The sequence below is a fragment of the Roseimicrobium gellanilyticum genome, assembly GCF_003315205.1.
Lineage (GTDB): Bacteria > Verrucomicrobiota > Verrucomicrobiia > Verrucomicrobiales > Verrucomicrobiaceae > Roseimicrobium > Roseimicrobium gellanilyticum.
Genome location: NZ_QNRR01000010.1, coordinates 1 through 115,343, shown reverse-complemented (window position 1 = coordinate 115,343; position 115,343 = coordinate 1). Strand labels below are relative to the sequence as shown.

At 60.2% G+C, this 115,343-nt stretch carries 94 protein-coding genes and 1 tRNA gene (1 of these 95 running past the window's edge); 41 read left to right on the top strand and 54 right to left on the bottom strand.

Going from position 1 to position 115,343, the window contains the following annotated elements:
- The 3 genes from DES53_RS23840 to DES53_RS23830 all read right to left on the bottom strand — a co-directional run.
- Positions 1-523 carry the 5' end (the start) of an aminotransferase class V-fold PLP-dependent enzyme gene (locus DES53_RS23840; protein WP_113960836.1) on the bottom strand. The gene continues 641 nt to the left of window position 1, outside the view, so only the first 523 of its 1,164 coding nucleotides appear in the window; the start codon lies at positions 521-523; its stop codon lies off the left edge, out of view.
- A gap of 109 nt (positions 524-632) precedes the next feature.
- Positions 633-3,794 (bottom strand): efflux RND transporter permease subunit, encoded by a 3,162-nt coding sequence (locus DES53_RS23835; protein ID WP_113960835.1) that lies wholly within the window; start codon positions 3,792-3,794, stop codon positions 633-635.
- Between the two features lie 4 nt (positions 3,795-3,798).
- On the bottom strand, positions 3,799-4,977 hold the full coding sequence (locus tag DES53_RS23830; RefSeq protein WP_211325662.1) for an efflux RND transporter periplasmic adaptor subunit: 1,179 nt from the start codon (positions 4,975-4,977) through the stop codon (positions 3,799-3,801).
- Positions 4,978-5,425: 448 nt separating this feature from the next.
- Between DES53_RS23830 and DES53_RS23825 the strand changes: the two genes are divergently transcribed.
- The 4 genes from DES53_RS23825 to DES53_RS23810 all read left to right on the top strand — a co-directional run bounded on the left by DES53_RS23825 (position 5,426) and on the right by DES53_RS23810 (position 14,789).
- On the top strand, positions 5,426-12,181 hold the full coding sequence (locus DES53_RS23825; protein WP_211325661.1) for an autotransporter-associated beta strand repeat-containing protein: 6,756 nt from the start codon (positions 5,426-5,428) through the stop codon (positions 12,179-12,181).
- Between the two features lie 119 nt (positions 12,182-12,300).
- Positions 12,301-12,786: a nucleoside deaminase gene (locus tag DES53_RS23820; RefSeq protein WP_113960833.1), complete on the top strand. Its 486-nt coding sequence runs from the start codon at positions 12,301-12,303 to the stop codon at positions 12,784-12,786.
- Positions 12,787-13,017: 231 nt separating this feature from the next.
- Complete coding sequence (locus tag DES53_RS23815; protein ID WP_113960832.1) at positions 13,018-13,917, top strand: sigma-70 family RNA polymerase sigma factor; 900 nt, start codon at positions 13,018-13,020, stop codon at positions 13,915-13,917.
- Between the two features lie 356 nt (positions 13,918-14,273).
- Positions 14,274-14,789 (top strand): chloramphenicol phosphotransferase CPT family protein, encoded by a 516-nt coding sequence (locus DES53_RS23810; protein ID WP_170157348.1) that lies wholly within the window; start codon positions 14,274-14,276, stop codon positions 14,787-14,789.
- Between the two features lie 186 nt (positions 14,790-14,975).
- Here DES53_RS23810 and DES53_RS23805 read toward each other — a convergent pair whose 3' ends face one another.
- Entirely contained in the window at positions 14,976-15,941 is a 966-nt protein-coding gene (locus tag DES53_RS23805; RefSeq protein ID WP_113960830.1) for a LysR family transcriptional regulator, read from the bottom strand.
- Between the two features lie 114 nt (positions 15,942-16,055).
- On the opposite strand from DES53_RS23805, the gene DES53_RS23800 reads away from it, so the two are divergent.
- Both DES53_RS23800 and DES53_RS23795 read left to right on the top strand, forming a co-directional pair.
- Positions 16,056-17,420, top strand: coding sequence for a cytochrome B6 (locus tag DES53_RS23800; protein WP_113960829.1), 1,365 nt, complete (start codon positions 16,056-16,058; stop codon positions 17,418-17,420).
- 160 nt (positions 17,421-17,580) lie between these two features.
- A complete protein-coding gene (locus tag DES53_RS23795; RefSeq protein ID WP_113960828.1) occupies positions 17,581-17,922 on the top strand; it encodes a catalase-related domain-containing protein in 342 nt (113 codons plus the stop codon).
- 521 nt (positions 17,923-18,443) lie between these two features.
- On the opposite strand, the gene DES53_RS23790 is transcribed toward DES53_RS23795, so the two are convergent.
- The 3 genes from DES53_RS23790 to DES53_RS23780 all read right to left on the bottom strand — a co-directional run bounded on the left by DES53_RS23790 (position 18,444) and on the right by DES53_RS23780 (position 21,931).
- A complete protein-coding gene (locus DES53_RS23790) occupies positions 18,444-19,763 on the bottom strand; it encodes a glucuronyl esterase domain-containing protein (protein ID WP_113960827.1) in 1,320 nt (439 codons plus the stop codon).
- Positions 19,764-20,035: 272 nt separating this feature from the next.
- Positions 20,036-20,974, bottom strand: a complete 939-nt coding sequence (locus tag DES53_RS23785) for a DUF6268 family outer membrane beta-barrel protein (RefSeq protein WP_113960826.1) — start codon at positions 20,972-20,974, stop codon at positions 20,036-20,038.
- Between the two features lie 63 nt (positions 20,975-21,037).
- Positions 21,038-21,931, bottom strand: coding sequence for a site-specific tyrosine recombinase (locus DES53_RS23780; protein WP_113960942.1), 894 nt, complete (start codon positions 21,929-21,931; stop codon positions 21,038-21,040).
- Positions 21,932-22,055: 124 nt separating this feature from the next.
- On the opposite strand from DES53_RS23780, the gene DES53_RS23775 reads away from it, so the two are divergent.
- The 5 genes from DES53_RS23775 (at position 22,056) to DES53_RS23755 (ending at position 31,350) form a co-directional block, all read left to right on the top strand.
- On the top strand, positions 22,056-22,811 hold the full coding sequence (locus DES53_RS23775) for an ABC transporter ATP-binding protein (protein ID WP_342782373.1): 756 nt from the start codon (positions 22,056-22,058) through the stop codon (positions 22,809-22,811).
- A 170-nt stretch (positions 22,812-22,981) separates the two neighbouring features.
- Positions 22,982-25,351, top strand: coding sequence for an ABC transporter permease (locus DES53_RS23770; RefSeq protein ID WP_113960824.1), 2,370 nt, complete (start codon positions 22,982-22,984; stop codon positions 25,349-25,351).
- A gap of 73 nt (positions 25,352-25,424) precedes the next feature.
- Positions 25,425-26,720 (top strand): efflux RND transporter periplasmic adaptor subunit, encoded by a 1,296-nt coding sequence (locus tag DES53_RS23765; RefSeq protein ID WP_113960823.1) that lies wholly within the window; start codon positions 25,425-25,427, stop codon positions 26,718-26,720.
- A 450-nt stretch (positions 26,721-27,170) separates the two neighbouring features.
- Positions 27,171-28,781, top strand: a complete 1,611-nt coding sequence (gene serA, locus DES53_RS23760; protein ID WP_113960822.1) for a phosphoglycerate dehydrogenase — start codon at positions 27,171-27,173, stop codon at positions 28,779-28,781.
- 448 nt (positions 28,782-29,229) lie between these two features.
- A complete protein-coding gene (locus tag DES53_RS23755; protein WP_113960821.1) occupies positions 29,230-31,350 on the top strand; it encodes a M3 family metallopeptidase in 2,121 nt (706 codons plus the stop codon).
- A gap of 76 nt (positions 31,351-31,426) precedes the next feature.
- Here the strand turns inward: DES53_RS23755 and DES53_RS23750 are convergent, their stop codons facing one another.
- The 10 genes from DES53_RS23750 to DES53_RS23705 form a co-directional block, all read right to left on the bottom strand.
- A complete protein-coding gene (locus DES53_RS23750) occupies positions 31,427-31,816 on the bottom strand; it encodes a hypothetical protein (RefSeq protein WP_113960820.1) in 390 nt (129 codons plus the stop codon).
- 114 nt (positions 31,817-31,930) lie between these two features.
- Positions 31,931-32,158: a hypothetical protein gene (locus tag DES53_RS23745; protein WP_170157346.1), complete on the bottom strand. Its 228-nt coding sequence runs from the start codon at positions 32,156-32,158 to the stop codon at positions 31,931-31,933.
- Positions 32,159-32,425: 267 nt separating this feature from the next.
- Positions 32,426-32,821: a hypothetical protein gene (locus DES53_RS23740; RefSeq protein ID WP_113960818.1), complete on the bottom strand. Its 396-nt coding sequence runs from the start codon at positions 32,819-32,821 to the stop codon at positions 32,426-32,428.
- An 82-nt stretch (positions 32,822-32,903) separates the two neighbouring features.
- Positions 32,904-33,305: a helix-turn-helix domain-containing protein gene (locus tag DES53_RS23735; protein WP_113960817.1), complete on the bottom strand. Its 402-nt coding sequence runs from the start codon at positions 33,303-33,305 to the stop codon at positions 32,904-32,906.
- A 160-nt stretch (positions 33,306-33,465) separates the two neighbouring features.
- Complete coding sequence (locus DES53_RS23730; protein ID WP_147263575.1) at positions 33,466-35,544, bottom strand: hypothetical protein; 2,079 nt, start codon at positions 35,542-35,544, stop codon at positions 33,466-33,468.
- 147 nt (positions 35,545-35,691) lie between these two features.
- The gene (locus DES53_RS23725; protein ID WP_113960815.1) at positions 35,692-36,363 is read right to left on the bottom strand and encodes an acyltransferase; all 672 of its coding nucleotides are present in this window, start codon (positions 36,361-36,363) and stop codon (positions 35,692-35,694) included.
- Positions 36,364-36,639: 276 nt separating this feature from the next.
- Positions 36,640-37,206, bottom strand: a complete 567-nt coding sequence (gene frr, locus DES53_RS23720) for a ribosome recycling factor (RefSeq protein ID WP_113960814.1) — start codon at positions 37,204-37,206, stop codon at positions 36,640-36,642.
- A 133-nt stretch (positions 37,207-37,339) separates the two neighbouring features.
- A complete protein-coding gene (gene pyrH, locus DES53_RS23715; protein WP_113960941.1) occupies positions 37,340-38,068 on the bottom strand; it encodes a UMP kinase in 729 nt (242 codons plus the stop codon).
- Between the two features lie 56 nt (positions 38,069-38,124).
- The gene (locus tag DES53_RS23710) at positions 38,125-38,823 is read right to left on the bottom strand and encodes a YwaF family protein (RefSeq protein WP_113960813.1); all 699 of its coding nucleotides are present in this window, start codon (positions 38,821-38,823) and stop codon (positions 38,125-38,127) included.
- Positions 38,824-38,846: 23 nt separating this feature from the next.
- Positions 38,847-39,578 (bottom strand): hypothetical protein, encoded by a 732-nt coding sequence (locus DES53_RS23705; RefSeq protein WP_211325660.1) that lies wholly within the window; start codon positions 39,576-39,578, stop codon positions 38,847-38,849.
- 212 nt (positions 39,579-39,790) lie between these two features.
- On the opposite strand from DES53_RS23705, the gene DES53_RS33590 reads away from it, so the two are divergent.
- Both DES53_RS33590 and DES53_RS23695 read left to right on the top strand, forming a co-directional pair.
- Positions 39,791-40,984: a sulfotransferase domain-containing protein gene (locus tag DES53_RS33590; protein WP_211325659.1), complete on the top strand. Its 1,194-nt coding sequence runs from the start codon at positions 39,791-39,793 to the stop codon at positions 40,982-40,984.
- A 41-nt stretch (positions 40,985-41,025) separates the two neighbouring features.
- Complete coding sequence (locus DES53_RS23695) at positions 41,026-43,554, top strand: TylF/MycF/NovP-related O-methyltransferase (RefSeq protein WP_113960812.1); 2,529 nt, start codon at positions 41,026-41,028, stop codon at positions 43,552-43,554.
- A gap of 30 nt (positions 43,555-43,584) precedes the next feature.
- Here DES53_RS23695 and DES53_RS23690 read toward each other — a convergent pair whose 3' ends face one another.
- Positions 43,585-46,524 (bottom strand): glycosyltransferase family 2 protein, encoded by a 2,940-nt coding sequence (locus tag DES53_RS23690; RefSeq protein ID WP_113960811.1) that lies wholly within the window; start codon positions 46,522-46,524, stop codon positions 43,585-43,587.
- A gap of 337 nt (positions 46,525-46,861) precedes the next feature.
- Here DES53_RS23690 and DES53_RS23685 point away from each other — a divergent pair, with 337 nt between their 5' ends.
- Complete coding sequence (locus tag DES53_RS23685; protein WP_113960810.1) at positions 46,862-47,848, top strand: right-handed parallel beta-helix repeat-containing protein; 987 nt, start codon at positions 46,862-46,864, stop codon at positions 47,846-47,848.
- A gap of 106 nt (positions 47,849-47,954) precedes the next feature.
- Here the strand turns inward: DES53_RS23685 and DES53_RS23680 are convergent, their stop codons facing one another.
- Genes DES53_RS23680 through DES53_RS23670 form a run of 3 tightly spaced genes read right to left on the bottom strand, consistent with a single transcriptional unit; the run spans position 47,955 to position 50,085 of the window.
- Positions 47,955-48,434, bottom strand: a complete 480-nt coding sequence (locus tag DES53_RS23680) for a MauE/DoxX family redox-associated membrane protein (protein WP_113960809.1) — start codon at positions 48,432-48,434, stop codon at positions 47,955-47,957.
- Positions 48,431-49,054, bottom strand: a complete 624-nt coding sequence (locus DES53_RS23675) for a rhodanese-like domain-containing protein (RefSeq protein ID WP_170157345.1) — start codon at positions 49,052-49,054, stop codon at positions 48,431-48,433. The genes DES53_RS23680 and DES53_RS23675 overlap by 4 nt, the downstream gene beginning before the upstream one ends.
- A 26-nt stretch (positions 49,055-49,080) precedes the next feature.
- On the bottom strand, positions 49,081-50,085 hold the full coding sequence (locus tag DES53_RS23670; RefSeq protein ID WP_170157344.1) for a DsbA family protein: 1,005 nt from the start codon (positions 50,083-50,085) through the stop codon (positions 49,081-49,083).
- A 289-nt stretch (positions 50,086-50,374) separates the two neighbouring features.
- On the opposite strand from DES53_RS23670, the gene DES53_RS23665 reads away from it, so the two are divergent.
- From DES53_RS23665 to DES53_RS23655, 3 genes are all read left to right on the top strand, one after another.
- Complete coding sequence (locus DES53_RS23665) at positions 50,375-51,196, top strand: hypothetical protein (RefSeq protein WP_170157343.1); 822 nt, start codon at positions 50,375-50,377, stop codon at positions 51,194-51,196.
- A gap of 108 nt (positions 51,197-51,304) precedes the next feature.
- A tRNA-Arg gene (locus tag DES53_RS23660) sits at positions 51,305-51,377 on the top strand.
- Between the two features lie 83 nt (positions 51,378-51,460).
- A complete protein-coding gene (locus tag DES53_RS23655) occupies positions 51,461-51,829 on the top strand; it encodes a hypothetical protein (protein WP_113960805.1) in 369 nt (122 codons plus the stop codon).
- A gap of 35 nt (positions 51,830-51,864) precedes the next feature.
- Here the strand turns inward: DES53_RS23655 and DES53_RS23650 are convergent, their stop codons facing one another.
- The 3 genes from DES53_RS23650 to DES53_RS23640 all read right to left on the bottom strand — a co-directional run bounded on the left by DES53_RS23650 (position 51,865) and on the right by DES53_RS23640 (position 55,500).
- Complete coding sequence (locus tag DES53_RS23650; RefSeq protein WP_113960804.1) at positions 51,865-52,125, bottom strand: hypothetical protein; 261 nt, start codon at positions 52,123-52,125, stop codon at positions 51,865-51,867.
- A gap of 90 nt (positions 52,126-52,215) precedes the next feature.
- Positions 52,216-53,349, bottom strand: a complete 1,134-nt coding sequence (locus tag DES53_RS23645; RefSeq protein WP_113960803.1) for an aminotransferase class V-fold PLP-dependent enzyme — start codon at positions 53,347-53,349, stop codon at positions 52,216-52,218.
- A gap of 30 nt (positions 53,350-53,379) precedes the next feature.
- Positions 53,380-55,500 carry an alpha/beta hydrolase gene (locus DES53_RS23640; RefSeq protein WP_113960802.1) on the bottom strand — a complete coding sequence of 707 codons (2,121 nt, stop codon included), beginning with the start codon at positions 55,498-55,500 and terminating at the stop codon, positions 53,380-53,382.
- Positions 55,501-55,669: 169 nt separating this feature from the next.
- Here DES53_RS23640 and DES53_RS23635 point away from each other — a divergent pair, with 169 nt between their 5' ends.
- The 4 genes from DES53_RS23635 (at position 55,670) to DES53_RS23615 (ending at position 62,312) form a co-directional block, all read left to right on the top strand.
- Complete coding sequence (locus DES53_RS23635) at positions 55,670-56,398, top strand: FadR/GntR family transcriptional regulator (protein ID WP_113960801.1); 729 nt, start codon at positions 55,670-55,672, stop codon at positions 56,396-56,398.
- Entirely contained in the window at positions 56,395-57,837 is a 1,443-nt protein-coding gene (locus tag DES53_RS23630) for a DUF1501 domain-containing protein (RefSeq protein WP_113960800.1), read from the top strand. Before DES53_RS23635 ends, DES53_RS23630 begins: the two co-directional genes overlap by 4 nt.
- 20 nt (positions 57,838-57,857) lie before the next feature.
- The gene (locus DES53_RS33780) at positions 57,858-60,842 is read left to right on the top strand and encodes a DUF1553 domain-containing protein (protein WP_245958245.1); all 2,985 of its coding nucleotides are present in this window, start codon (positions 57,858-57,860) and stop codon (positions 60,840-60,842) included.
- A gap of 81 nt (positions 60,843-60,923) precedes the next feature.
- The gene (locus DES53_RS23615; RefSeq protein ID WP_113960799.1) at positions 60,924-62,312 is read left to right on the top strand and encodes a hypothetical protein; all 1,389 of its coding nucleotides are present in this window, start codon (positions 60,924-60,926) and stop codon (positions 62,310-62,312) included.
- Between the two features lie 12 nt (positions 62,313-62,324).
- On the opposite strand, the gene DES53_RS23610 is transcribed toward DES53_RS23615, so the two are convergent.
- The 5 genes from DES53_RS23610 to DES53_RS23590 all read right to left on the bottom strand — a co-directional run bounded on the left by DES53_RS23610 (position 62,325) and on the right by DES53_RS23590 (position 65,135).
- Positions 62,325-62,564 (bottom strand): FmdB family zinc ribbon protein, encoded by a 240-nt coding sequence (locus DES53_RS23610; protein WP_113960798.1) that lies wholly within the window; start codon positions 62,562-62,564, stop codon positions 62,325-62,327.
- 33 nt (positions 62,565-62,597) lie between these two features.
- On the bottom strand, positions 62,598-63,383 hold the full coding sequence (locus DES53_RS23605; RefSeq protein ID WP_113960797.1) for a hypothetical protein: 786 nt from the start codon (positions 63,381-63,383) through the stop codon (positions 62,598-62,600).
- A 32-nt stretch (positions 63,384-63,415) separates the two neighbouring features.
- Positions 63,416-63,820 (bottom strand): biopolymer transporter ExbD, encoded by a 405-nt coding sequence (locus DES53_RS23600; protein ID WP_113960796.1) that lies wholly within the window; start codon positions 63,818-63,820, stop codon positions 63,416-63,418.
- Positions 63,821-63,959: 139 nt separating this feature from the next.
- The gene (locus DES53_RS23595) at positions 63,960-64,391 is read right to left on the bottom strand and encodes a hypothetical protein (RefSeq protein ID WP_113960795.1); all 432 of its coding nucleotides are present in this window, start codon (positions 64,389-64,391) and stop codon (positions 63,960-63,962) included.
- A gap of 51 nt (positions 64,392-64,442) precedes the next feature.
- Positions 64,443-65,135 carry a MotA/TolQ/ExbB proton channel family protein gene (locus DES53_RS23590; protein ID WP_113960794.1) on the bottom strand — a complete coding sequence of 231 codons (693 nt, stop codon included), beginning with the start codon at positions 65,133-65,135 and terminating at the stop codon, positions 64,443-64,445.
- A 442-nt stretch (positions 65,136-65,577) separates the two neighbouring features.
- Here DES53_RS23590 and DES53_RS23585 point away from each other — a divergent pair, with 442 nt between their 5' ends.
- The 5 genes from DES53_RS23585 (at position 65,578) to DES53_RS23565 (ending at position 69,690) form a co-directional block, all read left to right on the top strand.
- A complete protein-coding gene (locus tag DES53_RS23585) occupies positions 65,578-66,153 on the top strand; it encodes an anthranilate synthase component II (protein WP_113960793.1) in 576 nt (191 codons plus the stop codon).
- A 42-nt stretch (positions 66,154-66,195) separates the two neighbouring features.
- Entirely contained in the window at positions 66,196-67,632 is a 1,437-nt protein-coding gene (locus DES53_RS23580; RefSeq protein ID WP_147263573.1) for an ATP-binding protein, read from the top strand.
- A 156-nt stretch (positions 67,633-67,788) separates the two neighbouring features.
- Entirely contained in the window at positions 67,789-68,829 is a 1,041-nt protein-coding gene (gene ribD, locus DES53_RS23575) for a bifunctional diaminohydroxyphosphoribosylaminopyrimidine deaminase/5-amino-6-(5-phosphoribosylamino)uracil reductase RibD (RefSeq protein ID WP_113960791.1), read from the top strand.
- 35 nt (positions 68,830-68,864) lie between these two features.
- Positions 68,865-69,089: a hypothetical protein gene (locus tag DES53_RS23570; RefSeq protein ID WP_113960790.1), complete on the top strand. Its 225-nt coding sequence runs from the start codon at positions 68,865-68,867 to the stop codon at positions 69,087-69,089.
- Between the two features lie 64 nt (positions 69,090-69,153).
- Positions 69,154-69,690, top strand: coding sequence for a D-glycero-alpha-D-manno-heptose-1,7-bisphosphate 7-phosphatase (locus DES53_RS23565; protein WP_170157342.1), 537 nt, complete (start codon positions 69,154-69,156; stop codon positions 69,688-69,690).
- A gap of 68 nt (positions 69,691-69,758) precedes the next feature.
- Here DES53_RS23565 and DES53_RS33165 read toward each other — a convergent pair whose 3' ends face one another.
- The 4 genes from DES53_RS33165 to DES53_RS23550 all read right to left on the bottom strand — a co-directional run bounded on the left by DES53_RS33165 (position 69,759) and on the right by DES53_RS23550 (position 73,200).
- Positions 69,759-69,932 carry a hypothetical protein gene (locus DES53_RS33165; protein WP_170157341.1) on the bottom strand — a complete coding sequence of 58 codons (174 nt, stop codon included), beginning with the start codon at positions 69,930-69,932 and terminating at the stop codon, positions 69,759-69,761.
- Complete coding sequence (locus DES53_RS23560; RefSeq protein WP_281270200.1) at positions 69,929-70,393, bottom strand: DUF2752 domain-containing protein; 465 nt, start codon at positions 70,391-70,393, stop codon at positions 69,929-69,931. The genes DES53_RS33165 and DES53_RS23560 overlap by 4 nt, the downstream gene beginning before the upstream one ends.
- Positions 70,394-70,591: 198 nt before the next feature.
- Entirely contained in the window at positions 70,592-71,239 is a 648-nt protein-coding gene (locus tag DES53_RS23555) for a c-type cytochrome (protein ID WP_170157339.1), read from the bottom strand.
- A gap of 266 nt (positions 71,240-71,505) precedes the next feature.
- Positions 71,506-73,200 (bottom strand): sialate O-acetylesterase, encoded by a 1,695-nt coding sequence (locus DES53_RS23550; RefSeq protein ID WP_113960786.1) that lies wholly within the window; start codon positions 73,198-73,200, stop codon positions 71,506-71,508.
- 252 nt (positions 73,201-73,452) lie between these two features.
- Here DES53_RS23550 and DES53_RS23545 point away from each other — a divergent pair, with 252 nt between their 5' ends.
- Complete coding sequence (locus DES53_RS23545) at positions 73,453-74,943, top strand: S1C family serine protease (protein WP_113960785.1); 1,491 nt, start codon at positions 73,453-73,455, stop codon at positions 74,941-74,943.
- A 48-nt stretch (positions 74,944-74,991) separates the two neighbouring features.
- On the opposite strand, the gene DES53_RS32570 is transcribed toward DES53_RS23545, so the two are convergent.
- From DES53_RS32570 to DES53_RS23530, 4 genes are all read right to left on the bottom strand, one after another.
- Entirely contained in the window at positions 74,992-75,429 is a 438-nt protein-coding gene (locus DES53_RS32570; RefSeq protein WP_147263572.1) for a hypothetical protein, read from the bottom strand.
- A gap of 50 nt (positions 75,430-75,479) precedes the next feature.
- On the bottom strand, positions 75,480-75,977 hold the full coding sequence (locus DES53_RS23540; RefSeq protein ID WP_147263571.1) for a hypothetical protein: 498 nt from the start codon (positions 75,975-75,977) through the stop codon (positions 75,480-75,482).
- Positions 75,978-76,168: 191 nt separating this feature from the next.
- A complete protein-coding gene (gene rpsA / locus DES53_RS23535; protein WP_113960783.1) occupies positions 76,169-77,842 on the bottom strand; it encodes a 30S ribosomal protein S1 in 1,674 nt (557 codons plus the stop codon).
- Positions 77,843-78,043: 201 nt separating this feature from the next.
- Complete coding sequence (locus DES53_RS23530; protein WP_113960782.1) at positions 78,044-78,364, bottom strand: DUF4339 domain-containing protein; 321 nt, start codon at positions 78,362-78,364, stop codon at positions 78,044-78,046.
- A 176-nt stretch (positions 78,365-78,540) separates the two neighbouring features.
- Here DES53_RS23530 and DES53_RS23525 point away from each other — a divergent pair, with 176 nt between their 5' ends.
- Positions 78,541-79,824, top strand: coding sequence for an MFS transporter (locus tag DES53_RS23525; protein WP_113960781.1), 1,284 nt, complete (start codon positions 78,541-78,543; stop codon positions 79,822-79,824).
- A 164-nt stretch (positions 79,825-79,988) separates the two neighbouring features.
- Here the strand turns inward: DES53_RS23525 and DES53_RS23520 are convergent, their stop codons facing one another.
- Together DES53_RS23520 and DES53_RS23515 are read right to left on the bottom strand one after the other, a co-directional pair.
- On the bottom strand, positions 79,989-80,372 hold the full coding sequence (locus DES53_RS23520; protein WP_113960780.1) for a RidA family protein: 384 nt from the start codon (positions 80,370-80,372) through the stop codon (positions 79,989-79,991).
- 149 nt (positions 80,373-80,521) lie between these two features.
- Positions 80,522-82,027 carry a M81 family metallopeptidase gene (locus DES53_RS23515; RefSeq protein ID WP_113960779.1) on the bottom strand — a complete coding sequence of 502 codons (1,506 nt, stop codon included), beginning with the start codon at positions 82,025-82,027 and terminating at the stop codon, positions 80,522-80,524.
- Between the two features lie 49 nt (positions 82,028-82,076).
- Here DES53_RS23515 and DES53_RS23510 point away from each other — a divergent pair, with 49 nt between their 5' ends.
- The gene (locus tag DES53_RS23510) at positions 82,077-83,000 is read left to right on the top strand and encodes a tetratricopeptide repeat protein (RefSeq protein WP_113960778.1); all 924 of its coding nucleotides are present in this window, start codon (positions 82,077-82,079) and stop codon (positions 82,998-83,000) included.
- Between the two features lie 23 nt (positions 83,001-83,023).
- On the opposite strand, the gene DES53_RS23505 is transcribed toward DES53_RS23510, so the two are convergent.
- The gene (locus tag DES53_RS23505) at positions 83,024-83,671 is read right to left on the bottom strand and encodes an RraA family protein (protein ID WP_170157338.1); all 648 of its coding nucleotides are present in this window, start codon (positions 83,669-83,671) and stop codon (positions 83,024-83,026) included.
- Positions 83,672-83,784: 113 nt separating this feature from the next.
- Here DES53_RS23505 and DES53_RS23500 point away from each other — a divergent pair, with 113 nt between their 5' ends.
- The 5 genes from DES53_RS23500 to DES53_RS23475 all read left to right on the top strand — a co-directional run bounded on the left by DES53_RS23500 (position 83,785) and on the right by DES53_RS23475 (position 88,881).
- Complete coding sequence (locus DES53_RS23500; RefSeq protein WP_113960776.1) at positions 83,785-84,894, top strand: D-TA family PLP-dependent enzyme; 1,110 nt, start codon at positions 83,785-83,787, stop codon at positions 84,892-84,894.
- Positions 84,895-84,962: 68 nt separating this feature from the next.
- Positions 84,963-86,069, top strand: coding sequence for a dipeptidase (locus DES53_RS23495; RefSeq protein WP_113960775.1), 1,107 nt, complete (start codon positions 84,963-84,965; stop codon positions 86,067-86,069).
- Between the two features lie 259 nt (positions 86,070-86,328).
- Positions 86,329-87,126 carry an SDR family oxidoreductase gene (locus DES53_RS23485; protein WP_113960773.1) on the top strand — a complete coding sequence of 266 codons (798 nt, stop codon included), beginning with the start codon at positions 86,329-86,331 and terminating at the stop codon, positions 87,124-87,126.
- Positions 87,127-87,164: 38 nt separating this feature from the next.
- A complete protein-coding gene (locus tag DES53_RS23480; RefSeq protein ID WP_113960772.1) occupies positions 87,165-88,142 on the top strand; it encodes an amidohydrolase family protein in 978 nt (325 codons plus the stop codon).
- Positions 88,123-88,881, top strand: a complete 759-nt coding sequence (locus DES53_RS23475) for an SDR family NAD(P)-dependent oxidoreductase (RefSeq protein WP_113960771.1) — start codon at positions 88,123-88,125, stop codon at positions 88,879-88,881. The genes DES53_RS23480 and DES53_RS23475 overlap by 20 nt, the downstream gene beginning before the upstream one ends.
- On the opposite strand, the gene DES53_RS23470 is transcribed toward DES53_RS23475, so the two are convergent.
- On the bottom strand, positions 88,832-90,307 hold the full coding sequence (locus DES53_RS23470) for a sodium:solute symporter family transporter (RefSeq protein WP_170157337.1): 1,476 nt from the start codon (positions 90,305-90,307) through the stop codon (positions 88,832-88,834). The two genes, DES53_RS23475 and DES53_RS23470, sit on opposite strands and share 50 nt — an antisense overlap.
- Positions 90,308-90,410: 103 nt before the next feature.
- Between DES53_RS23470 and DES53_RS23465 the strand changes: the two genes are divergently transcribed.
- The 4 genes from DES53_RS23465 to DES53_RS23450 are packed head-to-tail and all read left to right on the top strand — an operon-like array spanning position 90,411 to position 93,277.
- Complete coding sequence (locus tag DES53_RS23465; RefSeq protein WP_113960938.1) at positions 90,411-91,226, top strand: HpcH/HpaI aldolase family protein; 816 nt, start codon at positions 90,411-90,413, stop codon at positions 91,224-91,226.
- Between the two features lie 29 nt (positions 91,227-91,255).
- The gene (locus tag DES53_RS23460; RefSeq protein WP_113960769.1) at positions 91,256-91,762 is read left to right on the top strand and encodes a hypothetical protein; all 507 of its coding nucleotides are present in this window, start codon (positions 91,256-91,258) and stop codon (positions 91,760-91,762) included.
- Positions 91,759-92,316, top strand: coding sequence for a hypothetical protein (locus DES53_RS23455; protein WP_113960768.1), 558 nt, complete (start codon positions 91,759-91,761; stop codon positions 92,314-92,316). Before DES53_RS23460 ends, DES53_RS23455 begins: the two co-directional genes overlap by 4 nt.
- A gap of 4 nt (positions 92,317-92,320) precedes the next feature.
- Entirely contained in the window at positions 92,321-93,277 is a 957-nt protein-coding gene (locus DES53_RS23450) for a Kelch repeat-containing protein (protein ID WP_170157336.1), read from the top strand.
- 7 nt (positions 93,278-93,284) lie between these two features.
- On the opposite strand, the gene DES53_RS23445 is transcribed toward DES53_RS23450, so the two are convergent.
- From DES53_RS23445 to DES53_RS23420, 6 genes are all read right to left on the bottom strand, one after another.
- A complete protein-coding gene (locus DES53_RS23445) occupies positions 93,285-94,067 on the bottom strand; it encodes an SDR family oxidoreductase (RefSeq protein WP_113960766.1) in 783 nt (260 codons plus the stop codon).
- Positions 94,064-94,873 carry an HpcH/HpaI aldolase family protein gene (locus tag DES53_RS23440; protein WP_113960937.1) on the bottom strand — a complete coding sequence of 270 codons (810 nt, stop codon included), beginning with the start codon at positions 94,871-94,873 and terminating at the stop codon, positions 94,064-94,066. Before DES53_RS23440 ends, DES53_RS23445 begins: the two co-directional genes overlap by 4 nt.
- A 31-nt stretch (positions 94,874-94,904) precedes the next feature.
- Positions 94,905-95,855, bottom strand: a complete 951-nt coding sequence (locus tag DES53_RS23435) for a Gfo/Idh/MocA family protein (protein WP_211325658.1) — start codon at positions 95,853-95,855, stop codon at positions 94,905-94,907.
- Between the two features lie 15 nt (positions 95,856-95,870).
- Positions 95,871-96,881 carry a Gfo/Idh/MocA family protein gene (locus DES53_RS23430; protein WP_113960765.1) on the bottom strand — a complete coding sequence of 337 codons (1,011 nt, stop codon included), beginning with the start codon at positions 96,879-96,881 and terminating at the stop codon, positions 95,871-95,873.
- A gap of 103 nt (positions 96,882-96,984) precedes the next feature.
- Entirely contained in the window at positions 96,985-98,592 is a 1,608-nt protein-coding gene (locus DES53_RS23425; RefSeq protein ID WP_113960764.1) for a sialate O-acetylesterase, read from the bottom strand.
- Positions 98,593-98,597: 5 nt separating this feature from the next.
- Positions 98,598-101,171 carry a DUF7133 domain-containing protein gene (locus tag DES53_RS23420; protein ID WP_113960763.1) on the bottom strand — a complete coding sequence of 858 codons (2,574 nt, stop codon included), beginning with the start codon at positions 101,169-101,171 and terminating at the stop codon, positions 98,598-98,600.
- A 102-nt stretch (positions 101,172-101,273) separates the two neighbouring features.
- On the opposite strand from DES53_RS23420, the gene DES53_RS23415 reads away from it, so the two are divergent.
- From DES53_RS23415 to DES53_RS23405, 3 genes are all read left to right on the top strand, one after another.
- Entirely contained in the window at positions 101,274-102,014 is a 741-nt protein-coding gene (locus DES53_RS23415; RefSeq protein WP_245958243.1) for a helix-turn-helix transcriptional regulator, read from the top strand.
- Positions 102,015-102,113: 99 nt separating this feature from the next.
- Positions 102,114-104,624 (top strand): DUF1592 domain-containing protein, encoded by a 2,511-nt coding sequence (locus tag DES53_RS23410; RefSeq protein ID WP_113960762.1) that lies wholly within the window; start codon positions 102,114-102,116, stop codon positions 104,622-104,624.
- A gap of 35 nt (positions 104,625-104,659) precedes the next feature.
- Positions 104,660-105,925 (top strand): DUF1552 domain-containing protein, encoded by a 1,266-nt coding sequence (locus DES53_RS23405; protein WP_113960761.1) that lies wholly within the window; start codon positions 104,660-104,662, stop codon positions 105,923-105,925.
- 206 nt (positions 105,926-106,131) lie between these two features.
- On the opposite strand, the gene DES53_RS23400 is transcribed toward DES53_RS23405, so the two are convergent.
- The 7 genes from DES53_RS23400 to DES53_RS23370 all read right to left on the bottom strand — a co-directional run bounded on the left by DES53_RS23400 (position 106,132) and on the right by DES53_RS23370 (position 115,097).
- On the bottom strand, positions 106,132-107,379 hold the full coding sequence (locus DES53_RS23400) for a polysaccharide pyruvyl transferase family protein (RefSeq protein ID WP_113960760.1): 1,248 nt from the start codon (positions 107,377-107,379) through the stop codon (positions 106,132-106,134).
- Positions 107,380-107,448: 69 nt separating this feature from the next.
- The gene (locus DES53_RS23395) at positions 107,449-109,119 is read right to left on the bottom strand and encodes an FAD-dependent oxidoreductase (RefSeq protein ID WP_170157335.1); all 1,671 of its coding nucleotides are present in this window, start codon (positions 109,117-109,119) and stop codon (positions 107,449-107,451) included.
- A gap of 196 nt (positions 109,120-109,315) precedes the next feature.
- The gene (locus tag DES53_RS23390; protein ID WP_113960934.1) at positions 109,316-109,891 is read right to left on the bottom strand and encodes a DUF417 family protein; all 576 of its coding nucleotides are present in this window, start codon (positions 109,889-109,891) and stop codon (positions 109,316-109,318) included.
- 50 nt (positions 109,892-109,941) lie between these two features.
- Positions 109,942-110,700: a helix-turn-helix transcriptional regulator gene (locus tag DES53_RS23385; protein WP_170157334.1), complete on the bottom strand. Its 759-nt coding sequence runs from the start codon at positions 110,698-110,700 to the stop codon at positions 109,942-109,944.
- A 251-nt stretch (positions 110,701-110,951) separates the two neighbouring features.
- Positions 110,952-112,676, bottom strand: coding sequence for an NADPH-dependent assimilatory sulfite reductase hemoprotein subunit (locus tag DES53_RS23380; protein ID WP_113960757.1), 1,725 nt, complete (start codon positions 112,674-112,676; stop codon positions 110,952-110,954).
- A 96-nt stretch (positions 112,677-112,772) separates the two neighbouring features.
- Entirely contained in the window at positions 112,773-114,557 is a 1,785-nt protein-coding gene (locus DES53_RS23375; protein WP_113960756.1) for a diflavin oxidoreductase, read from the bottom strand.
- Between the two features lie 315 nt (positions 114,558-114,872).
- The gene (locus DES53_RS23370; RefSeq protein WP_147263570.1) at positions 114,873-115,097 is read right to left on the bottom strand and encodes a hypothetical protein; all 225 of its coding nucleotides are present in this window, start codon (positions 115,095-115,097) and stop codon (positions 114,873-114,875) included.
- Between the last annotated feature and the right edge of the window lie 246 nt (positions 115,098-115,343).

The window sequence follows — 115,343 nt, the reverse complement described above, 5'->3', positions numbered from 1 at the left end:
TGGCATCCACATCGATCCGATAGCCCGTGAAGAAGTGGCAAGAGGCCAGTGCCACCATGCGAGTCTTCGGTGTCAGCGCGCGCTCCACAACTTCTGGGGTGATGTGCCCGGGCACGTCCGGTTCAAGAAACTTCAACACCACTCCACGGCGCTGCAGATCCATCCAGGGATAGACATTGGCGGGGTAGTCATCGTGGTAACACACGATCTCATCGCCCGCCTGCCATGGAAGTCCGTTGGCCACCAGACTGAGACCAAGCGAAGTCGGCCCCAGCAGGGCTATCTCGCTGGCCTGCGCACCGATAAGTTTGGCGGCCACGACACGCGTTTCGTTCAGGTGCCTCCAGATTTCCAAGTTCTCCTGCCCACGGGTCGCGCAGATCTCCAGGTAATCCTGCATCGCCTTCACGGAGCGCTGGGGCAGGATGCACACACCACCGTGTGCCATGAAGATGGTGTCCCGCGAGACAGGGAATTCTGCCTGTCTCACGGATTCGTTGGAGAGAATGTCGTCGATGGTCATGCCGAAAACGGTTGGGGAAGGTGCCGTACACCTAGGTACGAACAGTGCATGCACGCACGGCTCACAAAATGCAACGGCACAACGTCTCGACCGCCCGGCTTGCGTCACTTCATGGGTGACTGGCTGGAGCTTGAGTCTCCACGGGAGCTTCGCTCGCGGGTCCGTCCTTCTTCCCGCTGAATCTCCCTACCAGATGGAAGGTCACCGGGATCAGGAAGATGGCCAGGAAACTCGCGGCGAGCATGCCGCCGATCACCACAAAGCCCATGACCTGACGTGACAACCCACCGGCACCACTGGCCATGGCCAAGGGCACGCATCCCAGAATGAAGGCGAAGCTGGTCATGAGGATGGGGCGCAGACGGAGCCTGGCTCCCTCCAGAGCGGCCTCGGTGAGGGAGAGCCCCTGCTCGTGCTTCATCTTGGCGAACTCCACGATGAGAATGGCATTCTTCGCGGCGAGGCCAATGAGCATCACGAGGCCGATTTGGGCATAGATGTTGTTCTCATACCGCCCCACCATGAGTGCTGCAAAAGCACCAAAAACCGCGACAGGCGTACTGAGCAGCACGCTGAAGGGAAGACTCCAGCTCTCATACTGCGCCGCGAGGATCAGGAACACAAAGAGGAAGGACAACGCAAAGATGGCCACGGGCGAGACACCCTCGCTGGCCTTCTTTTCCTGGAAGCTCATGCCCAGGTAGGAGTAGCCCATCTCATTCGGCATCGTCGTGGCAAACACCTCCTCCATGGCCTGCATGGCCTGGCCGGAACTGTAGCCGGGAGCGGCCGTGGCATTGATCTGCGCGCTGCGATAGAGATTGTATCGCATGGTGAACTCCGGTCCGCTGATGAACTCTGCATTGGTAACGGCGCCAAGTGGCACCATGGCCCCATCCTTGTTCTTCACGAAGAATTGCTTCACCTGCTCCGCATTGGCCCGGTAGTCACCCTCCGCTTGCACAAAGACCTGCCACTGGCGGCCGAAGCGGTTGAAGTAATTCACGAAGTAACCTCCCATGAAGGTCTGCAGGGTCTGATACACCGTGGAGAGCTCAATGCCCTGCTTCAGCACTTTTTCCTTGTCCACGTTCATGAACACCTGGGGCACGCCGGGGGAGAAGGTCGTACTCACCGAAGTGAGCTCCTTTCGCTCTCGCGCCGCACCCACAAACTTGCGCACCTGCTCATCCAGAAAGGCAATATCTTTGCCCGAGCGATCCTGCAAAATGAAGGTCACGCCACCGCTGGTGCCGATGCCTGGGATGGCCGGCGGTGAGAAGGCGAAGGCACGCGCTGCGGGAATCCGGGAGAGACTGCCATTCACATGCTTCATGATGGCGCCGTACTTCTCCGAAGGCTCCTTGCGCTCGGACCACTCCTTGAGCGTGACGAAGAACACGCCGCTGTAGGTGACATTCACCCCGCTGAGGAAGTTGTAGCCATTGATTGCGGTCACGTACTTCACCCCCGGAGTGTCCATGAGGATTTTCTCCGCGACCTTCATGGCTTCATCCGTGCGCTGGAGGGAAGCAGCATCCGGCAGCACCACCTGAGCGAAGAAGTAGCCCTGGTCTTCCTCCGGAAGGAAGCTTCCCGGAACCCTCTTCCCAAACAAACCCGCAGCGCCCGCAATCACCGCGAGGAGCACGATCGCGATGATCACCCTTCGCAGCAGATAGCGACACACTGCGACATAGCCGTTGGTGGCTGCGCCAAATCCGCGGTTGAAGAGGTCGAAGAACTTCTGCAGCGGACCCGTGCTCTTCTTCTTTGGCTTGAGGAGCAGTGCAGAGAGTGCGGGAGAGAGAGTCAGTGCGTTGAACGCGGAGATGATCACGGATACCGCAATGGTCACCGCGAACTGCTGGTACAATCGCCCTGTGATGCCGGGAATGAAGGCCGTGGGTATGAACACCGCTGCAAGAATGAGGGCAATCGCAATGACCGGCCCCGTCACCTCCTCCATCGCCTTGAGAGTGGCCTCCTTGGGAGAGAGTCCCTGCTCGATATGATGCTCCACGGCCTCGACCACCACGATGGCATCATCCACGACCAGGCCGATGGCCAGCACGAGGCCGAAGAGCGAGAGGGTATTCACCGTGAACCCGAAGAGCGGGAAGAAGGCGAACGTGGCAATCAAGGATACGGGCACCGCCAACAGGGGAATGAGCGTGGCGCGCCATCCCTGCAGGAAGATGAATACCACGATGATGACCAGCACCAGGGCCTCGAACAGCGTGTGCTGGATTTCCACCATGCCCTCCGTCACCGCGAGCGTGGTATCGAGCGAGACGGTGTATTCCAAATCGTTGGGGAACTTCTCGGACAACTCCTGCATCCGTTTCTTCGCCCCCTCGGCAGCCGCGATGGCGTTTGACCCCGGCAACTGGTAGAGCGCGATGGAAGCCGCGGGCTGGCCATTGAGACGGCTGCTCACGCTGTAGGTCTGCGCTCCGAGCTCAATGCGCGCCACATCCTTCACGCGCAACATGGAGCCATCTGGATTGGCACGGACCACGATGTCACCAAACTCCTCCGGGCTCTGCAATCGTCCCTGGGCGCGCACAGCATAGGTATACTCCTGGCCCAATGGCGCAGGCTCAGCGCCAATCTTGCCCGCTGGGTTCACCGAGTTCTGCGCCTTGATGGCGGAGAGGATTTCCGGAATAGTGATTCCCAGCTTGGCCAGCGTATCCGGCTTCACCCAGATGCGCATGGCATACTGACCCGCGCCGAAGACCGTCACACTTGCAATGCCTGGCACACGCGTGAACTCGTCATTCAGATTGATGTAAGCATAGTTCGCGAGGAAGGTGCCGTCATAGGTTCCCTTCGGCGAATAGAGGGAGAACATGATGAGCGGCGAAGAGGTGGACTTCTGCACCGTCACGCCTGCCGCCGTGACATCCGCGGGAAGTTGCGAGTTCGCCTGGTTGCTCCGCATCTGCGCGAGGATCTGGTCGGTGTTCGCATCCGTGGCCACGTCGAAGTTCACCGTCAGCTTCATGCTGCCGTCATTCGAGTTCGTGGAGTACATGTAGTTCATGTTATCCACGCCGCTCATCTGCTGCTCGATGGGCGTGGCCACCGATTGCTCGATGGTCATGGCATCCGCGCCCGTGTAGGTGGCCTTTACCTGGATCTCCGGCGGTACAATGTCCGGAAACTGCGCCACCGGCAGGCTGAAATACGATGCCAGCCCGACAATGGTCAGGATGATCGAGATGACCATCGCGACGATGGGACGATTGACGAAGAATCTGGCCATCGGGTTACTTGGCGGCGGGTTGGGATGTCGGAGTGGGTGTCGCTGCAGATGCGTCCGCATGCGAGGCGGGCGGCGTCCACGGCTTGGCCGTCACCGGCGCGCCTGCCCTCACTTTCTGAAACCCCTCGACAATCACCGTCTCGCCCTCCTTCAGCCCCTCAGTGATGACCCAATTACTGCCAGTTCGAGGACCAGCCTTCACAGGCCGAATTTCCGCCTTTCCATTCGCACCCACCACGCCAATCTGGTAGGTGCCCTGCACTTCGTTCACTGCGCGCTGGGGGATCACCACGGCCTTCTCCAGCACCTTCGTCTTGATGCGCGCTCGTGCGAAGAGGCCAGGTCGCAAGATGTTGCCGGGGTTGGCTGCCAAGGCCGTGATGACGATGGTTCCGGTGGCACCCTTCACATTGAGATCCACCGCGAGCAGCCGGCCCTTGTGGGGAAAGGGCTTCCCATCGGCGAGGATCAGTTCAATGAATTCCTCCCTTTCATTCAGTGGCTTCGCCAGAGCCTTCTGCAGGTAATCCGCGGCGATGAGGTATTCCGTCTCACTGATCGGGAAGACCAGTTTGATCGGGTCGAGCGTGGACACGGATGTCAGCACCACATTGCTGCCAGTGCCCACGAGGTCGCCCACCTGTGCCTGGGAGATGCCCGCGATGCCATCGACTGGAGCTTCAATTTTGCAGAACTGGACATTCAGCTTCGCCTGCTCCTCGGCGGCTTCCAGCGCCTTGATTTTCGCCAACTGGCTTTCGTTCGCCTGGCGTGAGTTGAAGAGGTCGCGCTCGGAAACCGCCTTGTCCTTGAAGAGCTTGGTATCCCGCTCCACCTCCGCCGCCGCGGCCACCTGCATCGCCTTCACTTGGGCGAGTTGGTTTCGCGCCTCCGCAAGCGCGGCTTCGAACGGCCTCGGGTCAATCTCAAAGAGCACCTCCCCTTTTTTCACCACGGCTCCTTCCTGGTAGTTTCGTTTCACGAGGTAGCCGGTGACGCGCGCGCGAATCTCGGCATTCTCCGAGCCATCGAGCGTGCCAACCCACTCGCGGAAGACGGGCACATCCTGCGTGGAGGCGGTCAACACAAGCACCTCCGGAGGCGCGGTGGGTGGCGGGGCTTCGTTACGATCACATGCCGCGAGCAGCATCGTCAAGCCCACGGACAATGAAAGGCGCGACATCGACTTCATAAGATTGCGAGGTCAAGATTTCTGAAGCGAAAAGCTCCGCAAGGATCGATCCGCTTGGGAATTTCGGCGAGAGGCAATGGATTCAAAAGTACCCATCATCCAGCAGGCCGACATGCGTCACGCTTCCCGGGGACGAGTAATTTCTCTTTAATACCGTGTACCATGCTCCTGAAAATGCCGCCATCAGGAAGTGCGAATGAGGCACCGTTTCTGCAAACCGTCTCCACAGAGTGGTTTCCGGTACCTCTGAGTGGCTTCGGGCAAAAAGATCCCATTTCATGTCACTCACCCTCATGGACCGACAATGAGAGGGAGACACGCCTTCCCATTCCTTGACGAAGTCTTTACAAATGTTCACCGGTGTCCTCCGTGATGCTCGGAGATGATGCCAATCTGGCATCGAACGGAACCCCCTGCCCATCGGTCAACTCATCCCGCCATGAAACCGCGTCTCCTCCGCCTGCTAGCCCTTTCCAGCGCCCTTGGTTTTGCCATTCCCGTCACTGCCGAGAATGAGAATGAAATTGGATTCATCGAGCGCTTCGCCCTCGCGGCGGACCGGGAGAAGGTCCTCGCCGAGCTCGTGCCCGGCACTGAGGACTTTTACTTCTACCACGCGCTGCACTACCAGAACTCCCGCAACGCAGCGAAGTTCTCTGACATCATGGCGCAGTGGAAGAAGCGCTTCCCGGATGACACGCATCTGCGGGAGATGATTGAGAACCGCGAGGCGCTGCTCAGCTACGACGCGAATCCACAGGCCACCATCGCCTACATCAAGCGGAAGCTCGACATCCGCCACGACCACCAGCAGGAAGTGCGCGACCGCAAACCGGATCTGCCCACCGCGCTGGATGCACAATTCATTGCACGGAAAGTCTTCCTGGCAGACGCCCTGATCAATGACAACGGACTGCAGGGCCTGTCCCAGGTCGAACTCGAAACGCTGATTCGCGACAACACCACGCTTTCCCCTGCCCAGGCGCGCGCGCTGCTGGCCAAGCTCCAGCGGCCGGATGTGGCGAATCTGGTGGAGTTCATCGCCCGTGAACTGCGTTCCCAGAACTCCAGCGGTTTCGGAGCTTTCAACATCCACCGCCAGCTTCTTCCGGAGCAACTCACGCAGCTCGCCCAACAGGTGCCCAAGCTCTCCTCAAACGATGCCTACGTGCGCGCCATGCTGCGGAAGCTCGCACCGTCCGCGGATGTGGACCTCACCTATGACGATGCCGAACGCGAAGCGTGGCTCGACCGTGCGTGGGCCTATGTGAAGACACTGCCTTCAGCTTTCAACAGCCTGAAGGCACAGGTCATCTACCAACGACTGGACCACGACCGGAAGAAGGGCGTGTATGATCGTGAGCGCTTCATTGAATATCTCAAGCTGCCGCGCCAGCAGCATTATGTGCGGGAGGAGATGCTGGAGCGCGCTGCGGAAGCACAGGTGCCCATGGCAAATCTCCATGCAAACTATGCCGATGCGCTGCTGGGCCGCCCGCCCATCGTGGAAGATGAGCCCCTGGTGCGGGAATACTTCCTGGAGCTCTTCGTGCGCAACGCCGCGACAAGCAACGAAGTGGAAGCCGCCCTCTCACCCTACACGGAATATGTGCGCGCCGCATGGCTGAAGCCCGTCTTCGCGGAAGCCATGGTGCTCGCCGGGCAGGGCAGTCCGGAGCGCTGGGCCTCTCTGCTTTCACCGCAGGCCTTCCAGGCGCTGAAGGATCGTGTCGACATCCTCTTCCCCAGTACGAACACCGTCTTCTTCCGCCCCGGAGATGAAGTAAAGTTCGATGTGACGCTGAAGAACACCCCCCAGCTCATCGTGAAGATCTATGAGCTGAATACACTGAACTTCTTCCAGACGCAGGGTCGCCAGCTCAATACGGACCTGAATCTCGATGGTCTGGTGGCGAACAAGGAACAGACGCACACGTACGAGAACGGCCCCTTCAAGCGCTCGCGGCAAACCTTCACCTTCGACGAACTGCGCGGGAAGCGCGGCGCGTGGGTGATTGAGTTCATCGGCGGTGGTCGCAGCAGCCGTGCTCTCGTGCGCGTAGGCCAGTGGCAGGTGCTGGAGCAGCCCGGCCCCACAGGCACGCTGCTTCTGGTGCTGGATGAAAATGGCAATCCTGTAAAGGATGCCGTGGCCTGGGTGGATGGCCGCAAACTCACGCGGGATGAAAAGCTGGAGCGCATCATCGTGCCCTTCACGAACCAGCCGCAGCGGAAGAGTCTGATCGTAAGTGATGCTGCGGGCACCTTCGCCACCTTCACCCAATTCACACATCAGGCGGAGAACTACCACCTCGACGCACAGTTCCACATTGAGAGGGAACAATTGCTGGCCCGTCGTGAAGCCACCCTGGCGGTTCGTGTAGCCCTGATGCTGGGAAATACCCACCTCGCACCAGAACTGCTGAAGAAGCCCAAGCTTCTCATCACCTCCACCACGCAGGACGGCATCTCCACCACGCGAGAGGTGAAGGATCTCAAGCTCAGCGCCGGCAGCGTGCTGCTGCACAACATCAGCGTGCCGGAGCGTCTTGCGAAGCTGAACGTCACCCTCGCGGGTGAAATAGAAATCCTGAGCAATGGCGGCGAGAAGCGCCCCTACTCCGCCAGTCACTCGTGGGATCTCAACGGCATGGACACCACGGATGCCACCAACGACGGGCATCTTTCAAAGTTCGGCGATGGCTATGAGTACGAGCTCCTTGGAAAGAACGGCGAGGTGACCGCAGATCAGCAGATTGTCTTCACCTTCCGTCGCAAAGGTTTCAATCGACCCATCACCATCCCGCTGCGCACGGATGAAAAGGGCCGTGTAGCACTCGGCACACTGGAGGGCATCTCGTCCGTGGGCGCGAAGTCTCCCAATGGCCGCCAGAGCTCCTGGTCACTGGATGATGCGGAGCGCACGTGGTCTTCCGTGGTGAACGCGAAGTCGGGAGAGGTCGTGCGCATTCCTGCGCCTGTTGGATTCGTGGATGGCGGAGCTTCGCTGCTGGCCACCCGTGCCGGCACCTTCGTCTCGAATGAATCCGAAAAAATGACGCTGCGCGATGGCTTCCTCGTCATCGAAGGACTCACTCCCGGCGACTACTCGCTGCGTCTGCGCACGGAGAACCGGGACATCGCCATCAAGGTCACCGATGGCAAGCCGATGGGAGGCTGGCTCCTCGGCAAGAACCGTCTGCTGGAACTGCGCGGCACCGCCCCCCTGCAGATCACGTCACTGCAGACGGACAACGAGTTCGTCACCGTGAAGCTGGCCAATCACTCGCCCTTCACGCGTGTGCACATCGGCGCGACACGGTTCGAGTCGGGTCGCAGCATCTTCCATGAGCTTGGCAGATTTGCCCGCTTCGGAGCGTCCGAGGGCCGCCCCGCCAAGCTTCCCAATCTGTATGCGGCTGGTCGTGAAATTGGTGATGAATATCGCTACATCCTGGAGCGCCGCTATGCGAAGCTCTTCCCGGGGAACATGCTCACACGTCCCGGCCTTCTGCTGAATCCCTGGGCCATCCAGGACACAAGCCTGGAAGACCTCGCCCAGCGTGGTGGTGAAGCGGCTGGTCAGACGCGCGGTGGCGCGGCTGGAGCCATGAGCGCGGCGAAAGCTGAATCGCCCCCCGCTCCTCCACCTCCCGCAGGCGGCACCGATTCCACCAACATCGACTTCCTCGCGAATACAGCGCCGGTGATCTACAACCTCCTGCCGGACAAGGACGGCGTGGTGCGCATCGCACGCAAGGAGCTGGGCGATCGCCAGCAGATTCAGGTATACGCCGAAGATCTCGAGAACGCCGTGTGGCAGAAGCTCTCGCTTCCTGAGGCTGGCACCAAGTTCGCCGACCAACGTCTGGTACGGAATCTCGATCCTGCGAAACCCTTCACGCAGCGTCGTGAGGTTACGGTACTGCAAAATGGAAAGGCACTCACCCTTGGTGACATCCTCACCAGTGAGATGGAGACGTATGACACGCTCGGTGGTGTGTATTCACTGTTCACCACATTGAGCAGTGACGAAAAGCTGGGCGAGTTTGCGTGGATTCTAGACTGGCCGAAGATGAAGGATGAGGAGAAGCGCGCGAAGTACAGCGAGTTCGCCTGCCATGAACTGAGCTTCTTCCTCGCAAAGAAGGACCAGGCATTCTTTAACACGGTCATCAAACCGTACCTCGCAAGCAAGAAGGACAAGACCTTCATGGATGACTTCCTGCTAGGACTGGACCTCAAGAAGTACCTGGAACCCTGGTCCTATGGACGCCTCAATACGGTGGAGCGCAGCCTACTGGCCCAGCGCATCGACGGTGAAGGCCTCAACACTGCACGCCATCTCAAGGAGCTATGGGAGATGATTCCGCCAAATCCGGATGAACAGGATCGCCTTTTTGAAACGGCGCTGCGTGGGCGCGTGCTGGAAGACACAGAGGGCCGGGGGCTGGTAGCGCTGGGATTGAGCGACGAGAAGCGCAAGGTGGAGGCTGAGGCAGCGAAGAACGTGCCCAAGCCCATGGCCATGTCGGCTCCTGCCACTGCCACGCCTGCCCCTGCACCCATGGCTCCAGCGGACAGCTTTGCCGTCGCTGAGAGCCCACCGGTGGGTGGAACTCGTGGCCGGCTGGGGGCAATCGCCGGACGGGAAATGCAACGTTCCCTGACGACCGGAGACATGGCCGTGCTCGCGGAGGCGACCGACAAGGACATGGAAGCTCTGCCCGAGCTACAGGTCGAGCGTTCCGAGGCGAAGAAAAGGGAGCACGCAATGGGAGGTGTGGTGCTGGGCGCCGGCGCTATCGTGAAGGCCGGCAATGGCTACATGACCCTGGATGGCACCAACACCTACACCGGTGGCACGACCATCACTGCAGGCACGCTCGCCTACTTCGGCAACGATGAGGCAGCGAAGATTCGCCTGCAGTTCCGCGCCATGTACCGTGCGCTCGGACCCACGAAGGAATGGGCGGAGAACAACTACTACAAGCTGCGTATCGAAGAGCAGATTGCCGACCTCGTGCCGGTGAATGCCTTCTGGCGTGACTATGCCGCCTGGGTGGCTTCCGGTTCCAAGGGTCCCTTCGTTTCCACCGAAGTGGCAGAGTCCCACCGGAACTTTACCGAGATGATGCTCGCACTCGCGGTGCTGGATCTTCCTTTCGATGCGCCCAAGCACCTGACGAAGTCGGAGAACGGCCAGTTCACCCTGACCGCCGCCGGTCCCGTCATTGTGTATCACAAGGAGATCAAGCCCGCGACCGAGAGCCGCAAGGCCGTGCCTGCCGTGGCACCGGGGCCGGAAGGTATCGCTCCCGGCACCGCATTCACGCCGGATCTGCTCGTGTCCCAAGTGTTCTTCCGTCATGGTGACCGCTATCGCCAAGTGGGCAATGAGCAGTTCGAGAAGTATGTGACCGCCGAGTTCCTCACGGGCGCGGTGTATGGTGCGAACGTGGTGGTGACGAATCCCACCAGCTCTCCCGCGAAAGCGGAGGTGCTGCTGCAGATTCCCCAGGGCTCACTGCCGGTGGCAGGCAGCAAGGCCACGAACTCCCGCCGCGTGCAGCTTGCCCCGTACACCACGCAAACCTTCGAGTACTACTTCTACTTCCCGGCAACTCCTGCCGCAGGCACGAAGTTCGCCCACTTCCCGGTGAGCGTGGCCGTCAGTGGTAATGTGGCCGGCACGGCGAAGGCCTTTGAATTCCCCGTGGTGGCAAAGCTCACCCAGGTGGACAAGGCTTCATGGGACTATGTCTCCCAGGAAGCGAGCGATGCGGACACACTGGCCTTCATCGCGCAGAACAACATTGAGACCCTGCCTCTGGAGCGCATTGCCTGGCGCTGCAAGAAGCCGGACTTCTACCGCCAGCTCGTGAAGGTAATGGCCCAGCGCCATGTGTGGAATGACACCATTGGCACCTATTCCCTGCTACATAATGATACACCCTCCCTGCGGGAGTGGCTGAAGCACCGCGATGACTTCACGGACCATTGCGGCGCCTATCTTGCCACGAAGCTGGTGCTGCTGGATCCCATCGAGCGGCACGACTATGAGCATCTGGAATACAGCCCTCTGATCAATCAGCGCGCGCACCGCGTGGGAAATGAGTGGCGCATCGCCAACCCCATGGTGCTGGATCAATACGATACCCTCCTGGGCGTGCTCTCACAGAAGCCGCAGCTCGATGCCATCGACTCCATGAGCGTGGTGTATTACCTCTTCCTGCAGGATCGGGTGGAGGAGGCGCTCGCCCGGTTCAAGACCATCGATGCCAATGCTCTGCCCACAAAGCTGCAGCATGATTACTTCCGCTGCTACGCCGCCTTCTACGAGGGGAACCTCGGCGAGGCACGCACGCTGGCCACGAAGTATGCCGACCACTCGGTCAACCGTTGGAAGAATCTCTTCGCCGAGGTCACCTCCCAGCTTGATGAAATCGAGGGCCGCGACGCGAAGCCGGGCGACAAGGACAAGCCGGACCGCGAGAAGCAGCAGGGAGAGCTGGCCGCCACGGAGCCGGGCTTCGATTTCAAGGTGGAGAACCGCACCATCTCCCTGAACTGGCAGAACCTGGGTGAAGTGGTGGTGAACTACTACCTCATGGACCCCGAATTCAGCTTCAGCAGCAGCCCGTTTGTGAGCCAGGACGCGAGCCGGTTCAGCATCATCAAGCCGAACCTCACCGCCACCCAGGCCCTGCCTGCCGGCGCCACCACCGTGGACGTGCCGCTGCCCGCACAGTTCGCCAAGGCGAACGTGCTGGTGGAAATCGTGGGCGCCGGCCAGCGCAAGGCCAAGCCCTACCATGCCAACACCCTGAAGCTCGCCGTCACGGAAAACTACGGCCGTCTGGAGACCCGCGATTCCAGCACGGACAAGCCCGTGTCCAAGGCGTATGTCAAAGTGTACGCCCGTCTCAATGACGGCACCGTACGCTTCTTCAAGGATGGCTACACGGACCTGCGCGGACGCTTCGACTACGCGAGCCTGAACAGCAGCGCCGAAAACGTCCCCGTGCCGCCTCCGGTGCCCCTGCCACGCTCCGGTTCCCATTCTCCGAGCAACGGACTGGACCACCAGATGTTGAAACCCTCTGAGCTGGGTCAGGTGCAAAAGCTGGCCCTGCTCATCCTGAGCGACACCCACGGCGCGACCACTCGCGAAGTCGACCCTCCCCAGCAGTGAAATAAATCGAATCTTTAAATCAGCAAAAAATCGCGTTCGGTTGTCACAAGTCGCGTCATTTCCACATCCACTGTGCGCCCGCCCCCGTCTCAGACAGGGGCGGCTTCTCCCACCCACGCATGAACCCGTCCGCCGACCCTGACATCCAGTTCCTGCGCGAGGCCATTCGCCTCTCCCGGGAGCACATGATGAAGGGGGATGGCGGGCCGTTCGGCTCAGTGGTGGTGCTGGATGGGAAGGTGGTGGGTGAGGGCTGGAACCGGGTCCTCTCCACCTATGACCCGACCGCCCACGCGGAAATCGTGGCCATCCGGGACGCGGGTCAGCGACTGAGCAGGTACACTCTCGAAGGCTGTGTCCTGTACGCGAGCTGCGAGCCCTGCCCCATGTGCCTGGCGGCGGCCTACTGGGCGCGGGTGGACCGGCTGGTTTTTGCTGCCTCCCGGCAGGATGCCGCCGCGAGCGGGTTCGATGACGAATACCTCTATCTGGAAATCCCAAAAAAGCACACCGAGCGGGCTCTTCCGGCCCGGCAATTGCTACAAGAAGAAGCTCGGAAAGCGTTCACTCAGTGGCTGGCGAAACCTGACCGCGTTTGTTACTGAACCAAATATTTCGAAATCTTTACAATTATGAAGTTTAAGATTGACCGATTACGGTGTTTTTGGTTGAACGAGAAGCGTATCCAAGGCGCCATGCGGTGCGTCATCTCCCAATGACCGGTGACCGGTCTTAAAACGTCCAGAGTCTGGCCAACAATTTGCTTAAAAAAGTGGAAGAAAAGGTCCAGACTTAAGTTAGATTGACCACCCCCCAATTTTCCCCTCCCTCATTATATGGCCAACATGGAACTAGACGGCGGCATTAAGATCTACCTTCGGGAGATCGGAAAGACCGATTTGCTCACTCCCCAGCAGGAGGTTGAGCTGGCCGATCGTATCAAGAAGGGCGACCCTGAAGCGCGCGCCCACATGATCAAGGCGAACCTGCGTCTCGTAGTCAAGATTGCCCAAGACTACGCGAACTACGGTCTTCCCCTCCTCGACCTGATTTCTGAAGGCAACATCGGCCTTATGAAGGCGGTGGAGCGCTTCGACCCGAACAAGGGCGGCAAGCTTTCCACGTACGCAGCGTGGTGGATCAAACAGTCCATCAAGCGCGCCCTGGCGAACCAGTCCAAGACGATCCGCCTGCCCGTGCACATGGTGGACAAGATCTCCAAGATGCGCCGCGTGGCCATGGCCATGTCCGAAGAACTCGGCCGTGAACCCACCGACGACGAACTCTCCGAGGAAATCGGCATCGACCGGTCCAAGCTGAGCCAGCTCAAGACCGCATCCATGCGTCCCGCGTCCCTCGACGCCCCCATCAGCGACGACGACAGCACTGAGTTCGGTGAAATCGTGGGCGACGAAAACGCGCACAACCCCTTCGAGCTTCTCAGCCACAAGAACATGCACAGCCAGCTCGACGGCTTGCTGACGGTTCTGGATGAGCGCGAGCGCAAGATCATCGATGCCCGCTTCGGCCTCAACGGTCAGAAGGCGCGCACCCTTGAGGAAGTGGGCCAGGAGTTCGGCGTGACCCGCGAACGTATCCGCCAGCTGCAGAACATCGCCCTGCGCAAACTGCGCCGCGCCCTGCAGAAGAAGGAAGACCCGATTCCCAAGGCACTCCGCAACGCCGGTGGCAAGAAGGGCCGCAAAAAGAAGAAGGAAGCCGCACTGGTGGACTGATTCTTCAAGGTCACTTCAAGAAAACAAGCTTACGCGCCGTCTCTACCTTAGGGTGGGGCGGCGTGCTTGTTCTTTGGAGAGAGATATCTCGTCGCCGCGATGGGTGGAGTGACCGACAGTTCAAGGAGCGGCACTAGCCTAGTGCCGTCATGCAGGTGAACGAAGCGGGGTAGGTGTGACACTCCCGACACTTCATTTGAAGAGGTGGCTCCGCACCCAGAGATACCCACCACCGGCACTAAGGCTAGTGCCGCTCCTTGATCAACACCGCGTTTCACCTTGTGAGTCCGTTCCAGATGGCATTGATTTTGCATGATCATCGAAGAACATCCGACTCCTCCCACGAAACAATTCCCATGCCCGCCATCCTCCTCAACGGCACTTCGAGCGCCGGAAAGACCAGCATCGCGAAGGCGATTCAGAAGCTGTCGCCTGAGCCGTTCATCCGTATCGCGCTGGATGATTTCACGGAGATGTTCCGCTGGGATGCCATCGAGAATGCGGACATGCGCCGGGCCTGTCACAAGCACAGCATCGCGAGTCTTCATCAATCCATTCGTGTCCTCTTGTCAGGGCCGTATCCGGGAGTGATTGACCACGTCTTCGAGCAGGACTCGTGGTATGACGATTGCCTTGCTGCACTGTCGGATCATGAAGTGCTGGTCGTGGGAGTACGCTGTCCTCTCGACGTTACGCAGCATCGCGAGGTGACGCGTGGAGATCGCCGCATCGGTCTGGCGGCGTACCAGCATCCCATTGTGCATGAAAACAAGCGCTACGATCTGGAGGTGGACACGAGCACGCGGAGTGCTGAGGAATGCGCGACGGAGATACTTGAGGCATACAGGGCGAAGCTGGGGGTCTCAAGATGAAATGACGCTGCCTGGTCTATCGATCGTCGCAGAGCTTGCTCTGCGTGAAACAACCTTTCATGCGCCACACACGGCTCGATAGTGAAGCTGCTTCTAACTTCACGGCAGCAAGCTGCCTGCGGAAAGCTGGAGCAAGCTCCAGCAGTCCAAGTTGATGCCGTGACACGCGATGAGGGGAAACGATGCCTACCTCTTCTTCACTTTGTCTGCTTTCGCCTTGGCCTTCACGCTTGGGCGCGGAGACGCAGGAGTCTTCCCCACATCACTTCCATGGCACGTCTTCCTCAGCACCTCCAGCAATGCCGCAGCCGCACGACTGAGGTGCTGCTCCTTGCGCCAGATGACGGCGATGGCGCGCTCGGGGCGTTTGCCTGCGAGAGAAAGATAAGTTGGCTCTGTGGCGCGGCCACTCTTGCAGGCCATGTTTGGTATGAGTGACACGCCCACTCCCGCCGCGACGAGTGCCTGGATGGTTTCCAATTGAGCGGTGCGGAAGATGACAGGGGGGTGGCAGCGATGTCTATCGCAGAAGCGCAAGGCCTGATCACCAAGGCAATGTCCCTCCTGTAGCAAGATGAAGGGTTCCTGCTCCACGTCTTCAAGTCTCACCTCACCACGAGTGGCGAGCTCGTGATCCTTCGGCACGGCGAGAAGCAGCTCCTCTGAGAACAACGTCTCGATCACAAAGCGTTCATCCGTGATGGGCAGGCTCAGGATGGCGAAGTCCAGCTCGCAGGCGCCGGCTTGGGCGAGGAGATTGGTCGTCGTGGTCTCATGCACGATGACCTGCACGGCGGGCAACTCCGCGCGCATGCGCTTCATCACCGCAGGCAACAGGTGCGGGGCGATGGTGGGGAGCACGCCCACATTCACCGTGCCACGCACCTGACCCACGGCGGCATTGTCTGCGTCACGCTGGGCGGCGTCCACTTCTGCAAGAATCCGTGTCGCACGCAGCAGCAACGCTTTGCCCGCCTCCGTGGGCACAGCTTCACGCTTGAGGCGCGTGAAGAGACGGCAGCCAAGTTCCTCCTCCAGTTTTTGTATCTGCTGGCTAAGCGAAGGCTGTGAGACATGGCACTGCTCAGCGGCGCGGCTGAAGTTTCCCGTGCGAGCAACTGCGGTGAGGTAGCGGAGCTGGTGAAGTTCCATAGGCGGCAACTATGGTTACCAGCGGTACTAAGTATTTCAACGGTATTACCATCCAGCCCTAGAATCGTACGCTCTCCCAGGAGCACGCTCGCTGATCCATTACCTCACCCGATCATGAATACTCCACCCGCATTCGTGCGGCGGGCCGCGCTTTTCGCCGTGCTCACCGCCTCGCCTCTTGTGTCGTCGCCCTCCTACGCGGATGCCGACTTCGATGCCATGGTGAAAAAACTGCAGGGCGAAAAGCCCCAGTTCGCCAAACGCCAGCAGGACCTGCTCAAGGAACGCTATGACCTCTCTGATAAACCCGCAGACGGCGTGACCATGCCCCGTGGCAAAGCCGTACAAGGCGGCGTACGTGTGAAACTGCCCGAGGGCGCCACCTGGGACAAGCTCGCCGCGATGACGCCGGAGGAAATCAAATCACAGGATCTCTGGCCTGCCGGCTTCTATCCCCTGCCCCATCCACATCACGAAGCGGGCGGGATGATCTTCCCCAAGAAACAAATCGATGGGGTGAAGGAGCAAACCGGTCGTGACCTCACACGCTTCGACCTCGACTTCGATCTGCCGGACCACATGCTGCCGGAATTCCCCGCTCCCATCTACCTGAACACACGGCCTGACCTGGGCGATGTGTCGCAGGGCAAGCTCATCACGCTGGGGAATTTCTACGATGTGTTCAAGAACGTCCTCAATCCCAAGCAACTCGAGGGATTGCGTCTGCTAGTGACTCCATTCCCACAAGCACAGTTCAACGCCACGCATGATCGCAAGGCGCTGCTCGCGCATCAAGGGGTGGCGTGCTTTGACTGCCACTCCAACGGCCACACGAATGCCGCCACACATACCGTGGGTGACATCCGCCCCAACGAGCATCGTCACCGCATCGGCACGCCGACACTGCGCGGGATGAACATCACCAATACCTTCGGCTCACAGCGGGCGATGAAGACGGTGGAAGACTTCACCGAGTTCGAACAACGCGCGGCCTACTTCGATGGTGATCCTGAGCAGGCCACTCGCAAGGGCGTGAACATCCTCGAACGTGGCAGCCAGGTGCACTTCATGGCGGAGTTTGAGAACATCCTGGGCTTCCCACCAGCACCGAAGCTCACGCCGCTCGGCAAGCTGGACCCCAGCAAGGCCACGAAGCAGGAACTGCGCGGGCAGGAACTCTTCTTCGGCAAGGCCCAGTGCTCCGTGTGCCACAGTGGTCCCTACTTCACCGATGGCCTGATGCATGACCTGCAGGTGGAGCGCTTCTTCAAAGAGAAGATGATCAACGGACGCAAGGCCAGCGCGGATGGTCCCATCAAGACCTTCCCGCTGCGCGGCATCAAGGACTCGCCGCCCTACCTGCATGACGATCGCCTCATGACGCTGGATGACACGGTGGAGTTCTTCAACCTGGTGCTCGCCCTCAAGCTGACTACCGAGGAAAAGGCCGATCTGACGGCATTCCTGCGGACACTGTAAGGAGTCCTACGCTCCTAGAGCCCTCGCGCTGTGGCGGTTGTCATCGCCCCCTGACTTCCATAGGTTTATCCTATGGTTACCGGTGGTAAGAAGTATTTCCGCCACAGCAACCGCGGGCCAAGAATGGAGTCGTTCACCACCGCACCTCACCGTTTCCGCCATGAACACTCGATTGCCCGAAGATCCGTCCACGGAACTTGCCATCAGCTCGCATGGCCCGGTGCTCATGCAGGACTTCGGGCTCATCGAAAAGATGGCCCACTTCGCGCGGGAACGGATCTACGCGCAAGCGGGCAATCTTTTCCGCCGCATGACTTCGGAGGCAAGACAGCGTCTCTTTGGCAACGTCGCCCGTCTCATGGGCTCGGTGCCACGGGAAACCCAGATGCGCGCCATCTGCCACTTTTACCGTGCGGATGTGAACTACGGCATCGGTGCCGCCAATGCCCTTGGCATCAACATCGAGCAGGAGATGTCCAAGATGGCTGCTGCCTCCGCCTGAGCCGCCCCCAGAAAAATCACCGTAACGTAAAAAAATCACCCCAAATCCCCCACCCGACTTGCGGACGACGCCCCCAACGTCCGCAGGACCCGGGTAAGAGGTGAACTAACAGGAGACGACCGTGAGGTTGTCTCCTGTTTTTTTGGGCGGGTGCTGGGTAATGCGATGTGGTGGGAGGTTGATGCCTGATTGGAATGGCCGCAAAAGAACGCAGAGAACGCAAAGGGGATTGGTGCTGGGTGTGCGACGTGAGGAACGTGGAAGGTCTCTCCAGAGGCCTTTTCAGTGTGATTTCCTGAAGGGATGTTTTGCTTCGAGTGAGGTGGTGGACTCTATTGATTAGCCGCAAAGAGACGCAAGAAACACAAAGAGTTCGTCATGGGCGCGCGAAGTGCCTTCGTGAATGGAAAGCACTCGGACGGGCGGGCGTGAAAGGCCTCTGGAGAGACCTTCTACTTTCCTGACATCCGCATCCTTTTGAGTTCTCTGCGTTCTTGCGGCGATTCCTTCGAAGCCGATTCTTACTGCGGCTTGCCCCAGTGCTTGTCGGCGAAGTTCATGTACTGCTCCCAGTCGTAGAGGAGGATGTCATGCTTGCCGGTACGGTTGTGGTAGCCGATGGCGTCGCCCACGCTCTTGTCGGGTGCCGGTGGTTCATCCACGCCGAGTCCTTTGAGGCTGAAGAGGGCGTACACGGGCTCGGCGAGTTTGCCGCCGAGGAACTCTCCCTTTTGGTCAGCCCAGTTGTCCTCGGTCGCGCTGGCGATATACACAGGACGTGGGGTCATGAGGGCGATGAGCTCATGCTGGTCCACGGGCAGGTCCTTTTCGTTGTCAGAGTACTTGTTGAAGTTGTCGCAGAACCAGTGCGGGAAGCTCTTGTTCAGCACGGCCACGGTCTCACCGAAAATGCGCTTGCTGAGTGCTGCGCCGCCAGCGCCGGAGTCATTGCTGACGACAATGCCGAAGCGCTCATCCTGCGCACCCGCCCAGAGAGAAGTCTTGCCCAGGCGGGAGTGGCCCACTGAGATGAGTTTTTTGCCATCCACTTCCGGCACGCCCTGCAGGTAGTCTGCCATGCGGCTCATACCCCAGGCCCACGCGCCAATGCTACCCCACTCGTCCGCAGCAGGCTTGGTCTGGCCATCCTTGTAGAAGAGTGGCTGCACCCCATTCTGGAAGCCATCATCAAAATCCGGATCAAAGTCGCCGTAGTAAGCTGTGCACACAGCATAGCCGCGCTCGATGATTTCCTTGTACGGCCAGCGTCGTTCACCGCTGTTACGGCTCTTCTCGGTGGCCTTGTTGTTCACGTAGTTGCCATCCTTGTCATTGCGGAACCAGGCATCCGAGATGGGAATGCTGGGGTCACTGGTCGTATAATGATTGCCGCCGAAGTTCAGCTGCACGAAGGCAGGTGCGGGTTTGGTGAGGCCCTTGGGGATGTAGATGAGGAGGTCTGCTATGGCCTTGCGGCCATTCCTGCTTGAAGAAAAGGTCAACTTCACCTGGCGCATGATCGCCTTGCCGCCAAATGCCGCGGTATCCTGACCCACCAACTGGGCCTTGGTTTCAACCCCCTGGCCCTCCGGTGTCTTCCCATACACCTCGCTCGCGAAGAGCTTCATGAGTTCCGGCTTCCGCTTCTCCAGCCACTGTTCCTTGGTGGTGATCTTCGTGCCGTCGGATGCCGTCAGCGGATCCAGATTCGGGATGCCACCAGCCTTGGCTTCATCGTAGTTGATGCCGGGGCGCTCTTGGGCGTGCGCAGTAAAAGACGTGGAAGCCATCGCGAGGCTGCCAGCGAGGAGCGCGGCGGAAAGACGGGAGGATGCGTGCATGAGGATGAGTGTACGGACGTTCGCAGCCACTTTCCGAGCGAAATCTTGGCATGCCGAACACCTTCTTTCGGTATGTGGCGATGCGCCATTCGCAGGGAGTGGCACTAGCTTAGTGCCGTTTTGCAGCGAAACACACCGAGGAGGCTTCGAGACGTTCTCAGAGCTTCAGAAGAGTGGCTCCGCACCGGTCGTTCCATCCACCGGCACCAAGGCTAGTGCCACTCCTTGAACAGGGGCGACCTTGTATGTCATAGACGATGGAAGACTGGGAACTAAAACACCCACTTCAGTCCCGTGCGGATGACCACCCCTTCTTCGAGGTCTTCATCCAGCAGTTCTCGTTCATCACTGTCTTCGATGCGGAGTTCGGAGAGGGCATTGATACCGACGCCGAGGGTGAGCCAGCAATCCTTGAAGAGGCGCTGTTCGGCTTGAAGGGTGGCGCTGGCGCCTTGGAGGCGGAGGATGCGCTCGCGGCCCTCTTCATCTTCGATAAGCCAGCGACCGCCGATGAGTTCGGCGCGCAGCTTGATGTAGAGGTCGTCGTTCACCTTGTAGGAGGGAATGAGGCCATCCGGGGAGAAGGTGACGGTGAAGCGATCATTCACACGCCAGAGGAGGGCGAGCACGGGGAAGAATTCGTCATCGCCGTAGTTGCGTGAGTAGCCTCCACCCACGGCTGCCATGAAGTTGGGTGAGAAACGATAGCCAATGCCGAAACCGGCAGAGAGGTCGAAGGCATCGCTGTTGACTTGATTGAAGTCCGTGGAGAAGCCGGGCTCCACATAGGCGGCAGCAAGCCAGGGACTGGAGGGTGAGAGCCATGCGGCCTGGATGGGCAGGCGCAGGGTGTGCAGGTCGAGATCCTCATTGAGCACGGTGGTATCCACGTCCGCGAGGAAGAGACGGTAGTTCAACTTCGCCATGAGGACGAAGGTATCCGTAATCACCGGAGGAAGCGGGACGCTGGTGCGGAACTCATGCATGGAGTACTCGCCGGGCGCATTCTCCAGCGACATGGGGAAATCATAGTCGTACCGGAACGCCAGTTCAGGGGCGAGAAACTCACGGAGCAGAGCCTCATCCGTGCCGGTGGTGGCGGCTGCGGCCTGGGTGTGGGCCTTGGGGGAAACCACTTCACCGGCATGCAAGCCTGTGACGGTGGTGGAGACAGCGACGAACAACGGCAGGAAGGAGAGGAAGCGACGCATGAGCGGGAGGATACCAGAACGGATGACGCGAGTCTGCAAGAAACAGAAACGCAACCGAACCGGTTACCTTCGCGGATGGAAGCGGCGGTGCGTGTCCTTCAGACGGTTCTGGTCCACATGGGTATAGATTTGCGTGGTGGCGATATCGGCGTGTCCAAGCATCTCCTGAATGACGCGGAGGTCCGCGCCATTCCCCAGCAGGTGCGTGGCAAAGCTGTGGCGCAGCAAGTGCGGATGGACGCGGTCGGGGTCGATACCCGCCTGCTCCGCGCGCTCGCGGAAGATTTGCCAGATGCGAGCAGTGGTCAGCTTGCCGCCATTCCGATTGATGAAAATCCAGCTCTGTGTCTTCGGCTTCACCAATTTGGGTCGTGCAGAATTCAGATACCGCTGCACCGATGCCCGTGCCTCCTGCCCCACGGGGATGAGGCGGGTCTTGTTTCCCTTGCCGGTCACGCGGATCCAGCCTTCATCGAGATTGAGGTTTTCCAATTTCGTACCGGTGACCTCGCTCACGCGGAGCCCGCTGGCATACGTGAGTTCCAGCATGGCGCGGTCGCGAAGGTCGAGAGGCTCGTGGCCTTGCACGGATTCGAGCAATTTGCCCACATCCTGTTCATTGAGTGTTTCGGGCAGGCGCGCTTCCACACGCGGAGGCAGAACCGGCTCCGCAGGGTCGCCTTTACGCAGGCCTCGCACGGCAAGCCAGCGGAAGAAGATTTTGATCGCGACCAGCTCGATGCGCAGGCTGGAGGCCGCGATGCCATCGCCCTTGCGCATTCCAAGGTAGTCTGTGATGTCATCCGTCACCACATCTGCCACGGCGCCTTTCTTATGCTTCATTTGCATCCATGATGCGAAGCGGGTGAGCACCTGGGTGACAAGCAATTGATAGTTCGTCGACAGCCCACGCTCGGTGGCGAGGTGAAGGATGAAGCTGTCGATTTCTTGCTGCACGAAACGAATGTGGCGCGATTGCGATATGTTGCCAGTGCAACCTGAACTGTCGTGTGAGAAGAAGATTTCCCATTGGCACAAAGCACCATTTTCGTACATGCTTCCCGTGACAGCCCCCGTCACCGTGCCTGCATCTGACACGTTATCCTCCGCGCCGACCACCACCCCGGCCAAGGGCGCTCTTGTATTTGAGGCCCGCAAAGTACGCAAGGTCTACCACACCGGTGAGCTGGATGTGGTGGCGCTGCATGGCGTGGACCTCGACTTCTACTCCGGCGAACTCGTCGTGCTGCTGGGTGCGTCCGGCAGTGGGAAGTCCACCCTGTTGAACATCCTTGGCGGACTGGACGTGCCCACCTCCGGCCACTTGAACTACAAGGGCTGGCCACTCACGAATGCGGAGGAGAAGACACTCACGCTCTTCCGTCGCAACTGCGTGGGGTTCGTTTTCCAGTTCTACAACCTCATCCCGAGTCTCACCGCGAGGGAGAATGTCGCGCTCATCACGGACATCGCACGCGACCCGATGAAGCCCGAAGAGGCACTGGAGTTGGTGGGATTGAAGGCCCGCATGGATCACTTCCCCTCCCAACTCTCCGGCGGTGAGCAGCAGCGTGTGGCCATTGCACGTGCCATTGCCAAGAAGCCCGAGGTGCTGCTGTGCGACGAACCCACCGGCGCGCTGGACGTGCATACGGGCATCACGGTACTGGAGGCCGTGGAGCAGATCAATCGCGAGCTCGGCACGCTCACGGTGGTGATCACCCACAACGCGGCCATGGCTGAGATGGCGGATCGCGTGCTGCATCTTTCCGACGGACAGATCATCAAACAACGGCACAATGAGACCCGCATGCCGGTGAGGAGTTTGCAGTGGTAGTGGAGCAACCTGTCATGAAAGATGGCGGACGCAGCCCTGGGAGCGCTGACGTCCCGTCGGCGTATTTGTGTCGCGTGAAGTTGCAGCGCCAATACGCCGGCCAGAGGCCAGCGCTCCCAGGGCTTGCAAATGGTGGCACCTGCGCCGGCATGTTTCATATTTTTTAGTCCATGCTCTCCCCACTCGATCGCAAGCTGTTCCGGGACCTGGGCCGTATGAAGGGCCAGCTCGTCGCGGTCAGTCTGGTGATGGCGTGCGGACTCGCAATGATGATCATGACGCGGTCACTGATCCTCACGCTCGACTCCACACGGAATGCCTACTACCAGCGCTACGGCATGGCGGACATCTTCGGCACGCTGAAGCGTGCACCGCTGGCCATGGCGGACCGGCTCGCCAAGATTCCTGGCGTGGCTGCAGTGGAACCACGGGTGGTAGTGGATGTGACGCTGGACCTACCCGGCATTCCCGAGCCTGCCACGGGCCACATCGTTTCTCTTCCAGATGATGGAAAGGTGCAGGTGCTCAATCGCATCTTCATGCGCAAGGGTCGCCTGCCGCAGCTTGGCGAACGACGTGAGGTGGTGGTGAGCGAGGCCTTTGCCGATGCCAATTTCCTGAAACCCGGCGACAGCGTGGTGGCGGTCATCAATGGACGCCGCGACTCGTTGGTCATCGTGGGCATTGGCCTGTCTCCGGAGTTTGTGTTCGAAGCGCGTGCTGGCGAGACGCTGCCAGACAACAAACGGTATGGCGTCTTCTGGATGAACTACCAGGCGGTGGCGGTGGCCTACAACCTCGATGGCGCCTTCAATGACTTCGCCGCCGACCTCGCCCCGAATGCGGCGTCGGGCCCCGTGATTGCGCAGATGGACCAGTTGCTGGCGAACTACGGAGCCTTCGGCGCGTACACGCGCGCAGACCACCCTTCCGCCAAACGACTCGATGATGAAATCCGCGTGCTACAGGCGCTCTCCGTGGCCTATCCCGTGATCTTCCTGAGTGTGGCGGCATTCATGGTGAATGCGGTGCTCGCGCGACTGGTGCGACTGCAGCGTGAGCAGATCGCGCAGCTCAAGGCGCTGGGATACTCCTCCGCGCAGGTGGGCATGCACTACATGAAGTATGCCCTGGTTATTGTGGTGATGGGCACCATCCTTGGCGGCGTCGCGGGAAGCAAGATGGGCGGTGGCCTGGTGAATCTGTACACCATGTTCTTCCGCTTCCCGGAGCTGCACTTTCGCATGGATACGGGAGCACTGGCCACGGCTTTGCTCATCAGCGCGGGTGCGGCCTCGCTGGGTGTGCTGAAGGTAGTTCGTGCGGCGGTGAAGCTGCCGCCTGCGGAAGCGATGCGTCCGGAGCCGCCCGCGGACTTCAAGCCCTCGCTCGCCGAGCGCCTGGGACTCACGAAACACTTCAGCCCTGGTTTCCGCATGGCATTGCGAAACATCGAGCGCAAGCCGTGGCAGGCTGTCTTCACCGTGTGCGGTCTCTCTCTTGCCACCGGTCTCATGGTGCTGCCGGGCGCCATGAGTGACAGCATCGACTACCTGCTGACCTACCAGTGGAATGAAGTGCAGCGGCAGGATGTCGTCGTCTTCCTCACCGAGCCGGGTGGTGGCAAGGCCTTCCATGATTTGGAACACATGCCCGGAGTGCTGCGCGCGGAACCGATACGCAGTGTGCAATCGCGCCTGCGCTATGGCCACCACTACCGCAAGCTCGCGATCACGGGTATGCCGAAGACCTCCCATCTCAACCGGCTGCTCGATGCGAATGGCAAGATCATCCACCTGCCCGAGGATGGCATCGTGATGTCCAAGGCGCTCGCGGAGGTCATCGGCGCGAAGATTGGTGATGAAGTGCAGATTGAGGTGCTGGAAGGCCAGCGCCCCAAGCGCACAGCGCCGATTCGTGGTCTCATTGAGGACTTTGCCGGCGTGGCTGCCTACATGGATCTCGATGCGCTGCGCCGTCTCATGCGTGAGGGAGATACCATCAACGGCGCCTACCTCACCGTGGACAAGGCGAAGTGGGAGACCTTCATGCGTGAGGCGAAGGAGACGCCACGTGCTTCCATCGTGCTGGTGAAGCAGGACCAGCTCAAGGCCTTCCGCGAAACCACAGGACAGAGCATCGGCATTCTGCGCCAGCTTTACTTCACCCTGGCGGTGATTGTGGCCTTCGGCGTGGTGTACAACAGCGCCCGCATCGCCCTTTCCGAGCGGCAGCGCGACCTCGCCACGCTGCGCGTGGTGGGCTTCACCCAGCGTGAGGTGGCCGGAGTACTGCTGGGCGAGCTCACTCTGCTGGTGGCCACGGCCCTGCCGCTGGGCCTGCTTTTCGGCAAGGGGCTCACGACTTTCATCATCAGTTCGTTCAGCACCGAAACCGTCCGCATGCCGCTGGTCATCAATGCCACGAGCTACACCATCGCCATCATCGTGGTCACCAGCGCGGCGGCCATGTCCTTCATGGTGGTGAGCCGCATGCTGAAGAAGCTCGACCTCGTGGGCGTGCTGAAGGCCCGTGATTGAGTCCTGCTTGGCAGGCATCCCATCTGCCGCTACCGTTTTGCCATCTGGTAAGCCAAAAATCCCCCCCAAGTACATGCCAGAAAATACCCCCCAGACCCAGAATCAACTCAGCGAACCCCAAGGCGACAGCCCGCCGTGGGATGCGAAACGCAACAAGCCGAAAGGAGCCTTCCTCCGCAAGCTCATCACGTGGGCCGGAATCCTCGGTCTCGTGGCACTCGTCGCCATGGGACTCATGCCAAAGCCGATTGAAGTCGAGCTGGGCAAAGTCGCACGTGGGCCCCTCACCGTGCATGTGGTGGAGGAAGGGAAGACACGCATCCGCAATCGTTACGTCGTCTCCGCGCCCATCGCGGGCCAGATGCGTCGTGTGCCATTGAAGGCGGGTGATGAAGTCATCGCGGGCAAGACGGTTATCGCCACCATCGAGCCCGTGCTTGCCTCGCTGCTGGACCCGCGCACGCGCGTGCAGGCGGAAGCGCGCATCAAGACGGCCGAGGCCACACGGGCGCGTGCCGTGGAGTCGCTCGACATGTCCAAGACGGCAGAAAAATTCGCCGTGGCAAACTGGGAACGCACGCAGAAGCTGAAGACCTCCGGCAGCATCTCCGAAACGGACCGCGACAATGCGGAGCGTGACTATGAACTGAAGCAACGTGAGGTGCGCGCAGCGGACTTTGCGCTGAAGGTGGCTGAGTTCGAACTGGAGCAGGCCAAGGCCGCGCTGCTGCAACTCGATGCCCCCAACGCCTCGGACAAGGCGGCGGAGTTGCCGGTGTACTCACCGGTGAGTGGTCGCGTGCTGAAAGTCATGCAGGAGAGCGCCATGGTGGTGACTCCAGGGCTGGCGATTCTGGAAGTGGGCGACCCGGCGGACATCGAGATCGAGGCGGAGATTCTCTCCCGCGATGCTGTGGCCATCAAGAAGGGGGCCAAGGTGCAGGTGGAGCAGTGGGGCGATGACCAGCCGCTTGATGCGATTGTGCGCCTCGTGGAGCCTGCGGCGTTTACGAAGGTCTCCGCGCTGGGCGTGGAGGAGCAGCGCGTGTACGTCCTGAGCGATCTGAAGAATCCCCCGGACAAGGCCAAGGCCCTCGGCGACCGCTACCGGGTGGAAGTGCGCGTGGCCGTGTGGCACAAGGATGACGTACTGCTCGTGCCCTCCGGCGCGCTCTTCCGTGAGGGCGTGGACTGGAAGACCTTTGTCTATGAAGGCGGCAAGGCGAAGAAAGTGAGCCTTGAGGCTGGCCGGAGTGACGGCCGGATGACCGAAGTGGTGAATGGGCTGGAACTGGGTACCCAGGTGCTCCTGCACCCGCCGGATACGGTGAAGGATGGGGTGATGGTGACGGAGCGGAAGGTGGAGTGACACGAAGCGGGAAGCGACGTGCCGGTGGTACTGGGTGTGTTCACCTGCATGGGATCCAACACAGAGACACAGAGACGCAGAGGGAACTTCGGAGACTGAAAATGCGGGCGCTTGCCGGCGGTTGAGCCCCTCGCTTCTGGTCTCCTTAGAGTGCGCTTCAACTCTGCTTGGCCAAAGTCGCTCCTATCAGACTCGGCAGCTCGGCAACCTCAGTCTCCGAAGTTCCCTCTGCGTCTCTGTGTCTCTGCGTTGAACACCCTGAACGTGAACGCGCCCATCTTCTTGGGAACTGCCACCGCTCGATCATGAATCATCACGTAACAGGCTCGATTACAGCATGTTACTGGAACACCCCCTCTGCAACATTCTGAGCAGTCTCACCCTCCGACCTCTCCCTCGTTGCTTTCCCTGCTTGAGCCCCAGCCGCACCGTGCTAGCCTGCGCGTCCCCATGGCCAAGTTCAACATCCTCATCGCTGGAAACAACGACCCCATCTCGAGCATCGGCATTGACCTCCTGAAAGCGGAGCCCTCCTTTGACGTGACGGTGAACATGAACCTCAAGGCGGAGGATGCCATGGTGGAGGCCTCTCGCGAGGCCCACGCCATCATCGTGCGCAGTGGCGCCAAGGTGACCGCCAAGGTGCTGGACGCCGCCAAGAACCTGAAGGTCGTGGGTCGCGCCGGTGTGGGCGTGGATAACATCGACATCCCCTACGCCTCGAAGCGTGGTGTCGTGGTCATGAACACCCCTGGTGGTAACACCGTATCGACCGCGGAGCATGCGTTTGGCCTCATGATGTCCCTCTCGCGCAAGGTGCCCCAGGCGCACGCCTCGGTCATCGGCGGCAAGTGGGAGCGCAAGAATTTCCAGGGCGCCGAGCTCAACAAGAAGACCCTTGCCGTGCTCGGCATGGGCCGCATCGGCACAGAGTTCGCCAAGCGCGCTCAGGCCTTCGGCATGACCGTGGTGGCTTATGACCCGTACCTCAGCGCCAACCGCGCCGAGATGCTGAAGGTCGAGCTGCGTGACAATCTCGATGACGCGGTGAAGGACGCCGACTTCATCACCATGCACATGCCGCTCACTCCTGAGACGAAGCACATGCTCAATGAGACCCGCCTCCGCCTCTGCAAAAAGGGCGTGCGTGTCATCAACTGCGCACGTGGCGGCCTCGTGGACGACAATGCGCTGGCCAAGCTCCTGGAAGAAGGCCACGTGGGTGGCGCGGCGCTGGACGTGTATGAAGTGGAGCCTCCGCCCGCCGATTACGCGCTGCTGAAGGCCCCGAACGTGGTCTTCACCCCGCACCTCGGTGCTTCGACCGAAGAAGCGCAGGAGAGCGTGGGCATCGAAATCGCCGAGCAGGTGAAGGAAAACCTCCTGCACGGCACCGTGGTGAACGCGGTGAACATGCCGAACGTGGACCCAAAGACCCTCGCGGAAATCGGACCCTTCCTGCGCTTCGGTGAAATCCTGGGCCGCCTCATTTCCCAAATCGCCCCGCAGCGCGCCGAGTTCCTGCGCGTGAATTACAGCGGCAATCTGGGCAAGATGGATACCACGCTCGTCTCGCGCGGCGTGCTGAAGGGTTACCTCGAGCGCCCCATCGGTGCCGACCAGGTGAACCTCATCAACGCTGTCGGCACCGCCGAGAACCTCGGTCTGCGCTTCACGGAAAGCCGCGTGCCTGAGCCCACGGAATTCAGCGACCTCATCGAGGTGGAAGTCGGCAGTGGCGAAAACAAGGCCGTCATCAGCGGTTCCTTCTTCGGTGGCGACCCGCGTATTGTGAAAATCAATGGCCGCCGTGTGGAAGCCACGCCGGAAGGCACGCTCCTTCTCCTGGAGAATGACGACCGCCCCGGCATGATCGGCGCGTACGGCACCATTCTGGGCAAGCACCAGGTGAACATTGCGAACATGTCCCTGAGCCGCAACGTGGAAGGCGGCACCGCCCTCACGCTGCTCACCCTCGACTCCACGCCTCCCCAGGCGGTCATCCAGGAACTCGAGAAGATTCCGGGTGTGAAGCGGGTGTACTGCATGGAGCTGGAGTAAATCCGGAGGCTGCCTTGAAAGCCACAGCGCTGCGTTCATCTCCAGATGCCGCACGCCACTTCCAGAAGTGGGGGCAGAGTTGCCCCCACGAAGGGAGTGATATGGCTCGCCTCACTTTGCGCGAAGCGCCTTGGACTGCGGCAGCCTGCTGCCGCTTTCTCGCAGTGCAGCCTGCTGCACGAATCCTAGCGACGAAGTCGCCAAACCTTCAGGACACGCCACCTCACCAGAGTGAGTCACCATCGCCACAGCAGGCTGTGGACTCTGGAAAGCGGCAGCAGGCTGCACGCAGTCCAAGGCCTTCGGCTCCCTGCGGTTCGGGTCTCAAGGCTCACTCCAACCTTCCCACCGTGGACTCGCTCCCTCATTGATTCACCCGCCGCTTCATTTTTCTTCCTTCGCTTCCCCAAATCCTTCACGCTCGTAGCCTTTCTTGTCCTCTTCTGCCATGTCCCATCCCTACCTCGACGAGTCCTTCCATGTCCGCTGGTCCACCCTCGCACCCGCTGCGGTGGAGGCAGACATCACCCTCGCGCTGGAGCGCGCGGAGCAGAAGCTGGCGGAGGTGGTGAATCAGGACCGTGGCCGCCTCTCCTTTGAAAGCGTGATCATGGGGTATGAAGACGCCCTTCGTGAGCTCAATGAATCGTGGGGCCTCGTGACCCACCTGGACTCCGTGTGCAACGGCCCAGAGCTGCGCGAAGCGCACAACAAGATGCTGCCCAAGGTGAGCGCCTTCTTTGCGAAGATCCCGCTCGATGAGCATCTCTGGGACCTCGTGCTCACCTACAGCAAGACGCAGGAAGCGCGTGACCTTACGGGTACCCAGCGTCGTGCGGTGGATGAATTGCTCGCGTGGTTCCGCCAACACGGGGCAGAGCTGCCACCTGCCAAGAAGAAGCGTTTGGAGGAAATCGAGGCCGAACTCTCCCAGGCCACGCAGAAGTACTCGGAGAACGTACTCGACTCCACCAACGCGTGGGACATGGTCATCGACGACGTGGCCCAGCTCAAGGGTCTGCCGCAAAGCGCCATCGACGCTGCGAAGGCCGATGCCGCCGCGAAGGGTCTCGGTACACCCGAGGCTCCGAAGTACCGTTTCACGCTGAAGGCGCCGTCACTCATCCCGGTGATGGAACACGCGGAGGACGATTCCCTGCGCAAGCGCGTGTGGGAAGGCAATGGCACTGTGGGCCGCGGCGACAAGTACGACAACACCGCGCTCGTGTGGCAAATCCTGCGCCTGCGCCATGAGAAGGCCACGCTGCTGGGCAAGCCCCAGTTCGCCGATTACATCCTCGAGCGCCGCATGGCCAAGACGGGCCGCACCGCGCTCACCTTCACCGAAGACCTGCATCGCAAGGTCAAGTCCGCCTTCGACCGCGAAATCGTGGACCTGCAAGAGTATCGCGCGGACAAGACGAACACTGACGTGCGCCTGCTGGAGCCGTGGGAGGTCGCCTACTGGAGCGAGAAGCGCCGGCATGAGCGCTATGATTTTGATCACGAGGAACTGCGTCCCTACTTCCCCGTGGATGGCGTGCTCAGTGGTATGTTCCGTATCGCGGAGAAACTCTTCGATGTGCGCATCGCCGAGCGCCAGACCACGTTCACGGCAGTGGGTGATGGCAGCGGCAGCGAAACTCCCGCTGCACCTGCGGAGTCCGGGGCGGTGGAAGTGTGGCATCCTGAGGTGAAATTCTTCGACATGCGCAATGCCGACGGCGTGCTCATCGGTGGCTTTTATGCCGACTGGCATCCGCGTGACTCAAAGCGCAGCGGCGCGTGGATGAACTACCTGAAGGGGGGCTGGCCGCCCAACGGTGAGCGCGACCGCCGCCCGCACCTGGGCCTCATCTGCGGCAACATGACGCCTCCTGTGGATGGCAAGCCTGCTCTGCTCACGCATGACGAGGTGTGCACCATCTTCCATGAGTTTGGACATCTCATCCACCAACTTTTTGGCAATGTGCCCGTGCCCTCGCTGAATGGCGTGAATGTGGCCTGGGACTTCGTGGAGCTGCCCAGCCAGCTCATGGAGAACTTCTGCTGGGAGCGCGAAAGCCTGGACTTCTTTGCGAAGCACAACGAGACCGGCGCGCCCATCCCGGATGACCTGTTCAAGAAACTCATCAATGCGCGCAACTACATGAGCGCCGTGTCCATGATGCGCCAGCTCAGCTTCGGCAAGCTGGACCTGGAACTGCACATCAACCACTCCACCGACGAAAACGCCGACCTCGACCGCCTGGGCCGCACCCTGCTGAAGGACTATATCTTCCCCACGAACACCGAGCCCCCGAGCATGGCACGCCGCTTTGGCCACCTCTTCAGCAGCCCCGTGGGCTACGCCGCCAGCTACTACAGCTACAAGTGGGCCGAAGTGCTCGATGCCGATGCCTTCACCCGCTTCCAGCACGAAGGCGTGCTCAACCCCAAGGTCGGCCGCGCCCTCCGTGATAACATCCTGAGCAAGGGCAACAGCGAAGACCCCGCGAAGTTGTTCCGCGACTTCATGGGACGCGATCCGGATCCGAACGCGCTGCTGGCGCGCGCGGGGCTGGCGTAGTGTTCAAAACAGGCAGAAGAACAAGGGCAGCGCCATGCTGCCCTTTGGATGATTGCACATACCTCTACTGCAACGTTCACGACGGATACAGCAGTGGTATTACGACACCGACCATCATGAGGAAGATGAATATCATGGCCACCAGCACAATACCCGTGCCGTAGACACCACGCTGCCAGCCTTTGAGATTGTCCCACCGACGGGCGAGTTGACCATAAGGGATGCCGGTGATGGCTTCGATGATGCCCAGTAGGGCATAAGCTCCGGGGATGGCAGCCATCATCATGGTTATCGGATTGGGCTGGTATCCCTTTTTCGCGAGGAACCACAACACTGCTGCCACTACCAGCGTGCCTGCACCGCCGAAGAACAGCCGCACCAATCCCGTGCGCCGAGCCCCTGCATGGCTCTGGGAGACGAGTTCAGCGTCGATTTGCTGTAACGTATTGGGGAGTTTGTCCGGCATTCAGGGGAGTTTTCGCATGTATTCCACACAGCATCACGTTAAAAACGGCGATGCCGTGTGGTGTAGCGGTGATCGACAGGCCAGAGGCCCATCATCCACCGTCAAGCCGGAGGCCTAACCTCCAGACGAGTACGGTCGCACCAGGGGAAGCACCACGCCTACGAAGAAGGGAATGATGGTGAAGATGGCCAGCAGCAGCAGGAAGATGTTCAACGCAATTCGCTGCGGACGAGGCAGGCGATCCCAGCGCCGACTCATCTCGTTATAGGACAAACCGCTCACGATTTCCGCGATGCCAATCAATGCATAGCACCCGGGAATGGCAGCGAGCGTCATGGACATGAATTTGGGGCGCACACTCGGTTGCTCTCCGGCAAAGAACCAAATGAGGAGTCCGACGGCCCCCATCCCGAGCAGGGAGAGCATCAGTCTCGCCAAGCCTCGCAAACGCACCCCGCGTGGGTTCTCGACAGCAGGAACTACGATTGAGTTGCTGCTGGTTTCGGAAGGATGGTGCGACATGACTTGGAACCTCTCTGGAGGAGCTTCTTATCACCTTGATGATGGGTGACACCACTGGGCGTGTCAAAGCTCCACGGGCCCGCGGCTTTACATCAACCGGTGCCACACATTGAGCCACTCCAGGGCTTCGTGCTCGTTGGAGCAGACGTGGGCATGCAGGCCTTCCTCGGCTGCGACGACGATACCGGTGCGCTCGGGGCAGATGTACTCCGGCCGCAGGACGAAGGCCACGCGTATGTCGCCGGCGGCGGCCCGGGCCCAGCGCTTCACGGCCCAGCGACGAAAGGTGGTGTCAGGCGAGTCGAAGCCGGTGATGCCGGAGAGGTTGAGGAGCAGTTCCTTGCGCCCTTTTGCCCGCACGTCCTGCAGCACATACGCGAGCAGATCCACCAATAGGAAAGGACTGATGACGCCACGGGGTCGATAGAATGCCCGCGTACCGTTGAACGCCAATTCGTCATGCTCACTTGACTGGCATTGCATGGGGCAAATGACGCTGCGAAAGCAGAATCGTCAAGCACCTGAATGCGAACGAGCCGTAGTGAGAAGGGCCAAGCAAGGTCAGCTAAGCCCGGGTGACAACGTCCTCCAGCCTGCCGCTGGCCGTGCGGCGGAGGTGCATGATGTCCGAGTCGTCACGACGCAGGGCGCTGGGATTTTTTCCACGCTCACGCAGGAAGGCCCGGGAGAAGGCAGCCATGCTCTTGTACCCCACACGCACAGCGACCTCGCCGATATTGAGCTGGGTCGACTTGAGCAATTCCTCCGCGGCATCCACCCGGAGGCGGCGGATGTATTCCGGGATGGAGACGCCATTCACCCTGTAGAAGAGGCGGCTCATCTGGAATGGACTCAACCCCGCAGCCATGGCGATCTCGCTCAGGGAAGGAGGATTCACGATGTCAGCATCGATCATCTGTCTGGCGAGGGTCCCTGCACACGTCACAGGGTTGGTCGGTGGATCCATGTGCCAATATTAACAAATTTGTTAACATTGGCAACAACCACCATGGTCTCGTTGTTGCCCTATTTTGCTCGATGGGACAATGCGCAAGAGGAAGTCATACGCGATGGCGCTCCATCGCTGGGGAATGGCCGCAAAAAGAAGCACGTAGGCAGCTTCTCGGTCACTTTTTGTCCGGCACGACTGCAACCAGATTCACGCGGATAAAGGCAGCCTGCATGATATCTGCCTTGTCGAACTCCTCTGTGCCTTCAGGCTTCCAGATGCCCATCAAGCGAGCGGAGCCGTCATGCATGGTGAGGGCAGTGGTGACTTCCGCCTTGTGGAAATCCGTGCCGCTCGTGGGATAACGCAAGAGCTTCTCGGTCACTTCCAACGTATCACGACGCAGCACCGGCGCGGCGTAGTCATATTTGAGGTCGAAGTTGAGGTCGATGGTTTTACCATCGGGACCAATCACAGGATCCAGCTCGAAGCGCACGCCCACGGGTTCCATCTCATAGGAAGGAGCTTGGGAGACACTGCCATTCCCGTGGACATGCACTACGGTCTTCTCACCTTCCTTGCCGCCGCTTTGGGAGGAATTCGACGAAACGTCCACCCCGGTCACATAGAGATGCTCATGGATGACATCGAAGCTCGCACGCTGACCGCTGCGAGTCTCGAGCCGGGCCGTGCGCAAGGACTTCACCTTGCCTGCTGCAATGTCCTTCTCCACGCCTGCCCACGCGGCACTATGGTCGGAGATGGTGGCGGTATCAGCCTCCAGCTTCCGCAGCGTCGCGCCATCCGCCTGGATGATGTGGATCGTGCTGACCAGCACCCGGGGCGAGTACGAGGTGATCTCGCCGATGTATTTCTCCAGCGCGGCCATATTTTCCGGCGTGTTCCGCACAATCAATTCGCCAGTGGCGGGATTGAAGTTGGCGGAGGAACCCGCAGGGAAGTTGATGCCCTGGGACTTGAGAATTTCCAGGGCGGTGATGCGCACGCTGATGCGTGGCTCACTCGCCATGGCTCCGGCCGCAGCAAAGGGATCCGCAGGGGCAGCCGGGGCGGCTGACTCTCCGGAGGCAGCCGCGGAAAGGAAGGTCACAGGCACACGGAAGCTGCGCAGAATCATGCCCGGCGGGAGGTCCGAGGGCTCCGTGGGAGGCCCCTTGGGCAGGGGCTCAACTTTTTCTCCATGTGCTTTCAGAAGTGTTTCCACCCGATTGTCCAGCGCGGGCAGCACGGAGACTATGTCGCTCTTCAGAAAGGCGGCCTGCATCACATCCGTGGCGGGCACGCCGAAGGACGTCTCCGGTTTCCACACGTGAATCATGCGCGTCATGCCGCTGAGCATGGTGGTGGCAAAGGTGGCCTTCGTGGTGTGAAAGTCGATGACCTGAGACTCGATGCTGCGCGCACCCTGCTGACCCGCGGGCTCCCAGCGCAAGGTGGGTGGCGCATGGTGATAGTCGAAGGCAAGATTCACATCAATGGTGGCTCCATCCGGTCCGATCACGGGGTCCACTTCAAAGATGGGTCCCACAGGGCGCATCTCCTTCACCACGCTCACCTGGTCCTTATCTTCCAAGGAGTACTCCGTGGGATAGGTGCGATTCAGGGTACGCTGGATTTTGGCGCGCTGTCCGCTGCGGGTATCAACCCGCAGAGCATTGAGATGCTTGGCCTTGCCCTGACCCACGAGTTCCTCCAGACGCTTTACGGTGGCGGCATGATCCGCGAGCGTGGCGCACTTCTTCACCTCCTCGCGCAGCACCGCGCCATCGGCCTCCATCACGCGAATGCCGAAGGTCAGGTACAGCGGAAGCTTCGCCACATAGCTCGCCGACATGGAGGCGATGCGTTCGTGCATGGCATTGGTGGTGCGCACGACCAGGGTTTGGTTCACCGGGTCAAAGGCAGCGAGTGAGCCCTTGGGCAGGATGACTGTCTCGAAACGCAGATGCTGCGTGACCACATCACTGCTGCGACGGAGGAAGGTTAGAATCTCCGCCTCACTCGCGTCCGCTTTCGGCATGGGTGGCGCGGCGAGCTGCCCGCGCTCACGCACAAGGAAGCCGTCCACGAGTGCTTCCGAGGGATAGCGGTACACCTTCACCGTCCATGCTTGAGGGTCCGCCTGGACAGGCGTTGAGGTTGCTGGCTTGGTCTCTTGAGCAGCCCCTGTCAGAGGAAGACAGCACACGGCACCAAGAGCAAAGACGCACAGGAAATGAGGGAGGAGTTTGTGCATGGCGGCGACGATGCTGCCATGAATGCGAAGCACGCGGCAAGGGAAAAGGTGAGGCGCTCCCGTCGCTTACCCTGAGGCTCTGCCGGGAACGGCGGCAACATCGGTCGCCCTTTTGTTCGCGCTCGGAATGCTCCTTGGAGGAAGGTCCTACCTCCGCTGCACAATCTCCTGCGTCTGGCGCAGCTTCACGAAGGAGTTCGCGGGGATGACGCCATTCACGCTGGAGAGTGGGTAGATGATGGTGTTCCTGCCTACCAGGGTGCCAGGATTCACCACGCTGTTGCAGCCTATCTCGGCATGGTCACCGATGATGGCGCTGAACTTGCGCAGGCCGGTGGAGATGCGCTGGCCTTCATGCACGACGACCACTTCCAGGCGATCCAGCTTCACATTGGAAAGGATGACGCCCGCGCCGAGGTGGGCCTTGTAGCCGAGGATGGCATCGCCCACGTAGTTGAAGTGCGGCACCTCACAATTGTCGAAGAGGACGCAGTTTTTGAATTCACACGAGTTCCCCAACACGCATTTCTCGCCCACGATGACGTTCTCGCGGATGTACGCGCCACTGCGTACATGGCTGCCACGTCCAATCCAGGCGGGACCTTTGATCACGGCGTTGGCCTCAACAACCGCGCCTTCATCAATGAAGACCTGCTCACCGACCGTGGCCTTGGGGGAGACATCGCCCAGGATCGCGGGCTTCAGTTCTGCCTGCAGGTAGCTGCCAATGCGCGACAGTGCACTCCACACTGGCTCGCCATCGGCGAAGAGCGCACGATGCACCGTGTGGGTGAAGTCAAGGTAGTCGGTGGGGAGCATGGGGACAACGGAGTTCAGGATATCTGGCGGCACAATCCCCATCCAGTAGCGATGCAGCCGGAGCCGAAGGCCCTGGACTGCGTGCAGCCTGCTGCCGCTTTCAAGAGTCCACAGCCTGCTGTGGCGATGATGATGCTTGCCCTTAGCGTCATACACTGAGTAGAGCTAGGCGACTTCGTCGCTGTAAAGTGTGCAGCAGGCTGCACTTCTAAAAAGCGGCAGCAGGCTGCCGCAGTCCAAGGCCTCCGGCACCGGCTGCCACCCCTTCCACCACCACTACACCGTCATCAGCTCCTTCTCCTTCGAGGCGAGGTGCTGGTCGATTTCACCAATCTTCTTGTCGGTGATGTTCTGCACTTCCTTTTCACCGCGGCGCAGGTCGTCTTCGGTGATTTCGCCGTCCTTCTCCTGCTTCTTCAGCGTTTCGAGAGCATCGCGGCGGGCGGAGCGCACGCGCACGCGGGCCTCCTCACCCATCTGCTTGATGGTCTTCACGAGCTGCTGGCGGCGCTCGGTGGAGAGCTCGGGGATGTGCAGGCGAACGAGCTTGCCCTCCACGGCGGGATTGAGGCCCAGCTTGGACTCATTGATGGCGCGCTCAATGTCCTTGAGAGTGCTGGGGTCGAAAGGTTCGATGCGAATCGTACGGGCTTCCGGGGTGGAAATCATGGCGAGCTGCTTCAGCTTCATGTGGCTGCCATAGCTCTGCACCAGTACGTCAATGTTTTCCACCAGAGCGGGCGAGGCCTTCCCGGTGCGCACGGCGGCGAACTCATGGATGGCGTGCTCGACGGCCTTGGTCATGGCTTCTTCAGCGGACTTGATGGTGACATTGGCGGACATGGCGGGGCAGGGACGTGTGGTTGGTTTGAGAAAAAAGCGAATCGCGGGAGAGACCGCCGGCAGGTGGGTACCTGCGGCGGGGTGGACAATGTGGCACGCTCCCGGGCCGTGTCTTGCAGTCTTTTTGTGACGGTCAGGCGGTGACCATGGTGCCGATGGGCTCACCAATGAGCGCCTGGCGGATGGTATCGGGCTCGTTCATGGAGAAGACCACGATGGGCATGTTGTTCTCCTGGCACAAGCTGAAGGCCGTGGCGTCCATAACCTTGAGCTGGCGGACAAGCGCCTCCTGGAAGGTCAGCCGGTCGAAACGGACCGCATTCGGATTCTTCTTCGGGTCGCTGTCGTAGATGCCGTCCACCTTGGTAGCTTTGAGCACCACGTCCGCGGCAATCTCACTGGCGCGCAGGGCGGCCGTGGTGTCCGTGGAGAAGAAGGGGTTCCCCGTGCCGGCGGCGAAGATGACCACGCGGCCAAGCTCCAGGTGGCGCATGGCCCGGCGGCGGATGAAGGGCTCCGCCACACCATCCATCTTGATGGCGCTCTGCACGCGGGTAGGCACATCCAGTGCTTCCAGCATGGATTGGACGGCCAGTGAATTCATCACTGTGGCCAGCATGCCCATGTAGTCCGCGGTGGCGCGCTCCATGCCGCGGCTGCTCGCGGTCACGCCGCGCCAGAAGTTCCCTCCGCCCACCACGAGGGCGATTTCCAGTCCGTTTTGGTGCGCTGCCTTGATCTGGTGCGCGATGTTTTCCACAATGGGTGGAGAAATATTATCGTGGCTCCCCACTTCCCGGAGAGCCTCACCGCTGAGTTTTAAGAGAACGCGTTTGAACTTCCGCTTGTCGTCGTCGGGCATCGTGTGGGCTAGATTTTGCCCATCAAACACGGGGATGCCGGTGTTGCAAAGATAAATCACCTGCGGCGTCGCAGTCGGATGAAGGGAAGATCCAGCAGGATGAAGAACACCAGGGCGAGCAGCGAAGTCACGCCGATGTACCACGGCCAGGGGCCGAGGGCGTCAAAGAGGCTCGCAGTTTCCGGCTTGTGACGCAGGAAGCCATAGTTCGAACCCACCACCCAGTTGAAGAGACCTACCACCAGGGCATAGCCGAGAATATAGAACCAGGCCCGCCACTTCGCACTGCGGCGGGGAATGAATCCGAGGCCCAGCACCCCATAAAGCCCGGCAGCGACCACGCCGCCATGGTTCACAAAGAAAAGGAAATACCGCGGATGCGGCCAGTCCTGCGTGAGTGCCGGGGTGATGAGCCCCTGCAAGGTACCCGCCAGCCCCCAGAAATACACCATTTCAAAGAGTCCTCTCTTGTGGGTGAGCAGTGCCACGATGCCCAGGATGGCGCCCAAGTCACAGAGGTGCAGGGGGAAGGCATTGTTGACCGTGAGATATCCCATGTCCCAGGCGACCCAGAAGCTGATGGGCCACTGGATGATAAGCAGCACGGCCAGGGTCACCTCCAGGATCCGCTGCAGCGGCTGCATCCGCCGGCGCGCGGCATAGACCATGACCGCCACGAGCACTGCTATTGCCGCGAGGGCAGCGAAGTGCGCGGCACTGAAAGCCCGGAAGGGAGGAACGTCCGTGGGGATCATGCGTCAGGCAGACCTTCCACGGCTCAGCGCGTCCAGCGGCCACCGGGGGAGATGGAGATGCCGCCATTCGGGTTCGAGTAGTCCGTCTTGCCAATCGCACCCCACAGCGGCACGCCGGTCGCTTTCTTCCACGCGCGGCTCATGCTCTCGCCCGTGTGGCAGCCCCAGCTCTTGCAGAAGGCGTCCCTGGTGAAGATGCCTCGATGGATGCGGGGCAGGTCCTTCTCATGCAGCCAGGCCACCGAAGCGCCGTAGATGTCGCTGCTGTAATCGAACATGAAGCAGAACTTGTTGCTGTGACCGAAGAACTCGAAGTTCGAAATCGGCAGGCGGTGGCGATTCTGCCCATTGTTGAGGTAATTGATGAGCTGAGTATTGTTGTCGAACCACAGCAGGCGCACGTGGTACTTGTCCCGCACGCTCTCCACCAGCTCGGTCAGGCTGCGGTTGTCCTCACCACTGCGGGAGACGAAGGCCTTGCGGTACACCAGCCAGGTGATGACGGCATTCGGGTCCTTTGCCTGAATTTCCTGGATGCGCATGCGCGCCGGGCGGATGAAGTTCCCCCACCAGCGGTCATGCTGCGTGCCGGGTGCACGCATGTCCTCCCATTTCCTCAGCGCTGGACCACCGCTCACCAACACGTACTCACCCCGCTCCTGCGCATGCAGGCCGGTCTCCAGACACAGGGAGATGATGAAAAACGCCGCGACCTTGGCCGCAGTGTGGAGACGGGTGAGGTGGAACATCGTCATGACAGGAGGGGGACGGGGTAGAAAGAACCCCGGAAACCGGGGTGCTCAATCAGAAAGGCTGGGAATCGCACGAAGATATCAGCCGGGGGACCCTCCGAGCCCTACGAAACGCGCCGTTCCCTGCATGATGCCTGTCATCCGAGGGGAACGTTTGACCTCCATGACTCCCTCTGCTTTCCTGCCTATTCTTTTCACTGGAGCCGGCTTTTTAGATGATTCAAGCGCACTTCGACAAGGCTACTGCCACCCAGGAACATGACGGGGTGCATATCGATGTGGCGGGCTGGGCTTTTGCGGAGCAGGGCCACATTCTGGTCGTGCAGGCATGGGGGAACGACCTCCCTCTCGGATTTATTCTCTACGGCTTCCTGCGCCCGGATGTGATGCGGCATTTCAAGTCCCGATGCCACTCCGAACGCGTGGGATTTGAAGGTCGGGTAAAGCTGCCCCAAGCTCTGGCGGGTGCGGATGTGGTGGAGTTGAAGCTGACGCTCACCTCCTCGGAGCTGGCCCGGCACGAAATCACCAAGTCCCTGTCAGTGAAGGCGGCGCTTGCAGCAGCGGTGACGGAGCCCGCGGCAGACACCCATGACGCGGCCCATGCCCCCGGCAAGCACCCACCACAAGATGGTTGGTTCCCCAAACGCTCCTCCAGGTTGGCTCCGCCTGATTTTTTCATTCTGGGCGCAGGGAAGTGCGGCACCACCAGCCTCTACTACTCCCTGAGGCAGCACCCTGAGATCCACCTCTCGCCCATCAAGGAACCCAGTTTCTTCTCGACGGGTTTTCAGGTGGTGAAAAATCCGGTGGAATATTTCAACCTCTTCCCGCAGCAGGAGGGAAAGAAGCGGTACGGCGAGGCGTCGCACGTCTATTTCAGCACCCCCGAGACGGCCCCAGTGTTGCGCCAGCTTTTCCCTGAGGCGAAGTTCCTGCTCATCGTGCGCAATCCCGTGCAGCGCTCGCACTCGCTCTATCAGGATATGAAACGCGGCGGGTATGAATCCCTGCCCACCTTCGAACAAGCGCTGAGGGAAGAGGAGTTCCGCTTCGTGGATCCCGCGTTCCAGGCGGACTGCCCGCAGTATTTCTGGAACTTCATGTACTACCGTTCCTCCCGGTATGACCTCCAGCTTGAGAATTATTTGGAGCACTTCCCGCGGGAGCGCTTCCTGGTCCTCACCTTGGGCGAGTGGAAGGCCGACCCGGCGTACTGGCTCAGGGAGATTTTCGGGTTCCTGGAAGTGGACCCCTCGACACAGGTCGGCACGGAACCCCAAAATCAGGCGGAGAAGCCCGCCACTCTCCGTGAGGAAACGAAGGACGCGCTACGGGAGAGATTCGCGGGAGTGCGGGAGCGCGTGGAGGCTCTGGTGGGCCGGGAATTGAAGCACTGGGACTACTAGCTCACGCACGACTGGCACGACTCAACGAAAGGCGGCACAGATTGCATTATCAAATCGACATCTTCGCAAGTGAGACTGCTGACGAGTCCGAATGGATACTGACGGGTTGGGCTTCCACTTCGGAAGATGTGATCTGGAGCGGACATATCGAGGTGGATGGGAAATACTCCGGCCCCCTCTCCTGCGGCTGGCCGCGGCCGGACGTCCTTGAGGTGTTCTCCTCGCAGTGCTGGTCCGAACATGTGGGAATCAGGGCGCAGGTGTTCCTTCCTCATGGTCTGCCATCTGGAGACCATGAGTTGGCCCTGGTCTTCGCGAACCGGAAGGGTGTGGAGCTTGGCCTCGTGAAACACCAATTCACGACCACACGGGACTTGGCGGCGGTCGTTCCTGCTGTCACAAAGCCGCAGGTCGATGAACGGCATCCGCAGGCCGGCTATCTCGAGCTCCTGGAAAAGACGCTTCTCGGCCTGCCCTACGCTCAGGGGATGGAATCCCTGGCGCGGGAGGAAGGCCGGGACTGGCCCTCACATGCGCACAGCATGATTGGCCGCACCCGCATGCACCATCTGCGTGCCTGTACGGAGACGGCACTCGTGGAGAAGGTGCCGGGCGATTTCATCGAGACTGGAGTCTGGCGCGGCGGTGCCTGTATCATGATGCGGGGCGTACTCCATGCCTACGGCGACACCTCGCGCAAGGTGTGGGTGGCGGATTCATTCCAAGGGCTGCCCCGACCCAATGAAAAGGTGTATCCAGCGGACAGCGGAGACACCCTTTTCGCATGTACTGAACTCGCCATCCCCCTGCAGCAGGTGAAGCAGAACTTCGCACACTACGGACTTCTGGATGGGCAGGTGCAGTTTCTGGAGGGCTGGTTCTCCCAGACATTGCCGGGAGCGGAGATCAGCAACATCGCCGTGCTCCGGCTGGATGGAGACATGTACGAATCCACCATGGACGCGCTGATCCACCTGTATCCCAAGTTGTCGCCGGGTGGGTTCTGCATCATTGATGATTACGGCACCATCCCCGCGTGTCGCCAGGCGGTCCGCGACTACCGCGCTGCGCATGGCATCCAGGAACCCGTCTCCATGATTGATTGGGGCGGGGCATTTTGGCGGAAGAAAGGTGATGGTCTCACTTTCTCGCATGCCCCGGCAGCGGCTCCGCTTCCTGTGCGAGCGGGTGAAGACATCCCAAACAGTTCACGGCAGACGACCGTGGCTCCGCCCACCTCTTCTGACTGGCTAACCCTGGTATCTCCGGCCCTGGCAGATCCCCGCCTATTCCGTCACGATTCTGTGTGGACGGAGCACATCCCTTTTGCCTTCTGGCTGGTGGAGCATCTTCGTCCGCGGACTGTCGTGGAACTGGGACTGCACACTGGTGGGGCTTACTGCGCGTTCTGCCAGGCCGTGGAGATGTCAGGCCTCGATACGAGGTGCCATGGAGTGGGCGAAGACGCCACCGCGCTGCAAAATCTTCGCGCACATCATGATCCCCGCTATGCAGGTTTTTCCAAGCTTGTCCAATGCCGCTTTTCAGAGGCTCTGGTCCAGTTCGAGGACGGCTCCATCGATCTGCTGCACCTTGACGGGGCCCACCTCTACGAGCATGTAAAAGCAGACTTCGAGTCCTGGCTGCCCAAGATGAGTGCCCGAGGGATGGTACTGCTTCATGGCACCCATGTACGTGCCCATGGATCCGGCGTGCTCCGTTTCTGGGAGGAAGTGAAGGACCGTTACGCTTCCTTCGAATTCCATCATGGTTCCGGTTTGGGGGTTCTTGCCGTGGGTGGGGATATCCCGCAGATGGTGCTCCAGACACTTTTTGCTCCGGGAGAACGCCTGGGGGCCGTCCGTCGTCTCTTCTCCACACTGGGAGCCAGGCTGACCTTGTTGCAGACAAGCGACCGTGTCCGCGACTACGACAGGACCGTCGCGGACCTCAAGTCCAAGAAACTCCAGCTCGAAGCCCAACAGAGTCTTTTCCAGAAGAGTTTTGCCGAACTGGCGGAACGATTTGAAACGACCAGGGAGCATGCTCCCGCTCCGCAATATGAGCCCACACCGCCCCGGAAGGCCCTGCCGGCCGACACCACCCTGCGCGGCGCGGCGAGAGATTTCTGGAATCATCTCCGCTACCAGTGCCTGGCTGCGGTTCCCTGGTTACAAGGCAGCTCACGGCAAGCCCGGTACGCCATGATTGAATCCTCCGGCCTCTTCGATACGGACTTCTACAAGTCACAGCTGCCCCCAGGAATTGCAGTCAAGGCACCCGTATTGCACTACCTCTTGATTGGCTGGAGATGCGGACTGTCCCCCCATCCCCATTTTGATGCCCCATGGTATGCCCATACCTACCAAGAGCAGTTGAAAGGGCGCGAGCCTCTGGTCGATTTCCTCGAGAAGGGATGGAAGAAGAACCGGCGCCCCAATCCATCGTTTGATCCCAAGTGGTACCGGGACACCTACATGGCCAAGGGCGACAAGGAGACGCAACCTTTCCGCCACTACCTCGAGACCGGCATGGCGCAGGGATTCAAACCAAGTGCCACCGCGCTGTAATGGCGGGAGTATCCATCCCGCCCACCGGCCCTACTTCGTGAACATCGAAGCCGGGCTCGTATATCTACGCAGCTTCGGCTTTGCTGTCCTGTCCGAAATGAAGGCACTCTCCCACGAGGTGCTGTCACTGCGCAGGTTCGGATTGTAGAAAGGATCTCCTTTCGAAATCAGCCAGCCCCAGGTCTCGAAGAACCGGCGTGAGTCCGCCGGATGCGGATCGTGGGTAAAGCTCTTCCCGCGACTGGCGGACTCGTGGTGAATGATGAAGGTCTCGCCACAGTACACGACACGATAGTCCTGCTGCCAGATGCGCAGGCAGAGGTCGGTGTCGTTGAAGCCCACCTGGAATTCCTCATTGAATCCACCCACCGCTTCATAGGCGCGGCGACGGAAAAGTGCGCACGCTGTGGTGATGGCAGCCACTTCACGATTCACCCACATCATGCCCTGATAGCCAGGCAGACGCTTGCCGCCATCTTCATGGGACACTAGGAACTTGCCCAAATGCTCCGCAGGACCGCACAGGCCCACGGACACGCCGGCGTGCTGCACCGTATTTCCATCCGGATACAGCATCATGGGAGCTGCCGCGCCCACCTTCTCGTCCGCCATCACTTCCAGCAGGCGCTCCATCCATCCGGGCTGGGTGAGTTCGATATCGTTATTGCAGAAGAGCAGGTATTCCGCATCACCCGCGCCATGGCGCACGCCGAAGTTGTTCAGAGCAGCGTAGTTGAAGGAGCCGCTGTAGGGAACCACTGTGTGGCGTCTGGCATACTCGGCGAGCAACTCCACCGTCTCAGGGTCGGTCGAGTCGTGATCCACGATCACAATCTTCCACGGCAGCTTCTCCGGCAGGGTCTTCTCCAGGGTCTCCACGCAACGGCGCAACAGTGCCGCCTGATTCTTCGTGAGGATGATGATGGCGGTCGAAGACTTTTCGAAATCAATCTTGGGCTGTCTCTTGAAGAAGTTGAAGGCAATGCCAGGGGCCACGTCACACGCGGCATCGATGCGGCGCGAGTGTTCCTCCAGGATGCCGGCAGAGGTCTGCATCACCTTCTCCTGAAGCTGGTGTCCGGCGCTCGTGGGAAGCTGGCGCCAGAGGTACAGGATTTCAGGGATGTGCACGATGTTTCGCGCCCTCTCCGCCGCACGCAAGATGAGGTCGTAGTCCTGGGAGATGGTCAGCGACGCATTGAATCCTCCGATGTCATGCAGCAGCCGCGCACTGAATGCAATCAGGTGCACGATGTACGGATGTGATTGCAGATACGCCAGGGAGAATGCCGGACGGTAGATGCCCCCAAGAAAATCCCCACCAGGACTGATGTGCCCCTCATCACTGTAAACAAAATCCGCGGAAGAGAGCACGGACGCCTGAGCCACACGCAGCAGCGCCACCGGCGAGATCAGATCATCATGATCCATCAGAGCCACCATGTCGCCTGTGGCAATGCCCAGTGCGGCATTTGAGGCCGCGGCGATGCCGCCATTCTTCTCACAACGATGGACAAGGATACGCGGGTCGGATTTTTCCACCTCCTTCAGCACCTGGAGCGTGGATTCGTTCGTCGAACAATCATCCGCAATGCAAAGCTGCCAGTTCGGATAGATCTGGGACCTGACCGACTGGATGGCCTCACGCAGGTAATCTGCCGGCGTGTTGTACACGGGCATGATCACAGAGACCACTGGCTTCATGGTCATCGCCCTGATTTCCTTCTGCAACAGGCCCTGCTCCTTGGTCGAGAGTTGCATGACCTGCTCAAATCTCAATTCCGCGCCATCTCCACTGCGCGGCTGGCGCTCCAGTCCCCAGATGGACGGAGCCACGCGGCCCTCCACCGTGGCGAGCGTGTGCCATGCGTTTTTGTCATCCAACACCTCAATGGTCAGAGTGAAACGCGAGGGCAGGTCTGTCACCTCAATCTCGAAGCCCGAGCGATCGCTATTCTTGTAGTTGGGGAAGACCTTGTGGACATCAAAGCGTTTCCGTCCGTATGAGCCCTCATACTTTTTGTCTCCCACGGAGGCGCGAATGGCCTGGATGAACTCGTCCGACTTCGCAAAACACCAGCCGATCAACGTGACCGTGTCGTGGATGAGATTCCACGACTTCGGGCTTTCCAGGTTGAATTCGAAACCTTCCGGGCGCGCAATGCCACTCTTGCGCTTCTTCTTGGTGAAGATGGAAGGAAGGGTCCAGCGGAACTGGAACGTGCTCTCCGCCTCCCGCAGCGCCAACTTCCGCCGTTCGTTCTCCTTGCGGAGCCGGTCCGTTTCATTTCTGACCCAATCGAGTTCCGCGCGCACGTGAGCCAGCTCGGCACGGAGGAAGCGGCTCGTCTCTTCCAATCCCTTTCCAGCCTGCACTTCCCTTTCAAGTCCGGCGCAGCGCTCACGCTCCGCCTGTAGATCTACCTCTTGTTGCGCAAGGCGGGTTTCATTCTCCCGCTGCCTGGCAAAATGACGGGCCAGGTTGCGCAGCTTGTCCAAGGCCGTCTCAAGTGAGGGGTCAAACCGCACCCACACCTCCAGCCGGAGCCTTCTACCGCTGAGTCTGGAAGGCAATGGTGCGAGGAAGCACTTGGGGTCAAGGCCAAGACTGACCATGCCGATGCAGCGCAGGTCCGGCACGAGCACAAGATCCTCCAGGTGCAGGTTCTCCACGTCCTTTTCGTGACGGAGGCGGATGCCGCCCGTGCGATTGTCCCAAGCAGTGATCCGGATGGAAGCAAACTGCACCGAACCGGGCTCGGTGCAGGGGTCGATGCGCAGCACAGCATGCTTCGGCTGTGGTGGCAATTCCAGCACCATCCGCTGCCAGCGGCCTGCAAGGTAGTGCGCTCCCGCCACGGCGCGTTCATTGTAGTCTCCATCCTGCGGCCAGAACACCTGGAACGCAGCCAAGAATTCTGTCCTGCCGGATCGCGGATCCAGCTCCATCTGACCAGTGGGGTGACTCATTGCGGATCTCGGAGGGCGCGCAATTCAATCACCAGCCGACCATGTACCTGCGGCCTGAAATGGACAGCGGGTCTGTCCCTCGGAATGAATCTGGAATTGGGATTTCATGGGGCGAAAGGGACTGTGACAGGGAAAAGGAAACAATGCAAACGGCCATGCAATTGCGGAGTGGCCGTTGATTGCAAACTGCCCGAATGACGTTCTCAATGTGACAATCGCAGGCAATGAACACTTGTGCAGAGTTGAAGGCATAAAGATTGCTTGGAGCCACTAAAGGAAAATATTTTTTTCATACTATTGATTGTCGGAGTTTCTCCAATCGCTAGAGTGCGGGCCCATGAAAGCAATCCGCGCTTCGCGCTTCGTCTCTGGTGTTTGTTTTTCCCTGGCCGTGTATCTGCTCGGCAGTGCCTCGATGTTTGGTCAGGCGACCCGTACCTGGGTATCCGGTGTGGGTGACGACGTGAACCCCTGCAGCCGCACGGCTCCCTGCAAGACCTTCGCAGGTGCCATCAGCAAGACGGCGGCAGGCGGCGAAATCGACACTCTGGACCCAGGAGGCTACGGCACCGTGACCATCACGAAGTCCATCGTCATTGATGGCATCGGAGGCGGGGCATCGAGCATCCTGGCCTCGGCAACGAATGGCATCAACATCAACGCCGGCGCCAACGATGTGGTGACCATCCGTAACGTGCAGATCAATGGCGCGGGCACGACCCTTGGCCTCAATGGCATCAACATCTTGGCCGCCAAGGCGGTCCACATTGAAAACTGCGAGATCTACAACTTCTCCAACAACGGTGTCCTGATTGCGCCCTCTGCAGCCGGGAACATGGATGTCTTCATCAAGAATTGCACCTTCCGCAACATCAACTCGACGGGTGCCGTGCCTGGCGGCAATGGAGCCGTCACCGTCAGGCCTGGGGCTAGCGCCACCGTGTCTCTTTCCATGGAAAACACCACCATGGAACAGAGCAACTACGGCCTCCGCGTGGAAGACCGTGGTACCGCAACGCTCAAGAGCTGCTTCTCCGGCAACCATGTGAATCACGGCTACCTCGCCGTGGGCACCGCCGCCGTGGCCACCATCAACCTGGAAAACTGCGTAGCCGCCAACAACAATAACAACGCCACCTCCAGCGGCGTGCAGTCCTTCGGTTCCTTCGGCACCGTGCGTCTGAGCAACTCGACCGTCATCGGAAACCGCACCGGCATCATCTGCCAGGGCGGTGCCACGATGATTTCCTTCGGGAACAACCGCGTCAATGGCAACATCACGAATGCCACCGCTGCGCCGACGCTGACCACGCCCTCGCTGTAGTCACCCGGTCATTGTCCAACGTCCTTCAACGCTCTTCAGGATCACGTGTCCTGAAGAGCGTTTTTCTTTCCGGGGATGACGGGGCAGGAACGGTGCAGTCCTCCCTTCACTCCTCTGCGGCGTCCTGCGTTTTCCTCCCCGCGTATTGCAAGACCAATACCGCCGCTGCTGCCAGTACCACGGAGCGTAGAAAGGCGAACTCCACGGACTCCAGCATGGCTGCCATGGATGACCCGTGTTCAATACCCACGAAGCGCAGGTCCAAGCAACCGCAGGCAATCTTCAATCCACGAAGCCACGCCTGACCGGTGCACATGACAAAGGTCACAAACATCACCAGGCTCCATGCAAGAGCTGCACGCTGACGCAAGCCTGCAATCAAAAGCAACCCACATAGCAATTCCATCCAGGGCAGGACCATCGCGACTCCACGAAGCATCGCCTGCGGAAGCGGCAGCCGGTACGCGACGAGCATGACGTAGAACTCCTGAAGATTGGCCAGCTTCCCCAAGGCCGCCCACACAAGCAGCAGCCCGAGAAACCAACGCAGCAAGGTCCGCCACCAGGGTGTATCAGAAGTACTCATGGAGTAGGGGCCACGGCGGGTTCGGCCTGGGGTTCACTGGTGCGCCACTCCGCATAGCCACCCGGCATTTCGCGGACATTCGCATACCCATGTTCCCTCGTGAGCACTCGTGCCTGGGCATTGGCAGACTGGCATCGCACACTGGCGCAATACACCACAAGGGGTGTGCCCTGTGGGTAGCGCGAAAGGAAGGCACTCATCTTCTCCTGTCCCTGGTCCATCGGCAGCGACACCGCACCAGGGATATGCCCGAGGGCATACGCCTGGGTGTCCCGCACATCCACGAGGATGATTTTGCCAGAGGCCAGTAACGGTTTCACCTCACGCCAGGTCACAGCCGCAGGCAGGGCTTCGATGCCAGAATGCACTCCCGCGATCGCATCCGGCACCACCAGCGCCTGGATGGTTTCGTGGTGAATAGAGGGGTCCGTCTCAGTGGCCGGCAAAGCGCTCAGAGGCGTCCCCTCTTCAGGAAAGATGGGCTCCACCACGATGGTGCCCGGCACACGAATGCCAAGTGGACTAGCGCTGTTGTACACCAGCCCCAGCGCCACGGCGGTGGCGAGGAGGGCAATCATCTCCTTGAGCAAGCCAAAGGTGCCACCTCTGCCTGTACCCACGCTCTTGCTCGTGCCCCCACCTCCGCTCATTGTATACCCCCGGATGCCAGGTTCTTCTCAAGCTCCGCAACCAGGCGCTCATACGTGAGATCCCCATCGAGCCGCACTCCGGCCACCATCCCTGCTGCCGAGGACCCCAAAACGAACCCTGGCACTGTGGTGATGCCAGCCTTCGCCGCCTCTGCACTCTCCTTGAGCACCGAGTTGGCCGACTGCGCATCCGTGAAGCAGGCTCCGAACGTGGCAGCATCGAGACCTGCGTCTTGGCCTAGCTTTCGGACGGCTTCCGCCGACAACAAACCACCGGCAGCGAAGAGCTTCTCGCGCATCTCCCAAAATTTTCCCTGCGCATGCGCACACCATGCCACACGTGCCAGCGAGTCTTCCGGCGAAGCTCCGGAAAATGGCAACACCCGGGTGACGAGCCGGAGTTTTCCCGTGTCGATATAGGCAGCCTTCAGCCGGGGCAGCACCTCCGTCTGAAAGCGCACACAGGCCGGTGAGCGGGCATCGGTGTACTCAACAAGCACAAGGGCCGCTTTCTCCGAACCCAGGGAAGGAGCACCCGCGACGCGCAGAGTGACCAAGGGTGATGCAGGCGCCGCCTCCGTTGGCAAACTCGCACCTGATGGGGTGTGCGACACCACATCAGGCGCTACCAGATGCATATCCAGCGGGACATCAGCCCCGGCCTTCACCCATGCCGCACCCTCTCGTGCGAACCAGATGCGGAGCTTGGGAGGCTGGGCACTTCGGCGCAACAGGGCCCCATCAATGGGCGGCGCCTGGGCGGAATCTCCCAAGCGCACCGAGTACTCGCCTTTGCTCACGGGCACCTTCAGCTCTGAAGACGACCAGAGAATCCGCGCGCCCTCCATCACGGCAAAACGAAAACGTCCCACCCCTTCAAAAGGCACGCCCTGGATGCTCAGGCGCCCCTGGTAGTTGATCATTTCCGCGTGCCCCCGCTCCAAGCCCTGCCCGAGGAGCAGAAGCAGACAGACCAGGTATCTAGGCGAGAAGGACATCATGGGAAACCGGCACATCCTGCTGCACCAGCCAGCAGCATTACGTCAGGAGCCCGCGACATACTACAACAACGCTCCCAGGCGAGTGAATTGCGTGAGGCCTCCGGAGGCCTAGCGGATGCCTGGCGTCGCCAGTGCTGAAGTCCCGCGGTCTTTGTCTTTTTGCCAATCCCGTTTATGCTGAGCGCTGGATCCCTTCCTGCTCGAATCCTGAGCAGGAGCAACCTCCGAGCACTTCGTGCATCCCGACGCCATCCCATCGATGACACCCGACCACACAGGTCGGCCCATCATGATGTCTGCGCGTGTCATGCCCACGATGTTCGCTGCCCTCGCCACGCTTGCCTTGATGGGAGTCCTGCAGCTTCAGGCGCAGGAGTTGGTCTTTACCCCGCCCCAGCAACAACCTATCGAGCGCTACGAGACCTCCTGGCAAAAAAATCCCTTTATTTTGAAGACCGCTCCCGTGGTCGAGGCAGCACAGTCCTTCGCCCAGGACCTCGCGATCGCCTCCATGTATCAGTTGGGTGTGGAAGCCACCGTCGTGGTAGTGAACACCAAAACCCGTGAGCGCACCATCCTGCGCGGGAACCAGCCAGCCCCCACAGGCCTGCGTGTGAAGCTGGCCTCCATCAAGGACTCCCAGAAGGATTCCTCTGCCGTGGTGGAGATGGGTGGCAAGGAAGCCACTCTCCGCTACGACACCACCTATCTCAAACAGAGGATTGCTACCGCGAATGGGGTGAAAACCCACTCCGCCGGCCAGCCGCCCAAGGGCTACCTCAGCACGGACTTCGAACCCGGCGACCCCACCGCCATCGTCGAGAGTGTCCATGGCGTCGGCGTGGGCATGACCTGGGAGAACGCCCCAGCCCCCAAACCACTGCCTGAGGGCTACCTCAGTACGGACTTCGAACCCGGCGACCCCACCGTCATCCTCGAGAGCGTCCACGGCGTCGGTGCCAGCATGACCCGGGCTCCCGAGGGCACATCCAGCTCCGGCGGCTCCGCCTCGCCAGGAGCCAGAATCATTATCCCCCAGTCCCAGACACCCGCTCCCCCACCGACACCAACTCCGGCTCCGAATCAGGGCCCGCCTGAGGTCGAGTTGTAGCACTCGCAGAAGGCCTCATTCTCACGGAAGCACCCGCTCCGCGCTTGCAGCACGGACATGCCGTGCCACTGTACGCCTCGACCCACGCAGGCAACAAGAAACGAACTTGCACCCGTAGCTCAGTGGATAGAGCAGCGGATTTCTAATCCGTTGGTCGCAGGTTCGAATCCTGCCGGGTGCGCATTCAATTCATTTGCCAGCCCTCCTCAACGTGGGCATGAGGAAAATGTTGACCAAGGTGGTCCGATGTAGAAAATCCGGGCCATGCGGGCTTTAGTGAATATCGCAAAAATACTCACGGTGATCATCTGTCTCGCGGGGGTGGGATGGCTCATGTGGTGGCACAAGAAGAATCCGGATGCGAAGCAGACGGTGGCCGCCATTGAACAGAAGAAAGGGGAGGAGTCCGCCGATGTGAAGGTCGTCCGGAAGTGGATGAACGACAACCTGGCCGACCCGATGGCGGAGATGATGGAACTCAGGGAGGAAAAAACCGTTGGTGGGACGAAGACACGCGAGGTGAAGGTACGCGGACGCAACGGCAAAGGCGGCTGGGTGATCAACGTTTTCCGTGTGGAGTTCGGCCCAACCGGCATCGCGCGAGCGGAGCAGATCGATACGCCCAAGGAGTAGGGCGCGCAGGCATTTCCTGGGAATCCCGGCTGCGCTCAGTGCTCGTGCACCAGTTCCATGGGCATCAGGTTGTGCCGCACGCAGGCCTCAAGGATCCAGTGCTCACGTTCACGCTCCACTTCTGCCGAGGTCTCGTCATCGTTGGAGTAGATCCAGAGCTGGTAACCGGTGTCGTACTGCACTGGGTTGAAATGGAACTCACCGAACCACGGCAAGACACGCAGTTCGCCTGCGAAGGCCTGGATATCGGCTTCGCTACCGTCCACCCGGATGCTGAAAGGAAGGGAGAGAGTCATGACACGGCTGACGGATGCGATCCGTCCTCAGTGTCGGTTCGCCGGCTCTCCATCCGGCGGATGTATGGTGATGACGCCGTGACGCGAGGCCTACACCGTCCGTGAGAGCGGCTCCAGCACGCGCAGGAGGTTCACCACATCCTTGTGCGTGTTGTATCCATGGATGGCGATGCGGATGCGTCCGGCATGATGCATGACGTGGATGTGGTCACGCTCCAGCACGGCATGAATTTCACCGCAGCGGTTGTGCTGGAAGGCGAGAATACCGGAGGGGTTCGCAGCATCCCACGCGCACATGGGCGTGACGCCGTAGTCGCGCAACGCCTTGTCCACCTCGCAGACCAGTGGGTCAGCATGGGCAGCGATGTTCGCGATGCCGATGCCCTCCAGGTATCGAAGAGACGCATTCAAGGCATAGAGCGCCACAAAGTTTGGCATGCCCACGGAGAAGCTCGCGGCCCCCTTCTTCGGCTCCGCGTGCTGAAAGCGGTCTGCCTCGAACGCATTCTGCAAATGGAACCAGCCACCCGCGTGCGTGGTGAGCCGCTCCGCGCCAGCCTGCGGCACACCAATGATGCAGCCGCCATGGATGCCGAGCGTCCACTTGTGGGTGCTGGAGATGATGATATCCGCGCCATCGCAATCGAGCACCACGCGCCCAAGCGCCTGGGTGACATCCACCGAGATGAGCGCATTCGGCGCGTAACGACGCACGGCTTCGTGGAAAGGCTTCCAGAGCAGACGATGTCCATTGTAGAAGCTCACCAAGGAAACCTGCACAAGCTTCGTGCGCTCGTTGAGCAGTGGGATGAGATGCCGTGCATCGAGCGCGCCGTCGCTGGCACGCCACAGACGCGTTTCCGGCGGATGCGCCGCCCGCAGCCAGGGCGTGGCTCCTGCAGGAAAATCCAGGTCTGACACCACCACCTCATCCTCCGGACCCAGGTCGAGCGCAGAGGCGAGAAGGTTGTACGCTTCCGAGCTGCACGAGCAGAACGATACCTCCGCCGTGCTGAGCCCGAGCATGCGCGCACTGATTTCACGGCAAGCCTCCACCTGGGCGAAGTGGGCATCGCGCCCCTTCATGCCACGCAGCTTGTCATTCCAATAAGCCTGGATGGCATCCCCCACGCAGCGCGGCGGGATGCTCTCCGCAGCCGTGTTGAGGTAGGAGATGCCAGAGAGTGCGGGAAAGTCGCGCGCGCGGTCTTCAGGAGTGAGCATGGGTCAGTGTGGCGTGCGGTGCTCCTGAGTTCAATCCATTCCCTGCGCAGCGCTCCAGGGTTCCACGGTGGTGAGCCCCTTTGCTTGCAGCACAGCATAGCACTGCGGCAGATCGAAATGCGAAAGTACCCTGGGCGGCAGGGCGGCATAAGGCCAGTTGTATTCTTCCGTGCCGGCCACTTCCGTGAAGGAGTTGAGAGCGTGCTTCAGCGTGACCTTGGAAACACTGTCCTGGAGCAGCGCCGCGAACGTGACCGGCAGTGCGCCCCAGCCGGAGCCCGCAAGGTGCACTTCCTTGTGCCCAATGGAACCGAGCCACTGCACCACGCGCATCACATCGAACACGCGCCGGCCAAGCAGTGGCTGGTCCATCATGATGCCATGGGCCGCGTAAAAATAATGGCTGCCATAGGGTTTCAGGAACTGGTCCGTGCCGCACGTGTCCGGCTGTGAATCGCCAATGCCGCGCACATCGCAAGCGTAGAAGGTCGCGTCCGCGTGACTCTTCAAAAGCTCAGCCGCCAGCGGCTCATCGCGCAGTTCCGCATCAGCAGAGCGATGCGAGACATACAGCACAGCCTTCTTTCCATCGGCATGAGGTCGGGAGATGATCGGCTTCTCCGAGAGCAGGGTGACAATTGCATGAATGCCGGGTTCACTCTCCACCGCGTACAGCGCATGTGTCTTCGCAGGATACCTGCGGCTGCCGCTGCCACGCAGCACACGATAGTCCGGGGCATTCTCCGGAAGCCGGGCGGGAATGTGAAGCACATCCGTGACAGCCTTCTTCAGCGCTTCTCCTTCCAGCTTCGCGCGTGACTTCTCCAGTGCCTGCGCCTTCTCACTCGTGAAGGAGAAGACCGTGCGCGACTGCAGGTCCCTCACCTGCCCCTTGGGCGTGCAGTAGAGGGTCTCATCCTTCTCGATCGTGAGCGCTGGCTCTGTGGTTTCCCTGGAAATGCCCGTGGCCTTGTTGAACCACTGGTACATGGCTTCGCGATTCTCCTTTGCATAGCCATGGTAGTCACCGCCGATGTGCAGCTTGATGTTCTCCGGCGCGCCCAGCAGCGCGTAGAGATGCTTCAAGCGCGCAAAGGCCTCCTCACTGCCGCGCACGTCGAAGAAGTCCTTCTCCTGCGCCACAATCACCACGGGCTTCGGCGCGAGGGCGGCAAGGAAGTCGGCATGGTCCAGCCCCTGCGCAATCACGCCAAATGGGCACTGCTCCGTGTCCGCGGGCAGTTCATTCTCCGCATTGCGCCTGAAGGTGGTTACAAAGCAGGCCGGCGCTGCCATGGTCCAGCGCTGGTCCACACCGCACAGCCATGTGGTCATGGTACCGCCACCGGAGTTTCCCGTGATGCCCACATGTTTCGGATCCACCTCCTCGCGTGAGAGCAGGTAGTCCAGAGCACGGATGCCATCCCAGGCACGCCACGCAGGGAGCGACTCCCCCACGAGCACCTGCTGATTTCCCGCCTGGATATGTTCTCCTACACCAATGCCATAGCGCGCGGCGAGGCCTTTGCCCTTCTGCACCGGCGCGTACTGGGAGCGCTCGCCCTGGCCAATGGGATCAAAGATGAGCACTACATAACCCATGCGCGCCAGTCCTTGTGCGAAGCTCTGGTAAGCCTCAGCCGCCTTGCCATTGGTAGAGTGTCCGCACGAGCCCACCACACCGGGCAGTTTTCCTTTCCGACCCTTGGGCACGTACAGATTTGCGGTGACGAGGAAGCCGGGGCGGCTCTCGAAGATGACGTTTTCGATTCTGTAGGTGTCGCGCTCCACCGTGCTCATCACCTTCGCATTCAGTGGTGTCTTCTCCGGCCACGGGCCAAAGCACTTCTGGATGCGCTCGCGGATGCTGCGAACATACGCCTCCGCATCCGCTTTGGTCTTCAGCGAAGCAAGCACCGCGGCATTCTTCGCCTCCTGCTCATGCAGTTGGTCGACCAGGTGCTCCTGTAGCATGCGGGGAAACCGGTTGAGCGGCTCCAATGCAGGCGCGGCGCCAGCAGCCCCAGGTTTCGCCGCATCTGCCGCCATCACGGAACCACTGAAACCCATCTGAGCCAACGGCATGGTGAGAAGAGCGGAGCCAGCGGTCTGAATGAAATGCCTGCGATCGAGGGGGGAGCGTGAAGTCATGCGCAGAGGATACGGGCAGGGTGGGAAACTCTTCAGGCGAGTTCCGCTTCACGACGCCAGGAGGAGAGCACGGCACAAAAGTACCTGTCCCCGGAAAGTTCGATGAGACAGCCGCGTATTTTACCAAGTGGTATGACCTCTTACCACTTGCCTCCGAGACTCCGTTTTTATGAATCTTGCCGCCATCCAACGTCCCTCCACCCTGGTGGAAGAAGTCAGCCAGCGACTCGCGAAGGAACTGCGCCGCGACCGTGCGGAGGAGTGGCTGCCCGCAGAGCGCGAACTCGCGAACCAGCTCGGCGTAAGCCGCACCGTCGTACGCGAAGCCACCAAGCGGCTTGAATTGCAGGGCCTCGTCGAGGTGCAGCACGGCGTGGGCATTCGTCGCAGCGGGAAATTGCACAAGCCACTCAATGGCTCGCTGGCCTTGTTGATTCCGGATGAAGCGGGCCGCCTGACGCAATCACTCGAAGTGCGCCTCGCCATTGAGCCAGAGGTGGCCCGGCTCGCCACCTCCCGCGTTTCCACATCCCAAATGCGGGACCTCCGCAAGGTGCACGCCCGTTTGGAGAATGCCGTCACTCTCCCGGAGGCGGTGGAAGCGGATATTGATTTTCACCGTGCCCTGGCCCGTGCCACCGGGAACGAAATCTTCAGCCTGCTGTTGGAGACCCTCTCTGATCTCGGTCGAGAAAGCCGCATGGCCACGATTTCTCATGCCGGGGTGAAGCGCGCCATCGAGCACCACGCTGCCATCTTGCACGCAGTGGAGGCTAAGGATGAAGCCGGTGCAGCGCGCGCCATGCAGCACCACATCGAGGTGGCCGTGCAGGACTTGGCCGCTGGGCAAAGCGGTGGCCGGAAGCATCGTACGAAGAAAACCCCGCGCACCGCATGAAGGTTTCCCGCGACAAAGTATGCAGTGGCCGCCGCGAATTCCTCTGGAAGGCGGGAGGCGGACTCGGCGGCATTGCGTTGACCTCACTCATGCAGCAGGCCAGCGCCCAGCCTCCCCGGCCTTCTCCCCATGCGCCGAAGGCTCAGCGTGTGATCCACATCTTCTGTCCGGGAGGCATGAGTCATGTGGACTCCTGGGACTACCGCCCGGCGCTGGAGCGCTTGCACGGCAGGCCGTTCGATCGGGAAGACGGAAAGAACTTCTTCTCCGGCAAGGCGGGAAGCTACGCGAAGAGTTTCTGGCCCTACCGCCAGCATGGTCAGAGCGGGAAGTGGATGTCCGACCTTTTCCCACGGCTCTCACAATGCGTGGATGACATGGCTTTCATCCACTCCATGCAGAGCAAGACGGCGTTGCATGGTCCTGCGATGTTCATGGCGAACAGCGGCTTCATCCTCCCCGGCTTCCCTGCGATGGGCGCATGGGTCACCTATGGCCTCGGCAGCGAGAGTGAAAATCTGCCCGCCTTCGTGGTACTGCCAGATCCACGCGGCCTACCCCCCGGCGGCGTCATCAACTGGGGCGCGGGTTTCCTGCCTGCGGTACATCAGGGCACAGTGATTGAGACTGCGGCGTCGAAGGCTCCCATTGCGGACCTGTTCGCAGATACGCTGCAAGGTGGATTTGCGAACACGCCTGAACAAGAAAGAGAAGGGTTGGATTTCTTGCAATCCATCAACCGCAAGCATCTTGCTGCACGCGCTGGCCAGAGCGAACTGGAGGCACGCATCGCTTCCTACGAACTCGCTGCACGATTGCAGCTCAGCGCGCCCGAAGTGACCGACCTGCGCGGTGAAAGCGAGACCACGCGCAAGATGTACAGGCTCGACCATGAAGACATCGGCCCCTTTGGCAGGCAGTGTCTGCTGGCGCGCCGGCTGGTGGAGCGCGGAGTGCGCTTTGTGCAGTTGTACTGTGGTGCTGAGAACACGACGGCGAAGAAGATTCGCCCAAACTGGGACTCGCATGAGGACATCATGCGCGACCATGGCTACTGGGGCGCCGTTCTGGACAGCGGCTGCAGCGCCCTGCTTCAAGACCTGAAGTCGCGCGGTCTGCTGGAGAGCACGCTGATCATCTGCAGTACCGAGTTTGGCCGCCAGCCTTTCATGCAGGGTTCCCAGAAGGGACGTGATCACAACCCCGGCGCCTTCACCGTGTGGATGGCAGGAGGCGGCATCCAAGGGGGTACCAGTTATGGCTCCAGTGATGAGACAGGCTGGAAGGCAGAAGACAACCCAACCATGTCCTACGACCTGCATGCCACGGCGCTGCACTTGCTGGGCATCGACCATCAGAAACTCAGCGTGTATCACAACGGCATCCAGCGACGGCTGACGGATGTGCATGGTCACGTCATTCGGGAGGTGCTGGCATGAAGGGTTCACACCGCCACCGCATGCACTCCTGGCAGGTCATGGTGTTTGCCGCACTCAGCTTCAGCACCAGCTCCCATGGCGCTGTGGACTTCACCCGCGACATCGCCCCCATCCTCAGCATGCACTGCGCGGAGTGCCACGGACCCAATGTGCAAAAAGGAAAAGTTTCGCTGCAATCCCGTGCGCATGCCTTGGGGGAAGCAGATTGGAAGAATGCCATCGTGGTGGGAGATCCAGGGGCGAGTCTCCTGCTTCAATCGGTGAGCGGCGCAGAGCCTGAAATGCCCAAAAAGGGACCCAAGCTCACGGCGGATGAAGTGGGCAAACTTCGCGAGTGGATCACCTCAGGTGCCCCGTGGCCTGAGGAAATCACAATCAAGGAACGACTGAGCGACGCTGGCACACTCTGGTCGTTGCAACCGCTAGGCGACTCGATGCCACCCATGACCGCGACGGAAGGCATGCCCGTTCCAGCTTCCTCACCCGTAGATGCGTTTATCCATGCGAAACTGTCGGCAAAAGGACTCGCCTTCGCGGCCGAGGCGGATCGCCGCACCTTGATACGACGACTGAGCTTCACCCTGCTGGGACTGCCACCTTCACCTGAAGAAGTGGAAGCTTTCATCCAGGACACGCGTGCAGATGCATGGGAGCTCCTCGTGGATCGTTATCTGGCCTCGCCACACTATGGGGAGCGCTGGGCGCGGCATTGGCTCGACATCGCGCACTATGCGGATACACATGGCTTCGAGCGCGACCAGAAGCGTGAGCATGCCTGGCCTTACCGCGACTGGGTAGTTCGTGCCTTCAACCATGACATGCCGTATGACGAATTCATCCGGCACCAGATTGCCGGAGATATCATCGCACCGCAGAACCGCGATGCGGTGATTGCGACAGGCTTTCTCGCGGCCGGGCCATGGGACTTCGTGGGGCAGAAGGAAACACCCAGCCCCGTGCTGAAACGCCAGGCAAGAGCCGATGATCTCGATGACATGGTAACGCAGGTGATTACCTCGACCCTCGGCCTCACCATCAACTGTGCCCGCTGCCACAATCACAAGCTCGATCCCATTTCCCAGGAGGACTACTACCGTCTCTGGGCCGTCTTTGCAGGCGTCACCCGTGGTGAGAGGGACATCGATGCCCCGGGACAGGACGGCGCAATGCAAATGAAGAAGAAGCTCACCGCACACCAGCAAAAGCTCAATGAGGTCATCAGCAGCCTCGCTGGTCCCACCCTCGATCTCGCCGACATCGTTGGTGGCGGCGACGGCACCGGCAATGGAAAGGCAGGAGCGGGCATCGATGCCAGCACCGGGAAGCGCATTGAGCAGAAGAAGGGATTCCTCGACGGCGCGAGGGCGAATCAATTCGTGGCCGTGCAACCGTCCGACAAGGGGCGTGCCGCAGATCTCATTCATGGGGTCGTCATTCCTGAGGGGCCCCACCCCGTTCCCATCACCAGCACCGGCATCACGGTGGAAGGTGTGCCCGCCACCTCTGGCAAGGCGTGGGATGGGATTCGCAACGGTCCGGTAAATGCACAGGCCAGCACCATCCTGGACGGCGTGAACTACAAGGCTGCGGGGCACTCCCTGCTGGGACTGCACGCAAATGCTGCCATCACCTTCGATCTGGCAGCCATGCGGCGTACGCTGGGAGATGGCACGCTACGCTTCACGGCCATGACTGGCTACGGTGGCTCCGCGGCGGGCTCGAAGGCGGAATTCTGGGTCTTTCTGGATGGAAAGACCGCCTTCCATCGCGCAAAATTCGGTGCAAAAGATGGTGGTCTGCCACTGGACGTGAGCATTCCTGCCAGTGCACGATTCCTCACCCTGATGTCCACGGATGGAGGGGACGGCATTTCCCACGATCAAGTCTTCCTTGGCGATGCCAGAATGACGCTCGCAGAGGCTTCCTCGCGACTTGGCAAAGAGGAACAAGAGGAGCTCTCTTCTGCCATTCGGAAGTATGATGCCCTCTCACGTCAGCTCTCTGCTCTCGCCCGGCCGGATAAGTTCTACGGCGTACTAGGCGGGGAAGCGCCCAAGGTCCAGGTGCTGGCACGCGGCAGTCCCGAGTCTCCCGGCGCGGAGGTCGCTCCCGGCGGCCTCACCTGTGCTGGCGCATCTGATCATGATTTTGGCAATCACACCACATCCGAAGGTGAACGCAGGCGCAGGCTGGCGGAATGGATTGTACAGAAGGACAATCCCCTCACCGCGCGCGTGCTGGTGAACCGCCTGTGGCACCATCACTTCGGCAGAGGGCTGGTGGATACGCCGAGCGACTTTGGGAACGGCGGGGGTAAACCCAGTCATCCCGAGCTGCTGGACTGGCTCGCGCGTGAGTTCATGAAGTCCGGATGGAGCGTGAAGCACATGCACCGGCTCATCCTCACCAGCAGCGCCTACCGTCGCAGCTCCCTGCGTGACACGGACAGTCCCGATACCTCCAACACCCTGCTGGCGCGCATGCATCCCCGCCGCCTGGATGCCGAGTCGCTACGCGATGCCGTGCTGACCGTGAGCGGCTGCTTGAATCCCTCGATGGGTGGTCCGGGATATCAAGACTTCGAATACCAGGAGGCCTACGCCCCCATCTACAAGCACGTCACCGCCGACAAGCCTGCGCTCTGGAAACGCAGCATCTACCGCTTCATCGTGCGCACCACACCGCAGCGATTCATGACCACGCTGGATTGTCCGGACCCGGCCAACCTCACTCCGGCACGTCTCACCACAACCACCGCCCTACAGTCCCTCGCCTTGATGAACAACGCTTTCATGCTACAGCAGTCGCGACACTTTGCCGAACGTGTGCAGCGCGAGGCTGGCACGGAAACCTCAGAACAAGTCACGCGGGCGGTGGAGCTGGCCTTCCAACGCAGGCCTGACTCGCAAGAATTGGAAGGCGCTATCAAACTCGTGGAACAGCAGGGATTGCCTTCACTCTGTCGTCTCCTGTTCAATGCGAATGAGTTCGTGCATCTTGACTGACAGGAGCCCGTGGAACTGCTGTCGCAAAACTGAATGACAGGCGCTAAAAACCAGCTTACCCTGCGTTTAGGTATCAACTGCATGCTCCCAGCACCGAGCGAACCCCCATCCACGGGTGCATCCGTGGCCTTGGGCGGAGCAGCCCTCGCTGCCAGCGCGATGCTCGCGGGACTTGCCCTGCGCAATAAGAGCCCACTGCCTCTGGCTGCAGGTTTGGCCGCCGCCGCAGCCGCGAGCTTGAGCCTGATGAAGAAAACAAGGGATGACGGCGCCGCAAGTGAAGACCAAGACCAGGTGCTGACTGCCACCCCTCCACCGTGTCCCCTCTTCGGCAGCCCATCCAGGTTCCAAATTCTGGACGAGAGCGAGCTGGATGAGGAGGACGAGGAAACTCGCGACTGGGTGGATGCGGACGCGGTGTTCATCAACGAGAAGCGCCTGCCGCCGGTCATTTCCTTCCCCGCGGCGATGGCCCTGCCATCCCATGCCACGAGCTTTCCCCTGCTCGATGATGAGGGCAATGTGATTGTGGGCCATCAGATGCTGCCGGTGCAACTCCCCGCAGTCCTGGCAGAGTCTTCCGCAGAGTTTGGTTTTCCTCTTGGTCCACTCATCTGGGAGCCGGAGACTGAGGGGAGCACCCGGATCTGCATGGAGCAGGGGGAGAATATCATCTGGTTTGGCTCCAGCAGGGAAGCGCCACCTCCGCCTTCTCAAATGGCCCAGGAGATCGTAGTGCCGATGTCAGGCGTCGTATCACTGCCCGAGAGGACGCTGTCAATATCAAGAGGCATTCATTGGACGCCGTATCCCGCCACCTCAGCTCCGCTGCAGCTCACCCTGTCTGCTGCGCCTGAAAGTGTGACCTCCATCCTGGAGTCTCTACGGGCAGAGGCGATGCTTAGGGGAGAGACAGCAGCGTCAGGTCTTGTGTTTGACGATGGCGCCTCGAAGGTGCCAACCCTCGGTGGATCACGCAAGTCACACGAGCCGCTGTCCTTTGCGGACTGGATGCTCTCCACGCAGCAGCCCCAGCAGAGCAGCGCTCCCCTGGCTGCGCCCTCGGTCTCGCCAGCCGCAGCTTCGAGCGCTGCTCCGTCTCGCTCGCCGCTGCATGCTCCCGGGAGACAGGGAGAACCGCCCAAGGTCCATCCCGATGACGAAGTCACCAGCGCCCCGGCACAACGACCGGGCATGACGAGCGCCGCCCCGGACCCCACGCGCCAGCCTGCATTGGTGTATCATCGCAGCGTGGCGCCCATGGCTCCGGTGGATCACGCGGACAAACCCGACGGAAACCGTCCACTCACGCTGTTCCTCGCGCTGATCATCCTCACCGTGGCATTGGTTGCTGTGGCCATCTGGGGTGACGGCTATCGGACGCGCAAAACATCCACACCGCCACCGTGGACACAGGAGGCAGTGCCAGCGAAAGCGCAATCCACTGCCTCGGCGGTGCCGAATCCCTGAGTTTGGAGGCGCCTAAATCGGCTTGGGCTTCGTCGCCTCGTTCAGCGAGCCGCACTGCGGACATGCGGTCATGGGACTGCGGCTGAGATTCTCGTAGATGTTTCCGCAAATACGACAGGAGACGAGATCCTGCCGTGCCCGCCCCTCCTGGCGCCTTTCCTTCCACACGGCATAGAGCCAGAAACACCCGAGCAGCGCCAGCCCCACGATCATGCCCAGCAGGAGCAGGTTGGTGAGGGAGACGTGTATCATGGTGCAGCAGGAAGTATCAGGTGATGGCTTGCCTCACGGACCAACCGGAGTCTCCCAGGCAAAGGTCGCCACGCCCCACGTCGGCGTCTCTGCAGACTCCTTCTTCACCGTCACCGGCTCGAAGCGTGTCCGGGTGAGCCGTTCGGTCAGCTCTGCGGATGCCACCAGGTTCTCCGACTCCCGAAGAGGAAGCGCAAACCAGACGCGCCCATGCGCATCCACACCGAGCTGGATGTGATGCGCGCCAGGATCCGCAGGAGCAAGGCCGGCGAGGTCGGGTGGGTGTATCATCTTCCGTGTCGCCAGCGCGCCGGTGAGCTTCACCACCAGACGAGGTGCAGACTCCTTCGAGGTCGGCATCGCGTCTTCCACAGGTCTCTTCAGTCCGCTCAGGTCCAAGGGCGGCAGCACCGGTTCATCCACCTTCAAGAGGCGGGCGGGCGGCACGGTGAAGGGTTTGTGGGGAAGATCCTGCAAGCCGAGCTGATGTCCTTCATAGCTCGGGTGGAATACCGGCGCATGGTCCTCAAGCCTTGCCGCGTTTGCACCGGGATCATCGCTCGGCAGCACGAGGAAATCGCGATCCTGCACCTTGTTCAGAATCGCCCGCGCAATGGGATCCGAAGGATCCAGCAGCAGCACCTGATGCGGAATGGGCGTGCTGCGCTGCGACTGCGGATACACGACCTGGAAAACGTAAAAGAAGCCGGCCAATCCCAACGCGACCACGCCGATCCAGAAGATCAGCCGCTTCCCCTGCTCCAACGGCCGGGGCCAGTGGAAGATGAGCGGTGATTCCTTGGAGGTTTCAGCAGGCATGGAATGCAAACGGCGAATGACACCTCTCCACCTTACCTCGCCGGCTGGGTAGCGAAGGCCACCTCGTAGCCCATGCGTAGTGCGAGATTGCTCACCTGCTGGAAACGCCCTCCCAGCGGCGTTCCCCCATCCGCGTGGATGATGAGCCGGCGTCCCTCGGTCTTCTTCAACTCAAGCTGGCGCCCCAGTTCCTCGTAGGTCACCGGCCGACCATTGAAGTACATGGAAGAGTCATTCCCCGAGGGCAAGGTCACCACCTGCGCCCTCTCGAAGCCATTGAGCCGCGAAGCGCTCTCCGGCAGCTTCACCGCCACGCCACTCTGGATCACGAAGTTCGAGCCCAAGAGGAAAAAGAGCAGCAGGAGCAGCAGCACATTGAGCACAGGCCCCAGATACATCCAGAAGCCCGGCTTCGGCAGATGACTGACGAGCTTCATGAAGGGCGCGGCACTGGGGTGTGAAGAAAAAGGGACGAGGGCATCAGCGGATCCTCAAAGGTTCCATCAAGGTAGGATCGCGACTTGCAGCGCAGGGTGCAACTACAAATCCTTCCATTCCGACATCACCAGCGGCCAGTCAGCCCTGCTCCTTTCCCTGTGGGGAATGATGCAAGGGAAACACGACGACATCTGCCACGTCCAGGGAAGCATCTGCCCTGAGTGGCGCCGGAATATAGAGGATCCTGAGCAACCCGTGCATGGAAACCAAATTGACGAACACGCTTTCGCCGTCCATCCGGACGGTTACAAGCGCCACACAGCATGGACTGTCTTTCTTGCTGAGAAGCGGCCCTTTGTAGCGTCTGAAACGGAAACACACCAACTGCCGTTTAAAGAAGCGCTGAAGACAGTTCATCGACCGCAATTGCGCCTGAAGTGCGCTGGCGTCGTCCTCTGGCAGCTTCGCTATCACGGCATCCAGCAAAGCCTTTTCTGCCGGTTTGAAGGAGAACCTGCCGTTGTAGACCACGACGTACCATGTCCTCTTGAGAATGGTCCAGAGTGTCATGGCTATTGAGGAGGGACATCTGTCGCCTCCACCCTTCACTGACAGGTCTCTCTAGCCGCGCTTCAGCGCGCTGCCGGAGTCCGTTTTGCGGAACTCCACAATCTGCGCCCCACCGGTCGTCGCAGCGTGGGCAGGCTCGCGATTGTCTTCAAGGATGTTCACGATTTCGATGCCAGCACGCTCCAGGTCATGCATGAGATGGCGCGCCTTGGCCGCGAGGAAGGAATAAAAAAGGTAGCTGGGAATCGCCACCACCAGACCGAGAGCCGAGGTGATGAGCGCCAGGAAGACCCCATTTGCCACCTCCGCCGGTGTGGCATAGCCATTCTCGTTGTTCAGGCGGGTGAAAGTATTCATGAGGCCGAGGATGGTACCCAGCAGACCAATGAGTGGCGTGGCATGTGCGATGCCGTGCAGCACGCTTAGGTAGCGCTCCAAGCGAGGCACCTCGAGCTGTCCGGCTTCCTGCACGATGTCCTTGAGCTGCTCGCGAGTCGAATGGTGGCGCAGCAAGGCGGCGTGCAGCACGCGTCCGGCAGGCACGCGGGTGGCCACACATTCCTGCAGGGCCTCGGCGTAGTTCTTTCTGCGAATCAGGCTGGCGAGTCCGGCGAGGAATTCGCCGACATTCATGCCAGCCCGGTGGTAGTACGAGATGCGTTCCGCGAAGATTGCCAGGGCCAGCCCAAAGCAACCCAGGAGCACCCAGACGAGGGCGCCGCCTTTGGAAATCAGATCGAGCATGAGGGGTGGGAGCGGGAGTGAGGTTCTCTACGAAGTCAAAACCGCACGCACCTGAGCTGGGGGAGCCTCAATGCGCGCGCCAGTACCGGAAGGGAGCAGGGCATGGCGTGAACGGCAGGAAGCCTATAGCGTGTTTCATGCCGATGCAATGCTGCATTTCCCTCTTTTTGGACCAGTCGTAACCGGTTGAACAACTGCAAGAAACGGGCCCGAGCGTGCAGAATTCGGGTGGGGCACGACAGGGACCGGATGTGGGTTCGCATCATCTCTTGCGACGGCGAAAAGTTTGGAGAAGTTAATTAATCCAGCCATTTCTCCATTTCGCAACTGGTTTCACGGCTGAATCCCCTCGCTCAAAACCGCATCTGCGTTTGCGTCCCATGGGAGGTCCGCTACCTTTTGCCACCCGCCATGCTGGTCCATCGCATGGCAAACCCCGGCCATGCTCCTCATCATCGACAACTACGACTCCTTTACCTACAACCTCGTGCAGTACTTCGGCGAGATGGGTGCCACCATGGAGATCCGCCGCAACGATCAGGTAACGCTGGAGGAGATTGAAAAGATGAAGCCCAGCCACGTCTGCATCTCACCTGGTCCGTGCACGCCAAAGGAAGCTGGAGTGAGCAATGATGTGATTCGCCGCTTCGGCAGCAAGGTTCCACTCCTTGGCGTGTGCCTCGGGCACCAGTGCATCGGGGATGTGTTCGGCGGCGATGTGGTGCGCGCCGGTCGTCTCATGCACGGCAAGGTCTCGCGCATCCATCACACCGACAAGTCGGTGTTCGCGACCATGCCGCAGGACTTCGAAGCCACGCGCTACCATTCTCTCATCGTGAAGCGCGATACTTTGCCCGATTGCCTGGAGATCACGGCGGTCGCTGCCGATGACGAATCCGAAATCATGGGGCTGCGCCACAAGGAACTGCCGATCCATGGAGTGCAGTTCCATCCGGAAAGCATTCTCACCCAAGATGGTAAACGACTCTTGAAGAATTTTCTGGAAATGAGCGCCTAGCGGCACTTAAGTTGCTTGTCCACCCGCAACGGCACGCGCGTCATGTCACGACTCCTCTCTCTTCGCGAAGCCCTCAGCCATGCGCCGGACAACACGGCGCTCCTGCTGCTGTACGGACACACGTGCCTGGATGAGCTCCTGCTCGAGGAGGCGCATGACATTTTCTCCCGCATCCTGTGCCTGGAGCCGGATCATGTTGAAGCCCAACTTTGCCTCGCCCGCACGCTCGTGCTGCAAGGCGACACCAGTGGCGCCGCCGTGCGTGTGGAACGCATCCTGCAGCGCGATCCCGGCAATGCCGCCGCGCACTTGGTGCTGAGCCGTATTTTCTTCGCGGAGAACAACCGCGCCCGCGCACTGGAGTACTACCAGCGTGCGCAGGAGATGGACGCCTCCATCTGCGATCCTGCACTGGAGGCCGACCTCGGCCGCGTGGCCAAGCCCGGTACGCCTGCCCGCGACAAGTCGAACAGCCCCTTTGACCTACTGGACGAAGACGATCTCTCGCCGGAGGTGCAGCAGGAATTCTTTGACGATCCCTTCGATGAGGCGGTGACCGGCGACTGGAAGCCGGAAACCTTCTTCGCCCCGGGCGATGGCGAGCGCTTCCGCGTGACCTTCTCCGATGTGGGTGGCATGGACGCTCTGAAGGAGGAGATCCGCCTGAAGATCATCTACCCTCTGCAGCACCCGGAGCTCTACAAGGCCTACGGACGCAGAACTGGCGGCGGCATTCTGCTGTACGGCCCCCCCGGCTGCGGCAAAACTCTGCTCCTGCGCGCCACGGCAGGCGAGGTGGCCTGCAACTACTTTGCCATCGGCTTGCACGAGATCTTCGACCCGTACTACGGCAGCATCGAGCGCAACCTGCACCAGATCTTCGAGACCGCCCGTGCCAATACGCCGTGCGTGCTGGTGTTCGACGAAATCGACAGCCTCGCTCCAAACCGCCGCGATGTGCGCGACACCCAGACGCGCAATATCGTGAACCAGTTCCTCAGTGAGTTGGACGGCCTGCGCGGTGAGAACCAGCGGATCCTTGTCATCGGCGCCACGAATTCCCCCTGGCAACTCGACCCGGCGCTGCGTCGCCCCGGGCGTTTCGACCAGGCCATCTTCGTGCCGCCACCGGACGAGAGCGCCCGGCTGCAAATCATCAAGCTGCTCTCCAAGGGCAAGCCCATTGCCCAACTCGATGACACCATGCTCGCCCAAGCGACCGCCGGATTCTCCGGTGCCGACCTGCGCTGGGTCTTCGATCGTGCTGCCGAGCTCGCACTGGCCGATGCCCTGCATGCCGGCAAGACGGTGCCGATCCGGATGGAGTCGCTGATACAGATTGCCCAGAGCCACACGCCAAGCACGAATGCCTGGCTGGATGGTGTGAAGCAGCATGCTCCTGCCACGCAAACAGACGCTCTCTACAACGAGGTGCGGAAGTTCATGCAGCAGCAAACCGGAGCGCGTCAGCAGGGCTGAGTCAGCGAGGCCTCAGGCTCTGCCGTGGAGGACGGCTGGAAGTGCTTCTGTGAGCGTTCTGTTTCAATGCTTCATCGAGTGAATGCTTCCTTGCAGAAAGTCCGTTTCTCGCGTGGATAGTGGGGACACGTCACAGCCCCCTCCCTGTCAGCAATCATGGCTTCCTCGGACGACGAATACTTCATGACCATCGCGCTGGCCCAGGCCTCGCGAGGCATCGGACTCACCGCGCCCAATCCGCCCGTCGGCGCCGTGATTGTGAAGGATGGCACGGTACTGGGAGAGGGCTACCATCATCGTGCCGGCCTGCCGCATGCGGAAATTGAAGCCCTTCAGGATGCCATGGGCAGTGGACATGATGTGCGCGGCGCCACGGCGTACGTGACTCTCGAGCCGTGCTCCACCAAGGGACGCACCCAACCCTGCACACGAGCCCTCATTCACGCCGGCATCTCCCGGGTGGTGTATGCGCTCCATGACCCCAATCCCAAACACGCAGGTTCGGCGGACAAGCTTCTGCGCAAGGAAGGCATCGACGTGGAAAGTGGCGTGCTGGAAGAGGAGTGCTCCCGGTTGATTCGTCCCTTTGCAAAATGGATCACCACCGGCCTGCCCTATGTGATCGCGAAGGTGGGCCAGAGTCTCGATGGACGGCTCTCACGGCCGCCGGGTGAATCCCAAAACATCACCAGCAAGGCCGCGCGCGATCACGCCATGCAACTGCGCGTGCGTTGCGATGCCATCCTGGTCGGCGGCGAAACCGTGCGACAGGACAATCCCCGCCTCACCCTGCGCGGCGACGACATCCCTGAGGAGAAGAACCAGCCATGGCGCGTGGTCGTGACACGCTCCGGCAGCCTGCCGAAGAAGTCCCACATCTTCACAGATGAATTCAAAAAGCGTACCAAGGTGCTGAAGGGGGATCTCTCCTTTGAAGAAATCCTGCGGGAACTCGCCAAGCTCGACATCACGTGTGTGCTCGTCGAGGGCGGCGGCAACCTGCTCGGCCAGGCCTTTGCCTCACGCCATGTGGACGAATGCTTCTGGTACCTCGCCCCACGCGTCTGCGGCGGTGGTGTCATGTCCGTGGGCGGCGTGGCCTTCCCGGATGGCGCCTGCTCCGTGGAACTCGCGGATGTGTGGCATGAGAGCCTGGGGGACAACTTCCTGATCCATGGGTATCCGGTGTGGGAGTAGCTTGCTTAGGAGCGCCCGCCTGATACCGTTTGTTGATGGAACAAGATTCCAGCCACCATGAGAGTCTTTCGCTGCGGGAAGAGATGCAGCGGAGGATTCAACATGCAGAGGACCATCCTGAGGAGCTCCTTGATTGGGAGGATGTGAAGCGGGAGCTGCTCGCACACCGTCTTGAGGCACATCGCGAGCATCCCGAGCAGGTGATCACACGCGAGGAACTCGAAACGAAGTGGAAAGAGAAATGGAACTGGAAGCCATGATGGTGATGGTCGGCATTTCTCATCGACGCCGCGATAACATGCCGTTACTTGAACGACTGTGAGTTTGCGTCCCGCCTTTTTCTTCGACCGCGATGGTGTGGTGAATGTGTCACCCGGCCCTGGCTATGTGCTGTGCTGGGAGGAATTCCATTTTTGTGAAGGGGTCATCGAGGCGCTGGCCTGGCTGAAAAAACAGGGCTTTGCACTGGTGCTGGTGACGAATCAACAGGGCGTGGGCAAGGGGCTCATGACCCTGGAAGCGCTGGATGACATGCATCACCGCATGCAGGAAGAACTGGCCAAATATGGCGCAGCCTTTGATGCCATCCATGCCTGCACGTGCCTGAAGAGTGATCCGGGCTGCACTTGCCACAAGCCGAGTCCCGAGATGGTGCTGGCGGCCGCGAGTAACCTGAACCTCGACCTCACCCGCTCCTGGCTCATCGGTGATCAGGATCGTGACATCCAGATGGCGATGAGCGCGGGCGTGCCGCACACGATTCGCGTGGTGGGAGAGAACTCCGCGACCATCGCCGCCGACCATGAAATACGCGAGCTGACGGAATTGCTTCCGCTGCTGCAGAAGATTGTCGTGAGATAATCAACAGCCCACCCTGCGCACCATGATCGCAAGGTGGCCCGTGAAAACGGGAAAGTGCCAGCCGTCGGCTAGTAGCCTGGATTATTCAGCTTCTGCTGCTCCTGGGCTTCTCTGATGGCCTTTTGCACTTCAGGGTCACCTACCACCAATCCGGCACCTGCGCCGAACAGCGCACCCGAGACAAGCAAAAGGATGGTCAGCCAGACCATGAGCTTTTTGAGTCCCAGCTCGGTCGATTTCATCCAGCCCCAAATGTAGGTGAAAGGACTGCAGAAGAATCCCAAGATGCCAAGACCGACACCACCGTGCTTGAACAGTTTGACCAGCAGGATGATGTAGAGAACCGCTCCTGCAACCAGGCGCGCACCGGTGAAGGACTGACTATGGGCGGATTGGTGGAGGGTACTGCCATCCGGATCAAGCCATAAATGAAGGCACACACCAAAAAGAGGAGTGGCAGGCAGGTGCGGCGCTCCACCCCTTTCACCCATCGAATCACCGGGTCACGCCAGGATCTTGGTGCAAGTGCAGCCCAGCCAAGAAAGGCCGCCAGCACCAGAAACCCCGGAGAAAATAGATGGTACTTCATGGCCAACGACCACTGCCCTTTGAGCAAGGCCGCGGTCGCGCGCGTCATGCCGCAGCCGGGACACGGGAGGCCGGTCATGGAGGCGAAGAAGCACGGCCAGAGGGACCACCCCATGAGATGAGCTCCCCCAAGGATGGCCACTGTGGCCAGCATCACCCGGCACATGACCGTTTGTTCCATCAACAGAGAAAACCACGGTGCAGTGATGCTTTGCCACACACGCCGGCGCCACGGAATCCGTGGGAGAGCTGGAGGTCCGGTGATTGCGGGAGCTGGCGACGCCTCATCCATGATGTGGCCCATCATAGACACCTACTTCTCCTGCACTCCAGTCCGGAATGGATCTTCGTCCTTTGATGCGGTCTCACTGCTCTTGGGTTTCTGAAGTTCCATCAAGTAGGCCACCAGGGAGTGCAGCACCTCCTCGCTCTCCACAAAGCCGGAACTGAAGACCATCTTCTGTCCATTCACATCCTTCGGGTGTACTCCACGAATGCCTGACTGGTATTTTCGGATCTGGGACGCAAGGTACCAATCCTGCAGCCCCACCAGCGGCGGACTGGCAAAGAACAGCTCACCCTCTGCATTGTACCGGTGACACTCCATGCAACGTTCCGCATAGAGTTCACGTCCGGCGGCGACATCCGCCACCATGGTCGGAGAGGGCGTGACACGCTTCATGCCTGCCACGTGGCGCGCCATGGCCGCCAGTTGTGACTCGCTCAGCACCTTGGACACGGCGCGCATCATTTGCCCCTCCAGGTCCTTCTCGTGGATGCCGCGGCGATCCGCCCGGAAACTCTCCAACTGCCCCTGCACATACCAATCCGGGAGGCCAGCAATCGATGGAGCCTTCACCTCCGCCCTGCCCTCGCCCCTGCTGCCGTGGCAGGTGGCGCAGACATTCTGATACAGAGTGGTCATCCCCTCGCTGGACGGCTCATCGGCTGCCTGCGCCATGATGCTGGTGACTCCCAACAGCAATGCCGCACCAAGCGCTCTGGAGACAAAAGGCAACATCAGGTGATGAAACCTATCACAGGAGCCACTCCGGCTCGCTGCAAAGGTTGCGATCCTTGCCTCAAAAACTCGGACCTTCGCCCCGCGGAGATTTGCAGCTCTTCGGCCGAGACACTGCAGGCTCCGCTGTGTTGCGTGCCTTGCCGCCCCGGAGCGTATCCCGTCATGCAGACGGGACCCCTAGGGGCAGCGACAGGCTTCAATGCCTAGGACCGGGACTCGGTCGCGGGCTTCTTGGCAGGTTCAGCAGGACGCACCTCCTCCTTTTTGGCGGAGGCGGGAGCGGGCACAGGCTGATTTTCCGTGAAAGGATTCAGCACTCCCTTGGTCGAGAGATCGAACTTGTCCGAACGGAAGACACCCGTGGGCAGACCGTCCTTGTTCACAAGATTCGCTTCAGGAATCCATCCGGCCCAAGCGTAACGCACCGCGACGGGATTCTTCACTTCCTCGCTGGAGACATGCACCTGCGGGCGACCGGCGAACACCCTGGCCTTCGCGGGTTTCCACACGCGATCTTCGCCGCAGATGATGAAGCCTTTGATCTCACCACCATCGCGAGCCTTGAGTCCCTCGGCATTGCTGAAGTTCACCACGACCTTGGCACCCGTGACATCAGCACCGGCATACACGGGGCCACCCGAGAGGAGATCTTTCACCTTGTAGTCTTTCACCAGAGCCTGGCGGGCAAGCCGGCGACCGACGTCCTGCTTGTTCTTCGGATGAATGTCTTTTTCATCGCCAATGTCATTCGTCACCGCGAGGCCGCACTTCGGAGTCTTGATGGCAGTGAGGAATTGCCCCCACTGCAGTTCTGCCCAGGCATCAGGTGTACCAATCGGTTTCGGACCGCTGGGGCCGAAGCCCGCGAGCTGTACAATATAGAAGCTGAAGTCATCGCTCCACTGCTTGCGCCAGTCTTTGATCATCGTGGGCAGAAGCGTCTGGTACTGCTCGGCACGGCGTTGGTTCGACTCCCCCTGGTACCAGATGGCACCCTTCACGGTGTAAGGCACCAGCGGGGCAATCATCGCATTGAACAGCACTGCGGGGCGATGCTGGGACTTGGTCTGATCCTGGAAGGCACCAGGTGCATTCGGCACAGGCTTCTGTGCGGCACCGGGCTTGGCATTCTCTTCTTTGATTTGCGCAATCTTATCCTTCTGCACCTTGGCGGCAGCTTCATACTGCTCCTTGGCCTTGGCGGCATCGTAGGTTTTGAAGAACTCGTCCCATCCTGCGATGATCGCCTTCAGCGAGGGAGAGGCTTCCAGCGCAGGCTTGCTGGTCCAGGCCTCCGCACGGGTGCCGCCCCAGGAGGTATTGATGAGGCCGATGGGCACGTCGAGCTTCGCCTGAAGTTCCCGACCGAAGAAGTAGCCCACGGCGGAAAAGCTGGGGATGGTCTCAGGACTGCAGACGAGCCAGCCTTTAGTCCCTTCCACCACCTTCTGCGGTTCATCCTTGGCGACGTTCGGGACAGTGAAGAGGCGGATGTTGGGATGCTTGGCTTCCGCAATTTCCTTGTCCGGGTCGAGCGAGGCCTTCACGGACCACTGCATGTTCGACTGGCCGGAGCAGATCCAGACTTCACCCACGACAACGTTCTTCAGGGTCACCTCGTTCTTGCCCTTCACCGCAAAGTCGCGGCCTTCGGCACTGGCTTCGAGCTTGTCCAACGCCACCTTCCACGCGCCGTCTTTGTCCGCCGTGGCCTTCTTGCTCTGGCCGGCAAAGGATACAGACACCTCCTCACCCGCGTCTGCACTGCCCCAGACCGCGACGGGCTTGCCGCGCTGGAGCACCATGTTGTCCGTGAACACGCTGGCCAGCTTGACGTCCGCGTGAAGCGAACCGGCTGCTGCCGCGAGGAGTGAGGTGAAAAGAAGGAGACGTTTCATGATGACTTGGAAGTACCGCCGGTGATTGAAGCGGGAGTGGAGGTTTTGGCAAGGATGGGGTTTGGGTACAGGAACAAGCCCTCAACCGGAGCAATGAGGGCGGAAGAAAACGGTGCAAAACGTTCGCATTCTTCCATGGAACAAAAATTCTTGCTTGTGGTTTACTAAGGACGCCGCTTAGCCTCGGCTTGCCGGGCCACCACGGCTTGGAAAAATACGTTCCTGTCCCTCGTCATCACCTGACCAGCCGCCATGATCGCGAACTTCGCCTGCCCATTCTGCCAGGCCATGCTACAGATGGATGCCTCCCACGCCGGCGCCCAGGTGCGCTGCCCCGCCTGCGGCCAGGCCTTCCAGCTCGGAGCCCTGCCGGAGCCGGAGATACCCACGGCCACCCTGGTGCAGCCGAAGGCAGCCTCTCCGCCACAGCAACAACAGCACCGGTCACAACCCCAACCATCGCACCCTCAGCAGCCCCAGAGGCCCACCGGACGACCGCCCCAGCAAGCTCATACGCCCCATCCCCAGGCACGCCACCCGGGACCACAGCGTCCTGGGCAACCACAGTACCGGCACCCTACGGCAGAAGATACCGCCAGAGAGGAGACCAAGGCAAAGCTCATGCTGGCTGGCATCGTGGTGGGCGCAATCGTGCTGATTGGCGTGGCGGTGCACTTCTGCATCAAGTATGTGGAACACGTCGAAGGTGAAGCCTCCGGGCTCAAAGAGATGGCCCGCATGGACGCCGCCCGCGAGAAGGAGGCCATTCGTGAGGAGCTCGCCGCGCAGGAGAAGGCGGAGAAGGCCAAGGAAGCGAAGCGCACGGAACTCCGCAACTTTCTGAGCCTGCAGTTCTGCGGGGGCGATGATACGGTGGCTGGCGAACTCCTCACCGCCATGGAAAAGGTCTATGACGAGGCGGTTGAAGCCTTCAACTCCGGTCAGCTGCCCTCAGACCTCCCCGGATTCATGGAGCAAAGCCTCATCAAGAAGATTACCGCAAGTCCGGTGCTGAGAAAGTTCTTCGGGTCACGCTCTGCAGAGGACTTCGCCAAGACCTTTTACGGCAGTATGGAGCGCCGGCGCGGGAACGAGGGACAGGGACAAACTCTCGGTCTGCTGGCGAACTATTCCTCCATGGGCAGTGGCTTCTTCGTCTCCAGCGACGGCTGGCTGCTGACCAACCACCATGTGGTGGACAACGTGACTGAAGTGGACATCCGCACCGCATCCGGTGAAATCCTCAAGGCCCACGTGATGAAGACGGATCCGAAGGCAGACCTCGCCCTGCTGAAGACCTCCGGCGCGGCCCCAGAATGGCTTCCTCTGAGCGACGGACAGGCAACACTTGGCGCGAGCGTATTCACGGTTGGCTATCCGCGCCCCACCCTTCAGGGGGTGGAGCCCAAGTTTACGGATGGCACGGTGAGCAGTCTGAAGGGGGCACGAGACGAGGCTTCAAGCTACCAAATCTCCGTGCCTGTGCAGCCCGGCAACTCCGGAGGTGCACTCGTGCATCTGCAGAGTGGATGGGTGATCGGTGTGGTGCGCTCGGCCTTTGATCCCTCCGAAGCTCAAAACGTGAACTATGCGGTGAAAAGCACCGTCGCCCGAGCATTGATCGAATCGACCACTGCCGCGAAAGCGCTTCTCAAGGTCCCGGTACCAGCCAATCCAGCGGATGCCAGCACCACCATCGAGAAGGTGAAGTCCGCCACGGTGCTGGTGTTGATCCCGAGATGAGCGAGGAAATGAGTCGGTACGCACCGTCCACTACAACGACCCGGCTTTCTAAGAACATCGCAGAGCCATCCATCTGGAGCCCAGCCATAGAAGCCCAGCGCCTCCAAAGAGGATCGCAACCTCCCAGTTCCCTTCATTACCTGTCCAAGGTGCTCCGCCTCTCCAGATGCAAAAGGCCAGCAACGTCATGGCAAAGGCGAACTCTGATGAATCCGGTGGAAGGTGATTGCGACGAGGCATCCGGACTAAACACACAATGGCAACACCGGCCGCCAGATAACTCACCAACTCAAACCGCGGCCAATGTGTGAGGGTACGGTATCCCGACACGATCACCAGTGCCGCCAGCGTGCAGGCGACAATCACCTGATGCAGGAGAATGACTTTTGAAAGGCGCATTGATGCGTGCTGGATGCGGAAACTCTCTGATTGTAGCGGCACCGAAACGTTCGCAAGTTTTCCAAAATCAGCATCGGAAAGGCTCATCACCTAACGAAATAGATGAGGCCACTCGGAAAACACCTTGGCCGCGGCTACTACGGGATTCCGTCCAGCGATTTGGACTGCCGCAGGATGCGCTCGTGAAATTCGGTATCGGGAATGTGGATGGTTTCCAACGCATGAGTAAGCGCCACCCTGGCGAACTCGCCGTCTTTGATTCGAATTCCACAAGGAGTTGCGATTAGGATCGCCTCATCATCTGAAATGCCCGCCGTGTTTTGATGCATGACATAGTCGAATCTAGGCCGTGTACTCCTTTCCCACTCCACATGGCTCCAACTCATGGATCGGAATCCATCCCAACCATCCAGCCTGTTTTCCAGATTCTTGAGTTGTTGGATCGCTACCAGATCTTTTCGCTGCTCCGGGGTGAGTTGAGCAATCATCAACGCAAATCTCTTCATCGCGGATTCCGCAGCCAGTCTTGGTGATACAGGAGAAAGCTGCGAACCACATCCCGGTGAGACGAGCGCACCAACAATCACGACGATTGCGATGACAGCTGTGACCACAGCAAGGCTTCTATTCGACATATCCAGATCGTAGGCAACTCCGCAACACCTGACAAGCGAGCAAGCAGTGAAGCGATGGGAACCCAAGTTTTGCGAGCCACTTATTCTGCCCTACAAAACAAAAAAGGAGCCCCTTTCGGGACTCCTCTTTTGTGCGGCCGGTGTGACCCGGCCCTCGGTAATGTTCTTGTGGCTGCAGCCGAAGCTTGAGCTTAGCCCTGGCCCGGACGGTATTCTTCCGTCGCGAACTTGAACGCCTGCTCCAGGCCGACGAGGTCGGTGCTGGGGCGCAGGGATTCGAAGGCCTGGCTTTCCTTCTTGAGGGACTCTTCGTCGTAGTTGACCGCCTTGATGGAGAGACCGATGCGACGCTCGACCTTGTCCACCTTGATGACGCGGGCTTCCACTTCGTCGCCGACGTTGAGCACGTCCTTGACCTTGGCCACGTGATCTTCGCTGAGCTGGCTGATGTGCACGAGGCCGTCGATGTCGTCCTCGAGTTCCACGAAGGCGCCGAAGCTGGCGATCTTCGCCACACGGCCCTTGACGAGGTCGCCCACCTTGAAGCGTTCGTCGATTTTGCTCCACGGATCGTCTTCGATCTGCTTGATGCCCAGGCTGATGCGCTGGTTGGTCTTGTCGATCTCGAGGATGGTGGCTTCCACTTCCTGGCCCTTCTTGAGCATTTCGGAAGGATGGTTGATCTTGCGGGTCCAGCTCAGGTCGGAGACGTGAACCATGCCGTCGATACCTTCTTCCAGCTCCACGAAGGCGCCGTAGGCGGTAAGGTTGCGAACCTTGCCCTTGATGCGGCTGCCGATGGGGAAGCGGTTGTCGATATCGTCCCAGGGATTGCTGTCGAGCTGACGCACGCCGAGGGAGATCTTGCGCTCTTCCTTGCTGATGCCGAGCACCACCGCATCGACCGTCTGGCCGACCGTGAGGACATCGGACGGACGCGCGATGCGCTTCGTCCAGGAGAGTTCGGACACGTGGATGAGACCTTCCACACCTTCTTCGATCTCCACGAACGCGCCGTAGGCGACGAGCTTGGTGACCTTGCCGTGCACGCGGGTGCCGACGGGGTAGCGGCCTTCGATGTTGTCCCAGGGGTTGGCCTGGAGCTGCTTCATGCCAAGGCTGACACGTTCCTTCTCGCGGTTCACTTCGAGGATCTGCACCTCGACCTTCTGGCCGATGGAGAGAAGCTCGGAAGGATGGTTCAGGCGGCCCCACGTCATGTCGGTGATGTGAAGCAGACCGTCCATGCCATTGAGGTCGATGAAGGCACCGAAGTCGGTGATGTTCTTGACCTGACCTTCGACGCGGTCGCCGGGGCGAACGCTCTCAAGGAAGCGCTGGCGCTGTTCGGCGCGCTCGGCTTCGATGACTTCGCGGCGGCTGAGGACGATGTTCTTGCGCTCGTCGTTGACCTTGACGATCTTGAACTCGTACACCTTGCCGACGTACTCGTTGAGATCCTTTGGCGGGATGATGTCGATCTGCGAGCCGGGAAGGAAAGCTTCCACGCCCACGTTGACCATGAGACCGCCCTTGACGACGGACTTCACCTTGCCCTTGACCAGACCACCGTCGAGGAACACGCGGTAAATCTTGTCCCAGTTCTGCTTGTGGGCGGCCTTTTCCTTCGAGAGGACAACCATGCCCTCATCGTTTTCGAGGCGCTCGAGGAGCACTTCCACTTCATCACCGACGTGGATATCCTCGTCTTCGAATTCATTGGAAGGGATGGCTCCCTCGGACTTGTAGCCGATGTCCACGAGGACGATTTGCGGCTTGATTTCAAGGATCCTGCCTTTGACAATGGATCCTTCGTGCAGGGGGCGGAACGATCCAGCGATCATTTCCGCGAGCGTAGCGCTCATTAGTATGTGCTTGGGTTTGTACGGTTTAACAACTCAATGCGACCCGTGGGTAGCACGCCTGTCCTGCCTTGAGCCCGCTTCAGGCATGAGGTTGGAGGCCGGACAGAAGAAGCGGGCAGGCAGTGTCAGGTTGCCTGGGGGAAAAGGCAAGGGATTTCCATCCTGAAAATGCACGGTCTGGCGTACCAGCGCAGGCACGTCTCACTTCTTCCGCATGCGGCCGAAAAGCCTTCCAAAAAGCCCTCCGCTCCGGGGCGCCTCTTCTCCTTTGCCATCCCCCTGCCCCTCCAGCCCGGCAATCGGGATGCGGTCTGTGGTACCGCGGGCTTTCTGGGCAAGGTCCGCATTACTCAGATGGGCGACGATTTCCGGCTTCGCCTTCCACACCGGCTCCCAGCCGGACATGGCGGGATGCCATATGAGCGTCTCTCCGCCTACCGTGTCGTTCGAAGCCAATTCCGCCAGATACTGGTCATCCACGGGGCCGTGGGCGCGTCCTTCAATGGAGTAATACCAATTCATCTCGCGTGTTTGAGTACTATTGTTTCAATCCGGAAATTTCGGGGGCTCCCGGCCAAGTTTCAAGTGAGGAAAAACGTATTTGGCCGCGATGGTGCTGCGGAAACCTTTCCGTGGCAGCGCGTTAGTCTGCTCCGCACCGGACCCAAAACCCCAGTCAAGCCAGCCCGCCCTCCCACATGCGCCCCACCAGCGTCCGCCATTCCGTGCTCTTCGCCACGACGCTGACGGCGTTTTTGATGTATCTCGATAGGGCCTGCCTGGCATGGATGCTGGACTCGGACTCGTTCAAAAACGACCTCCACCTCACTCCGGACCAAAACAGCCACATCAAGAGCGCCTTCTTCTGGGCCTATGCACTGGCTCAGGTACCCGCCGGGTGGCTCGCGGAGCGCTTTGGAAAGCGAACACTCATGACAATCCTGATCGTCACGTGGAGCGCTTTCACCGCTCTCACAGGATTTGCGAATGGCATCTGGATGCTCCTGCTGGCGCGCATCGGGTGTGGATTGGCGGAGGCGGGCGCCTATCCCATCAGCGGCAGCCTCTTGAGTCGCTGGGCGCACCTGAACTGGCGCGGATTTTCCAGCGGGGTGGTATCGCTCGGTGGCAGGTTGGGGTTTGTTCTCGCACCGCTCATCACCGTGAGCATCATCGTCGGCACGGGCAACTGGCGCTGGGCAGGATGGATCTACGGATTGACCGGCATCATCGTGGCCCTGGTCTTTTGGTGGACGTTTCGAGAGACTCCAGAGACCCATCCCCGCTGCAACGAGGCCGAACGCGCGCTGCTGAATGAGGGAAGGAATGCACCGACCGAAGATTCCAGCGCACCTCGTCGCTCCTTCCCCTGGAGGGCCGTGCTCACGGACCGCAGCCTCTGGCTCATGTGCGCGTACCAAATGCTCACGAACTTTGGCTGGGCATTCGTGATCAACTCGATGTCCACCTACCTGCGCGATGTGCGCAAGCTGAGTGATGAGATGAATGGATACATCTCCACCCTCACACTGTTCATCGGTCTCTTTGGCCTGCTGCTGGGAGGACTTCTCACGGACTGGCTGACACGGCGCTTCGGTCTGCGCCTCGGCCGTTTGATTCCTCTTTCCGTGACGCGCTTCGTCTCCGCGGCGATGTGCATCGCCTGCTTGTGGGTGCAAAATCCATGGCTGCTTGCCGTGTGTCTTGGCCTCATGGTCTTCTCCACGGACTCAGGCCTACCCGCCGTATGGGCTTGGGCACAAGATGTGGGCGGTCGCAACGTGGCGCCCATCTTTGGCTGGGCCAACATGTGGGGAAACTTCGGCGCGGCCCTGCAGGCAAATCTCGCCGGATGGTTGCTGGCTACCTTCGACAAGAACGGGGACCAAAACGAGCTCTTCATCGCCTGCGCCATCGCCTTCACCCTCGCCGGCTTCCTCTCCTTCGGCATCAATGCATCGAAGAAGGTGGAAGGGGCGTGATGACAGCGAAACTAGTGATGGGAACTGGCGGGTAAGAAAACCCGCCGGACGCTGCCCGGTCAGGAGACCCGACTTCCTGAAGAATCAGATGCTCTCAAGGATCGGGGACATTCCTGTCCCCGCTCTCTCGGGCTATCAACTATCGACCCTCAACTATCAACGAACTAGCTCTTCACCACTGCCACGGCCTCGATCTCATAACGCAAGGTCGGCGGCAGGCAGTTCGTGATGGTCGTCCGTGTGGGATAGGGCTCAGTGAAATACTCGCGGTACAGCTTGTTGTACTCCACCACGTCCGAGGCATCGCGCACGTAGTTCCGCGTCTGGATCACATCGGCCAGAGTGCAACCCGCTGCGGCAAGGACCTTACGCAGATTCTCCACGGAACGACGGAACTCGCCTTCAAAGGTATCACTCACAATCTGGCCGGAGGCATCCACGGACGCCTGTCCAGAGACGAACACAAAATCCCCGGCGCGAATCACGGGACTGAAGGGAAGGTGGGAAGTAGGCGTGTCCGACAGCTTGGGATAGGTGACTTCAGTCATGATGAGAAAAGAGAAATGTGTGCGATGCGAGGCATGAGCATACGCGCGCCGGGCCCTCGGTCACGCAATCTCAAACGCCTCTCCTCCCAGCCTTCTCTTGATCTCGCCTCCTTTGCTGCTTCGCTGCTTTGCGTCTCACTGAAAATGCATCACTTCTCCCCCTCGCTCAGCGGCCAGATGGGCCGGCGAATCTTCACATACGGCAGCTTCCGGACGTCACTACAGCAGGGCCCTGGTGTATCCACCCATATCATCTTCGAGGCGACGCCATCGTACGCCCGGCGATGCGCCACGGCGGCCTTCACTCCGATGATGGCCACTGTTTCTGGATGAATGCCCTGGCTGCGCCACTGGGCGAGATCGAAGGGCGGCGTCTTGACCGAGGTCAACAGGATGGTCACACCCGCATGCCTCACCACGGCACACGGTCCCATGTGGAACGTAGAACCACACATGCTGGCCAGATGACTCTGCCTGTCCTCCAGGTGGAAGGTGCCATCGCTGCGCGAGACCAGTGTCACTCCCAGGCTGTAGGGTCCTTCATCAAGACGGCTGCCTTTGCCTCCGATATCCAGAATCGTGGTGCCGCCAATCTGCACCTCTTGCAGTGCCGCCACCGCCCGGGGATCTACGATGGCAACCACCGCCCCCATCGCGCGATGGCGCACCAGCGCGCGCAGCAATCCGGTCCCATCCCCGGGAGCACCGCCGCCGATGTTGTCCGCGGGCTCCACGAGTACCACCGGTCCACGCGGGAGTTCCGGCCGCTCTGCCACCAGATCTTTGACGATGTCTCCCACGGGCGGCTCGGTCTTGTCTCCAGATCGGCGCAACTCCCACGCGGCATGGCGGAGCTGCTTGAGCGCCGTGTCCGCTTCAAATTCATCTCCAGTAGTGGCGATGGAAAAGCTCACTCCCGTGTCTGGCGTGTCCCCAAAGGCGAAGCCTGCAATCACATTCACCGCAAGAAAAGACGAATGCTCCTGCTCCAGCCGTCGAGCCACGACCTCCAGATCGCGCATCGGCGAATCTGCCGTGCCAGTGCCCGTGGGAGGCCACACGATGCCTGCATGGCGCCAGTACATGCGGGGCGAGGACTCGGTTTGCAGCGTGCCATGCAGCAGCTCCGCCGCCAGTATGGCCATGGCCTCGCCATCGGTGTGGGGATTCTCACGATAACCCACCAGACAGCTCGCGTGGCGGGCCATGCGCTCAGTGAAGTGCGCATGCAAATCATACACGCCAAAGATGGGCAGTGTGGCGCCCCCTTCAAGATTGCGAATGCGCTCCAGGATTTCGCCTTCCACATCATCGTGGGTGGGCGTGGTCATGGCGCCGTGGAGCACCAGATAGATTGCATCCACCTTGCCGTCACGCAGGGCATCCGACGCGCCCTCCACCAGGAAGTCACGCCACCAGACATCCAGCACCTCATCCGCCACCATGCCTCCCGGTTGCGCACGCATGTCCACGGTGGGCAGGATCTCCCATCCATAACGCGCCGCCGCTTCCAAGAAACCTCCCAGGGGCGATCCGTCCCCCTTGCATGCCAGCATCTCCGCACCCCGCAGCACCGCAAAGTCCTTCAGCTCCGTGCGGTCATCGACGAAGGTGTGCGTCTCATGGAAGATTCCAGCGAGCAGGATGCGGGACATACAGAGAGATAACGCTGGTCAGGGCTCACCCGTTCTTCTAAAAAATTTCATGCGCTCCTGTTTCCGTGCCGTGCTTGGCTTGGTGTTGTTCCTCTGGCTGGCTCTGCTCGGAGATGCGGGGGCGTGCATCTGGCTCAGAGGTACAACCATTGAGGGAGGATACGGTGAGAGGTCGGACTACACGGGAGCGCAACGCCTCGCCATTGAAGGCGGAGAGTCACCCGAAAAACGCCTGCTCGGCATCAAACTTTCCTACTCACGCTCAAACGAGCCCTCCCAATATCTTAACGATGACGCAGTTGAGAAACTGATGCTTGGCGATGCCAAGGCCGCAGCACAAGATTTGGAGGCCGTTGAGAAAGCCCATCCGGGGCACTACTATACCGCAGCGAATCTCGGAACCGCCTACGAACTCTCTGGAGACGATGAGAAGGCACTTCAATGGATCTTGGAGGGAATTCGTCGCGATCCCGATGCCCACATGCGAACGGAGTGGCTGCATGTCAGGATCCTGGAAGCAAAGATAAAACTGAAGTCCGATCCCGCCTGGCTGGAACGCAACTCGATTTCCGGAATCGACTTCGGCGCAGTAAAAAAGTCAGGATATAAACTCACCACGCTTCAGGGCGCGCTCAATGGAGCTGAACTCCACAAGTCATTGTGGACCCAGCTCTCCGTGCGCATGCTTTTCGTGGAGCCTCAGGACCCCATTGTAGCACAACTCCTCTATGAGCTGGCCCTGGTCGAAGCCCAGACGAAGTTTCTTGAAGAGGCAAAGGAATATCTGAACCTCGCCGAGACTTACGGACTCTCGTCCGAAAGGGGGAAACCGCTTATCAAGACTTGGAATCGAGTCATCTGGTGGTCAAAGCTCGGAGAAATTGTCCTCTGGATTGTGGGACTTCCCGCCATCTTCATTGTCCCCATCTGGCTCATGAGACGGCTCAAGCGCGTGCGCGCCGATAGCTTCTGAAGACCCGCTGCAATTTTTGCCTGTCACAAGATCCCATGCTTGCGAAACACTTCGCCCATGGGCACCCCGGCGGCCAGATCTGCGCGGGCGATGTTTTCGCCACTGACTTTTTCCAGCGCCAGCTTCACAGCTTCCTCCGCCACCTCGCCGGGGATGATGACCACGCCGTCCTCGTCACCGAGGATGTAATCACCCACCTTGGTGGTGACTCCTCCGATAGTGATGGGTTCACCTATTTCGATGATATCCGCTCGACCTTTGCTATCCGCAGGGTGGTATCCGATGCCAAAGATGGGGAAGTCCAACTCTTTAATCTTCCACATGTCCCGTGTGCAGGCCGTCATCACCACCCCACCGACTCCTTTGTACAGGCAGGCGGTGGTGAGCAGCTCACCCCAGAAACCACAGGTGCGATCCTCACCCGCATCCACCACGAGTACATCCCCCCTTGTCATCCCATCCACCGCAGCAATCTCCAGCTTGTACGGCTCTGCAGGGATGGCCAGCACGGTCACGGCGCGGGCCGGGAAGACGCGGCCGCAGATCTTCTGCGTGGGCGTGAGCGGGCGGATGTGCGATGCGAGTGTCTGGAAGCGCAGACCGAGGCCATCGAGCACGTCGGCGACCACGGCGGAATACAAACCGGAGAGTGAGGCAAGAATATCGGACATGAGAGTGTAGGAGTGATTCCCAACGCACCAAGGATGCCGCATCTGCCACGCTTCTTTGCGCTTTTTGTTGCACCTTTCCTCCCTTCAGGCTTCGCTCACTTCACCAAGCACCCATGACTCCCTGGCACGAGATTTCCAACATCGCCGAGATTCCCACCCCCTCCCTGGCGGTCTGGCCGCACCGCATTGAGGAAAACCTGCGCCGCATGGTGAAGATGGTGCAGGGTGACACCACCCGCCTCCGGCCGCACATGAAGACGCACAAGATGCCGGAGGTGATCAAACTGCACCTCGTTCATGGCATCACGAAATTCAAATGCGCTACCATCGCGGAAACGGAGATGACTGCCTCCGAAGGTGCCGATGAAATCCTACTCGCCTATCCTCCCGTGGGACCAAACATCGGGCGATTGCTCCGCTTGGTGCAGAAGTATCCTCACACGAAATTTGCAGCGACGACCGACAGTGAACCGGCGGCACGCGCCCTGTCTGAAGCCTGCGATGCAGCAGGCCTCACGCTGGACGTCTATCTTGATCTGGACTGCGGGATGCATCGCACCGGAATTGCGCCAGATGATGCAGCCTTTGATCTCTATCGCTTGCTCACCAAATTGCCGGGACTGAAAGTGGCTGGCATCCACGCCTACGACGGCCACATCCACGATTCCGATCTTGCGACACGCAAGACTGCAGTGGAGACCGCCTTCAGCGCAGTGGAAGCGTTTCGCGAGCAGTTACTTGCTGTAGGACTGCCGGTGCCGAACTACATCGCCAGTGGCACGCCCACCTTTGGCATTCACGCGTTGCGTGGCTCGTACGAATGCAGTCCCGGCACCTGTGTGCTGTGGGACTGGGGCTACGGCACAAAACATCCTGACCTCGACTTCCTGCATGCGGCGCTGGTACTCACGCGGGTCATCAGCAAACCCTCCACCGGCCGCCTCACAGTGGATCTAGGTCACAAGGCGATTGCCGCGGAGAATCCGCATCCGCGTGTGCATTTCCTGAATCTGCCCGAAGCACGGGCAGTGATGCACAGCGAGGAACACCTGGTGCTGGAGACGCCCCATGCGGACGAGTTCTCCATCGGCGATGTCCTCTATGGAGTGCCGTGGCACATCTGCCCGACAGTGGCGCTGCACTCCTATGCCAATGTCGTGCGCGATGGCCGAGTGGATGACATCTGGCGTGTGTCGGGTCGTGAGCGTGTCCTGTCTGTCTGAGCCTAATGATGCACTCCCGATATTGAATCACCACGACTGAATACGTAATCACCGGCAGTATTCCCTTCATGTCCCAGTCTCCGTCCCAGCCCTTCATTCTCGACGCGCATCTCGACATCTCCATGAATGCCCTGGAGTGGAACCGCGACTTTACCCGTCCTGTCGCTGAGATTCGCGAGCGTGAGCAGGGCCAGACCGACAAGAAGGATCGAGGCAATGGCGTGGTCAGCTTTCCCGACATGCGTCGCGGTCGCATCGGCATTTGTGTGGCCACGCAAATCGCGCGCTACGTGAAGCCTTCCAATCGCCAGTTCCCCGGCTGGCACTCCCCTGCGCAGGCCTGGGCCATGACGCAGGCGCAGCTCGCATGGTATCGCGCCATGGAAGAGGCAGGTGAGATGCGGCAGATTCGCACAACCGCGCAACTGGAGGAAGTGTATGCACTCTGGACCGGGACCAATGCGCCAGTGAACGCGGAGAAGCTGCCCATCGGCTACGTGCTCACGCTGGAGGGTGCGGATTCGATGATCACGCTGAAGCACCTGGAGCGCTCCTACAACGATGGCCTGCGCATTCTAGGCCCCGCCCACTACGGCCCCGGGACGTATGCGCCCGGCACGGAGTGGGATGGCCCGCTCAGCGCGAAGGGACGTGAACTGGTGCAGGAGATGGATCGCCTGCACATGATCATGGATACCACGCACCTCACCGACCCGGCGTTTTGGGAAGCGGTGGAGCTTTTCCAGGGGCCCATCTGGGCCAGCCACCAGAACTGTCGCGCACTGGTGAATCATCAGCGCCAGTTCAGTGACGAGCAGCTCAAGTGTGTGATCGAACGTGGCGGCGTCATCGGCGCGGCGCTGGATGCATGGATGATGGTGCCGGGCTGGATCAAATTCACCACGAAGCCCGAAGACACCGGTGTGAGCTTGAAGCACATGGTGGATCATATCGATCACGTGTGCCAGCTCGCGGGGAATTCGCTGCACGCCGGCATCGGCACAGACCTGGACGGTGGATTTGGCCGGGAACAAGCGCCGCTTGATTTGGAGACGATTGCGGACTTGCAAAAGGTACCGGGGCTGCTGGCCGGTCGCGGCTATAAGCCGGAGGACATCGAGAACATCATGCACGGCAATTTCCTGCGCTTCCTGAGGAAGCACCTGCCGAAGTAATGGTCACCAAGCTCCAAGTGATGAAACCAACGCTACGACCTCACAGCATCGGTGACCATTTGGAGTGCTGGAGCTTGCTCCAGCTTTCAGCAGCGGAGCTTGCTCCGCGTGAAGGCACGAAGGAGGACGGCCACCTCAAGGAATGTTGCTTGATCGGTCGCAGCTTCACGGCAGCAAGCTGCCTACCGGACAGCTGGAGCAAGCTCCAGCACTCCAAATCCACGGTGCCCGCCTCTTGCATTAAACCGGTGTTCTTCTCATGAATCCCACCCTGCAACCCAAGCCCCCCTTCGACCTCTCTGGGAGGAACATCTGGGTCTTCGGCGGCGCGGGATATCTGGGCCGCGCGGTGGTGCGCCTGCTCGCTGAGATGCAGGCACGGGTGCTCTGCGTAGACCTGGAGCAGCGTGCGCAGCAATTCCTGACGGAGGAGAATCTTAACTCCGCCGTTACACCAGCCTCTCTTGATGTCACTGAGGTCAGTGCCACACAAACCTTTGTCGCAGAACAGATCGCTGCGTATGGGGTGCCGGATGGCCTTGCCGTGCTCACGTACACCTCTACCGCAAAGCGCATGGACGACCTGAGCGCTGAGGATTTCGACCGTGTGAATCACGGCAATCTCACCGCGACCTTCGCTCTTTGTCGCGCCATCGGACAGCACATGGTGAATCATGCTGGCGGCAGTATGGTGCTCTTCTCCAGCATGTATGGTTCGGTGTCCCCGGACCCTTCTGTTTACGAAGCACCGATGACTCCCAACCCCATCGAGTACGGCGTGGGCAAGGCAGGTATCCAGCAGATGGCCCGCTACTTCGCCGTGCACTGGGGAAGACAGGGCGTACGCTGCAACAGCGTCTCGCCCGGTCCCTTTCCCAATCCGGCAATCCAAAAGGACCTGCCGGAATTTGTTGAGCGACTCGCCTCGAAAGTCCCGCTGGGCCGCATTGGCCAGGCACACGAAATCGCCGGTTCCGTGGCGTTCCTCCTCAGCGATGCATCCTCTTACATCACCGGGCAGAACCTCGCCGTGGACGGTGGCTGGACGGCCTGGTGATTCAGTTCTCATTCCACTTCACTTCACACTTTCCCAAGATGCTCATCGACTGCCACAACCACATCGGTGCGGACTTGATGTTCTACCTCCACGGGGACTTCCCCTACGCACAGCAGATGGTGGACATGCTTCAGGAAGGAAGCTCGCTCGGAGTGACACACTGGATCGCGTTTCCCTTCGTCTCGTACGCCGCGATGGACGTCACAGGCTTCCGCGAAGGCTCTGTGCGCTTCGGCTCCGGCACCTCCCTGGAGATGGTGCCGTATGCCTTCGAAAACCGCCGCCTACTGGAGGAGTGCCAGCGGCTCTTCCCAGAAGAGGGGAAAAAAGTACTGCCCTTTGTGATGGTGGATCCCATGCGGGACACCGGTGTGCAGGCTCGCGAGCTGGAGAAACTGCGGGAGCAATACCGCTTCTACGGCATCAAGATCCAGAGCACCATCATCCAGTCAGACATCAAGCGGCTCGCGCATGAGGGCAGCATCTTCCTGGATCTCGCCCGCCAGTGGGACATTCCCTTCCTCATCCACAGCAGCGTGGCGGAGAGCGACCTCTGGGCACAGGCACATGACATCATCGACATTGCTGAAGCCAATCCCGACATCCGCTTTTGTGCGGCGCACTCGTGCCGGTATGACAAGGAATGCCTCGACCGCATCCAGGTACTGCCGAATGCGTGGTTCGACTGCTCCGCGCACTGCATCCACTGCAAGGGGGTAGTGGACGATCTGCCGTATGTGGCACCCAGGGAGCGTCGCTTCGACACGGACTACACGGATCCCGCCCGCGTGATTGCGGACCTCGCCGCCGCCTATCCTGACAAATTCCTCTGGGGCAGCGACTCCCCCTTCTACAGCTACGCTGCCGAGATCAATGAACAGGTGGTGAAGCTCATCAGCACGTATGAAGCAGAGGTCGCCGCCTTGAAGAAGTGTGGTGAGGAAGTAGTGCGGCGTGTTGCCGATGTGAATACCCGCGCTTATCTGAAGCTCGCAGATGAAAACATTCTCGCTTGAACGACGCGCCGCGCTGGTGACCGGATCGTCGCAGGGCATCGGCCTTGCGGCAGGTCTTGCGTTGAAGGAGGCAGGAGCCCGCGTTGTGTTCCATGGATTGGATGCGAAGCCTGCCGAGGTTCCAGCAGACAGCTCCTATGCGCAGAGCGATTTGCTCGGAGAAAATGCCAGTGAGGCCCTCATCTCCCAGGCCTTCTCCACGGAGCCCGGCCTCGACATACTCGTCTGCAATGCCGGCAGCTTCTTTGACCTGCCCGTGCTGGAGATGACGCGGGAACGTTGGGACCGCACCATGAACCTCAATGTGCGCGCCTCCTTCTTCTTGGCGCAGGCTTTTGCGAAGCGTTTGGTGGCCGAACAGCGTCCGGGCTGCATCGTAGTCACCGCAAGTACGAATGGCTTCCAAGCAGAAGCGGACTCCTGCGCGTACGACTCCAGCAAGGGCGCGCTGGTGATGCTGACGCGTTCTCTCGCGGTATCCCTCGCCCCCCATGGCATTCGCGTGAATGGCATTGCGCCTGGCCTCATTCGCACTCCACTCACCAATGTGTGGATGGAACCCCAATCCGCCGATCTGCTAGCACACTACGAAAAGAAAATCCTGCTGGGTCGCGTGGGCACACCAGAGGACTGCTCTGGCGCAGTCGTCTTCCTTTGCTCCGATGCCGCCCGCTACATCACCGGCGAGATCATGGTGATCGATGGGGGACTGACGGTGACGCAGATCGGCCGGAAGTAAGCAGGCCCACCACCATGGTGATGATGGTGCCAATCATGGTGTGCCAGAGGAAATTCACCTGCTTGGCGGCAAACAGATTGATGCCGAGCAAGGCTACAAAACCAACCACACACCCAATGATGGCGCCACGGGCGTTCGCCTTCTTGGTGAAAATGCCCAGCAGGAACAATCCCACCATGGGACCACCCACAAGCGCGATGATGGTATTCACCGACTGCACCAGATTGCTCTTCATGGTGGAGATGAAGAAGGCCAGACCCGTCACCAGCACTCCGTAGAAGAGGGTGTACCAACGCGACTTGGCCAGCAGCAACTTCTCCGTCAGCGACTCCGGCTTGCTCAGCGTCTGGTAGAAGTCACAAAGCGTGGCTGAGGTAAGCGAGTTGATGCCGGCAGAAACTGTGGACATGCTCGCCGCAAAAATGGCGGCAATGAGCACACCGGCGAGCCCAGAGGGAAGCTGGGTGACGACAAAGTAGGGCAGGATCTGGTCCTCCTTTTGGATATGTCCTGCGCTGAGGGGGTCACCTTGAAATTTGTAGAACGCATAGAGGACCAGCCCTGTGCCGTAAAAGAGGACAAGCACCGGGAGCATCATCCAGAGCTTGATCCACAGCGAGCGTTGCGCATCTCGCAGGCTCCCCGCCGTGAGATAACGCTGCACGGAAACCTGATCCGTCGCCATCTGCACGAGGCTGAGAAACGCTCCGCCGATGATGGTGGCCCAGAACGTGGCGTGCACACTCGGGTCAAAGGAGAAGCTGATGTTCAACTTTCCATCTGCGCCAGCGGTCTCCCACACTCCGGCAAAGCCCCCGGGAATCTTGGATGCCGCCAACAATACAATGACCAATTGTCCCCCGAAGAGCACAGCGAGTTGCATGACATCCGTCCAGATGACGGCCTTCATCCCTCCGAAGACGGTGTACACCGTGGTGACCATGCCGGTGCACATGATGGTGAACCACAGGGGCAATCCGGTCACTTTTTCCAATGCCAGTGCCGGCGCATAGGTGGCGGCGGCGAGCCAGAGCGAGACCCGCAGAATGAAAAGGCCGGAAGCGAGCAGCCGCACTGACAGAGAAAACCGGTCCTGAAAGAAGTGATACGCCGTGAAGTAGCGGCTGTTGTAAAAGAAGGGCAGCAGGTAGATGGCCGTGAAAGGTGTGGCGATGAAAAACGACAGCATCACCAGGGAAAAGGCGATGCCATTTTTGTACACCTCTGCCGGACCCGCGAGGTAGCTGACACCGGAGAACAGCGCCGCCATGATCGTCATGGCCACCACGAATCGATTCACCTTCTGCCCCGCAAGGAAGTAGTCCTTCATCGTCTCCTGACCGCGCGCGGAGAAGAGCCCAATAGCCACGGAGGCCAAAAGATAGGCGCCGAAGATGGTGTAATCCAGCCAGGAAAAATTCGCCATCTTGGGCATACGTGAATGCTCTCCACTCCTTGCGCGGCAGCACAAAATGATTTGTCTGGATTCCAATTGCACCAGCGGCGATGCCTCGCAGAGTCGCACCATCATGTTCCGTCGCTCGCTGCTCCTCTCCAAGATCCGCTCCGGCGGTGTCGCCCGTGTCTGCTCCACCGGGAATTTCATTCCCTTCTACCCGCACCTGGCAAAGCACGCGGGATTCGACGCAGTGTGGGTATGCGCCGAGCATCGCGCCTGGGACCCCCGGCAGATTGAAGCGATGATCCTCCAAACACGTGTGGCGGATATTGATTGTGTATGGCGCCCGCCGACGCAAGAGCGCGCCCAGCTTTCCCGTCTTCTCGAAGATGGCGCCACAGCGCTGATGATTCCCATGGTGAACACCGCCGAGCAGGCGAAACGCCTGGTGATGGCCACGAAATATCCGCCGCTGGGAGATCGTGGTCTGGATGGGGCGGGTGTGGATGCGGAGTTCTGGGTGAACCGCGATCCCGACTACATCCACAAGGCAAACACGGAGACGGCACTCATTACCCAGCTCGAGTCGCCGGAGGCACTTGAGAATATCGATGACATCGCCGCCGTGCCTGGCGTGGATATTGTCTTCATGGGTCCTGGTGACCTTTCGCTGCGACTCGGCTGCCAGCCCTCCATCCAGGATCCTGTACTGCGCCCCGCAGTCGAGCGGATGGCCGCTGCCTGCCGCAAGCATGGCAAGCCGTGGGGATTCCCTGTCGGCACCGCGGAGGATGCACGCATCGCCGTGGAGATGGGTTGCCAGTTCCTGAACTACGGCAGCGACTTCGCCTCAGTACTCAGCTACATCGGTCAATGTGGCCGGGACCTTGATGCACTTCTCGGCGCAGGGAATGGCATCGGCGGTACTGCTGTGGTTGTGCCGTAAGGTTGCGTCAGCCCCGGCGTATCCCACTCATGTCCGGACCCGGCACCTCGCTGCCCTACACCGACACCAAGCCGGTGGGCGCGGCTGATTTTTATTTCGCGATCAATGCTACTTTCCAGTTCGTGCAGCGCAGGCTCGGCATGGAGGGTCTGCGACGTTACTGGACGGAACTCGGCTCGCAGTATTATGCGCCCGTTTCGAGATTGTGGAAGGAGGGCGGCATGGCGGCCATAGCGACATACTGGCGCGACTTCTTCAAGGCTGAACCGGGCAGCACCGTCGAAGTGCACGAGCTTCCCGATGAGGTGCGTCTGGAAGTGAGGGTGTGCCCCGTCATCAAACACCTGAGGGATAACGGCCGCACCATCCTTCCCTGCCTGTGCCAGCACTGCTACTTCGTCAGCGAAGCCATGGCGACGCCCGCAGCCTATACGGTGCGGATCTCAGGTGGCAACGGGAGCTGCACCCAGCGCTTCCTGAAACGCGAGGCTGTCGCTGGGCCTCAGAAACTGGAGGACATCACGGAGGTTACATGATCGGTGCCTACGACTTCTGCGGCCACTACGAGTGGACCTTTGGCTGGCTGGAGAAGGAAGGCGGCCATGCCCTGGTGCGCGACTACTGGGAAGATGCCATCGCGAAGGACTCACAGCAGCATGCCTCGGCCACCATCATCGCGGGCGGCATCGAGGGCATGAAACAGTACTGGCACCACACGCTGGATGAAGAGGCAGCGGGCTATGCGATGACCGCCTGTCACGATGTCTTCCGCATCGACATGCATGCGTGTCCCTCAAAAGGATTTCTCATGCGAAATGGACTCGTCCAATATCACGACTACTGCGACCACTGCATGGGCTGGATAGGCCCGGTGATGCAGCAGGCGGGTTTTGTGGTGGACCATGAGCACAATCATCGTGGCCAGTGCTGGTGGGAAATGCGCCGAGTGGACGACCAAACGCCCCCCAGCCAACCCGGCGAACTCAGCGGAGCCAGCGATGTCCGCACGCGTCCCGGCTGGCAGGACAGTAAATCTCCCCATGATATCTATGAACGTGCCACGGACCCTGATGAAAAGCGTGTGGAGTAGCCTGATGACTCTTGCCACCACTGCGACCATCGCTGCTGCTGAGTGGGAACCCATCGCTCCACTGCCGGTGCCAAATGGCGGCTTCGCAGCGGGTGTCGTGCAGGGACAGCTCGTCATCGCCGGTGGCACCACATGGAAGGATGACGTCAAGGTATGGCTCGATGAGGTGTGGCTCTACGACGCCACCGCCAATCAGTGGAAGTCGATCGGGAAGCTGCCCAACCCACTGGCCTATGGGGTCTCCGCGGAGGTGGAGAATGGACTGCTCATTGCCGGAGGATATGATGGAAAGCAGGGCCGCGCCGAAGTGCTGAAAATTGGCGCTGACAAGAAAGTCACTACCACGCCTCTCCGGCTCCCACAGGCCACGAGCCTTGCGGTCGGAGGCATTCTTGGTTCCGGTACGCAGAAGAGTCTTTTTGTCTTCGGCGGCAGCCCGGACCCGGCAAAGCTGGATGGCGTGGTGCCGTATGGTCAACAGGTGTCGCTGGAGAATGGCAAGGTCGAGGATCTTCTCGAAGACCCCTCCGTACACCTCTTCATCTCCACCGGAGCGGTAAGCGGCGATGCGCTCTATGTCTTCACGAGCGCGCGAGCCACTTCTCCCACCACGGTGGAAAATCTCGCGGACGCCAGAGTGTTCCGTACAGCGACCAAGAGGTGGACACCAATTCGTCCCTACCCGATGCCCTGGCGTGGCGTCACGGCCTTGCGACTGGATGACACACAGATCTATCTCGCCGGTGGCTACGGAGAAAGTCCTGCATCATTCTATTCTGCAGCCTTTGTCTACGACACAAAGGCCAACCGGTACCGCATCGGCAAATCCCTGCCCATCGCCGCCATGGTAGGCCTCGTCAGCGATGGCAAGTACGTCTACTGCCTTGGCGGTGAAGACGCGAAGAAGCACCGCACGGACAAGTGCTGGCGCATTCCACTCACGGAGTTGCTGAAGCCATAGCAGCGTTCTATTTCGCGGTATACCCACCATCCACCGGGATCATCGCGGCGGTGATGTAGCGTGATGCATCGCTGAGCAGGAAGATCACCGCACCGCCCAGGTCCCGATCTCCGGCCATGCGATTGAGCATGGTGTGCTGGTTGTAGCGGGTGAGAAACGGCTCCGGCTGGTGATTGAAGAACCCACCGGGAAGCAGGCAGTTCACCCGGATGTTTTGTGGTCCGTAGATGGCCGCATGGTAGCGGGTGAGATTCATCATCCCTCCCTTGTGGAAGAAGTAATCAGGCGGTGGCACACCCATATTGGTACCTTCGTAGAGTTCGAGACTCGCGCCCACCGCACCCTGGATGCTGCCAATGTTCACGATGCTACCTCCGTTGCTGTTCGCCATCATGGCGTCACCAAAGGCACGTGTGATGAGCATGAGTCCCGTGGCATTCACCTTCATGGACTGCTCCCACGTGGACACATCATCTTGAGGTGACTTCATGACGCGCAGCACGGCGTTGTTCACCAAGCCATCCACACGACCATGTTGGGAGAGCACGCGGTCACGAAGCGCAAGGATGGACTTCTCCTCCCCCTGATCCAGCGACTCCGCATGCACGTCGAAGCCGCGCGCACGCTCCGCGCGCACCACGTAGTCCAGCGCCTCCACGTTTCGCGAAGCCAGCACCAGTGTGGCACCGGATTCCGCGAGCATGGCGGCGAGTCCACGACCAAAGAGACCTGCGCCACCCGTGAGCACGATCACCTTGCCACTCAGGCTGAAATCTTGAAGGGCATTCATGATTTGGAATTGTAAACCGCCGCTGGCACGGCAGCGGCACTGCCAGTGTAGTCGGACACGAGTTTGTTAAATGCAGCGCCGAGGCTCAAGACATCCGCGCCAAGATTGAAAATGCGCCAGCCTTCCGCCTCCAATTCTGAACGCGGAGCGACCATGCCTGGGATCATGAGGTGCTTGCCGTTCTTACGTGCGGCTTCCGCCACCCGTTTGCGAGCTGCGACCACCTCGGCATCGCCCACCTGTCCCGCCTTGCCAATCAGATGGCTGAAATCTCCCGGGCCAAAAAGCAGCACATCAAACCCCGGCACGGCCGCGATCTCCTCCACATTGGCCAGCGCTTCCGGCGACTCGATTTGCAGGATGAGCAGCTTTTCCGTATTGCCGTGCTTCAGATAGTCCACCATGGGAATCTGGCAGAAGGCGCCGTCGATATTGCCTCCATCAATCGGACGTCGTCCCATGGGTTGGAACCGCGTCATCTCCACAATCTTCCGTGCCTCCTCTGCTGTTGTGACGTGTGGCACCATGATGGCGGTGGCATCCAGCTCGAAGGGCTTCACATACTCGCTGTAGCTGCCCTTGCTCACACGCACGATGGTGTCCATGTCGTACAGCTTCGCGGCGCGCACCTGGTGCTCCACATTCGTCCAGTCATTGGGCACATGCTCGTTGCAGAGCCACACCGCCGCCGCACCGGCGAGACCAGCCAGCTCGATGATGCGCGGGTCATTGAGATTCAACTTCAACGTGCACGGATTGGCACCAGCATTCAGTTCGCGGAGGAGACGGCTCGTTCGGAGTTTCATGGGAGGATGTGAAGCGAAAATGAAGATGATATCAGGCCAGAACATCAGCGAGCAGGACCTCCGCGCCGCCTTTCTCGCGGCTTTGAATTCCGGCAATCAGGATGGTCATCAGCTCGACGGTTTGCTCAAAGGCCACCGGGCGCGCCCCAGTGCGCAGCATTTCAATGAACGCCACGAGCTGGCCGCGGAACGCGGGATAAGTGTCACTGAGCCGCAGGGCAAGCTGCCCCTTCGTGCCGTACAGGTGCACCGCGCCGAAACTTCCATACGCATCATGAATGGCTCCGAGGGTCACCTGTGCGCCGCCTCCATGGGTGAGATGCACCACATCCGAGCCAGCCTGATGCATGGTTCGGACACTTGTGAAGCCGGGACCGAGCAGCGGATAAATCGCCTCCAGCGCGTGGATACCGTAGCGCTCCCAGGTCTTGCATGTGAAGCTGGTGATCCAGCGTAGCTCGCCAAGATCCGGCAGCATCGCCTCCGCCTGCCGCATCTCCGGCGCATAGCGCATGCCGCTGGTCGAGAGAATGACTTTGCCCTCCCGGTGCCAGCACACGAACTGCTGCAGATCCGGCACGTTCGTAGCCATGGGCTTGTCTACAAACACTGGCAAACCTGCTTCCACGAAGGGACGTGCACGGGTGACGTGATTATCCCCGTCATCGGTGGAAATAATCACCGCATCCACCTGCCCTATCACGTCTTCCGGCCGAGTAACGATGTGCTCGATGAGACTCGCCCGAGACACGGCCTCGGCTTCGGCAGGATTGTCCGTCCAAAGATGCGTCACGCGCGCCCCCGGAATACGCACAGAGTCGAGCGGCTGCCTGCCCAGATAAGCCGGGATGGCGGCGTAGGGACACTTCGCCATCTCCACCGGATCATACCCATTGATGATGGCCGACCAGGAGTAGGGATGCCCGTTTCCTTCAATCATGCCCAGCATGGCCAGGCGGATTTCTTTTCCCGGGGTGATCATATCAGGTCATCTCTCTTATGAAATGGTGACGGGCAGGCCGGAATCCATGGAGCGCAGCGCGGCAAGGTTGAACTTCAGCGTCTGCACCCCTTCATCAAAGGTGCAGAGCGGTGAAGGCTTGCCCTCCATGCCATCGAGGAAGGCATTCGCCTGCGCGATGAAAAGGTCGTCCCGCTGAAGCGGAGGCGTCACACGCCAGGTCCACTCCGTTTCCCCGCGCATCATGGTGCCCCAGCGCTGGCGGTGATGCTCGATGCTCAGACTGCCCAGCTCCCCGTGCAGCAGGATGCTCAGTTCATTGGGCGTCTGAAACTGATTCATGGCATAGCTCGCAAGAATATCCTCATGCCGCACCGAGAGATTCACCGTATCCTCCACCGTCACGCCCTCCAGCATCTGGTGCGAGGCATCGGTAAAGACACGCGTTGCAGGACCCAGCATCCACTCCATGGCATTCATGGCATGCGTGATGGCATCCTGAATACAACCGCCTCCCATCTCACGCTTCGCATAGTAGATGTCCCGGTACGCCGGGCGAAATGTGGGGAAATGCTGCCCCGCCTGCATCGTGGCATGCAGCATGCGTCCAAGCGTGCCAGACTTCACATGCGCCTGCGCTTCGCGAATCCACGGGAAAGCGTGATACACATACGCCACGGCCACATGCTTACCACTTCGCTCGAGGGCGCAGCGTGTCTCCTCCACGCCATCCAGTGAGGTGGAGAGCGGCTTCTCTATCAATAGAGCTGCACCATGTACCGCCCCCAGACGCGCAATCGGCAAATGCGTGTGCGCTGGCGTGCAGATGATGAGCGCGTCATAGCGATTCGATTGCAGCGCGGCATTGAGATCAGGCTGCGTCTTGACCCCATATCGCTCCTCCACGGTCTGCAGCAGCGTGTGGTTGGCATCACAGGCTTCCACCTCGCAACGCCCGGTTGTCTGGAAACACCGCAGATGCCGCTCCCCAATGCTGCCACAGCCGACAACCAGAATGCGGAGAAGTGAGCCGGAGGAATGCGCCATGCGTGAGTGAATCAGCACAACGCCAAATCGCCCGGGAATCTACCAAAAAGCACTCCCGCTGGTGTTTCCGTCACTAAAGTCTCACCCGGGACCACAGGCTCTTCTACTTGGAAGGCCGCGAAAGCTTGTCCGTGCGGAATGGTGCCGCAGGCAGACCTGCTGAGTTGTAGAAGTTTGGCTTCCCGGGCGCAGGCACAAAAGCGAATCTCGCCGTGCGGGGCGACTTCACAGCTGGGCTGGAGACCCGCACACCGCTACCGCGAATCTCAGCCACCGCGGGATAGTACGCACCGTCCTCACCAGCCACCTCGAAGTTCCGCAAAGGCAGACCATCGCTGCTCTTCAACGATTCACTTCCGGCATCGAATTCCAACACCAGCTGCGCGCCGTCCTGCTTGCTGGACTTCAGCAACGGACCATGCCAGTCGACTTTCTCACCATACACCTTCGCACGGGCCAGCAAGGCCAGACGCTGGCCAATGGGCGACTTCTCACGGGGGTGCAGTTCGTTGGGATCATTGGTATCATAGGTCACCACAAAACCGCTGTCCGGCACGGTGGTGGCGAGACGCTCCTGCACTTCACGCATGTAGGGCCAGTACTTGCCATCGTTCGGCTCGCGTGCCGGGAGTTGCACCAGGAAGATGGGAAACTTTCCCGGTGAGACCCCGCCGGATTTGGATGCCCAGTTGGCACGAAGGCGTTTCGCAAAGCCGGCAAACATATCATGATACACCGTCACCCAGTCATGCTTGGAATCCCACTCGCCCTGGTACCAGATGACCCCTCGCAAGGCGTACGGTTGCAATGGGGCAATCATCCCGTTGTACAAGGCCGATGGACGGCGGGACCATTGGGGACCCAGCAGTTCGCCCGGCTTCTTGAAGTCCTGTGGCGGATTCACCTTGCGCTGCTGGTAGTCCTTCAGCTTCGCTTCGTATTCGGCGAGTTCACGATCCCGTTGCACCTGTTTCTCTGGCGACCACCCCTTCATGGCATTGCTCCACCAGGTACGCAGATAGGCAGCGGAAGGATCGTCATCGCGGAGTTCATTGGGGATCCAGCAGTAGAGATTCGTCGCGCCCACAGAGGATCGAATCAATCCCAGCGGTACATCAGGATGATGCTCGCTGAGCGCCTCGCCGAAGTAGAAGAGCGTGGCGCTGAAGGCGAGTATCTCCTTCGTCGCGGCCGCGGTCCAAGCACCCTTCACCTCCTCCGCCGGAGTATCGACCTGGGTTTCACCCACCTTGAAGAGCCGGATGTTGTCGAACTTTCCCGGCGGCATCTTCTCAATGACTTCGCGCCGGTCCGTGGTGGAAAGGCTCCAGTCCATGTTCGACTGGCCCATGCCCAGCCAGACATCACCTACCAGCACATCCTCCAGCACAATGAGGTTCTTGCCCTTCACCGTCAGCTTCTGCGGGTGACGCGAGACAGCCTTGGGCGAGAGCACCACCTGCCACCGGCCAATTTCATTCGCCTTCGTGGACTTCGATTCTCCGGCGAAGGATACCGTGACTTCCTCACCCGGTGTCGCCTTGCCCCACACGGGAAGCAGGCGTTCTCGTTGCAAGACCATGTGATCCGCAAAGAGCGGATTCACCGTGACCTCTGCCGTCAGAGAAAGGGCTGACAGCAGGAGTGCCGTGGCGGCGAGGAAGCCGAATTTCATCACCAGGAGAGAACGCAAAGCAACGAATGATCTCATGGTCCTCAGGGCATCACGCTACGAGGCGTGGTGATGTCCAGCTCGTGGATGTTCCACGGAGTGCGTTTGTCACCACTCCCCGTCTGCGTGATCTTGATGAACCTCGCCTTCGTGGGTGAGAAGGCGATTTCCGTCAGGTTCGTGGGAGCACCGCCATTGTACACCGGCTTGCTCCAGGCCTTGCCGTCCGCAGAAGTTTCCACGCGCAGGTTTCGCGTGAGATAGCCACCGCCCGCGCTGAAGGAGAAGCGCAGGCCATTGATGGTGGCTTCCGTGGGCAGCTCGATAGTGAGCCACATGCCATTGTTCAGCGGCTTCTCGCTGGTCCACTTGGACTTCAGATCGCCGTCGATGCAACCCGCCAGGCCATCCGCCTTCTCACTCGTGGCGAGTTTCCAGTCCTTACGATTGGCCAGCACCGGGGGAGCTGAGGCAAAGATTTCCTCCTCCGTCATGGGCGTGGTGCGCGCCGCGGATTCCTTGCGCACACGGGCCACATCCTTGGTCTCGATGAAGGTGCCGGCGTTCCCAAAGCGGTTGCGCACGTAGCTGAGCACATCGGAGATCCACTCATCCGGATTGTTCGCCATGGGGATCATCTGTGCCTGGAAGGTCTTGCCGTTCACCGGACCCGTCACGCCGTGCAGCAGCGCGAGGATGAGACCATCGCGATGGCCCATGACTACTTTCGATCCCGAGAGCGGAGGTGCGAGCAACATGGGACCGGTGGGTCCATCAATGGCCGTGCCCTTGCCATCAAGACCGTGGCAGGTGAAGCACAGCTCCTGATAGATGGCCTGCCCACGATGCATCATTTCCTTCTGTGTGCCGCCGAGCTCGCGGGGAAATTCGCTGCTGTTCGTGAGGATCTGCGTGGCAATCTCCTTCACGCCCTTGGAAGGTGCGCCCAGAGCCGCGAGGTTCACGAACTTCGCGTGGTCCTTCCACTTCATGAGCTTTGCCGTAAGGCAGACCTGGATCACCACCGATGGGTCGCTGTCCTTCGCGAGTGCCATCACGTCCTGCTGCAGCTTCTCATCCGTCAGTGATTCGCTGGCGCGGATGCCGGCGCGGCGCACCTGCGGAGACGCGTCCTTCAATGCAGAGCGGATGATGTCCGGCGTGAGTGCGTCAAGGCCTTCCAGCGTCCACAGGGCATGGATGCGTGCGAGTGCATTCTCATGCTTTTGCACCATTTCCGTGAGTGTGGGTGCGATGCTCTTGTCCTGCTTCAGCACCAGAATCTTCTGAGCCGTATCACGATACCAACCATTCGGATGCGCGAGGGTCGTGGCGAGTTCCTTGGGCGAGGCATCGATCAACTTCGGAGCAGGTACGGGCTTTGTCGTTTCATGCACCAGGCGCCAGATGCGACCGCGACCGATGATCTTGTCCATGCTGTGCTGCAGGATCACCTTGCGCAGGTAGCTGCCTTCACGCGTCCAGTTGCCCTCCTGAATGATGCCGCGATACATATCCACGATGAAAAGGGTGCCATCCGGCGCGGTCTTCATGTCCACAGGACGGAAGCAGGCATCCGTGCTGCGGAGGAACTCATTCTGCGGATACGGGTTGTGCAGGATGGTGATGCCGTCATTCACCTCAATGGTGCTGCGACGCACGAGGCGGCCCACCGGCTCGCCAAAGAAAAGGTTGCCCTTCAGCTCGGCGGGGAGCTGATCTCCACGGTAGATCTCACCACCGCAGGTCGCGGTGAAGTGATTCAGCGTGTCATCATCACGAGACTTGCCGGGGCCACCCTGATAGTCGCGCAGGCCCATGGCAGGCCACACCACATCAAAGCCAGGCTCGAACTGGTTCCTCGTGGCGAACTGCCCATAGAGAATGTGCTGCTGGAAGTTCAGCGGCCCCTTTTCACCACCGGCATTCACCACCCAGAATTTGCCATCATCATCTTGCGTGCCCCCCCACTGGCCGCCGTTGCCGGGGATGTCCTGCTTGATGAGCTGGCCGTCCTTCCAGCGGAGGCGGTAGTTGTTCACCGCGGTGTAGAGCCAGTTGTCATTCGCCCACGTCAGGCCGCTGGGCTGGTGCTCCAGGTTTCCACCGCGTGGTCCACCCTGGTACACCTGCTTCTTCTCATCGCTCACGCCATCACCGTTGGTGTCCTTGTAGAGATAGATGTCATTCGTATCCGTCTCACCGATGAGCACGCCATCGGCGAGCGGGAGCAGCAGACGGGGCAGCTTCAGGTTGTCTGCGAAAATGCGGTGCTGGTCGTACACGCCATCATTCTTGCTGGACCAGTGCACTGAAACGCGGCTGCCGGGGACGAGTTGATTCGTGCCATCGATGTCTGGCATGTAGGTGCGCATCTCAGCCACATAGAGGCGGCCGTTGCCATCGAAGGCCATGCACACCGGGTCCACGATCTCCGGCTCGCTCAGCACGAGCTCCAGGCGATAGCCCGGCGGAAGCTGGAAGGTCTTGGCAGCCTCCGCAGGCGAGAGAGGCCTCACCGGAGGCTTGGGTGGGAACTCGACATTGTCTTGCGCGACGGCGGACGACGACAGGCTTAACAGGGCAGCAAGGAGGAGCTGGCGGGTGAGCTTGACCATAGGGTACGGGAGAATTTCAGGGGGCAGATAAGCGTCCATAAATACCCTCGCAGATCCGGTGTTGTTTGGTGACAGCCTGCCAATGTTTGTTAAAATTCTGCCATGGCAATGCCCCCTCTCCAGGCCGAATTTTTCGCCCGCATGGCCGATCCACAGGGCGTTCGGGCCATTTTTGAGCATCTTCCTGGCGTCTTCTTTTTTGTGAAAGATGCTCACGGCAGGCACATTGCGGCGAACAGTGTGACCTTTGCCCGGTTCGGCATCAAACATGAGCGGGAACTGGTGGGCGCCATGGACGAGAAGTTCTTCCCCGCCGAGCTCGCGCAAGCCTTCCGCGAGGACGACCAGATGGTGATGCGCAGTCGCAAGCCGCTCATCAACCGCCTCGAAGTCTGGTACGATGAACAGCGGAATCTCGACTGGTTCCTCACCACGAAGCTTCCTGTGCTGGACAAGGACGGTGAGGTCATTGGCGTCATGGGCATCACCCGACGCGATGAAGACCGCATGCGCCATCATGACGTGCGAGAGGTGACCGCCGCCGTGCAGTATGCGCGAAAGAACTGCGACAAGAACGTCTCCACCGCCGAGCTCGCCAAGGCGGCTGGCGTTTCCGAGCGGCATCTGCATCGCCAGCTCCAGGCCACCTTGGGGCTCACCCCGCACGAACTGATGCTGCGCACGCGCATCCAGTCTGCCGCCGAGGCCCTGGCCAAGACGTCGGCGCCCATTATTGAGGTCGCGCTGAACCATGGTTTCTGCGACCAGAGCGCCTTCACCCAGCAGTTCCGCAAGCGCACCGGCATGACGCCAAAGCAGTTCCGGGTGCGAAATCAGGGCTAGTCGCCGGAGGCCGATTGCCTGTATAACCGCGTGCAACACCGGCCCCTGTCCCGGCGTTGACCTTCCCGCTCCACTGCCCCTCACCCACGCGGTCTGTCCATGCCCTCGCCCCGCCTCACCGTACCTCTCATCCTTGCCGCCACGGCGTCGATTTGCTCAGCAGCGCCAGCGACGCCAGCAGGTGCTTTCAATACCCAGGTGAAGACGCTGCTGGATGCGCACTGCACCGACTGCCATGGAGAGGATGTGCAGAAGGCCGGATTGCGGCTCGATACGCTCCCGGTCGACTTTGCGAGTGCCAAGACTTCGGCCAGTTGGGTGAAGGTGCTCGATAAAATGGCCTCCGGCGAGATGCCGCCGAAGAAGGAAGAGCGTCCTCCCCAACCAGCTCTGCAGGCAGCGATGAACTATCTCCGCGGCGAACTGCACCATGCCTCGCTTGCGAATCAGCAAAAGCAGGGACGCGTGATGATCCGCCGGCTGAATGGCACGGAGTACGAGAACACGGTCAATGACCTGCTCGGCACGAAAACGCCGCTCAAGGAAATGCTGCCCGAAGATAGCACCACCGCGGGATTCGACAACGTGAGCAGCGGCCTCGACCTCTCTGCCACGCATTTCCTCCTCTATCAGGAAGCTGCGACGAAGGCCATCACCGCCGCCATCCCGGTGCAGCCGCCCATGCCCTTCAGCAACACGCGCACGGGGCTGGAGATGACGCAGAAGGGGCCCTACTTCAAACAAGGCCTCGGTCGCACCTCGAAGCTGCAAGGAGACGCGCTTATTATTTACAGCAAGCTGCCGCGTTACGGACTCTGCTCCACTGCATCTGCACCTGTAGCCGGCCGTTACAAGATTCAAATCAAAGCGTGTGCCGTGGGGGCGGAGACCAAGCCCGTTTCGGTGGGCTTCATGACCGTGATGGACAGTGGTCGTGAAGGTCCCGTGCTGCGTGATGTACGCGATATTCCGCATGGTGAGCCACAAATCATCGAGTACGAGATCGACCTCGCGCGGCGGCAGTCGTTTGTGCTGAATTTCCTCACCTCCTGGGACATTCGCGGGTTCAAGAAACCCATTGAGGAATACACCGGTCCCGGCGTGCTGGTAGAGTATCTGAAGATCGAAGGTCCCATCGATGCCTTCCCTCCACCCAGCTACAACGCAATCTTCTCCGGGGTACCGCTCAAAGCACGCTCCGTGGTGAAAGCGGAGAACACCGGCGGTCGCGTGCCGAAGATTCCGGACAATCGCAATGATTCGCAGTGGCATGCCGACCCGCTGGTGCCGGACTCCGCGAACCCGAAGGAAGATGCTGCACGTCTCATCAGAGCCTTCCTGCCACGCGCCTTCCGCCGCGCCGTGAGCGAGGAGGTGCAGCAGCACTATGTGCAAAAGGTGCACGGCAAGCTCGACGAGAAGTACACCTTCTTTGATGCCATGACGTATGGCTACAAGCTCATCCTCTCCTCGCCCGATTTCCTCTTCCTGAGCAATGCGCCCGCGACACCAGCCGCGGCCAGCGGCGAGCTTGCGTCGACCAAACTCGACAACTTCTCCCTCGCGGAGCGTCTCTCCTACTTCCTCTGGTCGACCATGCCCGATAACGAGTTGCTGTCGCTCGCGTACCGGGGCGAACTGAGCAAGCCCGCTACCTTGCAGGCCCAGGTGGAGCGCATGCTGAACTCTCCGAAGGCAAATAACTTCACGAAGAACTTCGCGGGACAGTGGCTGGACCTGCGGAAGATCGACTTCACCATCCCCGACCCGCAGCTCTACAGCGACTTCGATAGTCTCCTGCTGTGGGCCATGCCCCTTGAGACCGAGCTCTTCTTCGAGGAGGTGCTGAAGAACAACCTGAGCCTGCTCAACTTCGTGGACTCGGACTGGTCCATGGTCAATGAGCGCCTCGCCATGCTCTATGGCATTCCCGGTGTGACCGGTAGTAAGTTCAAGAAGGTGAAACTGCCCGCAGAGAGCCGCCGCGGCGGCGTGATGACCCACGCTTCCGTGCTGAAAGTCACCGCCGATGGCACGCACACCTCGCCCATCCTGCGCGGAAAATGGGTGCTGGAAAAGATCATCGGCAAGCCACCCTCACCCCCACCGCCAGATGTCGCCGCCATCGAGCCGGACATCCGTGGCGCCACCACCATCCGGCAGCAACTCGACATGCATCGCAACACCCCCGCGTGCAACTCGTGCCATGCCCACATCGACCCACCGGGGTTCGCTCTGGAGAACTATGATCCCATTGGCAACTGGCGTGAATTCTACCGCGTCACCACGCGCACCAAGGCCGGCATCGTGAATCTCCCCTACACCAGCCGCGGTGTGTATCGCGGTCCTGATGTCGAGCAAGGCGCCGTCACCCCCGAAGGTAAACCCTTCAAGGATCTCGCCGACTACAAAAAGCTTCTTCTTGAAGACAAGGACCAGATCGCCCGAAGCCTCACCAAGAAACTCCTCATCTACTCCACCGGCGCAGACATCCAGTTCGCTGACCGCGAAGTGGTCGAGCAGATTGTGGCCAAGCTGAAGGCGGAAAACTACGGATTCCGCACCCTGGTACACGAGGTGGTGCAGAGCAGAGTATTCCTGAACAAGTAAACGAGCGTCGTCCAACCATTCACATTTCGACTGCCATGAAATCATCTTCCCGCATGGATCGCCGCACGTTTCTCCGCGCTTCGGGTGTGGCCATTGGCCTGCCATTCCTCGATGCCATGATGCCTCTTCGGGCTTCCGGAGCGCAGCAGGCAGCTCTGAAGTCTCCGCGCCGCATGGTGCTCATTGGCCAGCCGCTGGGCATGTACGGTCCGAACTTCTTCCCGGAGAAGGCTGGGAAAGACTACGTGGCCAGCCGGTACCTGAAGAACTTAGAAGGCATGCGCGACCGCTTCACCGTGTTCTCGGGCATGTCGCACCGCTACGCAGCTGGACACTTTGCTGAGGTCGGTATTTTCACGGGTGTCGCACCCGAATTCATCCGGGACAAGGACATCAAGAATGGCATCTCGCTGGACCAGGAAGTCGCCTCGCACATTGGAAATCAGACGCGCTTCCGCTGCCTGAATCTCGGTGGTGGCGATGTGACGTGGAACAAGCGCGGGGTGCGCATTCCTGCGGAGCAACGCGCCACGCAGGTCTTCCGCAAGCTCTTCATCGCCGGCACGCCGGAGGAGGAAGCTCGCGAACTTCAGCGTGTGAAGGACGGTCAGAGCATCCTGGATGACGTGGGCGACCAAATCCGTTCACTCAATCGAAAGGTCGGCACCAATGACCGTGAGCGTCTCGATCTTTTCCTCACCTCCGTGCGTGAGGCGGAGCAGTCCCTGCAGCAAGATGAGCACTGGAGCACCACGCCCAAGCCGAAGGTGGAGTATCAAACGCCCAACAACGACTTCGGTGGCCCTCAACTCATTGAGCGCTCCCGCCAGTGGTATGACATTGTGCATCTCGCCCTGCAGACAGACTCCACCCGCGTGATGACGCTATGGCTTGGCACGCAGGAGCGCCCGGAAATCGATGGCGTGAATCTGGGCCACCACGACGCCTCGCACCACGGGCAGGATCCCGGAAAGCTGGAGCAGCTTGCGCTGATTGAAGAAGCCGAGGTGAAAGTCTTCGGCGAGTTCATTGAGAAGATGAAAGCCACCAAGGAAGGTGACCAGTCCCTGCTGGATCACACCGGCGTGCTCTACACGAGCAACCTTGGGAACTCATCCTCCCACGACAACAATAACCTCCCCATCATCCTCGCCGGCGGCACCTTCAAGCATCAAGGCCACCTCGCCTACGACACGAAGAACAACATGCTGATGTCGAATCTCTTTGTCCGCATGCTGCACCACATGAACATCGAGGCACAGACCTTCGGTGCGAGCAATGGGATCGTCAGTGAGGTGTAGCGGATACCGCGAGTAGCGACGTGGCAGGGTAGTAGCGGACTTTCTCCGCAAGTCGCAGCCCTTCCGTGTGCCCAGCACAAGGCTGTTCAACCGAGACTTGAGAACGCGTTTGAAGACGCCTTCTCAAGCCCCAGACCTTTTCAGAGGTGGCGGATAGTTTAATGCGCAGCGACTTTCGGAGAAAGTCGGCTACGATCTCACTGCTGCTAAGCCTCCAACTCAGCACGCAGCACATCCATCATGCGCTTCATGCGGTCATCTGCCACGGCTTTGCCTTTGGCAGCTTTGGCCTTCGCGGTCGCAGGATCATTCACAATCGCCAGCACAGCAGGTGTGAGGCCTTTCTCTGCCTCATCGAAATCGTGATCGAAGAGCCACTCACCCAGACCGATGTCCTTCCACATGAAACCCTTGCTGGTCTGTTCCTTGTAACGGCAAACTATCGCCGGGATGCCGTGGCCAATGCACATGATGGGGCTGTGCTGCTCGTTGCCAAAAAGGCCCGCGCTGCGGTTGTAAACGCTTTGGGCAAAGTCGGTGAGCCAGTAGTCCTGCCGCCACACGACCTTCTTCTTCACGTCCTCGGGAAGCTTGTCGTAGATCATCTCCTTGTTCAGCTTCATCTGGCTGGCGTCTTCGGGGCAGAGCAGCACCTTCATCGGTGTCTGCTGCACCACGGCGATGACGGCATTCCGCAACGGAGCGATGTCATGCTCCTTCATCTCCTCATTCCGGGCATTCTTCTTCTCGTCGAACTTCACGCCTTTCTTGATTTCCCAGTAGGGCGTGTTGCGCAGCTTCGGGATGCAACAGACGAACTTGCCGTCCTCCAGCCCTACTTCCTTGAGCCACGCAGCGGCCGGCTCGTCATTCACGAGATCGCAGGCAAAGGTCGCGTCCGGGCCGAACTCCATGATGGGACTGGTGGCACCCTTGGACTTCGCCAGTTCCAGCGAAACGGAGTCGCGGAAGAAGGCGAACTTCGCACCGCTGATCACTTTCACGCCTTCGCCCTTGTCCGTGGCACCGCCACTCCACGTCACGCCACCGATGCCGTAGGGCTTGCCCGTCTTCTCGGTCCACTCGAGGATCGACTTCTGCCCGACAATGCCTGGGCCGGAGCCATGCAGCAGGAAGTCATGCGTTTCGAAGGCTTCCTTCTTTGCCTCGGCGGTGCTGCCCATGATCTTCAGCTTGGGGAAGCGCTTCATCAGCATCTCCGCGACACCGTTGTCCACGCTGCTGGGCCAGAGGGTCACGTCATACTCCGGAAGATGCTTCTCCAGCAGATGCAGCATGCCAGGGGTGTGGGCAATGTCGCCGATGTTCACCGTCTGCCACGAAGAGCGCAGCAGGATGCGCTTCTTCACCTTTGCTGTCACTTCCTGGGCGGAAGCGAGGGACGGCAGGGCAGCGGAGGCAAGGGCAGTCTGGAGGAAGTGGCGACGATTCATGGGGCTGATGTCTGAAGTCTAAAGTCTCGTGTGAGGCTGATGCGCAACGCTGGAAGGCACCAGCACATTTTATTTCTCCGGCTCGGCAAGCACCTGTCCGTCCTTGAGGAGGCGCTCACGCAGTTTTGTGTAACTGACTTTCTGCACCGACAAGCCTTCGTCCACTGCCACCACGGCAGCAGTGGCAGCAGATTGTCCCGCCACCATGAAGATGAATTCGATACGATAGGCACCATACGATACATAGCTGGATGACGGGCACGTGGGTGTGAGAAGGTTCGTGCACTCACTGGCCTTGGGAACGAGGGAGCGATAGGGAATGCCACACGGAATCCAGTCGGCAGTCTTGGAAGCATCGAACACCGCGCCTTCGTTCCAGACCGCTCCATCCTTCACAAGGCGGCGGGCATGGTGCAGATCCGGCGGCCACCAAATGAGGCCGACCGAGTCCTCCACGGGTGCGGGATTCTCTTTGCGCACGTGCGCCTCCGTGAGCACGAAGTCACTCACCATGCGGCGCCCATTGCGCACATAGAAGATGCGGGGCCAGCCACCGTTGTCCGTGAATTCATCGCGGCACAGGCCCCAGCCCTCCCACAGCTTCCGTATTTTCTCCGGTACTGCGGGATCATTCACCATGAACCAGTACACTCCCTGGATGTAGTCGCGGCTGTTCTTCACCATCTTCTCGCGTTCCGCATAGCTGGCTGTCGGGTAGTGATGATTCCACCCCGTGAAATTTCCGGCGAGTGAATGCCACGAGCCGGGATCCGTCTTGCCGTTGGGAATGGAGGAGTGCGGTCCGGGAATGCCACCTCCTGCGGCGAGATAGCGGCGCTGCAGTTCATGGTGCGCGGAATCGTAGTTGTCCGGCTTGGTGATAGGAATGCGGTTCGCGGGGTCCTTCGTCAGGCACAGGCGGAAGGCGTAGCCCTGAATGGCTTCATTCGGCTCGCCATGCTCACCGAGGGGCTCGTCCTGCACCCCGAAGAGGACACCACTCGTTGCATCGCCCGGCGTCTTGTAGGGATCGATGCGCCGGTCGAGCTGCCCATGCTTTGTATCCGTGCGGATGCCATTCTTCGTCTCGTGGTACTTCGCATTCCCTTCGCGTCCGACAGCGAAACTCACCCCGGCGAAGTCCAAAAGGTCGCCCTCATATGTGGCATCGATGAACACCTTCGCGGCGATCTCCGCACCGTTCTCCGTTCGGAGGCTCACAATGCGCGCACCCTCCTTCTTCACGCCATCCTTCTCCGCCAGACGATGGCCGCGCAGCACACGCACACCGGCCTCCTTCATCCAGGCATCAAAGACTGCCTCCGCCACATGCGGTTCGAACCTCCACAGCGCCGGCTTCTTTTCCCGGGCGCGCAACATGGCCTCAAAGGCTTCCTGCCTTCCGTAGTTCCCAGCAATGCGGCGATAAAACTCCAGCGCCAATCCCCCAACCGCCGGGCTGTTCTGGAAGCCCGCGTGGTTATCGATGTCCGTGCCGCCCAGTCCTTCCACGCTCATCCCACCAATATGCTGCCCGGCTTCTACCAGCACCACGGATTTGCCCATCGTCGCCGCTTGCACGGCCGCGACCGCGCCAGCACTGGTGCCGCCGTAGATGCAGATGTCCGCTTCGACGCGGTTAGACTCCGCGGGGCAAGATGCAACTGTCAGACCAAGGGACGCCAATACGGCGAGGAGGAAGCGAGGAAGTTTCACAATCGGAGAGTAGCAAAGGGGCATGGCCAGCACCACCGGCCAAAGAGCCAATGTGCCGGACAGATACCTAAGTACCGTCCCGCGCTGTCTGGACGAAAAAAATGCGTTGCTCCTCATCGAAGCAACGCCTTTCAAAACGGCCACCTGTCCGTGGCGTAGCTAGCCCCTGGCAAGCCGTGCGCGTGTGGGAGGCGCCCAGCCTCACACCCACGATTCAATCTCAACTTCTGCTACGTAGGTAGCGCGCCGCAGAGTCAGCCATGGTCACCCACGCAGCACCGAGCATAATGGCATCTTTCACCACCAGTCGCCCCCGAGCACTTAGAAGGGGGAATCCTTGCTCTGGACCACCAAGATCCGGCACCCAACTCTCAGGGGTCGTGATCAGGAAGGAGAGTGTGACAAAGGACATGATCACCACGAGGGCGCTCCCGAGTGCCGCCACCTGGGGAAGCCATGGATTCAGACCAATCATCAGGCCGTACACCACCAACACCGCTCCCAGCCCCAATGCGAAGGGATAAGTATGATTCCCTTCATGCCAGGCGCGATTCGCCGGGACCACCGCCCCCTCGGGATTCACGTGCTTCGTGTAGTCGGGTGCATTGTACTTGTAGAAAAAGCTCATGAACGGGCTGTTAGCCACAAAGGGCACAATGCCATCCGCTTCATACTTGTAGATCTTCAACGCACCAATCCACACCAGGACCACGATGAGGCCCATGCGGGTGAGGCTCATGCCAAGCGTCATGCTTCCTGCTGCAAGAGTGAGGCCTTTATGGAGGAGATTCTTCATCTCCGAACATTCCATTCCGCCCGGTTGATTGGAATGGATGAACCGGAAGACTACATGGACAAATTGGCGCCCTTTCGTTTGAGCGTCTCCTGCTCCCTGTAGACCTGCGGGGAGCATCCCAGGGCCCGTTTGAAGAGTCTGCTGAAGTAAAACTCGTCTTCATACCCGACCTCCAGCGCGACCTGTTTCACCGGCTTGAGCGTGTGCAGGAGTTGCCAGCGGGCGTGCTTCATTACACGGTCGCGAATCAACTCCGCGAGCGTCTTGTGGAAATGCGTGCGGACCAGGTCCGACAGCGTTCTTGGAGAGATGCCGAGCCTCCGAGCATACTCGCCCGGGCTGTGCAATTGGTGGTAGTGTGTTTCCAGAAGTTCCCGAAGTTGTCGCAGTGGTTCCGGCCGATCCGTTGCTGCGACACCTTCTGTTCCTTGTTGCGCAATCTTCATGCGCGTCGCTTTGATGAGCAGAATTTTCAGAGTCGCCATGAGTACCTCTGCCTGGGCCAAATCCTGCAACCGCAGTTCCTGCTCCAACGTGAGCATCAGTCGACGAAACTCGTCGAGCGAGTCAGCATCCAGCCGCACGATCGGAACCTCATAGACCTCATTGAAGAGCACACCATTGCAGCCCACGGCGTGATGGTGCGTTTCAATGCAGAAGAAATTGGCATGGAATCGCAGCAGCCATCCTGACACCTCACCTCCGCATTCGAACTTCGCCTTTTGATATGTGCTCAGACAAAGCAGGCACGGAGATTCAAACTCATGATCGGCATAGTCCACGCGCGCCGCTCCCCTTCCCTGCTCCATGAGGTAGACAGAAAAGCACGGCGAACGCCCCGGTTGCTTTCGTCCCTGAAAGCGGAACCGCTCGATACTCAACTCTGGCGTTGACTGGATATCCATCTCATTCCTCCTGCGCCGGGCACCAGATAGGAGATGCAGCAATCACTCAATTCTCAAACAGGTGACACCCCCACGCTACCTGAGCAGACCAAAAAAAGCCCCGGGAGAAGAGCGGCGTTTTCACCGCTTCCTGCCCGGGGCAGATTTTTCATCCGTCAACCAGCCGTAGCGGTGGCCTCGGGCTTGATGTTCTTGTGGAAGTCGTCGCCCTGCACAGTGGCATTTACATACCCGGTGCGGATGACGAAGTCACCGAAGTGCTCGCCTTCATCGGCTTCCTTCGCATAGCGCTTCAGGATGGGTGACAGCAGGTCGATGATCTCGCCTGCGGCCACGTCCTGACGGTAGAGCTTGCTCAGGCGCTGACCGGCATGGCCACCACCGAGGTACACATTGTACCGGTCCGGACCGCGACCCACGAAGCCGATCTCCGAGATGAAGGGGCGACCGCAACCGTTCGGGCAGCCCGTCATGCGGACGGTGATGGCATCGTGACGCAGGCCATACTCCTCGAGCTTCTCCTCAAGGTTCGTGATGACTTCCGGCAAATAGCGCTCTGCTTCCGCGAGGGCCAGGCCGCAAGTGGGCAGGGCCACGCACGCGATGGTGGCCAGGCGCATGGCGCTCTGCTCATGGGCGCGATGCATGCCGTACTTTTCCAGGAGTGCCTCCACCTCCGCGCGCTTCTTCGCGGAGACATTGGCGATCATGAGATTCTGGTTCGCGGTCAGGCGGAAGTCGCCGTCATGAATCTTGGCGATCTCACGCAGACCGGTGAGCATGGGATAGGTGGGCGTGTCCAGCACGCGGCCACCGGAGACGAAGAGCGTGAAGTGGAAATTACCCGCTTCATCCTCCACCCAGCCGTAGCGGTCGCCGTTGTCCTCAAAGTGGTAAGGACGAGTCGGCTCCAGATCGTAGCCGAGGTAGGAGTTGATCTGCTTGAGGAACCAATCCACGCCGTAGTCCTGCACGGTGTACTTCAGACGGGAGTGCTTGCGATCGGTGCGGTCACCGTAGTCGCGCTGCACCAGGACCACCTTCTCCGCGACATCCACGACCTTCTCCGCCGGGCAGTAGCCGATGACATCGGCAATGCGCGGATAGGTGGCTTCATTGCCATGAGTCATGCCCATGCCACCACCGATGGCAACATTGTAGCCGACGACCTTGCCGTTCTCGACGATGGCGATGAAGGACAGGTCATTGGCGAAGATGTCCACGTCGTTGCTCGGAGGCACCGCGATGGTGATCTTGAACTTACGCGGGAGGTAGGTCTTGCCATAGATAGGCTCCTGTTCCTCTTCAGTCGTCGTCATCTTCTCACCATCCAGCCAGATCTCGTGGTAGGCACGGGTCTGCGGAGTGAGGTGCGCGGAGATGTCGCGTGCCGCCTGGATCACTTCCGCATGCACGGAGGAGAGGAAGGGATTCGGATTGCACATCACGTTGCGGTTCACGTCGCCGCACGCCGCGATGGTATCCATGGCGCAGTCATTGATCTCCTTGATGGTGCGCTTCAGGTTCGACTTGATCACGCCGTGGAGCTGGAAGGCCTGGCGCGTGGTGAGCTTGATGGTCTCATTCGCGTACTGCATGGCCATGCGGTCCGTCTCCAGCCACTGGTGCGGTGTGGCCACACCTCCGGGCAGGCGGATGCGCAGCATGAAGGAGAAGGCCTTCTCCAGGCGGTGCTTGCGGCGGTCCGGACGCAGGTCACGGTCGTCCTGCTGGTAGCTGCCGTGGAACTTCAGCAACTGCTGGTCATCCTCCGAAAGCGATCCGGTAGACAGATCCGCCAGACCTTCTGCGATCGTGCCTCGCAGGTAGTTGGAGCGGGTCTTGATGCCTTCGTTGGCGGAGAGTTTCTTTTCTGACATTGCGGTGAGGCCGCGATAGGTGAGCTGCGGCGTTGTTCGTGGTTTGCTAAATAAAGGGTCTGGCGGGCGGGCGGCTTCGGGTGAACGGCACGCGGCTTAGTACACGTCGCGCTGGTAGCGTTTGGCCTTCTTGAGTTCTTCGACGTAGGCTTCGGCAGCCTCCTTGGACTTGCCGCCCTGCTTGGCGACGATGTCCAGGAGCGCTTCGTTCACGTCATGGGCCATGCGGGAGGCATCACCGCACACATAGAGGTGTGCGCCCTCCTGCAGCCAGGCATACAGTTCCGCAGCGCGGTCATGCATGCGGTGCTGCACATACACTTTCTCCGGCTGGTCACGGGAGAAGGCGACATCCAATTTCGAGAGGGCACCGTTCTTCAGGTGCTCCTGCCACTCGACCTGGTAGAGGAAGTCATACATGTAGCGCTGGTCGCCGAAGAAGAGCCAGGACTTGCCCGCGTGGCCGAGGGCCGCACGATGCTCCACAAAGGCGCGGAAGGGTGCCACACCCGTGCCGGGTCCAATCATGATCACCGGCGTGTCACCGGAGGCAGGCAGGCGGAAGTTCTTGTTCTCATTCGCATACACACCCACGCGGTCGCCGGTGCCCACGAGATCCGCGAGGTAGGTGGAAGCCACACCCTTGCGAGGCTGGCCATGCGCATTGTAGCGCACGGAGGACACCGTGAGGTGCACTTCGCCGGGATGCGCCAGCGGGCTGGAGGCGATGGAATACAGGCGGGAGGGCAGCTTGCGCAGCGCGGAGACGAGATCCGCCGCGGAGAGGCCCTTCGGCAGGAAATCCGCAATCGCATCGGCAATCCAGCGGCCCCAGAGGTAATCCTTGAGCTGGTCCTTGGAATCTTCCGCGAGCAGCTTGGTGAGATTCTTGGACTTGGTGAAGGCCTGCAGCTTCGTCAGCACCTGCTTGGAGAGAGCCGTGATGTCCAGATCATCGCGCAGCGCCTCGGCCAGCGACTTGGTGCCGCTGCCATTGAGTTCCACCGCTTCCGTACCGGTCAGCTTGGCAGCCTTGAGGATGCCCTCGACGACGTCCGGCGCATTCTGCGGGACGATGGCCAGGGCGTCACCCGGCTCATACGAAATGCCGGAACCTTCCAGCGAGATTTCATAGTGCCACGTTTCCTTGGCCGTGCCCCTGCCATTCAGCAGCACGCGCTCGGAGAGCTCAGCCGCGAAGGGATTCTTGCGATCATAGACCGTCGCGGAGGGAGCGAAGGAGAAGCCGCCAAAAGCAGGAGCCGCAGCAGCGCCGCCAGTCGCACCAGCCACCGGGCCAAAGGCCTCCAGCGCGGCCGTGAGCCAGCTGCGATGCGAGTCCTCATAGTCCACGTCGCAATCCTGACGCGGCGAAAGGCGGGTCGCGCCGAGAGATTCCAGGCGTGCATCCACGTCCTTGCCCGTCTGGCAGAAGCGTTCGTAGGACGTATCCCCCAGCGCGCACACGGAGTAGCGCAGCTTCGGGAAGGTGAGCGAGGTGCTCATCAGGTCCTTGTGGAAGGCAACGGCCGTCTCCGGCGGGTCGCCATCACCCCAGGTGCTCACGATCACGAGCAGGTTCTCCACCTTGCCGAGGTCTGCCACCGCGAGGTCGGACATGTTCTTGGCCGTCGCGGAGAAGCCGCGCTTCTTCGCCTCCTTCACGGTGAGATCCGCGAGTTTTTCTGAGTTTCCAGATTCCGTGCCGTACAGCACCGTCAGTTTCGGGCCAGCCACAGGAGCTGCGGGGGCCGAGCCAGCGGGATCGCCAGCGGAGAGGTAACCACCCAGCCAGAAGCGTTGCGCAGGGGAGAAGCCGGCCAGGAGATCCTGGAGGATCCGGCGCTGGTCAGGGGAGAACGGTGAGTGCTCAGGAAGCATTGTCTGTCGGGTTGGCTCTGGGAGGTGGGGACGGGTGAGGATGGACTGGCAATGAGCAAAAAAGCGTCACAGCGTGGCCGGCTTGCTGGCTGGGAGCATGCCTGCAACACTCCGCATCCGTTCGGTGTTCCGATTCGGTCGAGCAGAGGTCAGGCAGGTCAGCATTTAGGGCGCACTTTTGACGAGGAGCGGGGACCCGGCTTCGCCGGTCCTGACGTCCATCCCTACACTGGGGGCAAAACCCGAAAAAACAATCTGTAATTCAAGGCGGCAGGGCGGGACGGCCGCCCTTCGCCAGAGTGACTGAAAAGGTGTTCAAACCATCAGTGCAAGCATGGCGAAGAGCTTCAGGGCGATCAGCCAACAGATGACCATCTGCGCCTTGGAATAGGTGCGCTCGCCGCTCGTCTCCGCCGGCTTGTCCGGGTCCACCGCGAACCACACGTTCATGTTCTTGAACATCCACACACCGACAAGGATCGTGACAAAAAAACCGCCCCAGAAGAAGATCTTCAGCGGCATCATCGATAGAGGTTCCATAGATGTGCCCAAGGTCCGCCAAACCGGGGGAATCAGCCAGATACAGGAAGGGCCTTTCTGTACATATACAGTTTCACCAGCCCGACTGGGCAGGACGTGTACAGATTCGCAAAATACGACTAGAGCATTTTCTATTTAATTTGTCGCATAATTGGCATGACGAAGAAAGTTGGCGCAGTGCTCTGGTGAGAACGTGTCCAGTGCTTGCGCGACGGCTGCTTCCAAACCTTCAAAGGTGCGTTGGGC

Excerpts from the sequence above, each read along its gene's own strand:
- DES53_RS23835 (WP_113960835.1), bottom strand. The coding sequence starts at position 3,794 with ATGGCCAGATTCTTCGTCAATCGTCCCATCGTCGCGATGGTCATCTCG.
- DES53_RS23830 (WP_211325662.1), bottom strand. The coding sequence starts at position 4,977 with ATGTCGCGCCTTTCATTGTCCGTGGGCTTGACGATGCTGCTCGCGGCA.
- DES53_RS23825 (WP_211325661.1), top strand. The coding sequence starts at position 5,426 with ATGAAACCGCGTCTCCTCCGCCTGCTAGCCCTTTCCAGCGCCCTTGGT.
- DES53_RS23820 (WP_113960833.1), top strand. The coding sequence starts at position 12,301 with ATGAACCCGTCCGCCGACCCTGACATCCAGTTCCTGCGCGAGGCCATT.
- DES53_RS23815 (WP_113960832.1), top strand. The coding sequence starts at position 13,018 with ATGGCCAACATGGAACTAGACGGCGGCATTAAGATCTACCTTCGGGAG.
- DES53_RS23810 (WP_170157348.1), top strand. The coding sequence starts at position 14,274 with ATGCCCGCCATCCTCCTCAACGGCACTTCGAGCGCCGGAAAGACCAGC.
- DES53_RS23805 (WP_113960830.1), bottom strand. The coding sequence starts at position 15,941 with ATGGAACTTCACCAGCTCCGCTACCTCACCGCAGTTGCTCGCACGGGA.
- DES53_RS23800 (WP_113960829.1), top strand. The coding sequence starts at position 16,056 with ATGAATACTCCACCCGCATTCGTGCGGCGGGCCGCGCTTTTCGCCGTG.
- DES53_RS23795 (WP_113960828.1), top strand. The coding sequence starts at position 17,581 with ATGAACACTCGATTGCCCGAAGATCCGTCCACGGAACTTGCCATCAGC.
- DES53_RS23790 (WP_113960827.1), bottom strand. The coding sequence starts at position 19,763 with ATGCACGCATCCTCCCGTCTTTCCGCCGCGCTCCTCGCTGGCAGCCTC.
- DES53_RS23785 (WP_113960826.1), bottom strand. The coding sequence starts at position 20,974 with ATGCGTCGCTTCCTCTCCTTCCTGCCGTTGTTCGTCGCTGTCTCCACC.
- DES53_RS23770 (WP_113960824.1), top strand. The coding sequence starts at position 22,982 with ATGCTCTCCCCACTCGATCGCAAGCTGTTCCGGGACCTGGGCCGTATG.
- DES53_RS23765 (WP_113960823.1), top strand. The coding sequence starts at position 25,425 with ATGCCAGAAAATACCCCCCAGACCCAGAATCAACTCAGCGAACCCCAA.
- serA (WP_113960822.1), top strand. The coding sequence starts at position 27,171 with ATGGCCAAGTTCAACATCCTCATCGCTGGAAACAACGACCCCATCTCG.
- DES53_RS23755 (WP_113960821.1), top strand. The coding sequence starts at position 29,230 with ATGTCCCATCCCTACCTCGACGAGTCCTTCCATGTCCGCTGGTCCACC.
- DES53_RS23750 (WP_113960820.1), bottom strand. The coding sequence starts at position 31,816 with ATGCCGGACAAACTCCCCAATACGTTACAGCAAATCGACGCTGAACTC.
- DES53_RS23745 (WP_170157346.1), bottom strand. The coding sequence starts at position 32,158 with ATGTCCATGACGCTCGCTGCCATTCCCGGGTGCTATGCATTGATTGGC.
- DES53_RS23740 (WP_113960818.1), bottom strand. The coding sequence starts at position 32,821 with ATGCAATGCCAGTCAAGTGAGCATGACGAATTGGCGTTCAACGGTACG.
- DES53_RS23735 (WP_113960817.1), bottom strand. The coding sequence starts at position 33,305 with ATGGATCCACCGACCAACCCTGTGACGTGTGCAGGGACCCTCGCCAGA.
- DES53_RS23730 (WP_147263575.1), bottom strand. The coding sequence starts at position 35,544 with ATGCACAAACTCCTCCCTCATTTCCTGTGCGTCTTTGCTCTTGGTGCC.
- DES53_RS23725 (WP_113960815.1), bottom strand. The coding sequence starts at position 36,363 with ATGCTCCCCACCGACTACCTTGACTTCACCCACACGGTGCATCGTGCG.
- frr (WP_113960814.1), bottom strand. The coding sequence starts at position 37,206 with ATGTCCGCCAATGTCACCATCAAGTCCGCTGAAGAAGCCATGACCAAG.
- pyrH (WP_113960941.1), bottom strand. The coding sequence starts at position 38,068 with ATGCCCGACGACGACAAGCGGAAGTTCAAACGCGTTCTCTTAAAACTC.
- DES53_RS23710 (WP_113960813.1), bottom strand. The coding sequence starts at position 38,823 with ATGATCCCCACGGACGTTCCTCCCTTCCGGGCTTTCAGTGCCGCGCAC.
- DES53_RS23705 (WP_211325660.1), bottom strand. The coding sequence starts at position 39,578 with ATGACGATGTTCCACCTCACCCGTCTCCACACTGCGGCCAAGGTCGCG.
- DES53_RS33590 (WP_211325659.1), top strand. The coding sequence starts at position 39,791 with ATGATTCAAGCGCACTTCGACAAGGCTACTGCCACCCAGGAACATGAC.
- DES53_RS23690 (WP_113960811.1), bottom strand. The coding sequence starts at position 46,524 with ATGAGTCACCCCACTGGTCAGATGGAGCTGGATCCGCGATCCGGCAGG.
- DES53_RS23685 (WP_113960810.1), top strand. The coding sequence starts at position 46,862 with ATGAAAGCAATCCGCGCTTCGCGCTTCGTCTCTGGTGTTTGTTTTTCC.
- DES53_RS23680 (WP_113960809.1), bottom strand. The coding sequence starts at position 48,434 with ATGAGTACTTCTGATACACCCTGGTGGCGGACCTTGCTGCGTTGGTTT.
- DES53_RS23670 (WP_170157344.1), bottom strand. The coding sequence starts at position 50,085 with ATGATGTCCTTCTCGCCTAGATACCTGGTCTGTCTGCTTCTGCTCCTC.
- DES53_RS23665 (WP_170157343.1), top strand. The coding sequence starts at position 50,375 with ATGATGTCTGCGCGTGTCATGCCCACGATGTTCGCTGCCCTCGCCACG.
- DES53_RS23655 (WP_113960805.1), top strand. The coding sequence starts at position 51,461 with ATGCGGGCTTTAGTGAATATCGCAAAAATACTCACGGTGATCATCTGT.
- DES53_RS23650 (WP_113960804.1), bottom strand. The coding sequence starts at position 52,125 with ATGACTCTCTCCCTTCCTTTCAGCATCCGGGTGGACGGTAGCGAAGCC.
- DES53_RS23645 (WP_113960803.1), bottom strand. The coding sequence starts at position 53,349 with ATGCTCACTCCTGAAGACCGCGCGCGCGACTTTCCCGCACTCTCTGGC.
- DES53_RS23640 (WP_113960802.1), bottom strand. The coding sequence starts at position 55,500 with ATGACTTCACGCTCCCCCCTCGATCGCAGGCATTTCATTCAGACCGCT.
- DES53_RS23635 (WP_113960801.1), top strand. The coding sequence starts at position 55,670 with ATGAATCTTGCCGCCATCCAACGTCCCTCCACCCTGGTGGAAGAAGTC.
- DES53_RS23630 (WP_113960800.1), top strand. The coding sequence starts at position 56,395 with ATGAAGGTTTCCCGCGACAAAGTATGCAGTGGCCGCCGCGAATTCCTC.
- DES53_RS33780 (WP_245958245.1), top strand. The coding sequence starts at position 57,858 with ATGCACTCCTGGCAGGTCATGGTGTTTGCCGCACTCAGCTTCAGCACC.
- DES53_RS23615 (WP_113960799.1), top strand. The coding sequence starts at position 60,924 with ATGCTCCCAGCACCGAGCGAACCCCCATCCACGGGTGCATCCGTGGCC.
- DES53_RS23610 (WP_113960798.1), bottom strand. The coding sequence starts at position 62,564 with ATGATACACGTCTCCCTCACCAACCTGCTCCTGCTGGGCATGATCGTG.
- DES53_RS23605 (WP_113960797.1), bottom strand. The coding sequence starts at position 63,383 with ATGCCTGCTGAAACCTCCAAGGAATCACCGCTCATCTTCCACTGGCCC.
- DES53_RS23600 (WP_113960796.1), bottom strand. The coding sequence starts at position 63,820 with ATGAAGCTCGTCAGTCATCTGCCGAAGCCGGGCTTCTGGATGTATCTG.
- DES53_RS23595 (WP_113960795.1), bottom strand. The coding sequence starts at position 64,391 with ATGACACTCTGGACCATTCTCAAGAGGACATGGTACGTCGTGGTCTAC.
- DES53_RS23590 (WP_113960794.1), bottom strand. The coding sequence starts at position 65,135 with ATGCTCGATCTGATTTCCAAAGGCGGCGCCCTCGTCTGGGTGCTCCTG.
- DES53_RS23585 (WP_113960793.1), top strand. The coding sequence starts at position 65,578 with ATGCTCCTCATCATCGACAACTACGACTCCTTTACCTACAACCTCGTG.
- DES53_RS23580 (WP_147263573.1), top strand. The coding sequence starts at position 66,196 with ATGTCACGACTCCTCTCTCTTCGCGAAGCCCTCAGCCATGCGCCGGAC.
- ribD (WP_113960791.1), top strand. The coding sequence starts at position 67,789 with ATGGCTTCCTCGGACGACGAATACTTCATGACCATCGCGCTGGCCCAG.
- DES53_RS23570 (WP_113960790.1), top strand. The coding sequence starts at position 68,865 with ATGGAACAAGATTCCAGCCACCATGAGAGTCTTTCGCTGCGGGAAGAG.
- DES53_RS33165 (WP_170157341.1), bottom strand. The coding sequence starts at position 69,932 with ATGAAATCGACCGAGCTGGGACTCAAAAAGCTCATGGTCTGGCTGACC.
- DES53_RS23560 (WP_281270200.1), bottom strand. The coding sequence starts at position 70,393 with ATGGGGTGGTCCCTCTGGCCGTGCTTCTTCGCCTCCATGACCGGCCTC.
- DES53_RS23555 (WP_170157339.1), bottom strand. The coding sequence starts at position 71,239 with ATGGCGCAGGCAGCCGATGAGCCGTCCAGCGAGGGGATGACCACTCTG.
- DES53_RS23550 (WP_113960786.1), bottom strand. The coding sequence starts at position 73,200 with ATGAAACGTCTCCTTCTTTTCACCTCACTCCTCGCGGCAGCAGCCGGT.
- DES53_RS23545 (WP_113960785.1), top strand. The coding sequence starts at position 73,453 with ATGATCGCGAACTTCGCCTGCCCATTCTGCCAGGCCATGCTACAGATG.
- DES53_RS32570 (WP_147263572.1), bottom strand. The coding sequence starts at position 75,429 with ATGAGCCTTTCCGATGCTGATTTTGGAAAACTTGCGAACGTTTCGGTG.
- DES53_RS23540 (WP_147263571.1), bottom strand. The coding sequence starts at position 75,977 with ATGTCGAATAGAAGCCTTGCTGTGGTCACAGCTGTCATCGCAATCGTC.
- rpsA (WP_113960783.1), bottom strand. The coding sequence starts at position 77,842 with ATGAGCGCTACGCTCGCGGAAATGATCGCTGGATCGTTCCGCCCCCTG.
- DES53_RS23530 (WP_113960782.1), bottom strand. The coding sequence starts at position 78,364 with ATGAATTGGTATTACTCCATTGAAGGACGCGCCCACGGCCCCGTGGAT.
- DES53_RS23525 (WP_113960781.1), top strand. The coding sequence starts at position 78,541 with ATGCGCCCCACCAGCGTCCGCCATTCCGTGCTCTTCGCCACGACGCTG.
- DES53_RS23520 (WP_113960780.1), bottom strand. The coding sequence starts at position 80,372 with ATGACTGAAGTCACCTATCCCAAGCTGTCGGACACGCCTACTTCCCAC.
- DES53_RS23515 (WP_113960779.1), bottom strand. The coding sequence starts at position 82,027 with ATGTCCCGCATCCTGCTCGCTGGAATCTTCCATGAGACGCACACCTTC.
- DES53_RS23510 (WP_113960778.1), top strand. The coding sequence starts at position 82,077 with ATGCGCTCCTGTTTCCGTGCCGTGCTTGGCTTGGTGTTGTTCCTCTGG.
- DES53_RS23505 (WP_170157338.1), bottom strand. The coding sequence starts at position 83,671 with ATGTCCGATATTCTTGCCTCACTCTCCGGTTTGTATTCCGCCGTGGTC.
- DES53_RS23500 (WP_113960776.1), top strand. The coding sequence starts at position 83,785 with ATGACTCCCTGGCACGAGATTTCCAACATCGCCGAGATTCCCACCCCC.
- DES53_RS23495 (WP_113960775.1), top strand. The coding sequence starts at position 84,963 with ATGTCCCAGTCTCCGTCCCAGCCCTTCATTCTCGACGCGCATCTCGAC.
- DES53_RS23485 (WP_113960773.1), top strand. The coding sequence starts at position 86,329 with ATGAATCCCACCCTGCAACCCAAGCCCCCCTTCGACCTCTCTGGGAGG.
- DES53_RS23480 (WP_113960772.1), top strand. The coding sequence starts at position 87,165 with ATGCTCATCGACTGCCACAACCACATCGGTGCGGACTTGATGTTCTAC.
- DES53_RS23475 (WP_113960771.1), top strand. The coding sequence starts at position 88,123 with ATGAAAACATTCTCGCTTGAACGACGCGCCGCGCTGGTGACCGGATCG.
- DES53_RS23470 (WP_170157337.1), bottom strand. The coding sequence starts at position 90,307 with ATGGCGAATTTTTCCTGGCTGGATTACACCATCTTCGGCGCCTATCTT.
- DES53_RS23465 (WP_113960938.1), top strand. The coding sequence starts at position 90,411 with ATGTTCCGTCGCTCGCTGCTCCTCTCCAAGATCCGCTCCGGCGGTGTC.
- DES53_RS23460 (WP_113960769.1), top strand. The coding sequence starts at position 91,256 with ATGTCCGGACCCGGCACCTCGCTGCCCTACACCGACACCAAGCCGGTG.
- DES53_RS23455 (WP_113960768.1), top strand. The coding sequence starts at position 91,759 with ATGATCGGTGCCTACGACTTCTGCGGCCACTACGAGTGGACCTTTGGC.
- DES53_RS23450 (WP_170157336.1), top strand. The coding sequence starts at position 92,321 with ATGACTCTTGCCACCACTGCGACCATCGCTGCTGCTGAGTGGGAACCC.
- DES53_RS23445 (WP_113960766.1), bottom strand. The coding sequence starts at position 94,067 with ATGAATGCCCTTCAAGATTTCAGCCTGAGTGGCAAGGTGATCGTGCTC.
- DES53_RS23440 (WP_113960937.1), bottom strand. The coding sequence starts at position 94,873 with ATGAAACTCCGAACGAGCCGTCTCCTCCGCGAACTGAATGCTGGTGCC.
- DES53_RS23435 (WP_211325658.1), bottom strand. The coding sequence starts at position 95,855 with ATGATCACCCCGGGAAAAGAAATCCGCCTGGCCATGCTGGGCATGATT.
- DES53_RS23430 (WP_113960765.1), bottom strand. The coding sequence starts at position 96,881 with ATGGCGCATTCCTCCGGCTCACTTCTCCGCATTCTGGTTGTCGGCTGT.
- DES53_RS23425 (WP_113960764.1), bottom strand. The coding sequence starts at position 98,592 with ATGAGATCATTCGTTGCTTTGCGTTCTCTCCTGGTGATGAAATTCGGC.
- DES53_RS23420 (WP_113960763.1), bottom strand. The coding sequence starts at position 101,171 with ATGGTCAAGCTCACCCGCCAGCTCCTCCTTGCTGCCCTGTTAAGCCTG.
- DES53_RS23415 (WP_245958243.1), top strand. The coding sequence starts at position 101,274 with ATGGCAATGCCCCCTCTCCAGGCCGAATTTTTCGCCCGCATGGCCGAT.
- DES53_RS23410 (WP_113960762.1), top strand. The coding sequence starts at position 102,114 with ATGCCCTCGCCCCGCCTCACCGTACCTCTCATCCTTGCCGCCACGGCG.
- DES53_RS23405 (WP_113960761.1), top strand. The coding sequence starts at position 104,660 with ATGAAATCATCTTCCCGCATGGATCGCCGCACGTTTCTCCGCGCTTCG.
- DES53_RS23400 (WP_113960760.1), bottom strand. The coding sequence starts at position 107,379 with ATGAATCGTCGCCACTTCCTCCAGACTGCCCTTGCCTCCGCTGCCCTG.
- DES53_RS23395 (WP_170157335.1), bottom strand. The coding sequence starts at position 109,119 with ATGCCCCTTTGCTACTCTCCGATTGTGAAACTTCCTCGCTTCCTCCTC.
- DES53_RS23390 (WP_113960934.1), bottom strand. The coding sequence starts at position 109,891 with ATGAAGAATCTCCTCCATAAAGGCCTCACTCTTGCAGCAGGAAGCATG.
- DES53_RS23385 (WP_170157334.1), bottom strand. The coding sequence starts at position 110,700 with ATGGAGCAGGGAAGGGGAGCGGCGCGCGTGGACTATGCCGATCATGAG.
- DES53_RS23380 (WP_113960757.1), bottom strand. The coding sequence starts at position 112,676 with ATGTCAGAAAAGAAACTCTCCGCCAACGAAGGCATCAAGACCCGCTCC.
- DES53_RS23375 (WP_113960756.1), bottom strand. The coding sequence starts at position 114,557 with ATGCTTCCTGAGCACTCACCGTTCTCCCCTGACCAGCGCCGGATCCTC.
- DES53_RS23370 (WP_147263570.1), bottom strand. The coding sequence starts at position 115,097 with ATGGAACCTCTATCGATGATGCCGCTGAAGATCTTCTTCTGGGGCGGT.